Origin of the sequence: Pseudoalteromonas sp. Z1A2, from assembly GCF_011378755.1 — a bacterium.
GTDB classification, from domain to species: domain Bacteria; phylum Pseudomonadota; class Gammaproteobacteria; order Enterobacterales; family Alteromonadaceae; genus Pseudoalteromonas; species Pseudoalteromonas distincta.
In genome coordinates, this window is record NZ_WTKX01000008.1 from 1 (window position 1) to 115343 (window position 115343).

The following is a 115343-nucleotide window of genomic DNA, read 5'->3' on the forward strand; positions in this document are numbered from 1 at the left end:
TCTCAGTGGGGTCGCATTATAGGGAGCGGCGGATTTTACGCAAGCGTTATTTGCATAAAATAGTAATTAAAATTAAGCCCCAAGCAAGCACACACGATAAGCACAAGTTACTCACAAAACCCTGTTGATAACTCTTTTTTTACATAGCTAAACCATACTAAAGCTATTAATTAAAACCTTAAAAATGCAAAAAGCACCTTATGTAGGTGCTTCTCAAAAGTAATAGTTATTAGAATCTAGGGTCTGTTTATCTTTCAAGGTTAAATTTGCAGCAGCCTGTTTGGTATTCAGGCAAGGCAGAGCCTATATAGTGTGGTTACTCCCCATAAATAGGCGATAACGTAGCATTAATGCCAAACAGGCGCTGCCCAAAGGGTTCTTCCTAGGGGCTATTTACTCTTTGTTACTCGGTTTTTACTTAGCCCACTAGGTTACAAATCTCGCGCCGCGATTAAACACCCCCTAGTTTGAACAAATTTTAATCCGCAAAGAGCAACAGACCCTAGTATAAAATACTATATAACTTGCGACGATACTTAGCTGCGAGTGCGTCGCCATCAGGTAAAGAGGCAATAATGGCTAAAAAGCTTGGTTTTGCTTCGTTGAAGTTCAGATCTTTTTGTAGAACTGTAAACAGTACATCCAATGCTTCTTCTTTTCTGCCTGCTTCATTAAGTAAAATACTGAGCTCTTCTTTTAATTCTAAGTCATTTGGATACTTTTCTACTTGTTGTTGCTTTTCTTTAATCTCTGGTGAATCTTTTGCTTCAAGCGCGGCTTCGCATTTTGCTTTTATATTATTAAAGTAAGCATCTTGCTCTTGTGCATCTATTGTATTTATAAGCGCTTGCGCTTCATCTACCTTGTGAATTTGAATACATATGTCTGCTAGCACTAACTTGATACGTGCATTACCGCTGTCTATTTCATAAGCTTGCTTTGCATAATTAAATGCAGCATTTAAATCTGACTTTAATAACGCTTGCTTTGCTTGTTCTAACAGTAAGTCTTGTTGCGCAGGTAAATGCTTTGCTAGGGCTTCGCGTATTTGCGCTTCGCTTTGAACACCTGCAAGTAAATCTACTGGTGCGGAGTCTTTTAATAATACAAGCGTAGGCAGTGTTTGCAGACCAACTTGTTGCGCAAGTTGAGAAGCGAGTGCTTGTTCTGCATCGCAATCTAAGTTTGCCACTACTATATAGCTTGCATATTCTGCTGCTACTTTATCTAAAATTGCAGCCTGTCCAATGCAGTCAGGACTTTGAGGAGAGAAAAAGTTAAGCAACACCAATTTTTGTTGTGATGTTTCACCGAGTACTTGTTGAAGGTTTTGCGCATTAATACTAACTATGTTGCTCATTGAATTGATTGCCATATTCGTCTATTTAGGTTTTTATATGGTGGTGAACATAATAATTACAAGTCATATACCTAAATCACTCGGTATACATATTCAACAATAAGGGAAAATATGAAATTAACTTACCTAAGTGCAATACTTTTATTAGCAAGCCCATTAGTACAAGCAAATGGACTCGATTTGAATTTAAGCAAAGCCATGCCAGCTATTGAAAAGTTTTACCTCGACTTACACCAATCCCCAGAGCTTTCTTATCACGAACAAAAAACAGGTAAAAAGATAGCAGATAGATTAACTCAGCTGGGTTTTAAAGTAACAAGTAATGTAGGTGGCTTTGGAGTAGTTGGTATTTATAAAAATGGTGAGGGGCCGACAGTAATGATCCGCACTGATACTGATGGCTTACCTATTATTGAGCAAACAGGAAAATCCTATGCCTCAAAAGTCAAAGTAATAGACGAGCACGGTGCAAAAGTAGGTGTAATGCACGGCTGTGGCCACGATATCCACATGAGCTCTTTTATTGGAACTGCAGAGCAGTTAATTGCTCATAAAAAACAGTGGCAAGGTACATTAATGATGGTTGCACAGCCTGCAGAAGAAGTAGGTGGGGGTGCTAAAGCGATGTTAAGCGAAGGACTATTTAGTAAATATGCAAAACCTGATCATATAATTGCTTTACATGTAAGCGCTAGCGTCCCCGCTGGTAAGGTATCAATGAAAAATGAATACACGATGGCAAGTGTAGATTCTGTCGATATTACAATTAAAGGTAAAGGTGGTCATGGTGCTTACCCTCATACAACTATAGACCCAGTGGTTATAGCTGCACGCACTGTACTTGCTTTGCAAACAATCACAAGCCGAGAGCTTTCACCGCTTGAGCCTTCTGTGATTACAGTGGGGTCTATTCATGGTGGCTCAAAACATAATGTGATTTCGGATGAAGTAAAACTACAACTCACTCTTAGAAGCTATAACCCCGATGTAAGAAGCGCTCAAATAGCAGCAATAAAACGAATCACCGCAGGTATTGCACAAAGTGCTGGCTTAAATGAATCTAACTACCCTGTAATATATGTACATGAAGATGAATCGATTCCATCTACTTATAATAACCCTGCACAAACAGACATTGTTAGAAACTCTATTGCCAGCGCAATTGGCGATACTAATGTACTTGAAACACAAGCTGTAATGGCGGGTGAAGATTTTGGCCTATACGGGCGCACCGATGAAAATATCCCTATCACCCTCTTTTGGCTAGGAGGCGTAAACCAAGCACAATATGCAGATTCAATAAAAACAGGTGAGGTACTCCCTTCTCTACACTCTAGTAAATTTACACCAGATTATAAAGTTGCTATTCCTACTGGAATAAAAGCAATGAGTAACGCTGCTGTTGCTTTATTTAATAAGTAACCTGAATTCTGGATAATAAATCTATCTCAAACAGAGTTCAGGTTGAGTAATATCGTTTAATAAAAAAGCTCTGTTGCTAACTAGCAACAGAGCTTTTTTTATAACTCGACTTTTTAAAGGTCGCTTTTCCACCTCGTTTAGCAAAACGTTTTTTAGGTGAGGTTTTTGGTAACTTCGCAAATGCATTGCTATCGCAGTTTGCTGCTAATTGAACAAACCCATTTAGGTCAGCAAGTAAAGGCTGTAAAAATTGCTGATAACTCATTGCCTGCTGTGCAATATCACCTAAGCTCGACTCCCACTTTGCGGTTAAATCAGGACTCGCTAAACCTTGTGGTAATACGCTAATAAGAGCAAGTCCCGTTTCGGTCGCTCTAATTGACTTACCTTCACGTTTTAAAAAACGCCGCTTAAATAGCAACTCGATTATTCCCGCACGTGTTGCCTCCGTACCTAAACCATCAGTGTCTTTTAATACTTTTTTAATTTGTGGATCTTTAACATAACGGCTAATGCCCGTCATCGCAGCCAATAATGTAGCATCGGTAAAATAAGCTGGGGGTGATGTATGCTTTTCGACTACTTCGCCTTTATCACAAAAAAGAGGCATACCTTTTGTTAAAGGAGGTAGCGAGGCTTCATCTTTTAATTCAGATTTACCCATTAACACCTTAAAACCCAAGCTTACATCTTGCTTTGCATTTGCCTTAAAAAGCCCACCAGCAATAATTACCTCAGCTTTAGTTTCGTTATATATATAGTCGGGATAAAACTGAATTAAGTAATGACGGCTTATTAATTGATATACTTTTACTTCGTCACCGCTCAAACTCGCTGACTTTAACTGCTTAGCCGTAGGCACAATGGCATGATGGGCAGCTACTTTTGAATCGTTAAAACATTTACTACGCTTTTTCACATCTGCCCCGTTTACTAATTCACTGCTTTGCCCCCCATTTGCACTTATTGCCTTTAAAATAGCAGATGCTTCTTGATGGTGATCTTTAGGTAAATAACGATTATCTGAGCGTGGGTAAGTAATTAGTTTATGACGTTCGTAAAGTATTTGGCAAATATCCAATACTTTTTGAGCTGGCATACCAAATGCTTTAGCAGCATCTATTTGCAGAGCAGATAAATTATAAGGTAATGGAGCACTTTGCTTTTTTTGTTTTTGGTCGAGTAAAGTAAGCTCAGCACTTTGCTTTGTAATACGTGAAGCAACATTTTCTGCAAGAGCTTTGTTAAGTATTCGCCCTTCTTCATCTTGATGTGGCTCACATGCTTTGCTTGGAACCCACTTAGCTATGAATGGTTGATTATCTGGAGTAAGCAAATGCGCCAATACATCGTAAAAAGGCTTAGATACAAAGTTCGCTATTTCGTTATCTCTATTAACAACAAGACCTAAAATAGGGGTTTGCACTCGCCCTACCGAAAGCACATTACCAAACCCTGCTTTTTGCCCAGCTAGTGTGTATGCACGTGTTAAATTCATACCAAATAGCCAATCAGCACGAGAGCGCGCTAAAGCAGATACACTTAACGGAATAAAATCTCGATTAGAACGCATTGCGCCCAATGATTTCTTTACCGCCGATAAGTTTAAATCACTAATGAGTAAACGTTGCGTACTCTGCTTTTTAGCCTGACTTATTTTAGCTTCTTCTATTACTTGGTCGACCAGAAGCTGGCCTTCACGGTCTGGATCGCCAGCGTGAATAAGTTGCGAGGCTTGTTTAATTAATTTTTTTAAAACAGTGAGCTGTTTGCGAGTTTTGGTTTTGGCTTTTAACTTCCACTGCTCAGGTATTATAGGTAAGTGATCAAACTGCCACTTTTTAAAGCGCTCATCGTAATCATCGGGCTCTGCTTGTTCTAGTAAATGCCCTATACACCACGAGACACAATCTCCGTTAGCGACTTCTATATAGCCATCGTGTTTTTTATGTGGTTTTGGTAACGCATCAGCAATAGCGCGTCCTAGTGAAGGTTTTTCTGCAATGTAGAGTTTCATGGGAGTCGCTCACTCACTGTTCATATAAACAGTAGTTTAGCACAGCTATTTTGAAGGTGGGGAGTTTTCTATTTTTGACTTTACACTACCTTGCTTAGTGAAAAGGATAATTAAAGGTAAATAGCATACAACCACCGTGGCAATATTGATAAATGGCATTAGGGTCTGATAAATAACGGTACTGTAAGCTAAATCCCACAAATGGCGGTCAACTAATCGGAATAGTTGTAATATAGGTGCGCCAATAACAACTAGTTGCCCAATAACACATTGCCATAAATAAACTTTATCCTTTATACCCCAGTAAGCTATAAGTGCCATCCAAGTAATATCTGTGATCGCCCAAACTAAATAACGATAAATATAAATGTCATCAAACGCTCGTAGGCTTGAAGCAGTTAGGTTACCAAAGAGGAAAAAAGCTGCGGTAAGTAATACAAATCGAAAGGCTAGGCGATCTTTAAATACAAAAAATATAAAAATAGCCGGACTTAGCATTAAAACCCAGCTTTTGCTTAAAATACTAACAACATATAAAAACCATTCAGGCAAAATACTCTGCCCTATTTTGTTTTTTTATCGTCATCAGTACCATCACCATTACCCGGCATGTCGCAATATTTATTGATTATTTTCACAGGCACTCCATTACATATGTTAAGGAAATGTACTGTAAGCTAAAATGACGAAATTGCCAAGATACTTAAGGCAATTAAGTACCTTAAATAAAAACAAACATAGTGAAATATAACACAAGCAATAACTTAGCGCACATCAATAGGAGCAGACTCTTTAGCCTTACCTTGCAGGATTGATATTTCTACTCGACGGTTTCTTCGGCGATCTTCATTTGAATCGTTTGGAACAAGTGGACGAGTATCAGCTCGCCCCACTACCATCATGCGGTTTTTATCAAACCCTTGCACCGTTTGCAGCTCGCTTGCTACAGCTACAGCTCGCTTTGACGATAAGTCCCAATTATTAATATATAGCTCATTCGATACCTGAAAATCGTCGGTATGGCCAGATACAGTTATTTCGCCAGGTACATCTTTTAACAGTACACCAATATCTTGAATTATGGGTTTAAACTTAGGTTGTAAAAATGCACTACCCGAAGGAAATGAACCATTCTCTCTAATACGAATAATTATTTGCTGCCCTAAAGATTCAAGCTCAATTGCACCATCTATTATTTGCTTTTCAAGCTGCTGCGCGATTTTTTTAACGAGCTCGTTAGTTTGTTCCTGATCGGCCGCTGAAGTTGCTTGCTCTGACGATTGCTCTTGAGAAGTACTACGAGATTCGCCACCACGTTTGTCCCCGCGTTGTTCTTGCCTGCCACCAGCTGAGCTTTCATCTCCAGCCTGAAACTCTAACATTTGTTGAGTCATTTCTACTGTTTGTTGTTGAATAGTTTCTATTGGAGTGGGTTCTGGTTTGCCTGGGGTAAACTCCATAGCAATAACAGAGGTACCTTTAGGGATATCTTTTACTTCAATTTTATTCTGCACACCAAAAGCAAACTTCATAGAGCCCGCAATTTGTTTAAACTTAAGTACATCCATTTCTGAAAACGCAAGCAAGAGTACAAAAAAGCACATTAACAGTGACATTAAATCGGCAAATGTTCCCATCCATGCTGGTAGGCCTGGTGGTGGGCATTTGCACTCTTGATCAGACATAATTACTCCTCGGTATCTACTTTGCGTTTAGATTCAGCTAAGTAATTTTTCAAAATACCTTCGATTACTTTTGGATTTTGGCCATCTTGTATACCTAAAATAGCATCTAAAATTAAACGCTGATTCATAGCCTCTTCGTCTTTACGTAGTTCAAGTTTTACCTGAATAGGAATTGCCACAACATTGGCTAAAAACGCACCATATAAAGTTGTTAAAAGCGCTACCGCCATTGCCGGGCCAATTGCTTTTGGGTCATCCATGTTAGATAACATTGCAACTAAGCCAATTAGAGTACCAATCATTCCCATTGCTGGTGCAATATCGGCTAATGACTTAAATAAGCCTGCGCCCATTTCATGTCGAGTAGTGGTTAAAGAGATATCTTTTTGAAGTGTGGCGCGAACAACATCTGCGTCATGGCCATCAACAAGCATGTCGACGCCTTTGCGCATAAATGGATTTGGGATTTCAGCTTCTTCGAGTGCTAAAAACCCCCCTTTACGAGCTGAATCAGCAAGTTCTACTGCTTTTTCAATAAGCTCTTCTGGCGTTTCAATTTTAAACATAAACGCTTTAGCAACAACTTTACCTATACCCAAAAACTGCGACATGGTGAAATTTGATAAAACAATGAAAAGTGAACCACCAAATACAATTACACTAGAAGGAGCATCGGCAAACATAGCCATTTCACCGCTACTACTCATAAACATAGACATGACAATTAAGCCAATTGCGCCTAGGATCCCGATTATGGTTGCTAAATCCACATTTCCTCCAGAAGTTTCATGCTTAATGGCCTTATCATAAACTTTTATTATTAACTGCTTATCGGCAACATATTGAATTGCTTAAGCCATTTTTATAAATAAACATAAAAAGCAGCCTTTAGCACTATTTTAGATCAAGATATAAGGGCTACCTAATTATCAATTGATTTATTAAACTTACAGACCGCTATTAAGGCTTTATTAATACACTTGAAATATAATTTAACGTTATAAAGGTAAAAAACCAATATCATCCTTTGACCTAGTTTAGCATTCCCCCTAAAATTGACCCCTAAATTTATTATGTAAGCTGAAATAAAGATGGCGACTAAAAAACCTGAAAACTTAAGTTTCGAACAAGCACTAGAAGAATTATCTACAATCGTTAGTGACATGGAACAAGGTGACTTATCGCTTGAGCAATCGTTAAAGCAATTTGAGCGTGGAATTGCATTAGCAAGTGCTTCATCAGGTAAATTACAGCAAGCAGAACAAAAAGTATCAATTTTGATGGGGAATGGCGAAAAGTCAGTTCTTACGAATTTTGATAATGATATGGAATAGCTGTGAGCATAAATAATTATATCGAACGTGCTCAAAAAGATGTAGTAGCGACCTTACAACAGCATTTTAAACAGCCTCTCGATACTGAAGAAACAGTCAAGAACGCCACCCAGTATGGATTATTTAATGGCGGTAAAAGATTACGTCCATTTTTAGTTTATGCCACAGGTAAAATGCTCGGTGCAAACCAGCAAGACTTACATGTACTTGCAGCTGCAATTGAGTGTATCCATAGCTATTCGCTAGTTCATGATGATTTGCCCGCTATGGACGATGACGACTTACGCCGTGGCCGCCCTACTTGCCATATAGAATTTGGCGAGGCAAATGCAATTTTAGCCGGTGATGCCCTACAAACACTCGCCTTTGAGCTTATTGCGAATCACAAATTTACATGCTCGTCGCAAACACAAGTAAAAATGATTGCTACGCTTGCCAACGCATCAGGCCTTGAGGGCATGGTAGGCGGACAAGGTCTTGACATAGCAGCAACAGATAAAGTAATTACCGTACAAGAGCTTGAGCGAACACATAAGCTAAAAACCGGAGCTTTAATTAATTGTGCAATTACACTTGGTGCACTGTGCAGTGAAAAGGCAGATCAACAAACCTTAGAAAATTTAAGCATTTTTGGGTATGCTATAGGGCTGGCGTTTCAAGTACACGACGACATTTTAGATGTTGAAGGCGATACGGTTACTTTAGGTAAACCACAAGGCTCCGATATTGCCGCGAATAAAGCGACATATCCGGCGTTATTAGGTATGCTAGGCGCTAAAGAAAAGGCGCAAAATTTAATACAACAAGCCCATGAAGCGTTGGCAAATATAGATGCTGACACAACACTTCTTGCGTCGCTAGCAAATTACCTAATTGAGCGTGACCACTAATTTTTGCTCATACGTATTGCAATTAGCACTGACATTATTACTCAACATTAATTATTCGTAAAAGCTTTGAATGAATTAATGTTAGCGAAGGATATATATAAAACCATGACACTTGATAGTAGCAAGTATCCATTACTTAATTTGGTTGACGAGCCAGCCCAATTGCGTGACTTAGCGCAAGACAAACTCCCTGCATTTAGCAATGAGCTGCGCGATTATTTACTCAACTCAGTATCGCAAAGTAGCGGTCATCTAGCGTCTGGTTTAGGGACGGTTGAACTAACCGTTGCGCTACATTATGTTTATAACACTCCAGACGATCGCCTAGTTTGGGATGTGGGTCACCAAGCTTATCCACATAAAATCCTTACAGGTCGTCGCGACCAAATGCACACTATTCGCCAAAAAGACGGTTTGCACCCTTTTCCTTTTCGCGATGAAAGCCAATACGATACGTTTAGCGTAGGTCATTCAAGCACCTCTATTTCAGCTGCCTTAGGTATGTCTATTGCCGCCCAAAAAGAAGGCAAAGGTCGAAAATCTGTAGCCATTATTGGTGACGGAGCTATCACCGCAGGCATGGCATTTGAAGCGATGAATCATTTAGGCGATGTAAAATCAGACATGCTTATTATTTTAAATGATAACGAAATGTCGATTTCAGAAAATGTTGGCGCATTAACAAATCACTTTGCCCGAATTTTATCAGGTAGCTTTTATACTAACATTCGTGAAGGCAGTAAAAAGTTACTCTCAGGTGTGCCTCCGGTAAAGCAACTTGCCAGTAAAATGGAAGAGCACATTAAGGGCATGATGATCCCGGGGACCTTCTTTGAAGAATTAGGCCTAAATTACATAGGCCCAATTGATGGTCACGATGTAAACATGCTTGTAGATACATTGCGTAATATGCGTAATTTAAAAGGCCCACAGCTTTTACATATAAAAACGCAAAAAGGTAAGGGCTACAAACCGGCTGAAGCCGATCCTATTGGCTACCATGGTGTACCAAAATTCGATCCGAGCACAACTAGCCTGCCTAAATCTAAACCTAGCGCTGCTACTTTTTCAAAAGTTTTCGGCGATTGGTTATGCGACATGGCAAAGCAAGACAGCAAGTTAATGGCTATTACGCCAGCAATGCGCGAAGGCTCTGGCATGGTACGTTTTTCTAAAGAGTTTCCAGATCAATACTTTGATGTGGCCATTGCAGAGCAGCATGCTGTTACTTTAGCAGCTGGTTTTGCTTGTGAAGGTTTAAAACCTGTTGTTGCTATTTACTCGAGCTTTTTACAACGTGCGTATGACCAATTAATACATGATGTTGCACTGCAAAACTTACCTGTATTATTTGCCATTGACCGCGCTGGTATTGTTGGAGCCGATGGTGAAACTCACCAAGGTGCGTACGATTTAAGCTTTATGCGCTGTATTCCAAATATGGTAATTATGGCACCAAGCGACACCAACGAATGCCGCCAAATGCTATACACCGGTTATAAAGAAAACTGCCCTGTTGCAGTTCGTTACCCTCGAGGTAGCGCAGGTACTGCAGACATTGAAAGCACTATGCAACTGCTCGAAATAGGTAAGGCAGATACAATTAAGAAAGGCAGTAAAATTGCCATTTTATCGTTCGGTACATTACTTGAAAACGCCCAGCTTGCAGCTAACGAATTAGATGCAACGCTTGTTAATATGCGTTTTATTAAACCACTTGATACTGCACTTTTAAATGAGCTTGCTACTAGCCACGATACCTTTGTTACGCTTGAAGATAACGCGATTGCTGGCGGTGCCGGCTCTGCAGTTAATGAATACTTGGCAACGCAAAAAGCTGATATTAATATCCTTAACTTAGGTATTCCTGATGAGTTTATTAAACACGGCACGCAAGATGAAATGCACGATGAAATGGGATTAGGCGAGCAAGGAATATTAAACGCTATTAAGGCGTTTATCGCTTAAGCTATTTACTTAGTTTATTAAAAAGGAGCCTCAAGGCTCCTTTTTTTGTTTTTAATTTTAACTTTTTTGCATCCAGTTTCATTTTATAGCCGTTATTGATATGAGGTTAACATGTAAATAATCAGTGCCGCTTAGTCTATGCCTTATGAGCAAGCGCGTTATTTACCTACATTTGATGGAATATTTAAAAGGTAAAAATGATGAATAAAGCTAATTTAACAACTCATTCAACACAAAAAAACACACTTAAACACACGCTTAGTTTTTCAGCTTTAACACTTGCAGTATTAATCGGCATTACAGGCTGTAGCTCAGACGATGGTGAAAACGGCGTAGATGGTATTGCAGGCACCGATGGACAAAACGGTACCGACGGTACAAATGGCAACCCTGGTTTTGCATCAGCCACATTAATTTTGGCAAACAATGGCGAGAGCAATACAGGCACTATCGATTTAATTAACCAAAACGCCTCTAAACTAAAAACCTTTAATACAACAGCTAACGAAGGCGTTGCATTTGATAGCTTAGGTAATTTATTGCAAGCAAGCGACAGCGAAAATGGCAGTATTAAAACTATTTGCCAGCTTGCAAATCGTAGTGACGGCGCAACCTATACAGCTAATACAGATCGCGAAATAACAGGTACTAACACAACACTGGTAAACCCTAAAGGAATAGCTGTAGCACAAAAGAGTGGCCTTGTTTTTATTGCTGACTTTGGCGCTATGCAAGTAACGACTTTTGGCGCTACAGCCGCGGGCGATGCAGCGCCTTTAGGCACAACTATTACAGAAGCGGCGCCGTGGGATGTTGATTATGATGAATCTAACGACCGCCTTTATGTAGCACTAACAAATGGTGATGTAGCCGTTTATGATAATTTTGTTGGTGGTGAATTTGCCGCAATGCCAAGCCGCACAATTACTCCAAGTAATAATGATGGCACGCAAATATCTGTAAATATTCACGGCATTGTTTATGACTCAAATACTAATAAACTTGTTTTGTCTGATGTAGGCAGTGCCTCAGACGCAACCGATGGTTCGTTATTTGTAATTAATAATGCTTCAACTGCAGAGGGCTTAGTAAGCGTTGCACGAAGTATTGCCGGTCCAGCAACAATGCTTGGTAACCCAGTTGATATTAGCCTTGAAGGTAGTGACTTACGTGTAGCTGAAAAATCAAATGATGCTGTTCTTGTGTTCAGCAATATATTTTCAGGTGAGAGCGGCGATATCACTCCTGATTTAGTTACCTCAACAATTAAACCTGAGTCAATTACTAAACTGGGTATACAAAATGAGATGGCTGATATTTCAGATAGTGATACCGCTAATATGGCGCTGCTAGGTGTTGCTGTAAGTAGTAATCCGGGCACTGCAGGTGAAACAACTGGGCAAATTAGTCGATTAAGTTCACAACTTAACACAGAAATTGGCAACTATAATGCAAGTCAAACTATCGAAAGTGTAACTTTTGATAAAGCGGGTAATAGCTATACAACGTTCGATAACAGTACAACCTCAATTGGCGGTATTGTTATTTCAAATAAAGTGGCAATAAACAGAGATGGGCAAACTTATAATACGAACCAAGACAGCATTATTACTGGTTCGAATACAGGCCTTATATCTCCTAAAGGTCTTGATGTGGCTTCTGATAGCGGTATGATTTTAGTTGCAGAAAATAATGCAGATACTCCAAGCATTTCAATATTTTCAACTTGCACCACAGGGGATGCAAGCCCATTAATGACGCTTACGTTTGCAAACGATGCTCGCCCTTGGGATGTTGATTACGATGCAAACACTGATCGAGCTTTTGTAGCACTAACAAATGGAACCGTTGCTGTATTTGACGAAGTTAAAAGCAAACTAATGGCTGGTAGTACTAATATTGCAGTTGAGGATAGGCTTATAACGCCAGCAAATGCAGGTACAGCAGTAGCAGCACCAAGCAACATGCACGGCATCGACTACGACTCGCTAAGTGGCTCGCTAATACTCTCTGATGTTGGTAGCGCAGCAGTTGCTGACGATGGCAAAATATACGTATTGAATAACGTAGCAACTGCATCGGGCTTGGTAAACATAAGTACCACTATTAGCGGTCCAAATACCCTACTGGGTAACCCTGTTGATATTATGTATACCGGAACAGATTTATACGTAGCTGAGAAGTCAAATAATGTGGTTATGCGATTTAATAATATTTTAAGCAGTGCAGGCGGTGATATAAGCGCCGATACCAGTACGGCATTTACAGCCCCTGAGTCGATTGCAATATTACCAGCTTGGCTTAACAAATAGAGTTAACCTCACCATGCCTGACCAATAACCTTGGTCGGGCATTATCGCATCCACACTTTTATATCTGCCAAGCCATTACTTTGTAAAATACCTAATTGCTGATCAACATTAGAGTTTTGTTCAAACTCAAATGCATCGAGCTGATCATCAAACGTAATATTAGCCACACCATCACCACCGCGCTTTTTAACTTGATGCAGTGCTATATCTGCTAAGTTAATAGAGGTTTCCCAGCTAATTACCTGTCCGCCTAGTAAAGGTAATGGATAAAATGACCAACCAATTGATGCCGTGATATTAGTTGTTTTTCCATTTGGTAATTGGAACGAATTAGCCGCTATTACTTTACAAAGTTCTGAGGCATAGCTGTCTATTTTATTGCATTTAAAGTCACGTAATAATAATAAAAACTCATCACCACTCCAACGTGCCACATAGTCAGAGCCCTGCGTACGCGAATTTAACAATGCAGCCATTTGCTGTAAGCAGCTATCACCTGCAATTGGGCCATACGCATCGTTAATACGGCTGAAGTTATCAAAGTTAATAATTACCAGCACCAGTGACTTACCTTGTGCCTGCAGCGACTGTGAATTACGTTGAAAGTGCTCAATATCTTTAGGGAGTTGATCAAACAAAAAGCGGCGGCTACGTAGCCCTGTTAGCTCATCTGAGTGACTCACTAATTTAAGCTGTGAATTCACTTGGCCTAATTTATCATTAGCTTGGCGAAGCTCTAAGGTACGCTCAGTGATTAAGCCCTCTAATGCTTCTTGTTTTCTGCGTTCTTGTGCTCTAAACACCCAAAAAATGAGATAAAAAAGCAAAATAAAACCACTGGTAATTAAAAGCCTAAAGTAAATTGTTTCGTCAAAGCGCTCAGGCACTACAAAACCGTATTCTACATCTTGCGCTTTAGCCCAGTCTTCACCTTGGCGCTTAGCTTCTAATTGAAACAAAAACGAGCCAGGAGGCAAGTTAGTATAAATAGCTTCACGTCGCGTATTTGCATAGCGCCAGTCACTATCTAAGCCACTTAGTTTATATCTAAATTCAATGCTGTTTGGTGCATAGTAATCAATAGCTGTGTAAGTTAGCGTTATATCACGCTCGTCTGTTTCTAATGATGGTTTTTTACCAAGCGCAGCGGTAGTTAAATGACGAAGTGGCGTTGTTATTGTCTCTATTGTTGGCTTTAATGCAAGCACACCAAATAGCTCTACATTTTTAGGTATTTCAACAACACCTTGTAAGCTTGGGTACCAAATAGAATTTCCGGTGTCTGCTACCGCATCATGCCCAAGTCCACTACAACATTGATTCGCTTTACCATCAAGTTGACGGTCAAAAGATGAAATTACTTCTTCAACTTTTAAGCTTTTTATTTCTGTTTTAAATTGCTCTACAGGCATTCTGTAAACACCTTTCATGGTGCTTACCCAAACATGCTTTAACTTTTCATCATATTCTAGGCTAAATATAGAACCATACGGTAAACCATTAGCTGCATCGAGCTGACGCCATTGCCCTTGCGTACTTCTGTAAAAAAGCCCGTCGTTAAGAGAGCCGATTAAAATACCCACGCCATCTATATGTAGCACGCTAGTTACGTATGCGCTTTCAAGTGTTGTTTGGTCGCCAATTTTTTCAATGCCACGGTCTGTAAAGTAATATGCGCCCTTACTAGTACCAATCACACCAAAGTTTGTTTTATCTAATACGTAGGTAATAAACTTACTACCTAAAAAAGCGTTATAGGCAAAAGGCGTTAAACCAGCATAATTTAATCGATATAAACCGCGTCCGGTACCAATCCAAAAGCCGCCTTTACTAGAGCGACTTATTGCAAATACCGGATTATCGCGAAGTGCTCGACCTGGGACGGTGTAAAGTGTCTTGTTTTCAAAAACAAATAAGCCGCGCCCTGTGGCTATATATAATCGCTCACCATCAAATTGTAGATCGTGTACTGATGCGTATCCATATTTACTACTTGGGACTAAATTAATAAAACTTTTATCTAAATCGAAATAACCAATGCCGCTTTTATTCGCAACCCACAGTTTACCATCGGGTGCTTGGCTAATAGCCATAACAGATTCGGTCATGTTTGAAACTGCTGAATGCCTTTCGACTCGTCCTTCATGAGCAAGCCACAAGCCTTCACTAAAGCTTGCTAACCAAACGTTATTTTTATCATCTCTAAAAATATCAGCAAACCATATACTTTGATCGAGTTGGCTAGGCTCTACCCATTGCCACTCACCGGTTTTATCTCTGAATAATAAGCGTCCATAGGTCGAAACCCACAAGCCACCATCGGTATCACTCATAAACTTATAAACGGCTGAGTTATTTGCATTAGGTAGAGGAAAAGGTCTTAGCTCGTCATCTAAATCTAAAAAGTATGCACCTAGCTCAGAAGCTATATACAAATTACCATTTAAAAATGATAAATCGTGCACTATGGTTTGCGCTAAGCGCTCTGGTAAAGATATTTTTGCGGTAAGCTCTAAACGTAGTTTAGAAAAATCTGATGAGTTTTTTGTAAGGCGTAATAAATGACGATCGTTAACCAGCCAAATGCCTTCAGGAGAGAGTGCCATTTGGCTAACAGAGCCAACTATTTGTGTGATCACAGTAGCATTAACAATAGGTAGAGGACCATTTACTTCAGTGCGTAAATCAACTTGCCCTCTATCTACATAGTATAAGCCGTTGGCCGCAATCCATATGCTACCTTTAGAGTCCTCAAGAATATCCCTTACTGGACCTTTAATATTAAATTCTTGTGCTGCAAATGTGGCTGGGTTAATAACTACCAAGCCACTTTTAGTGCCTACCCATAGCAAACCACTAGAATCGACTAAAAGCTTATTAACACCATTACTAGGCAAGAATGGACTATTTTGCGTGTTATAATTTGTAAATGTTGTACCATCAAAACGGCTTAAACCAAATTGCGTACCAAGCCACATATAGCCTTGCTGATCTTGCACAACACTTTTAAGTGATTGCGACGGTAGGCCATCTTTTATATTCCATTGCTTAACTACGTAATCAGTAATTGAAGCCCAACTTGGCGTCGCGCACAACATAAGTACACAAACCAGTAAAAATCGCATCATATTGCTGCCACCTAGTTAAACAAATCAAATATAAAAATTAAAAGGGCAGTAAACCCACTTTTATTAACGCTTGTAAACATATAAGCGAAAAAATACCCGCAAGTATATCGTCGGCCATTATACCTAAACCGCCATGTACTCGTTTGTCTAGCATACGGATTGGGCCGGGTTTTGCTATATCAAAAAAGCGAAATAACAAAAAACCTACGAGTAATGTTTGCCAGCTAAGTGCTGCGCCAATCATAGTGATGTAATAACCCGCCACTTCATCCCATACAATAGCAGGATGATCGTGCACGCCTAAATCATCAGCCGTTTTACCGCACGCCCATATACCAAATATACTGATCACAACGGCAAATACAATTTGCAGCCATAACGGATAATACATGGTCATAAAAATGAATGGCAAGGCAGCAAACGTACCAAATGTACCGGGCGCTTTAGGGGCAAGCCCAGTCCCAAAGCCCAGACCAAAAAACTGATGTGGACGCTTTAAATTAAACTTGCGGTTATTGTTCAAACCAGCTCCTTTGCAAAGTGCTCAAAACCCTGCGGTTCAAAATCAAACTTTTCACCGTTGTGTAAAAGCTCAATTTGGCCATCGCCACTTTTAACTTGGCCAATGCATGTTGCATCTACACCATACTGGCGTAGCTTTATTTCTAACATACTTTTATTGCTATCAGGGACCGTAAAAATTAATTCGTAATCATCACCGTAACTGAGAATAAATGGCAGCTGCTGATTAAAATCAAGGCTTGCTTGCATCGCATCTGAAGTTGGAATACTTTCAATATTCACCACTGCACTTACTTGTGACATATCGAGTATATGACTTAAATCAGCGATTAAGCCGTCCGACACATCGATAGCCGATGATGCAAGGCCTCGTAATACCTGCCCTGCAGCAACACGTGGGGTTGGAAAGTCAAAGCGTTTATTTACGTACTTTAAATGCTCTGGCTCAATACTTATACCTTGTTTGCGAGACTCAATTGCAAGTCCAGCGTCACCTAGCGGACCCGTAACATAAATCCAATCACCCACTTTTGCGCCACTACGACGAAGTGCAGTACCTTCGGGTACAGTCCCTTTCGCACAAATAGTGATGGTTAGTGGGCCCTGAGTTGTATCGCCTCCTATAATCTGCACATTAAAATATTCAGCAATTTCATGCATGCCATCAGTAAACTCTTCAATCCACTGTGGGTCAATACTTGGCAAAGTTAACGCAACTGAAACCCAAGTCGGCTCAGCGCCCATGGCCGCTAAATCACTTAAATTAACAGCAAGCGCTCTGTGACCTAATGCACGAGGGGAAATATCATCAAAAAAGTGTACGCCAGCAACAAGAGTGTCTGTTGTAACGGCAAGTTGGCAGTTTTGTGGAACGGTTACTAAAGCGCAATCATCCCCTATACCTAGGTTTACATCACGACGGGTGATACCGCGACCTTTAAAGTAGCGGTTAATTAATTCAAATTCCTTCATACACAAAAAAGCCGGCCTATGCCGGCTCCCCTCTTTAACGGTTTACTTACTTGCGTAAATGCTTAACAGCTTTATCAAGTACACCGTTTACAAATTTATGGCTGTCTTCAGCGCCAAAAATTTTGGCCAGCTCAATACCTTCGTTAATAGCAACTTTATAAGGTACGTCTTCACGGAACTTAAGCTCATAGCTGCTTAAACGTAAAATTGCACGCTCAACCATATCTAAGTCATCAAACGGACGTGTTAAATGTGGTGATACAGCTTCGTCTAGTTGCTTGTAATTTACAGCAACACCCGTCGCTAGATCTTTAAAGTATTCAACATCAATTTTAGTAACGTCTGTTTCGATCAACATTTGTTGTTCGATATCGGCAATTAAATTGCCACTTATTTGCCAAGAATAAACGGCTTGGAGTGCTAAGATACGTGCTTTACGTCTTGCTGCTGGTTTCACAAAAATTCCTTAAACTTAAATTTTATCTAACACATTAACCATTTCAAGCGCGCCTAAAGCAGCTTCGCCGCCTTTATTGCCCATTTTGGTGCCAGCACGCTCAATTGCTTGTTCAATGCTTTCTGTGGTTAATACGCCAAATGCAACCGGGATATCATACTCAAGTGATACTTGCGCAAGACCTTTGTTTGATTCGCCAGCAACTAGGTCAAAGTGTGGTGTACCACCTCTGATCACTACGCCTAATGCGATGATTGCATCATACTCTTTTTTTGCCGCAACGCGTTTAGCCGCTAAAGGTAATTCTACCGCGCCTGGCACATAAATAACGGTAATGTCGTCATCTGATACGCCACCTGTGCGTTTTAGCTCATCAACAGCACCTGCAAGGAGGCTGCTACCAATAAAGTCATTAAAACGAGAAATGACAATGGCAAATTTTTTGCCTGGAGCGTACTTATTACCTTCAATAATTTTCATTTGATAACCCTAAAAATAAGTTCAAGCGGTTGCGATTGCGCAAAAATTGCTGCGCATCATACCATAAAAATAAAATAATAGCCTAGTTTAAGCGTGATGCTTATTGTGGCTCAACGTAATCAACAACTTCTAAATGAAAGCCCGAAAGTGCATGGTACTTTTTAGGGCGACTCATTAATCGCATTTGTTTAATTCCAAGATCGGCAAGTATTTGCGAACCTACGCCAACAGTACGAGATGTACCTTTGAATTTACGTGGCGTAACGCTTTCGCCAGCATCAGCTGCTGCAAATGCTTTCACAGTTGCCTCTAACTCTTCAGTGCTTTCTTGCTTACCTAAAATAACTAAAGCACCTTCATTTTTAGCGATATAAGCCATTGCTTCTGAAAGGCCCCAGCTACGGTCAGCACTTCTGTCTGAAAGTAGAATATCATTAAAGGTACTTTGCAAATGTACACGCACATTTGTCGGCTCTTGATCTTTTATATCGCCTTTGAGTAATACGTAATGTAATTGGCCGTCAATTGTGTCTTTGTAAGTAACTAAATCAAATTCACCATGAACAGTTGGTAACTTACATTTTGCTACTTGCTCAATTGTTGTTTCGTTTAAGTTGCGGTATTCGATTAAATCAGCAATGGTGCCAATTTTAATATCGTGCTCTTTCGCAAAAACTTCTAAATCAGGGCGACGTGCCATAGTGCCGTCAGCATTAAGTATTTCAACAATAACAGATGATGCTTCAAGCCCAGCTAAACGCGCTAAATCACAGCCCGCTTCAGTGTGTCCTGCGCGAGTTAATACGCCACCAGGTTGCGCCATAATAGGAAAAATATGTCCAGGCTGAACAATATCACTTGGGACTGCGCCTTTAGCTATAGCCGCTTGCACTGTACGTGCTCTGTCTGCTGCTGAAATACCGGTTGTAACACCTTTTGATGCTTCTATCGACATTGTAAAGTTAGTAGAAAATGCTGCACCATTGTTTTTAACCATTAACGGTAAATCAAGTTGCTCGCAACGCTCTTGCGTCATGGTTAAACAAATTAAACCACGGCCATGGGTAGCCATGAAATTAATCGCTTCTGCGCTAATATGCTCAGCTGCTATTATTAAATCGCCTTCATTTTCTCTATCTTCATCATCCATTAAAATAACCATTTTACCGGCTTTAATATTGTCGATGATTTCTTGCGCGCTGTGTAAATTCATAAATTTGCTCGTGTAAGTTGTCAGTTTCGTTATTTAATAAAACCCGCTTTAGCGAGTAAGCTCATCGAAATATCAGAGCCCGTTGGTTGCTCTGCACCCTTTATAAGGCGCTCTAAATAACGTGCAATTTGATCGACTTCTAAATTAACTTGGGTACCTACTTTAAAATGAGCAATTGTGGTTTGCTCACTCGTGTGTGGGACAATTGTTAATTTGAATTTATTACCCTCTACAGCGTTTACTGTCAGGCTTATACCATCAATACATACCGAACCTTTGTAAGGAATGTATTTCATTAAATTTTCGTCAGTTGTAAGCCAATATTCTGTTGCTCTGGCGTTTGCTGTAATACTTGTAATTGTTGCGATACCATCAACATGGCCAGACACTAAATGACCGCCTAAACGAGAAACAGGTTGCATGGCTTTTTCAAGATTCACCGTTTGTCCTAAAGCATAGTGAGCAAAACCGGTCAAACTAATCGTCTCATTAGATAAATCCGCACTAAAACCATCAATATGTTTATCAACTACAGTTAAGCAAACACCATTAGTTGCAATGCTGTCACCTAACTTTACGTCTGTCATATCAAGATCAGTACTTTGGATACGAATGGCTAAGTCGCCTTGTTTTTTTTGTAATAAAGCAATTTTGCCTGTGGCTTCTATTATCCCAGTAAACATAGCACTACTCTTTTTATTAAGTGATTTTAATGAGTTTTGACGCGGTGATACGTAAATCGTCACCAATGCGCGCACATTCATTAAATGTTAAATCAACGGTGTTCTGCATACTCGTCAATTCAGGAAAATTAACTAAACTTTTTGCATCATGGCCCATTAGTTTAGGCGCTAAATAAAAAACAAACTCGTCAACTAAATTAAGCTCTGTCATTTTACCAGCAAGTGTTGCGCCAGCTTCAAGCCAAACATTATTAAACTGCAGTTGCCCAAGTTTTTCTAAAACGGCTTGTAAATCAACTTTACCGTTACTTTCACTAACTTCAATATGCTTTACAAAATGCGGCCATTGCAATGATTTATCAACCTTAGTCGTAAATATTATTACATCACTTTGGATTTCAAATAAAGCAAGGTCAGGTGTTAAACGGTTTTGAGAGTCAATTATAACACGCACGGGCTGGCGAAGCGGCAAATCAGTAGGCAGTGTGCAAGGCAGCTCACTTAGTCGCACATTAAGTTTAGCATCGTCTACTAGCACTGTATCGGCACCGGTTAAAATAGCGCAGCTTTTCGCTCGGTATAATTGTACGTCTTGTCGAGCAGCAGGACTTGTGATCCACTTACTTTGCCCATTTTTAAGCGCCGTTTTACCATCAATACTCGCTGCCATTTTGCAAATCACATAAGGTAAGCCTTGTTCCATACGCTTAAAAAAGCCAACGTTAAGTGCGCGAGCTTGTGATTCGAGTAACCCGTAAGCAACGTCAATACCCGCGTCGCTCAGTATTTTAAGGCCTTTGCCAGCAACTTGTGGATTTGTATCAACCATAGCAGCAATTACTTTTACCACACCGGCAGCTTTTAAGCCTTCGGCGCACGGTGGCGTACGGCCATAATGACTACACGGTTCAAGCGTTACATAAGCCGTTGCACCTTGTGCATTTTTTCCAGCGACAGCCAGTGCATTTACTTCTGCATGGCCTTGACCTGCTAATTGATGAAAACCCTCACCAATTATTTGATTATTTTTAACTAAAACACAGCCAACATTAGGGTTAGGTGTGGTAGTAAACCGGCCTTTTTTGGCAAGTTCTATGGCGCGTGCCATATACATTTCATCATGTTCAGTAAAAGGAACTTGGCTTTGCATTGTTACTCCCCTAAGCGGGCAATTTCTTCGCCAAATTCGCGTATATCTTCAAACGAGCGATAAACAGAGGCAAATCTTACATACGCTACTTTATCGAGCTTTTTGAGGGCTTCCATAATGCATTCACCAACCAAATGGCTTGAAATTTCTCGCTCGCCTGTAGCACGCAACTGCGATTTTATTATATTCACTACTTCGTCTACTTGCTCTGTGCTCACTGGGCGTTTTTCGAGTGCGCGATTTAAGCCATTTAATAATTTATCTTCGTTAAATGGTTCGCGGCTGCCGTCTTGTTTAATAACACGAGGCATAACCAGTTCAGCGCCTTCAAATGTAGTAAAGCGCTCATGGCAGTCGTTGCACTCACGGCGCCTGCGAACTTGATGGCCTCCACCAACAAGGCGTGAGTCAATAACTTTAGTATCTTTTGCGGTACAAAATGGACAATGCATAGCTCGGTACTTCCGTTTTAAAACAAAAAAGACCGCTAAATAGCGGTCTTTTATCTTAGCAAAAAAATAGGGCCTGTTGACCTTTCAGGATTAAATTTGTTCTATCTATGGGTGATTTAATCGCGGCGCGAGGTTTGTAACCTAGTGGGCTAAGTAAAAACCGAGCAACAAAGAGTAAATCGCCCCTAGGACGAACCCGAGGGCAGTGCATGTTTGGCATTTATGCTGCGTTATCGCCTATTTGTGTGGAGTAACCACACTACATAGACTCTGCCTTGCCTAAAAACCAAACATACTACTGCAAATTAAACCTCGAAAGATAAACAGGCCCCTAGCCTATGTGATCTAAATTACTGCTGCTTATGCAATTAAGCGTAAACAGGTAATTTTGCACAAATTGCTTTTACTTTTTCTTTAACTTGCGCCTGTACAGATTCATCAGTGATGTTATCTAGTACGTCACAAATCCAGCCAGCAAGCTCTTTTGATTCTTCTTCTTTGAAACCACGACGAGTGATTGCAGGAGAACCAATACGCAAACCAGATGTTACAAACGGAGAACGTGGATCGTTTGGCACTGAGTTTTTGTTAACTGTGATGTTAGCGTTACCAAGGGCTGCATCTGCATCTTTACCAGTAATATCTTTATCGATTAAATCGAGTAGGAATAAGTGGTTTTCAGTTTTGTCAGATACGATTTTGTAGCCGCGCTCTTGCATTACAGCAACCATTGCTTTTGCGTTTTTAACAACTTGTGTTTGGTATACTTTAAATTCTGGTTGAAGCGCTTCTTTAAATGCCACTGCTTTTGCTGCAATAACATGACATAAAGGACCACCTTGGCCACCAGGGAAAACTGCGCTGTTAAGCTTTTTATAGATTGCTTCATCGCCACATGCAGAGATAATTAAACCACCACGAGGACCAGCAAGTGTTTTATGCGTAGTTGTAGTTACAACATGTGCATGAGGAACTGGGCTTGGGTAAACGCCTGCCGCAATTAAACCTGCAACGTGAGCCATATCAACAAACAGGTAAGCACCTACTTTGTCAGCAATTTCACGGAATTTAGCCCAATCAACAATACCTGAGTACGCTGAGAAACCACCAATAATCATTTTTGGTTTATGCTCAAGTGCTAGTGCTTCAACCTGTGCGTAATCAATTTCGCCCGTTGTTTCATCTAGTCCGTATTGAATTGCATTGTAAAGCTTACCAGAGAAGCTTACGTGTGATCCGTGAGTTAAGTGACCACCATGAGCTAAGCTCATACCAAGTACAGTGTCGCCTGCTTCTAATAGCGCTAGAAAAACAGCAGCATTAGCTTGCGAACCAGCATGTGGTTGTACGTTTGCGTAGTCAGAACCAAATAACTCGTTAGCACGGTCAATTGCTAATTGCTCAACAACATCAACGTGCTCACAACCGCCATAATAACGTTTGCCAGGGTAACCTTCTGCGTATTTATTTGTAAGCTGTGAACCCTGCGCTTCTAGTACGCGTGGGCTACAGTAGTTTTCTGAAGCGATTAGTTCAATGTGCTCTTCTTGGCGAGCAGTTTCTTTGTTTATCGCGTCAAATAACTCTGGATCAAAATCCGAAATATTCATGCTACGTTCTAACATTGGGGTCTCCTAGGGCAACGTGTATGGTGTTTTTTAGAGGCTTTATTGTACGCTTTAAACGACTCTTTGCCTACGCTCTTAAGTTGAGGATATTTAAACAGGGATTGAAACTATTTCACAGACTTTTTAAGATGATATTTTCTTATAAAACCATAACGATTTTAAATGAATGCTATTTCCTACATTTAATTAGTAAATGCAACTCACTAGATTTAAAAGCCTATAGTTATAAAAAAAGGCGGCTTAACCGCCTTTTTGAATTAATTAACTTAGCCAAGTTTAGCAAGTATTTCTGTACGTAATGCGTCGTAATCGGCCTTTATATCGCTTGCTAGACATGGTTTTGCTAGTGCGTCGCTAAGTGGTTTTGGCATACCTAATTCAATATTTAAAATACCCTCTACGCTTTCTTTAAACTTAGCAGGGTGAGCTGTGGCTAAAAAGATGCCCGCTGCACCAGGCGCTCGATTTTCAACAAGACCTTGGTACGCAATAGCAGTGTGAGGCTCTGCAACATAACCCGTTTGTTGAATTTTTTTCATCACCGATTGCGTGTCTTCCTCGTTTACGCTAGTTGAATAAAAATTATCGTAGCTAAACCAGTTATTATCTAACATTGTTTGCACACGCGGCCAGTTGTTTGGCTTACTTACATCCATTGCATTTGAAAGCGACTCAAGTGTTGCGTTTGGCGTCCAGGTTTTATCAAGCATAAAGCGCGGCACAGTATCATTTTGGTTGGTGGTTGCACTTAATTTACCTACAGGTAAGCCAATAACCGCACCAATCATTGCAGCACATACATTACCAAAGTTGCCACTTGGCACTGATATATGCGCTGTTGCGCGTTTTTCTTTTGGTAGTTGTGCAATGGCCTCAAAGTAATAACAAACCTGAGCAACTAAACGGCTAATATTAATTGAATTAGCAGAATTAAGCCCAAGTGTTGATTTAACTTCTTCATCTAAAAAGGCATTTTTAACCAACTCTTGGCAATCATCAAAACTGCCATCAACTGCATAACAATGAATATTGTTACCTAACGTAGTAAATAGCTTTTGCTGAGCAAGTGAAATTTTGCCTTTAGGATATAAGATGACAACATCGATATTCGGCTTGTTATAAAAAGCATGTGCAACGGCTGCACCAGTATCGCCCGATGTTGCGGTTAAAATAGTTACTTTTTCATCTTTATTAAATTGCGTTAAACACTCAGCCATAAAGCGACCACCAAAGTCTTTAAACGCAAGCGTAGGACCATGAAACAACTCTAAGCAGTATGTATTCTCTTCAACTTCCTCCAGCTTAACTGGAAAGTTAAATGCATTTTTAACCATTTGTGCCACAGTGTCGCTAGGCAGCTCATCACCAATTAGGTGAGATAATATTTTGCCACTGCGTGTAACAAAGTCCATATCAAGCAAAGCATGAACATCGGACAGTGGGGCAAGGGATTCAGGGAAAAACACACCTTGATTACGACCCAAACCTGTTTTTACGGCTTCAACGAACGACACTTTTTGTGAGCTATCTTTTAAATTATGTAATTGCATGACTACCTATCCTATAAAACTGTTAATTGACGCGTGCCGTCGTTATCTAATTTACAAATGTGGCAAAAGCCTTGCTCGTTAATGTAATTTGCCTCTAACCACTGCGCGCATTGCTTTGCAGCTTCAAGTGTTTTACATACACTAAACAAGGTAGGTCCTGCGCCCGAAATACTCACTATTTCAGCGCCCAACGCTGGTAAGCTTGCTTTGGCTTCACTAAAACCTTTAATAAGCGGTGCGCGGTAAGGTTCTGCTATTTCATCTTTCATTATGCTCAGTGCATCGTCAAAACGATTAGTCAACAGTAAGCTACTAAATGCCGATAAACGCTGTGCAAACTCAACACTTGCATGCATGCTCAACTCTTTTGGTAAAACCGAGCGCGCTTTTGCAGTGTTGAGTGAAAAACCAGGGAACGCAGCAACGTAGTACCAATTTTCATCAACAGGCAGTGCAATCGATTTATCAGGGATTAAATCACCTGTTAATTGCAAACCACCTAAATAGCATGGCGTGATGTTGTCGTAATGACGACCACCGCTCACTACAGCTTCAAAGTCAGCCATAAGCTCAATAAGCTCAACCTGACTTAAGTTAGTTTGTGCAAACTTATCAAGGGCAGCAAAGGTAGCCACGACCGAGCATGCACTAGAACCAAGTCCAGATCCAATTGGTAAATTCTTTTTAAGCTCGAGCTTTACGCTTGGCATATCAGGCGCGACATGCGCTCTAAAATGTACTAAACACTGGTACGCTAAGTTTTCATTCGCATCACTTGGTAACTTGTGAGCGTAGTCGCCAGTACAAATAAATTCGTCACTTGGTGCTGCACTTACAACAGCTACATCGCCTAATAAACTACCATCGATTGGCGCAAGCGCTGCGCCAAGTGCATCAAAACCCACTGCAAAATTACCAATAGACGCCGGAGCATATACTTCAATCATAACGAGCTCCTAGCGCGATAGTGTTTTTAAAATATCAGCAAATACACCCGCTGCTGTTACTTCAGAGCCGGCACCATAACCACGAATTACAAACGGACGTGGCTGGTAGTATTGGCTTAAAATAGCAAGCGCGTTTTCGCCATCGCGAATTACATTAAGCGCATGTTTTTCATCAACAGCCTCAATACCTACTTTACAGTGACCTTCTTTAATTGTACCTACATAACGAAGTACCTTTCCTTCGCTCGCAGCACTTTGAATGCGGTCATTAAAATCAGCATCTAGGCTTGGTAGTTTTGCCATAAACTCATCAACGCTATCACCTTGTGCAAAACCTTGTGGTAATACTGACTCAACTTCAATATCGCTTAGCTCCAACTTCATACCGGCTTCGCGAGCAATGATCAGTAACTTACGTGCTACATCAGTACCCGATAAATCATCACGAGGATCTGGCTCAGTAAAACCGCTTTCTTTGGCTTTAATAGTTGCCTCAGAAAGTGATAAACCATCTTGAAGTGCGCCAAACATATACGAAAGTGAGCCTGATAAAATACCGCTAAACTCTAGTAACTCATCACCGGCACCAAATAATGACTGCAAGTTATCGATTACTGGTAAACCTGCACCAACGTTAGTTTCGTATAAAAATTTACGATTATTCTTTTGCGTAGCAGCTATTAAATCTTGGTAATACGTGTATGAGCTTGTTGTCGCTTTTTTATTAGCTGCAACCACATGAAAACCTGCATTTAAAAAGTCTACGTACTGCGCAGCAAGTGCATCTGAAGATGTACAATCTACTAATACCGGATTCACTAAGTGGTTTTGCTTAACAAATTGCTCTACTAATTTTAAATCAAATGCTTGCTCAGATGAGGCCAATTTTTGCTGCCAATCACTAAAAGCGATGCCTTCGTTATCAAGGTGTAATTGACGAGAGTTAGCAACACCATACAAGTTAAGTTTAATATTACGCTTTTCAAGCCAAGCTTGCTGGCGCTCAAGCTGATTAATAAGCTCTTGCCCTACTAAGCCACAACCTAGTAAAAACACATCAATTGACGGCACATGCGTGAAAAAGTTTTCATGGCATATTTTTACAGCGTCATTACATAACTCACCATCAATTACCGCAGAAATAGCACTTTCTGTAGAATCCTGTGCAATTGCCACAATATTTACTTGCGCTTGTGCAAGCGATGCAAAAAACTTAGCCGCTAAGCCACGGTGTGCGCGCATGTTGTCGCCCACTAAAGTAACAATGGCTAAATTACGCTGTACTTGAACAGGCTCAATAAGCCCTGCTTGTAATTCAAGCTCAAATGCAGTTTGTAGCGCATCGAGTGCAAGTGCTAGGTCTGTTTCGTGCACACAAAAACTAATACTAAATTCACATGATGATTGCGTGATCAATACAATTGATACGTTATCGTGAGCAAGCGCGTTAAATACCTTAGATGCCATGCCTACTTTACCTTTCATGCCTGGGCCTGAAACAGTTAACATTGCAAGGTCTTGTAAGCTAGAAAGCGCTTTTACGGGCTCATCAGATGAATAATCGTTACCAATTAATGAGCCTTGTGCGTCTGGGTTATGCGTATTTTTAATTTCACATGGCACGCCTGCTTTAGCACACGGTAAAATTGTTTTTGGGTGAAGTACTTTTGCACCAAAGTAAGAAAGCTCCATCGCTTCTTTATAAGATAAAAAATCTACTTTAGTGGCTTTTTTAATATAACGAGGATCAGCGCTATATACGCCATCAACGTCAGTCCAAATTTGGCAAATCTCAGCTTCTAAACATGCCGCAGCAATAGCTGCTGAGTAATCTGAGCCATTACGGCCAAGCGTCGTAAGCTCACCTTTATCATTACTCGCCGTAAAACCAGGCATAATATAAATAGTTGCAGGGTTTTCTTTAAGCACAGCTTGAAAGCGAGCTTTACTTGCCACTAAATCAGCTTCTGCATCAATGTAGCCACCAGTTGAAGCAATACAGCTTGTTGCTTCTAAGTACCTTGCATCTTGTGAGCTCAATAAAGCCTGCATTAAAGAAACGCTAACGCGCTCTCCAAAGCTAATTACAAATGCGCGAACTTGATCAGGGCAACACTGTATAAGCGACACGCCATCTAATTTATTTTTAAGCTCGCCTAGGTCTGGCCAGCTTGTAACGACTACGCCACTTTTTTCAACGTCAGCTTTTAAGCCTTCACAACGACTCGCTAATGCTTGCCATTGCTTCGAAAAATCTAAGCCTTGCTCTGCAGCACTTGCAAGTGCAACTAGCGAATCGGTCATTCCACCTGGAGCAGAAAGCACCAATAACATTTCATCTTTTAATTGTGCTTTAACTAACTGAGCTACCTGTTGTAAGCATGCATAATCGGCAAGTGAAGACCCACCAAATTTTAAAACTCGCATTGTTTATGTTCCTCATCCCATAAAACGAAAAAAGGCCTGTGTTCTAAGTGAACACAGGCCTTTAAATTTGTTGCACCGACCTATGCCACTATCCAGTAAGAATGATGGTTGTAATAATAATGGTCAGTACGCGATTAATTGTTTTCATATGTTAAGACTGCCTTAACAAAGGCTATGCTGTCAACCCTAAATTAAAAGATAAAACAGCCTTTTTTAACATGAAAAAACCTAATGAATGCCAAATTTATGCAATATTTCATTCAAGCTTGATTTATTAATAGGTTTATCAATAAAATCAATTGCGCCAAGTTGGGCGACTCGTTGCTTCATTTTTTCCTGTATATCAGCAGAAATAACCAACACAAAGCACTCTATTTTTTCTGTTTTTATAGTTTCAAGTACTTGTATACCATCAACCTCTGGCATGGTGAGGTCTAGGCACAGTAAATCAAAGTTTTGTGCTCTTAAAAGATCGAGGGCGTTTGCTCCATTTATAGCTTGTTGTATATCTGCGTCTATACACTCATTTAAACACCGCACGACTTGTTTACGAGCAACAGCAGAATCATCACAGACTAATATCGAAAATTTCATCATGTTTACTACTACACAACCATCAAAGTTATTAAAAGACCATCTTTCTTTGCACTCAGGACACTTTAACACGCATCTAAGTACTTAGCGCATTAATAATTCAATGCAATGATAAATATAGAATTAACTCATTTAAATATGATTAACGAAACTAAATTCTAATCAAACTTACAAAACTTAACGTCTAACAAATTTACTAATTCATAGCTGAGTTTAATTACATTAATACTACATACCTACTTAATTAGATTTATCTTATTAAATTTTAACTTTTTTATTTATTTTTAGAGGTTTATTGACTAACTTTTAAATTACAATAGTAACGTTACAAAAATAACAAAGGATGAACAAGTCACTCATGTTACAAAAAAGCCTTTCTAAGAAGCTGCTAACAAGCGTTTTATCCGTTTATTTTTTGCTTACCTTCGTAGTGACTTGCGGACAGGTGCTTGCTGAATATCTCAATACTAAAGACTATATACGTGATGAATTAAGTACATTACAAAAAACCTTTAGTCGTAGCTTAACACGTGCAATTTGGGAGCTTAATACCAAGCAAACAATTACAACAGCAGAAGGTTTACTCGCCATTCCCATGATTGAAGGGATTATTGTTCGAGACGACAGCGGCGAAATTATTTCACAGTTAGGGCGCTCGCTCGACATACATAAGCTATATAACCAACAGTTAGTACAAGAAGAAGCTATTTTAGAAGACGCGAAATCCGGTCTGTTTGGTTACACCTTTCCACTTATTTTTGAATTTTCTGGCCGTGCTACCCAAGTGGGCGACGTTACCTTGTTCTCTAGCCGAGAAGTTGTTTTAAGCCGAATTATGGTATCAATCTACTTTTTGATTGGTAATGCGATGATTAAAACTACCTTTTTAATCATTTTATTTTTAATGGCATTTAGAAAGCTTCTTACAGATCCCTTAGCTGAGCTTACTGAGCAACTAGAAAACCTAGAATTAGATGAGCTAGAAGGACAACACATAGAAATAGAAACAGAGGAGCATAACGAACTAAAAGTAATGGAGCAGTCGTTTAACAAACTAATAGATAAAGTGGTTCAGTACAGAAAAGAGCTTGAGCACACCCAAAAAGAACTTATTATTAGTAACGAAAAGCTCGATCATCACAACATACAACTTGAGCAAGACGTAGCCCGTAAAACATCAAACTTAAGCCAAGCAATGATGGAATTACAACAGCAAAAATACGAACTTGAGAAGCAAAAAATTGTGCTCACTGAAGAAATAGACTTACGCCGCAGCACAGAGCAAGAGCTAATTACAAAACAAACTGAATCTCAGCGTTATATAGAGGAATTAAGCCTTGCACAGGAACGTTTATTGGGCACAGAGAAGATGGCCGCACTAGGCGGGCTTGTGGCGGGTATTACGCATGATATTAACACCCCTATTGGTATAGGTGTAACGGCAATATCGTTTTTGCAAGAACGCTTAAATAAACTCGAAAGTGCTTATAGTGAAAAAACACTTTCACCAAAAGCACTAGAAGAATTTATTAACGAAGCAAAACAAAGTACAAGCTTGTTAACCACTAACTTAGATAGAGCCTCAGAGCTTATTGCTAGCTTTAAGCAAATAGCGGTCGATCAGGCCAGTGAAGCTGTAAGAACTATTAACTTTAAAGATTACACTAACGAAGTAATACGCTCACTGCATCCAAAACTAAAAAAGACATCCCATACAATAAAATTAGAATGCCCTGATGATTTAGTTTTAAATTTACCGGCAGGCGCCATCAGCCAAATTTTTACTAACTTAATTATGAATTCACTCATTCATGGCTTTGAAGGTAAAAGCAACGGTGTGATGGATATCAAAATAAGCGCAGATGACACTAACTTAACGATTGATTACAAAGATGACGGTAACGGAGTTACCAGTGAGCAATTGAAAAAATTGTTTGACCCATTCTTTACGACTAAACGCGATGAGGGCGGAAGCGGATTAGGTACCCATATAATGTTTAATTTAGTTAAACAAACTCTTAGTGGATCTATTGATGCAACGAGTGAACCTGGTAAAGGTCTGCGTTACTATATTCAATTTCCAAAGAACATGGCTAAGCCAATGCCTATTTTTGATAAATATGAATAAAAAAGTATATGCATTAAATTATTAGGGCGTATTGTTCTTTGGTGGTTGAATTTGCAGAAATATGTTTGGTTTTTAGGCAGGGCAGAGCCTATGTAGTGTGGTTATTCCCCATAAATAGGCGATAACGCAGCATAAATACCAAACATGCGCTGCCCTTTGAGCTCGATCTAGGGACGATTAACTCTTTGTTGCCTACATGGATGTAGGTAAGGGGCGTGAGCAGGACGCGGAAGCTTTGCTCAGTTTTTACTTATTCTTACATGGATGTAAGCCAGTAGAATAACGCAGGAGCAGTTACCGAGCCCACTAGGTTACAAACCTAGCGCCGCGATTTAATCTTCCTTGGATTGAACAAATTTCAATCCATAAAATTCAACACGCCCTAGTAACAAATCAGTCATTTCGAGATGCTGTTTTTATTGCTATGATTGGACAAATTTTTCAAATGGATCAATTCCCCTATGTGGTTTAGTAACCTTATTTGTTACCGCTTTAAGCAAGACGTTTCATACACCCAAGAAGATTTTGATAAAGCATTAGAGCAAGATTTATTTCGCCCATGTACTGGTCAAGAGCTTGCAACATTTGGTTGGACGAAAGCGTTTGGAAAGCATGGCGAAACACTATCGCATTTTTCTCAAAAAAGTATTTTAGTTTGCGCAAAACGTGAAGAAAAAGTACTCCCAGCTTCTGTTATCAACGAACTAGTTGCTGAGAAAATTGATCAGATAGAAGCCGAAGAAAACCGCCCGGTTAAAAAGAAAGAAAAAGACGAATTAAAAGAAAACATTCTTCATACTCTTCTACCCCAGGCATTTAAAAAGTCGAGCTTACAATTTGCCTTTATTGACCAAGAAAATGGCTGGGTGGTTGTAAATAGTGGCAGCTTTAATAAAGCTGAAGAGCTACTGGCACTACTTCGTAAATCGTTAGGAACGCTCCCAGTTGTACCTGCGTTTGCTAACTACGACCTAGATGTATTCTTAACTGATTGGTTAACTAACTTTAGTACACCAGAAGGCTTTGCTATTGGCTCTGACGCTGAGCTTGAAGAAGCTGACGACAGCGGTGCACAAGTAAAACTAAAAGGCCATGATCTGGCATGTGATGAGGTTAAATCGCACTTAGAAAGTGGTAAACGCGTAACTAAACTGGCACTTGATTGGCAAGAACGCCTCAAGTTTATGCTGCAAAACGATGGCTCTATCAAGCGTTTAAGCTACTCTGAAACTCTAAAAGAAGAGAACGCAGATATTCCTAAAGAAGATATGGCTTTAAAACTTGATGCTGACTTTATTTTAGCTTCTGAGGAAATAAAGCAATTACTTGAAGAACTAACTGCTGGCTTAGGTGACGTTGAAGATTTAGAAAAAGCGTAAATACCACAACCTACATAAATATTTAAGCGCTTTGAAGCATTAAATAGACCCACATATAAGCAGGTTGGTATAACAGATAAAAAATCCGATAGCAGTTTACTGCTATCGGATTTTTTAATGGAATTTTTAGAAGCGCTTATTTATATATTTGTTATCCGCGAACAGAATTTAGCTAACGTTCGGCGTATTAAAACCTAAGGTAATCATCTTTTAAGTAAGAGCTTACAGCAAGGTTCAAAGGAAAGTTATGTAGAGTGATATGAGATTATCTGTATTCACTTCAAGCCGGAATGCACAAAAACTGAAATTTTGATTTTAATTGAAATCATTAACTTATTTGTGCAGATAACTTATTTTAGCTTTTAGCGTCTTCAACTTTAGGTTGGCGATATATTTTTATAATGTGGTATAAATTTACAAGCGACAATAAGCCGTTGGTAAAAATAACAGGTACTGCGCCAATGGCAAAACCGTATGCAGTAAATACAATACAACCAAACATGTTGTACCAACGCAGTTTTACTACATCTGTCATTGTTAACGATGCAACCAATAAAGCTGATGCAATATAGCCTAAATATTCCCAACTCAATTGTTCTCTCCTAGCCTTTAGGTTAGCATTACATGTACTGCTAACTTATGGCACTTATAAGTATTGCAAAGTTACAACAAAATAAAAAAGCTAACTTGCTTAAAAACCTGAAAAAGTTTGCCGGAAAATACCAGCAAATTCTTAAATCATTACACGGGAAATGAAGGTAAAATAATACTATTAGCAAAGCTAATAATATTAGTAGCAAGTTAGCGTAAATTCTTAGTGTCTTAATGCTAACGTCATTAAGATGTAATAAATAGGACAAATGTCCGAAGAGCACATTGATGTTTCAATACCATTTTTCTAGTTACCTTGTTGATCAGCTTTTAACCTTTGCCGGTAGTAGCTATCAACAATCAAAAAAAGAAGTTCTGATCCATCAAGATCAGCCTTTAAGCAAGCTTGTGCTTGTACGCAGTGGCACTGTGTCGTTTAGTTACGACGTAGGTAATGGACGACGCCTGCTGTTAGGACAATTGGATTGTAACAACACCCTTATTGGTGAAATAGAAGCGCTAAATAATAATCCGTGTATTTATACGGTAACGTGCTTTAGCGATGTAACTTATAATCTTATTGAATTAAGACATTGGCGTGCTCTGCTGCTTGAAAAACCAGAACTGAGTTTATACACCGCACAAACTATTGCGGCTAAATTTCAGGAAAACCAAAAAATCAATTTAGATAAGCTACTACTACCATTGAGCTACAACATAGCCAAAGATTGCTTACTAAGAGCCGAGAACAACAACCCTACGCTACTTAGAGCCTATCCAACTGTAAATGCTGAAGCCGAACGCTTTGCTACCACTGAGCGAGCTTACAGACGTGTTGTTACAGAACTTGTCGAAAAAGGCTTGGTACTTAGAAGTAACGATGGCTTACAAGCAGTCGATATACCAAAGCTAAGTGAATACGTAGATAGCTTTGCTCAACTTTAAGTTATTTAAAATTTACCCATAAAAAAAAGGCCTTAACGGCCTTTTTTTATTTACACAAATTACTGATTACTTCTCTAGCAAAATGTCATGAATTTTCACAAGATCAGATTTACCTGCAATAATTTCATCCGGTGTTAAACCCGATAGTTCATGCGGGAACACTAACCACTCTTCAGACTCATGAATATAATAATCTGGAACAGTGTCTACTTTTGAGTTTTTTGGCTTGTAGTACGGACATGCAATACGAATATCACGTGGCAAGTTTAAGCGCATAAGCTCTGAAAGCTTTTCTTTTAATGCAACAATACTACGACCAGAGTCAAATACATCATCAACAATTAATAATGAGTCGCCTGCATTTGCGTTCTCAACAATGTAATGCAAACCGTGGACTTTAATTTCTTTAGATTGTTTACCAATACCGTAATAAGACGATGTACGTACTGCAATGTGGTCAGTCTCAATGCCTTTATAATCGTAATATTCTTGAACAGCAATACCGATCGGTGCACCACCTCGCCAAATACCAATAATAAAATCAGGACGAAAGCCATCTTGGTATACTTGTGCCGCTACGCGGAACGAATCTTCAAGCAGCTGTTGAGCTGTGATGTAGCACTTATCTGACATAATTAGAAACCCCAGTGGTGGATATAAGATTTGAGCGCAGCTTAGAGTTAAGCAAAAATTAAACTCAAACAGGTATTGGCGACGGATTTTACCGCAAATGAAATAAAATTGCTTGCCTGTAAATTAAAAAATAGGCACCCAAAGGTACCTATTTTTAGTGTAAAAAGCATAATTTAGTAAATATTATGCTTTTTCTTGTAGGGTACGAGCAACCGTACGCATACCTTGAGTTGTTGCGCCCGCTGCCCATTGGCTTGTACTGCCCATGTTAAAAGCAGCAGCTAAATCTATGTGCACCCAACCTTTGCCATCGTTTGGCACAAAGCGTGATAAAAAGCCTGCAGCATTCGATGCACCGCCGTAACCGCCACCCTTTTGTGCACGGCTATTTGCCGTATCAGCATAAGGAGATGGGCAGTTTTGTTGATGCCATTTTTCAAGAGGAAGTGGCCAAGCAGCTTCCATTTCTTGAGATGCAAAACTTTCAACTTCACGTGCAAGTTCTTTATCAAGTGCAAATAATGCATTGTACTCTTGGCCAACAGCAACAAGCGCTGCTCCAGTTAGTGTTGCTGCATCAATGATAAGTGGAGCGCCAGTCTCTCCTGCTGCCATTAAGCCATCAGCAAGTACTAAGCGACCTTCAGCATCCGTGTTTACAATTTCAACTGTTGTGCCATTTTTGTAAGTAAGAATGTCACCTAATTTGTATGCATGACCCGAAATTAAGTTCTCAGCACAACATAAAAACAGCTTAATACGTTTTTCAATACCACGGTTAATAGCCAATGCTAAACCTGCTGTTACTGTTGCAGCGCCGCCCATGTCGCACTTCATACCAAGCATACCTTCGCTTGATTTAATTGAGTAACCACCTGAGTCAAACGTAATACCTTTACCTACAAGCGCAGCACTTACTGGTGCATTTTCGTCGCCTGTTGGGTTGTAATCAAGCTCAAGCAATACTGGTGGGCGAACACTACCGCGACCAACTGCATGAATACCAATCCACTGTTGTTCTAGTAACGCATCACCTTTAATAATTTGGTAACTTACATGTTCAGGCGCTAATGATTGAATAAACTCAGCTGCTTTTTCAGCTAGGCTTTCTGGGTATATGTCATCGGCAGTACCGTTAACCATTTCACGTGCCCAAATTGCTGACGTTTTTAAGTGAGCAAGTTCTTTAATATCTGATTGTGCGTTATCAACAAACTCAACACCGTTTAATGATTTTGGTGTTACAAAGCCTTGGTAAAAAGCCCACTGGCTTTCTGTACACCAAGTATCACCTGCTAATTCAACATTTTTAACGCCTTGGCTTGCAATAGTACGGCCTGCTTTTTGAACATTTTTTAATGTGTCTTGCTCAGATAAATGAACAGTTGCACCGCGCTCGTTAAAAGACAATGACGCATTATCGCCCCAATGACTCGCTGCTGCTTGTTCGCTTAGTTGAACAACAAATTTTTCACTCATGTTAGAATTCCCTTGCACTTAAATGTGCCACCGAGTTTACTATAGAGCGCTTAAGTTCCCAACAGCTTGAGATAAATAACATAAATCACACTGCTGAGCAGTGTTTACGCTTTGGAAGTTATTATGAAGTACACGCCAGCGCTGCAACCAGCCATATTATTAAAGCGCTACAAACGCTTTTTAGCTGATTTACAATTAAGTGATGGCAGCGAATTTACCGCCCACTGTGCAAATACAGGTAAAATGACGGGATGCGCTGAGCCATGCTTTACTGCTTTTTATTCAAAGAGCGATAACGCAAAACGAAAATACCCGCATTCATTAGAGCTTACGCAAAATAACTTATCGCAGCTTATTTGTGTAAATACAGCGGTGGCTAATAAAGTAGTTGAAGAAGCAATAAACAATAATGTGATAAGCGAGCTACTCGACTACAGTCAATTGCAAAGCGAAGTTAAGTACGGCAGCGAAAACAGTCGTATCGACTTTTTACTCACAGACGAAAATAAGCCCGATTGCTATGTAGAAGTTAAATCAGTCACATTATTAAGCGAAGATACACCACAAAGCGGGCAAGGCTACTTTCCTGATGCGCAAACAGTGCGTGGACAAAAACATATCCGCGAACTAATAGAAATGATCGAACAAGGCCACCGAGCAGTATTACTGTTCGCTGTTTTGCATGAGGGAATAAATACCGTAAGTGCAGCTGCGCATATTGATAAAAAATACGCCACGTTATTAAACCAAGCAATAATAGCCGGTGTTGAAGTATTAGCATACAAAGCCAAAATTTCAGCTAATGGAGTCTTACTTCATAAAAGAATAGTATTTATAGAATAGTGTAATAAACCAACGGATTGAACTAAGCGTAATTTACAAAGTACTCCAATTATAGAAAGTGGTAAAAAGTGAATTATTAAAATTAACTTGTTTTTAAAGCTTTTGCCCATATAACAAGGCAAGTTTTAGAAAGCGAATATGTGAATTAATTAAAAGTGTAAATAAACTATTAATACACTTTTTTACTCAGTAAGCATGGTTGAAGCTAATTCGATTAATTAAAAATAAATTTGCCTAGGGTATAAGATTCTGTTATTTATACCGCCGGCTAATGCTGAGGCATTAAATTAAGGATTTAGGAGAGAGTTATGCCAGACCAAAAGAAACATGGTTTATTGGCTCAAGCCGGTTTAGAACCATACCAAGAAAAACCAGGCGAAGAGTACATGAATGATGCACAACGTGCTCATTTTAGAGCAATTTTAGAGACTTGGCGTAACGATTTACGTAACGAAGTTGATCGTACTAAATCGCACATGCAAGACGAAGCTGCTAACTTTCCTGACCCAGTTGACCGCGCTGCACAAGAAGAAGAATTCTCTTTAGAACTTCGTACTCGTGACCGCGAACGTAAATTAATCAAAAAAATTGAAAAAACAATTAATTTGATTAAAGAAGATGATTTTGGCTTTTGTGAGTCTTGTGGCATCGAAATTGGCATACGTCGCTTAGAAGCACGTCCTACTGCCGATTTATGCGTAGACTGTAAAACACTTGCAGAAATCAAAGAAAAGCAATCTGGACGCGGCTAATTAAAACTTATTAGTTAGTTATGTCTCCTACAGCCGTTACTGCGCCTATGCGTAAATATCGCGGTCGTTTTGCGCCGTCTCCTTCTGGGCCATTACATTTTGGCTCACTTGTAGCGGCTGTGGGTAGCTATTTAGATGCAAAAGCTAATCAAGGAAAATGGTTAGTTCGTATTGAAGACATTGACACTACGCGCGTGGTTAAAAACGCCGACTCCGATATTCTAAATACCTTACAAGCCTACGCCCTTTATTGGGATGAACCTGTTGTATACCAAACACAGCGCCTGTCTTTATATCAAGATATTACCCACTCACTTTTAGAGCAAAACCTTGTTTATGGTTGCACCTGTACTCGCAAGCAGATAAAAGCCATTGGCGGTATTTATCAGGGGCATTGCAAAGCACTTAATCATCATACTCAATCCGGCGCGCTTCGTTTAGTTCAGCAACATCCAACGACTCAATTTAGTGATTTAATTCAAGGTGATATATCGGTAAATAGTGCATTATCCCACGAAGATTACTTAATTAAACGCAGTGACGGTTTATTTGCATATCAACTTGTTGTGGTCGTCGATGATATCGATCAAAGCATAAATCGAATTGTAAGAGGCGCAGATTTAATTGAACCAACAGCTCGGCAAATTAGTTTGTTTAAACAACTCGACAGCCCTGTACCTGAATTTGCTCATTTACCTTTAGCGGTTGCCAAACCCGGTTTTAAACTATCTAAACAAAATTATGCCCCCGCCATTTGTAAGCAAAATCCAAAGCCTGCTTTAATTAGCGCTTTTGAATTTTTAGGGCTACCTGTTATAGCTGATTTAAGCGACTTAAATATAGAACAATTAATCGATTGGGGAATTAAAAACTTTAGCTTAAAACAGGTCCCCCAAGTATCCGAAATACAAATTTCTCAACATCCACATAGCCAGAAAGTCCAATTTACACATTTAAGTAAATAAAATAGCTAAAAACGGCTTAATTTCAACACATCAACTTAATTTTTAAACCCTGCTGGTATATGATAGCCGCCTAAATATATGCTAATTACGTCAAACAGCTTGTACTGGGTTATAACCGCCCTATTTGCTGTAACTTTTGATTGCGATGCAGAGTCAATCACACCTTCTAGGAGACAGACTATTATTTCCAAGCTTTTTCAATTTTGCCGACAAATAATCGGCCCGAATACCAGTGCCGAAAGCGCTTCTGTAAGCAGTGAACCTATTGTTGTCACTCGTGGTGAGCATGGTATTTCTCGCAAACAATTTAGCCCAAATGCAATCAAAGTATTATACCGCTTAAAAGACGGTGGCTACGATGCCTACCTTGTTGGTGGTTGTATTCGCGATATATTGTTAGGCCAACAGCCAAAAGATTTTGACGTAGTTACTAATGCAACTCCAGAACAGGTAAAAAAACTATTTAGAAACTGTCGCCTGATAGGTCGTCGCTTTCGTCTAGCACACATTGTATTTGGCCGTGAAATTATCGAAGTGGCAACAATGCGTGGCCACCACGAAGCGCAAGAAGACAAAAATCAAATAAGCCAATCAAGCAATGAGGGCCAACTACTACGTGATAACGTATTTGGCAGTATTGAAGAAGATGCAGAGCGCCGCGACTTTTCAATCAACGCACTTTATTACTCAATTAAAGATTTTAGTATTCACGATTACGCCAACGGCTTAGCGGCAATTAAAGCTAAACAAATCGAGCTTATTGGCGACCCTGAAACGCGTTACCGCGAAGACCCTGTTCGTATGTTACGTGCAGTACGTTTTGCCACTAAGCTTGATATGAGCATTGCGCCTAAAAGTGAAAAGCCAATTAGCGAGCTTGCAAGCTTGCTTGATAACATTCCGCCAGCACGTTTATTTGAAGAAATTCTTAAACTGTTTTTAAACGGCAAGGCCGAAGCTAACTTTTTAATGCTGCGTAAATACGGCTTATTCCGCTCACTTTTTCCTGAACTTGATAAAATTTTAGATAAAAACCCAAGTGGCTTAGAGCACACGCTTATTCAGCAAATGTTTCAAAATACCGACAAGCGTATTAATGCCGATAAAAAAGTAACACCGGCGTTTATTTTTGCTGCCCTACTTTGGTTCCCACTGCTTGAGCGCACTAAAAAAATTCAAAGCCAAGAGCAACTATCTGAATACGATGCTTTCGCACAAGCAATGAATAAAGTACTAAGCGATAATTCACAGCATATAGCTGTTCCTAAGCGCTTTACTTTAGGTGCTCGCGATATTTGGCATATTCAGCACCGCTTAGATAAACGTGCTGGCCAACGTGCATACAGGCTAACGCAACAGCCTCGCTTTAAAGCCGCTTACGACTTTTTATTATTACGCGTAGATGCAGGCGAAACTCAGCATACAGAGCTTGCTCAGTGGTGGACACAATACTTAAGTAAAGATATAAACGGCCAAAAAGAGATGGTTAAAAGCTTAGGTCATCAAGGTGGTCCTAAGCCGCGAAAGCGCCGTCGCCCTACTAAAAAGCCAACTGAGTAATAACATGCATTGTGTTTATTTGGGTTTAGGTGCCAACCTAAACTCACCAAAAGAGCAGCTTGATAACGCGATAATTGCGCTTAAAAAGCTGCCTAATTGTGAATTTGTAAACGTATCGCATTACTATGCAAGTAAGCCTATGGGCCCACAAGATCAACCAGACTATATCAATGCCGTAGCCTGTATTAAAACGACCCTTGCTCCAGAGCAATTACTTGATTTAACACAAAGTATTGAGCTTGAGCATGGTCGAGTAAGAAAAGCTGAGCGTTGGGGTCCACGCACACTTGATATCGATACCCTATTATTTGATGATCAAATTATAAATACGGCGCGCTTAACCGTGCCTCATTATGGTTTGAGTGATCGCGAGTTTGTGGTTTACCCACTATTAGAGCTTGCACCTGAACTTATTTTACCTAGCGGCATTGCATTAAAAACCATTGCAAATAACTTACCGCTCAACGACTTACAACAATTACCTCTGTAATTAACCTAGGCTTTTGCCTGCGAGGATATTATGTCTAAAATAACCGTTTCTACTTTAAATAAAATGAAAGCAGAAAATAACAAAATTACTGCATTAACAGCCTACGACGCTAGTTTTGCAAAGTTATTTCATGATAACGGCGTTGAAGTTATTTTAGTGGGCGACTCATTGGGCATGGTACTACAAGGCGGCGATGACACCCTTGGCGTAACAAATCAAGATATTGCATATCATACCCGCTGTGTACGCGCTGGTAGCCGCGAATTATTTGTAATTGCTGACTTACCTTTTATGACCTACTCAAGCGTTAGTGATACCTGTAAAAATGCAGCTGAGCTTATGCGCGCTGGCGCAAACATGATTAAACTTGAAGGCGGAGAGTGGCTTTACGAGAGCATTAAAGCACTCACTCAACAAGGTATCCCAGTTTGCGGGCATTTAGGCCTTACACCACAGTCAGTTCATGTATTTGGTGGCTTTAAAATACAAGGTCGCGAAGAAGATAAAGCACAAAAAATGATTGATGATGCGAAAGCACTTGAAGCTGCTGGCGCGCAATTATTAGTACTTGAGTGTATTCCAAGTGCCCTGGCAAAACGCATTACAGACGCTTTAAGTATCCCAACTATTGGTATTGGTGCAGGCAGCTTAACTGACGGCCAAATACTGGTAATGCATGACCTGGTTGGTATTTCGGCAGGTTACATTCCTAAATTTTCTAAAAACTTTTTGCTCGAAACAGGCAATATGCCTGCAGCCGTTCAAAAGTATTGTACAGATGTTAAAAGTGGCGCATTTCCAAGCGCTGAACATGAGTTTAAATAATGCAATCAATAACTGAAATCAGATCGTTACGTAGTCAAATTAAAGCATGGCGCCAAGCAGGTCTTAGCGTGGCGCTTGTGCCAACAATGGGCAACTTGCACCGTGGGCATTTTTCGCTAGTAGAAAAAGCAAAAAACTTGGCCGACAAAGTCGTTGTAAGTATTTTTGTAAACCCAATGCAATTTGGTGCTAACGAAGATTTAGATAACTATCCTCGTACGCTAAACGAAGACAAACAAGGCCTTGCTGAACTAGGCACTGATATTGTATTTACCCCAAGTGTAGAAACAATCTACCCTAACGGACTGGGTGCACAAAGCTTTGTAGATGTACCTGACATTTCATTAGGCTATTGCGGTGGCTCACGTCCAGGTCACTTTAGAGGTGTTGCAACAATCGTAACTAAGTTATTTAACTTAGTGCAACCAGATTACGCCTGCTTTGGTGAAAAAGATTTTCAGCAACTACAAGTAATCAAAACTATGGCACGCGACTTATCAATTCCGGTTGAAGTCATTGGTGTACCTACAATGCGAGAAGTTTCTGGCCTTGCTATGAGCTCACGTAATGGTTACTTATCTGATGATCAAAAAGCGACTGCAACCGTATTATTTAAAGCCCTTAATACGTGCGCTGAGCAACTTAAAAGTGGCGAGAAAGACTTTGTAAAACTTGAAAGCTTAGCTAAACAAAGTTTAGAGAAAGCAGGCCTAAAACCAGACTATTTTGAGATTGCTCAACGAGATACATTAAAAACTGCTACAATCGAAGATACTCAATTTGTTATTTTAGCCGCAGCCTATTTTGGTGGTGTTAGATTGATCGACAATATCCAAGTCGAAATTTAATATTATTGCGACTCCATTTTAAGGATAAGAAGCATGCACACTTTAATAAAAACAAGCGTAGTCGCCCTTACTTTTGCACTATTGGCAGGTTGTCAAAACCAAGTTGAAAACCCTGAAATGAATCAGTGTGCTCAACAAAACTACCAGTGTGAAAGTAGTTGTGAACAGCAAACAACTGCTGAGGGCTTAAAGCAACAAGTATGCTCTGGCAAATGTGTTGAGAGCTATAATCAATGTAAAGCACAAGCCGAAAAATTAGGTAATATTTAATTCCTTAAAGTTTTTAGTTTTAGGCACAAAAAAACCGCTCAATGAGCGGTTTTTTATTGCTTATAGTTTATTAATTTAAACCAAGCTTCTTAAGTTCTGTTTCTACTAGCTTTGCAGAAAGTGGTACATAACCATCTTTTTCTACAATTTGCTGACCATCTTTTGAAAGTACCATTTTTAAGAATTGCGCTTCCATTGGAGACAACGGCTTGTTTGGGTGCTTATTCACATAAAGGTATAAAAAGCGAGATAATGGATATTTACCTTGTGCAACGTTATCAAGTGTTGCATCAACAAAGTTATCGCCTTTTTTAGCTAGCGGTACTGTACGTACGCCTGATGTTTTATAACCAATACCTGAGTAACCAATTGCATTTAATGAAGATGAAATTGACTGTACTACTGATGCAGAACCCGGTTGCTCATTTACGTTATTACGGAAATCACCTTTACAAAGTGCTTTCTTTTTAAAGTAACCATACGTACCTGATACTGAGTTGCGTCCGTAAAGTTGCACATCTTTAGCTGCCCAATCACCTGTTAGACCAACATCGCTCCAACGGTTAACTTGTTCTGGTGCGCCACATTTACGAGTAGATGAAAAGATAGCATCTACTTGGTCAATACGAAGCCCTTCAATTGGGTTATCTTTATGTACAAATACAGCAAGTGCATCAATAGCTACGCGAACTTCTGTTGGCTTGTAACCGTAACGTTTTTCGAACGCTTCGATTTCTTTAGATTTCATTTTACGGCTCATTGGACCTAGGTTAGCTGTACCTTCGGTAAGTGCCGGTGGAGCAGTAGAAGAACCTGCTGCTTGAATCTGAATATTTACATTTGGGTAAATACGTTTGTACTCTTCAGCCCAAAACGTCATCATGTTGGCTAAAGTGTCAGAACCTACTGATGAAAAGTTGCCTGAAACACCACTAATTTTTTGATACTCAGGAATATTTTGATCTAGAGCAACTGCTTGTGCAGATACGAAAGTTGTAACAGCCACACCCATTGCGGCAACTAAGTTTTTAAATTTCATGTAGAGTTCTCCGGTTTGTTCGTTCCATTTTCTAACTGCTGCCCACTCTAAAGTGAGTACATGACAGTTACATTACTCTTAAATGACACTTTTATGACTTGACCTATTAGCTTAATTATTTAGTCAGCGAAACTATCTTATCTATTGAAAATTCAAAAGAAAAACACGATCCTTTATTAACTTCACTACGAATATTTAATTTACTATCATGGCGAGTTAACACATGTTTTGTTATAGCGAGCCCTAAGCCTGAGCCACCTGTTGTTCTACTGCGAGCTTTATCAACACGATAAAAACGCTCAGTTAATCGGTTAATATGCTCAGGCGCAATACCATCACCATTATCGGTAACACTAAAACACGCTTTATTGTTTTTGCGCTGCCAGCAAACTTCTACTTTACCGCCTGGTTTTGTGTAATGAATCGCGTTGAATACTAAATTAGAAAACGCACTACGCAGTTCATCCTCAGAGCCTTTAATATCAAGGGTTTTATCAATATCAAAAATAAGTTCGTGGCCTTTGTCTTGATTAATTGAGTTTGCTTCAGTGTGAATATAACCAAGTAATTGCGGTACATTTATAGCTTTATCGTTGTCTTGGCGCCGTGCACCTTCAATACGCGAAAGCGATAATAATTGGCTGACTAAGCTGTCCATGCGCTTACATTGTTCAAGCATGGTATTTTGCGCTTTGTTCCACATTGCTGGCGGCGGCATCATATCGCCATCCATCATCTCAAGATACCCTGTAACCACTGTAAGCGGTGTACGTAGTTCGTGTGACACATTGGCTACAAAGTCTTTACGCATCTGTTCTAGCTGTTTTAAGCGCGTTACATCACGCACAACAACCATAAGTTGCGTACTTGCATATGGCATTACCCTAAACTCAAGCACCTGCTCAATACTATGACCGTTATCCAGCTCAAGCGCGTCGTCAAATTCGCCTTTGTGCATGTATTTAGCAAACTTAGGTTCGCGAATTAAATTATCAAGGCGCTGACCATGATCGGTAGGCCACTGCAAACCAAGCACTTTAAGGGCTAATTGATTACACCACACAATACTTAAATCGTTTTGTAATACCACTACCGCATCAGGTACCGCTTCAGCCCCATCGCGAAAGCGACGAATTAAATCTGCAAGCTCATTACGTTTTTTACGATTACGGTGCTGGAGATGGTAAATACCTTCAAACACTTGCTCCCATGCACCCTCACCCTCTGGTGGATTAAAGCTGCGTTGATTAAGTAGCCAATCGCTCAAACGATAAAGTTGATGGTAGTGCCAAATAAGGAGGGAAAAAGATCCTAAAAATAAAAGCAAAAATGGCGCGCCAACCAGCACACCAATTAATAGTAAGGGTAAAAAATAGATAAACAGGCGCTTTACTAACGCCTGCTTATTAACAACTCGATACATACACTCACTTTACCTTAGAGTAGTAATACATGCGTATTTTACACATTAGCTAAGCTTTAAGCTGATCACAGCTTACTTGAAAAACGATACCCAGCGCCACGTACTGTTTGCACCAAACGGTCATGTCCAAGTGGGCCAATTGCTTTACGCAGGCGACGAATGTGAACATCAACAGTGCGATCTTCTACGTAAACGTTAGTTCCCCACACATGATCAAGCAGTTGTTCACGGCTATAAACACGCTCTGGGTGAGTCATAAAAAAGTGCAGTAATCTAAATTCGGTTGGCCCCATATCAAGCTCGTTACCTTCTGAGGTAACACGATGAGAAATAGGGTCTAAACGCAGGCCATGTACTTCAATAGCTTCTTCTAATGAGGTTGGCGATACACGGCGAATAACCGCTTTAATACGTGCCATAAGCTCTTTAGGTGAAAACGGCTTAGTGACGTAATCATCTGCACCTACTTCAAGACCGCGTACTTTGTCTTCTTCTTCGCCGCGAGCTGTAAGCATAATAATTGGGATTTGGCGGGTGTGTTCGTTTTGCTTAAACTTTTTAGCAATTTGAATACCGCTTCCACCTGGTAACATCCAATCAAGTAAAACCATATCTGGGTAAGGTTCAACCATAGCTGCAATAGCAGAGTCGTAATCTTCTGCTTCAATTGCTTGAAATCCATTTTGCTCTAAAACAAAAACCAACATCTCCCTGATAGGAGCTTCGTCATCTACGACTAGTACTTTACGTGACATTCCAATTTATCTCTTACGCTATCGAATTAGTTTTCATTATTATGACTAAGTATTACATTTTTATGAAAGTGTAACGTGTAAATTAAAATGGTGGTAAAAAAAACACAAATTAGTGACAAAAAACCTCATTAACGTCATATTTTTAAAACCTTTTTAATATTTAACGTAATAAAAAGAGATTTACGATAAATTTATGTAATAGCTAACTTTTTAAAATTATCTTTTTTGTATCGCTATTTAAACCACTAAACAATATTAAACTAGCTGGGATCATTGTTTTACTAACCAAGACATTTTTACAGATCGATCGTTTAAAAGTAGCTTTAAAGCCCTTTTAAAATCAACAAACCCGCCTGTGTAACAAACAATACGTTCAAAAATAGATCTAAATTTTACTAAGCTCCAAATAAAGGATCAGATTTTTACCAAGCCGATCAACCCTCAGATCAGAGTTGTACCTAGTCAAAGCCATAAGTTGTTGATTGTTTGTACAAATAAATAACGATCAAATTAACTCAGAACCCATATATAGCATTAAAGTGTATTTGGCTTAGTAAAGTAATGATCCGAAAAAGGCTGTGTTAGTAAATGCGTGATCCCAAAATTCCGCGTTGGTAATGCAGTGATCTGATCAAAAAACCGTAATCTGTAATATAAAAAGGGCTGACATTAAAAAAGCCAGCAACAAAGTTACTGGCTTAGGGCCTGTTGACCTTTCAGGATTAAAATTTGTTCAATCTAGGGGCGATTTAATCGCGGCGTGAGGTTTGTAACCTAGCGGGCTAAGTAAAAACCGAGCAAAGCTTCCGCGTCCTGCTCACGCCCCTTACCTACATCCATGTAGGCAACAAAGAGTAAATTGCCCCTAAGCAGAACCCTTCGGGCAGCGCATGTTTGGCATTTATTCCACGTTATCGCCTATTTATGGGGAATAACCACATTGCATAGGCTCTGCCTTGCCTAAATACCAAACATACTGCTGCAAATTCAACCTCGAAAGATAAACAGGCTCTAATAATGATCAATTATAAATTGATCTATTATCTAATTTTAGGGTCTAGTTCGCCGCTTAAGTATTTAAGGTGCATTTCATCAAGTGAAATTGGCTTAATTTTACTAGCCTGACCAGAAGTACCAAACGAGTTATAGCGTGCAACGCAAATCTCTGTCATTGCTTTAGTCGCTTCAGCTAGGTATTTACGTGGATCAAAGTTAGATGGGTTAAGCGCCATATGACGGCGAATTGCACCGGTAGATGCTAAACGTAAATCGGTATCAATATTTACCTTGCGAACACCAAACTTAATGCCTTCAACAATCTGCTCAACTGGCACACCATAAGTTTCTGGAATTTCGCCACCGTACTGATTAATAATTTCTAACCATTCTTGAGGAACTGAAGATGAGCCATGCATCACTAAGTGCGTGTTAGGAATACGGGCATGAATCGCTTTAATGCGATCAATCGCTAAAATGTCATCTGTTGGTGGGCGAGTAAATTTATAAGCACCGTGTGAAGTACCGCAAGCAATTGCAAGTGCATCAACGTGTGTTTTATTTACAAAATCAGCCGCTTCTTCAGGGTCTGTTAGCATTTGATCAGTTGTTAATAACCCTTCTGCGCCAACGCCATCTTCTTCGCCAGCTTCACCTGTTTCAAGTGAACCAAGTACACCTAGCTCGCCTTCAACCGATACGCCACAGGCATGCGCCATCGCAACAGTTTCGCGCGTTACTTCTACATTGTATTCGTAGCTTGAAGGGGTTTTTCCGTCGCTCATTAACGAGCCATCCATCATTACTGATGAAAAACCAAGCTGAATTGAACGCTGACACACACCTGGCGATGTGCCGTGATCTTGATGCATTACAACTGGGATATGTGGCCATTCTTCAACGGCTGCTAAAATCATATGACGAATAAATGGAGCACCAGCATAAGCACGTGCACCAGCTGATCCCTGAACGATTACTGGGCTGTTTGTTTTGTCAGCCGCTTCCATTATTGCGCGCATTTGCTCTTGATTGTTAACATTAAAAGCAGGTACGCCGTAACCATGCTCTGCTGCATGATCTAAAAGTTGTCGCATACTGATTAAAGCCATTGGGTATTCTCCAATTTATCGACAGTAGTTCCCTACCATCTAGTTTGAACGGATGTGTTAGTTTGGCGTTATAACAACGCCACGAAAAACCACTGCTTTGCAGTAATATTCCGTCTAAATTAACGACTAAATTAGGGTGAGAGGTATTTAGTAATTAATTGTCGGTGAGGGCTATTACCCCCTCACCTTACGCCACTAAAATTACTTAGCGCGCGACTCTAGCATTTCAACTGCTGGAAGTTTTTTGCCTTCTAAAAACTCTAAGAACGCACCACCACCAGTAGAAATATAAGATACTTTATCGGCAATGCCGTATTTATCGATTGCGGCTAAGGTATCACCACCACCGGCGATTGAAAACGCATTTGAGTTAGCAATTGCTTGTGCAATAGCACGAGTACCATTACCAAACTGGTCAAACTCGAACACGCCAACTGGACCATTCCATACAACAGTGCCTGCATTTGCAATAATTTTTGCAAGCTTGCTCGCTGTATCAGGGCCAATATCAAAAATCATATCATTGCTTGTTACTTCGCTTACATCTTTAAGTGTAGCTACAGCAGATTCAGAAAACTCATTACCAACCACTACGTCAGTCGGTACCGGAATTTCACCATTATTAGCAATCGCTGCTGCACATAAACGGTTCGCTTCATCCATTAAATCAGGTTCGTAAAGCGATTTACCAACTGGGCTACCTGATGCAGCAATAAAGGTATTTGCAATACCGCCGCCGGTAACTAATTGGTCAACAATTTTAGAAAGTGAATCTAAAACGGTAAGCTTAGTAGATACTTTAGAACCACCAACAATCGCTACTAATGGACGCGCTGGATTATCAAGTGCTTTGCCTAACGCTTCGAGTTCAGCCGATAACAATGGACCTGCACATGCCACATCAGCAAATAAACCAACGCCATGGGTAGACGCTTGTGCACGGTGAGCCGTACCAAATGCATCCATTACATATACATCACACAGTGCTGCTAGTTGCTTAGATAGCGCTTCGTCGTTTTTCTTCTCGCCTTTGTTAAAGCGCACATTTTCAAAAACAACCACTTCGTTATCAGCAATATCAACACCGTTTAGGTAATCTTTTTCTAAACGTACAGTTTGCTCTAGGGCATCGTTTAAGTAATCAGCTACAGGTGCAAGCGAAAACGCTTCATCGTATTCCCCTTCCGTAGGACGGCCAAGGTGTGACATAACCATTACTTTAGCGCCTTTCTCAAGGGCTAGTTTAATAGTAGGTAGTGCTGCACGAATACGCGCATCTGACGTCACTTTACCTGCTTTAACTGGTACATTTAAATCTTCACGAATTAATACGCGTTTGCCGTTTAAATCTAAATCTGCCATTTTTATGACCGACATGAACATCTCCTTAGTTAACGATACTGAACCTGAAAAATACGTTTAAAATTATTATATTAATAAATTACTTATTCACTGCCATCATAGCACGCGCTGTGTCGAGCATACGATTAGCAAAACCCCATTCGTTATCACACCATACTAATAACTTTATCAGTCGTTTGTGACTAACACGTGTTTGTGTGCCATCAATAATACAAGAATGTGGGTCGTGATTAAAATCAACCGATACAAGCGGCTCTTCGGTATAACTTAAAATACCTTCTAAGCGGTCTTTTGCTTGTGCTTTAAGTGCATTATTTACTGCATTTAAATCTACATCGGTATTAACCGTTACACTTAAATCCATTGCCGTGACATTTATAGTAGGTACACGTACGGCGATGGCTTCAAAACGGCCTTTAAATTTAGGTAAAATACGGTCTATACCACGAGCGAGCTTTGTATCAACTGGAATAATTGATTGGCTTGCAGCGCGAGTACGGCGTAAATCATGATGATAACCATCAATCACTTGTTGATCGTTCATCGACGCATGAATCGTTGTAATAGCGCCCGACTCAATACCAAATGCATCATCTAATACTTTAATAACCGGCACAACACAGTTAGTTGTACACGATCCGTTAGAAACAATTGTGTGCTCGCTTTTAAGCTCATCGTCGTTAATGCCATACACAATCGTAGCATCAACATCGTTATCGGCCGGATGCGAAAACAACACCTTTTTAGCACCTGCGGTAATATGTAACTGCGCTTGTTCACGCGAGTGGTAAACACCCGTACATTCAAGTACAACGTCTACATCGAGCGTTTGCCAAGGTAATTCAATTGGGTTTTCTTCACAAAAAAGTGCAATGGTATCGCCTGCAACACTAATGGTGTCTTCACCAAGTTTTACAGGAAAAGAAAAACGACCGTGGGATGTGTCGTATTTTAATAAATGAGCAATAGCTTCAGGATCAGCAAGTTCGTTAATCGCAACAATTTTTATATCGTCGCTCAAACCAGACTCGTATAACGCGCGGACAATATTTCGACCAATACGACCAAAACCATTAATTGCAAGTTTGATTGCCATGAAATATAAAATCCACTCTTTTAGCGTGCAGATAAAGGCAATACGCCTTTTAGATGTCTGTATTGTAATCGACCTTGCATCTGATTATAAGAGGGAAGCATTAGAAACTTTAAATTAACGTTGAAGAGCTTAGGCATTGCAAGCTCTTCAAGGGGTCTGACTTTTAAAATTAAGTTTTTTATACTAAATTTTTCAAAGCGTTAATTATATCTTCTGGCTCAGAACGAGTACGATAATCAACATCAACATAACGCCAAGTCACTTTACCTTGTTTATCTAAAACAAAGGTGGCAGGGATCGGTAAAACACTACTATTGCCATTGTTAACCGACTCTAAATCTAGGCCTCGGTCTACTCGCATATGCTCGAGTAAAAATGTGGGCACTTGCCATGCTACGCCGTAGCTTGCTGCTACATCGGCATTTTGATCACTCAGCACTAAAAAATCCATGTTACTTATATCGCTTTCGCTCATTGAGCCATCGGGTACTTGCGGGCTAATAGCCACCAGCTGCGCACCTAAAGCATGAATTTCAGGTAAACGTGACTGCAGTGCTTTCAGTTGTAAATTACAGTACGGACACCAACTACCACGATAAAAAGTAACAACCACAGGCCCTTTAGCAAGTAACTCAGTTAACTGCACCGATTGACCATGTTGATTTGGTAACTCAAAACTTGGTGCAATTTGGTTTAAATCAAGTGCATTAGCACCTTGTTGAAACGCTTTTGCTTGTGCAATCGTTTCATCAACACCTTTCATAAAATCAGAATTACCTTTGCGCCCTGCTGCTACTTTTGCCTCAGTTTGTGCTTTTAACGTGTTGCTTTCATCGCTCATAATATGGCTACCTTCAAATTAATCAAAAACTTAAAGCCAGCTTACATTATGAAAATGTATTTGAAATGAAAATTTTAACTTAATCATTTACCTCTAAATCAAACACCACGTTTATTGATGATTTAAATGTAATAGTTTCTTGTAAATACCTGCCTTGCTCGAATGGATTTCTAGTAACTTTAGAGCCGGTCACAACTATTCTCTCAAAATCATCTACGCCATAACCATAACTTGAACGGTTAGAATTTGAATTAATACTGTAAATTTTTCCAATCTCTGCGCCAAATGCTTTGGCAAGCTTACCCCCTTTTAACTATAGCGTTATCTATTGCGCCTTGTGTTGCTTCAGCTTCTAACTGCGAGGCTTTTGAAGACATAAGCTCAATATTCGTCAGTTCATTAATTTTTACACTTAGTGCAAAATCGATAAAATCATTCACTTTTTCAATATTTCTTAATGTTACTTTAAGTGTTCTTGTTGCTACATATCCTGCATTAATTGCTGTACCGCTCTCGACATTAAACATATCGTCATCATTATGAGTTAACAGGCTTGTAGCAGAAACATCAGTCTCCTTAACACCATACTTGCTTAAACCTTTAAGTAACAAATTTACTCGGTCATCAACATCACGTTTTGCATCAAGTGATTTGTCTTTAAAGCTTATTACTTCAAAAGAAATCTTAGCCATATCGGGCTTTGCTAATACCTCTGCAGTACCCTGCACTGCAATATGGCGATTAGCAGGCAAACTTGAATTAGCAAAAGTGATGAGTGGGAATAAGGTTAAGAAAATGGCAGTGATGAGTTTCATGATCGTCCTTGAAGTGATTAGTTAGATAATGATTACGTAACTGTACCTATAGTTATACGGATAACAATAAAAGTAAACTACTCTTTATTGTTGGCGGGAGTTTATCTCGCGCGGCATAAAGCCCCGCCTACAGCCAACCTACATCAACTCGCCTACTTTTAACTCTTTGCCACGGCTTATTTGATGGCACTGGGCTAGCAGTAACTCGGCAGTGGCTTGTGCATCGGTCAGTGCGTGATGGCAATGATAGCTTGGTAACTCATAACGTGTGCGGCAAGCATTAAGGGTTAAATCATCTTGTTTTATTTCAGTTGAATGATGGAGTAAGCGCTTTTGCTCAATATGCAGTGTGTCGAGTATCAGTTTAGGCCGTATAGTTATATTGGCATTTTTAAGCGCTATTTTTAAAAACCCCCAGTCGAGCATGGCATTATGAAACACTAAAATACAATCACTAAAGTGGCTGCTTAGTTGCGTTAATATACTGCACAAGCTCTGTCCTTTTGTTATAGCATCGTCGCTAATCCCATGAAAAACAGGACTTTGCTCAAGGCTTTTTACGTTTTTATTTATAAGGTGCTGCGACTCGCTCATTTTTATACATTGGTTATCTATTATCACCCACGCTACCGATACAATTTCGTGCTGTTTTGCATCAAGCCCAGTGAGCTCTAAATCAATCACTAAGTAACGTTGTTGTAAGGCATTTTTGCCTAGTAATTTACGGCGCTTTAAATACCGAGTGAGCAGCTTTTTTACCATGTTAGTAATCCATCATTATAAACTGCCGCGAGCAAACTTAAACGCAGCGGCTTGCTGCGCTTGTTTAACAAGATAAAACGCTTCTTTTAGTTGATGGCGCTCTAGTGAGTTTAATTTATTAGGATTAATACAATTACTCGGTAAGCCCTCTTCGTTTATTTGTGTACTCAAGCGCTGCTGCGTTAAGAACCGCCAGCAGTCTTTTAGGTTGTATATATCTTCTTTGCTGATCAGTTTATGTTTTAGTAGTGCGTCCAACCGCTCTTGCGTGTTGGCGCGCCTAATACCCGCTTTTAAAGCGTATAACCGCACTATGTCATTTATAATTACAACACCGCGTTTTTTTAAATCTATGTATTTATTATTTTGATCTGTTCTTTCTGTTTTAAATTTATTAAATAAACCAATTGGCACGCTGTTGCTGCTTATGTCGGTTGCCATTGCGGCATAGAATAAATCGTTACGTGATATACGAATTAGTTGCTCGCAAAAAGCTGTGTATAAAGCGTTTGAACCTTCAATAAATCGCAGGTCAAAAAATATCTTACAGTTAAGCATTGCATTGGGTGTGGGGCTTTTTATCCATTTAAAAAAGCGCTCGCTCCAGTCGTTTACGCTCATACGGCACTCATCACTGCTTGCCATAATATTACCTGGGCAACGCCTAATGCCGCACTCAACTAAATTCTCGCATACAAACTCCCCCATACTTTTAAAGTAAGCGTGTTGCTCGGTGGTTAAGTCGTTAGGGAGTAATAAGCCGTTATCTTGATCTGAATGCAGGGTTTGTTCTTCGCGTGCTTGCGAGCCAAAGCAAATAAAACTAAAGCTGGTTGGCGCTGCGCCATGCTCTTCTTGAAATAAGTGAATCAGGCGCGATGTAAGCGCATCGGTTAAACCACTGAGTAATTTACCAATTAGCGATATGTCGTCAATGTTGTACGAAAAACTACGCAAAAGTTCGGGAATTTCTTTAGCGTAGCGTTTTAAATCAGTAACAGTGTGCGCTTTATATATGCGCCCAATAAGCTGTACGGGGTCACTTTTTTGTTGGCGCAGTAAATCGGTGCTGGTTATCATCCCTATCGGGTTATGGTTTTCGTCAAGCACGGGCAAATGGTGAATATTGTATTTAAGCATTAAGTGCAGCGCCGAAAACACCCGGTTATTTTCAAATATAAACTTAGGTTTTGCGGTCATAATACTGCTTACTGCGTCTTGTGGATCTACCTCGTCGGCAAGTACTCGGTTGCGTAAATCGCGGTCGGTCACAACCCCTACTAAGTGCGCGTGCTGCGTTATCATTATTGACGATACGCCATGCTCTTTCATTTTTTTAGCACTTTGCCTAATACTTGCATCGGGCGTAAGCGTAATTGCTGTGCGCGTCATCAGCTCTGATATTTTACGTTCCGACCAGCTATCGTTTTTACTTTTATAATGTGATGACAACAACCGGTTAGCATGAGCGCGTACAAAGTATTGCTCAAACGATTTATATTCTCTGCGTAAAAAATCAAAATGCGTTTGAGAAAGCATATACACTATGCCCTCTTTTTGTACTTCTAACCTATTTTGAATTGCCTCACCGGTTAACAGCGACGGAAAACCAAAATAGTCACCTTGCGCTAAGCGCGTAACAACATCGCCCTTGCCATCAACTAGGTCGTACAAACCAGAGCGAATTAAAAATAGTTTAGGGTTTTCACTTTGTAACCACTGAGTTTGGTTTTCGCGGGTAAGGTAAATAATATCAAGATGATTTACAAAGTATTCGCATGCGCTGCTATCAAGCATAGTAAAAGGCGCTTGCAAACAAACGTATTGGGCTATTTCTTGTTGTTCTACACTCATTGTATTCGCTCTTTAAATGGTGATGTACCAATCTAATGTACTTATTTATTAAACAAATAAAAAGCCCGACTAAAGTCGGGCTTTGGGTGCTTTATATTTTTTTACTATATCTATAAATGTTGCCTAGTGATCGTGCGCTTCAGCTGACCCTTTAGGGTTACGAATACCTTCTACCATTTCTTGAATTTCAATAGGTGTAGCTTGAGTAAATTTAAGAACAACTGCAGCTACTACAAAGTTAATAATCATACCAATTAAGCCAATACCTTCAGGCGAAATACCTAAAAACCAATGTTCAGGATTATTAAGCTCAGGGCTTACAAACTTGAAGAAGATGATATACGCAGCGGTAAAGCCAATACCCGTTACCATGCCTGCAATTGCGCCCTCTCGGTTCATTGTTTTAGAGAATATACCCATAATAATTGCTGGGAAGAAACTCGCTGCCGCCAAGCCGAATGCAAATGCCACTACCGATGCCACAAATCCAGGCGGGTTAATACCAAAGTATGCGGAGATAACAATAGCGACCATGGCTGCCAACCTCGCTGCAAGTAACTCTTGCTTGTCGGTAATATCGGGCTTGAGGGTTCGCTTGAGTAAATCGTGCGAAACGGAGGTCGAAATAACCAGTAGTAAACCTGCTGTTGTAGACAATGCAGCGGCAATACCACCAGCAGCTACGAGTGCAATTACCCATGCTGGTAAATTAGCAATTTCTGGATTTGCTAATACCATAATGTCGCGGTCTACATTTACTTCGTTAGCACTGTTCGGATCGGTGATTTTACCCGCCGTGTAGAACATTTTGCCATCGCCGTTTTTATCATCAAATGTAATTAAACCTGTGCGTTCCCAGTTTTTAATCCATCCTGGTGCTTCTGCGTAAGCTGTACCGCTACCGTCTTTACCATTAATAGTATCAACCATGTTTACGCGAGCAAAGGCTGCAACCGCAGGTGCTGTTGTGTAAACAATCGCGATGAACACAAGAGTCCATGCAGCAGAAATACGTGTGTCTTTTACGCGAGGTACAGTGAAAAAGCGTACAATTACATGTGGTAAACCAGCAGTACCTACCATTAACGCACCAGTAATAGCGAACACGTCAATCATGCTCTTAGAGCCTTCGGTATATTGCGCAAAACCAAGTTCAGCGCTTAAGCCATCTAATTTATCAAGTACGTACACGCCCTCGCTGCCAATTAGTGTGGCACCAAAACCGGTTTGTGGGAAGAAGTGACCCGTCATCATCATCGAGATAAAAATGGCTGGTACAAGGTAGGCAAATACAAGTACACAATACTGCGCTACTTGTGTGTAGGTAATGCCTTTCATGCCGCCAAGTACCGCATAAAAGAATACAATCACCATACCAATGTAAACACCGGTTTCAATTTCTACTTCTAAAAAGCGTGAAAATACCACGCCTACGCCACGCATTTGCCCTGCTATATAAGTGAAACAAATGAATATGGCACAAAAAATAGCAACTAAACGCGCGGTACGTGAATAGTAACGGTCGCCAATAAAGTCTGGTACAGTAAACTTGCCGAATTTACGTAAGTAAGGCGCTAAACACATGGCTAATAGTACATAACCACCTGTCCACCCCATTAAGTAAACACTGCCATCGTAACCTGCAAACGAAATAATACCCGCCATTGAAATAAACGACGCGGCGCTCATCCAATCGGCAGCTGTTGCCATACCATTAGCAAGAGGAGGTACGCCGCCGCCCGCTACATAAAACTCTTTGGTTGAACCCGCTCGGGCCCATATTGCTATGCCGATATAAAGCGCAAAGCTTAAACCAACAATTAAAAACGTGAGTGTTTGAACATCCATTGCTTAGCTCCTATTCGTCTACGCCGTATTTTTTATCTAACGTATTCATTTTGAAAACGTACACAAAAATCAAAGCAACAAAGGTATAAATCGCGCCTTGCTGGGCGAACCAGAAGCCAAGTTTAAACCCAAAAAAACGTACTTCATTAAGTACATCAACCAGTAATATGCCAAAGCCAAAAGACACGACAAACCACACTGCTAACAGTTTAAATAACAGCGAAATGTTTTCTGCCCAATAAGCTTTTGCTTGTTCTTCATCTTTAAAAGCCATTTTTGTTTTCCCCTTTAAGCACCGCAATATCGCGATGAGTGGTTTTTTATCTTCGCTTACCAATTTAGCAACGCTGGTTACATATTGAATTGAGACCATAGTCGTAACAGCTTGTTAACGTTTACGTAAACTGTATTTATCATTCAAGCGTGTTTTATATATTTTTATATTATTTCAATTGCTTAGGCTGTTTTTGTAAGCTGGCTTTATGATTAAATTGATAAGTTGGTCATTAATGCGACATTAGTCTAATGCTCAAGGGTGTTTTATTTTTACTGTTAATATTCAGTAAGATATAAATAAAATAAAAGTTTTATTTTAAATTCAACCCTCACACTTAACCTCAGTTCTGGTATTGTGTTAATCCCTCATAGGGATGAGGGATTATTTAAAATAATAAGGTTTAATAACAACATGACTGCCGTACTCATTATTGTTGCTTTAAGTTATATAGGTGTGCTGTTTTGGCTTGCCAATTGGGGCGATAAAACAACCCCTTTAGCAAAGCGTATTAGCCATCACCCATTTGTGTATTCACTCTCACTCGGGATTTACTGTACCTCTTGGACTTATTACGGTTCGGTAGGAACAGCCGCCACCAGCAGTTGGAGTTACTTGCCAATATTATTAGGCCCTGCGTTGCTGTTTTTATTCGGCCAAGGATTTTTACGTAAACTGGTACTGGTAAGTAAAAAACAAAATATAACGACTATTGCTGACTTTATTTCAGCTCGTTACGGCAAACGTCAAACTACAGCAATAATGGTTACTGTAATCGCATTACTGGCAACCATTCCCTACATTGCACTGCAATTAAAAGCGCTTAGTACAAGCTTTTTACTTTTGCAAAACAGTAATAAAATATCCGGCGATATGCTCGCGCTTTCTGCCACACTAATTATGGCTTTATTTGCTATATTTTTTGGTACTCGCAAAGTTGATGTAACTGAATATCGCTCTGGCTTAATGCTCGCTGTTGCATTTGAATCTATGATTAAACTTATTGCTCTTATTGCCGTTGCGGGGCTTGCAGTATTTACACTTTTTAATTTACCCGAAGCCACCACGAACAAAGTAACTGAGTCTATTTGGGGTCACTGGAGCGATTTTAACTTTTTTAGCTTTAACTTTATTGGCCAGTCTTTAATGGCTGCAGCGGCTATTATATGTTTGCCTCGCCAGTTTCATGTAACCGTGGTCGACAACCAAAACAAACGCCACTTACTTACCGCTCGCTGGGCTTTTCCGCTGTATTTACTACTAACAGCCGCAATGATTTTACCTATTGCGACTGCGGCCATTCATCCTGAAATTGGCAGCGGCTATTCACCCGACAGCTTTGTACTTGCCCTACCGCTAATTAACGACAACGCTTTTTTAACCACCTTTGTATTTATAGGTGGGCTATCGGCCGCCACCGCAATGATAGTGGTAGCAACGCTTACATTAAGCACGATGATCTCAAACGATGTGGTACTGCCGTTAATGCTGCGTAGAAAGTTTAAACGTAACTTAATTACCAGCAGTTATAAGTCTCGTATATTACTTGTAAGGCGCTTTGCTATTGCAGGCATATTAATTTTGGCCTATTTCTATCAGCAATGGTTTGGCCATAGTAGCGCACTGGCCAGTATGGGCTTGGTCGCATTTTCACTTGTTACCCAATTGCTACCCTCTATTGTGGGTGGTTTATATTGGCGAAAAGGTCATGCTTATGGGGTGTATGCGGGTTTGGTAGCAGGCTTTATTTGCTGGATACTATTTTTAATGCTGCCAATACTCGATGCCGGCGCAACCCTTGATAGCGAGCTGCAACAAACGCTTATAACGCGTGGAACCTTGATAGCTTTGTTTGCCAATATTGGTTGTTATATTAGTTTTTCACTTGGGGCTGAGGAGCGCTTAATTGATAAAATTCAGGCCGCTGCTTTTGTTAACCCTAAAGATCAGGCTATTTTATCAAGGCGCTTAAATAAAGACGTAAAAGCCACCGTTTACGACTTTAAAATACTACTGCAAACATTTCTAGGTATTCAGCGCAGCCAACAAGTACTGGCCCATTACGCACTCGCCCATCATTTAAGTGATAACAACGCACACCCAGAGCCTGAATTTATAGCCTACTGCGAACGCGCATTAACGGGCGTGCTTGGCGCATCGTCAGCGCAAGCGTTAATACATACGGTATCGTCGGGTAAACGTATGGCGTTTGAAGAAGTAGTAAACTTTTTTGACGAAACCACACAAGCGCTGCAATTTAATCAAAATCTGTTATTTACCTCACTCGAAAATTTAAGCCATGGTATTTCAGTTGTTGATAAAGATTTAAAACTCGTTGCATGGAACAAACGCTACAATGAAATGTTTGGCTACCCTGAAGGCTTTTTAGAAGTAGGCCAACCCATAGAAGACATTATTAGATACAACGCTAACCGTGGTGAATGTGGCCCTGGTGAAATAGAACGCCAAGTAGAAAAACGTGTACAGCATTTAAAATATGGCAGCTCGCATCATTTTATTCGCCACCGTCGTAATGGCCAAGTATACGAAATGATTGGTAATCCGCTGCCCGATGGCGGATTTGTTACCAGCTTTTCAGATATTACAAACCACATAAGTACGCAAAATGCGCTTGAAGAAGTAAACATGGATCTTGAAAACCGCATAGAAGCACGTACTCAAGAAGTGCAAACTATTAATAAAGACTTACAAGCTCAAATAGATAGCCGTGTACAAACCGAGCAAGCACTTACCTTAGCTAAACGAGAAGCAGAGCAAGCCAACGACAGTAAAACGCGCTTTTTAGCACTGGCGAGCCACGACATTTTACAGCCGTTAAATGCAGCACGTTTATACCTTGCCGCCATTGACGAAAAACAGCTCGACAGCACTAACCAAAACAGCTTTGAAAAACTAGGCGACAGTCTCGATTCAACCGTGCATTTAATGTCGGCACTGCTTGAAATAGCTAAGCTTGAGCAAGGCGCTATGACCCCTACCCCTCGCCACTTTTATATTGAAGATATTTTAGCCCCACTACAAAGTGAATACGCTATTTTATCAAGTGATAAAGGCCTTAAACTTAGTGTGCGTTCAAACCAGCAAATTGTGCACAGCGATATAACCTATTTGCGCCGAATTATTCAAAACTTGGTCTCTAATGCAGTTAAATACACCGATAATGGCCGTGTATTAATTGCCTGTAGGAACCGAAAGCATAATTTACGAATAGAAGTATGGGATACAGGCCCAGGTATTAGCGAAGTAGAGCAAGCTAAAATATTTAACGACTTTTACCGTGTTGAGTCGGGCGATAACAAAGGCGTAGGCTTAGGCCTAGGTGTGGTAAAACGTATGGCTGACTTACTAAGCTTGCCGCTTGATGTGCATTCTGAGCCAAATAAAGGTAGCCGCTTTAGTATTGAAGTACCTTATGGCGACGAGCAGTTTGTACAACAAAAAAGTACTACAAATAGCTTAATAGAAAACCGTGCAGCAATTAATATTGTTGCCGTAGACGACGACCCTGAAAATTTAGCAGCAATGGCAAGCTTACTTAAAAAGTGGCAAGCTAATTACACCCTTTTTGATAACGTAGATAATGTACTGGCGCATGCTAAAGAAAACGGTGCACCCGATGTTATTTTAATGGACTATCAATTAGGTAGCGACTGCGATGGCATAACGCTAATTAAAACCCTGCGCGAAATTTGGCAAAGCCAAGTCCCTGCTATTTTAATTACCGCAGTGCGCGACACCGAGCTTAAACAAGAAACCAAAGCCGCTAATATTCATTATTTAAGTAAGCCAATTAAACCGGGCAAACTAAAGGCACTGCTTAATCACAGTACATAATAAGCTAGTAAAAAGTGATCTAGTTAAAAGTGTTCTAGTTAAAAGCTATCAAGTAATAGCGTAAAACAAAAAGCCCAGTATCTTCACTGGGCTTTGCTTTATAAAGTGTTCATAAAATTAAACTGGATTTACTCGGCTTCTAAGCTTTTGGAACAACCAACTTAGCCCCACCAACGAAAGCCCTAATCCAATAAACGAAAGCGCTTTAAGTAAGCCCTCCAAGTTAGCCATATCAATTAAAAACACTTTAACAATAACTGCAGCTAGTATGCCTAGGCCTACTTTTTGTATTAATAATTGATTTTTTAAATGCCCAAAAATAACAGTACCCGCACCCAATACTAACCAAATAACAGAGTAGCTATAGAGCTCTGCATTGCTCGCCCCTTTTGATAAGTATATGTAAGGACCTTGCCAGTACTGACGAATAAAGCTGTTTATTGCCAATAATATAAAGCCACCCGCAACGGCCAATATAAATGGCGTAGCTTTAGCATTTATTGGTTTTACAAGCTTGGCCAGCCAAAGCGTTAATCCTGCAGGTACTAACCACAATAGTAATAACCAGTTAAATATTGGCAGCTCACCTATGAAAAGTGATTCAAATAATGGGTTATCGTCAAGCAGTGTTTTAATAGCAAAAAGCCCTGCTAACCCCGCAAGTGCAAAACCCGCCACTTTATATAACTTAGCTAAAGTACCGGCAAGTTTTGCTCTATGTAAATACACACCCCCTAATGCCAGCCAGTTACAGGTAAGGAGTATTTGTTCGTAAAAGTTAAGTGAATCAAATTGCGGATAATGCCCTACTAGCTGATAACTTGTTTCGGTAGTAATAAAAAGCGCTAAACAATGAAGAGCTGCACCTTCGAGCCATATTTTAAGTTTTGATGAGTCAAAGCACTTAGCTGCGGCAAAAAATAACGCGATACATAACGGATAAATCACAATACTCCAATGCAAACCAAATACCGTTAACGCATCGTAGCTTGGTGTCCAAGGCGCAAGCGTTAAGCGCAGTAATAACGCAGCAACTAATGCTTTAATAGGCCAATGCGGCATAGGCACGTTATAGCGCTTAATAAGTACGCTTATAAGTAATACTTGCACAGCAAGTGCAATGGTTAGGCCACTGTCACTTAGTAGCATGGTAATTGCTAACGTAATATTAGCGTTAGCGCCTACCCAGTAGGTAAAGCGCTGAAAAAGCGTTGTATTGTATTGCGCGAGCTTTATTAAAATAGCCGCCACTACAAACAATACAACGGCCCAAAGTGGATATGCAGTACTTAACGCAGAATTAGGAATAAGCGTATATAAAGTAGCTATCATTACAAATACACTAAACGCTCCCGTAATATGAAACGCTAAACGCTTAATCTGTTTTTTACCGTAATAAAGCCCAAAAGCGGTAAGTAACAATCCGAGCAATAAACCCAAACCGTATTCATTTTTGAATACAAAGAGTGCGTCATCAAATAGATTTGGCGAAAGATGCGTGCTTTCAGCACTTATAACTAATAGCGTTGAAATAACTAACGCTACGCCCTGCCAAATATCCCAACGGCTATTTTTAAGGACTAAAAACAACACCAATACAATACTCAACACGCCGATTGTTTGCCACTGCATATCAAAGTGACTTATTAGCATTGTAAATATTAAGGGTGCTATAAAGGCGAGTAATAATGCATGATCTGGAAGCACTTTAAGTAAACGTTTTAAACTGTGCGGGCGATGTTCAATAACATTCAGTTTTAGACCTAAGCGCGGTATAGCAATTAACCCTACAATACTAAGTAAAGCAAATGCCCCCATTAACCAAACGGTATTAACTTCAAGTAGCGTAAAACCAACTAAATACCAACCAATATGCCCTGCCCATAATAAATACCACAACCAAGCTCGCTGCACTTTATGTGCAACTAACGCAGCCGACAAACTTACAAAGCCAACATACATAAATAATGCAAACAAGTTACCGCTGCCAGTGCTAACCCATATTGGTACACTATAAGCGCCAATAATACCCAATACAGCTAATAATGGGCCCAATCTAAGCGCCATAGCACTTGCGCTAATTGCAATAACTGCCAGTGCAAAAAATGCCACGGTAGGGCTAAGCATATCGTAGCTACTGTAAGCTAAAAGCGTTAAAGCAAAACAAGTAATAAACCCACCACTTGCAAGCGCTGCGGGTATGTAATTATTAAAGCCTTCAAATACAATGCGTTTATGGTGTAAATAAGCTGCGGCTGCAATTAAGCTAAGTCCAAATAAGCCGCCTAAACTCAACCTCATTACAGGTGATAGTAATCCCGCTTCTAGGCTGTATTTAGCTAAAAATATGCCCCCAAACGCAAGCGCTATTGCGCCTATCCAGGTCATCCAGTTCTCTTCAAACCCTGCGCGTAATTTATTAAATAGTAATTCTGTGGCTGATGCTGCAGCTGGTTTGGCTTTTTTAGGAGGCGCTGATGGCTGATTTATTAAAGGTGGTGACGCGTTTTGGGACGTTAAGCTTGGCTGTGCTTTATGAGCAATTGGCTCTGATCTTGAAAGCGCTGCCTGAGCCGTAGATGCTTCACTTTGAGGTTCACTTTGCGATATCGATTTATGTGTTTGTAGATGTGTTATTTTGGCCCTTAAAACAGCAACTTCTTGTTTTAATCCATTTAACTGCACTAGCGCTATTAAGCCGCAAATAGCACCCGCAACTACAACCAGTATTACTATGACGGCTAACCCAACTAAATCATCCATGGCACACTCTTATTAATTATTATGCCCTGAGTGTACCTAATTATTAATGAGTAGGTAAATTTTGTTCAATAAAAAGCCTAAGTACTTAAAGTGCTTAGGCTTTATGCTACTTAATATGCTTAGGTTTATTCAACACTATCAGTAATAGTGCGCTCTAGGGTCATCTTATAACCTGAGCTTGTTGTTTCATCATGCTCTAAAATCAATATGTAGTTACCCTCTTGTGTAAAGTCCATATCGCTTTGTTGAATAAGCACAATTTGCTGGCCGTTGTCTTCGTAAACAACATAAACCGTGTAAATTTCGTTATCTACAACCTGCTCTTCTTGGTCATACTTATCTAGGCCATCGACTACGTTACTGGTGTCGTCTACCGTTTCGCCGTTAAGTGTAAAGTACACATCTACATCTGAAACCGACTGCCCTGCGTAGCTTTCAATTAGGTTTACAACCGATACCGTATGGCTGTAACTGCTTGGTGTTAGATTTTCTTCAACGCTCATCATACGTAAACCGTTATCTGCGTCGTTATAAAAAATACCCACCGCACTTTGCTCGCGCTCTAGCGTCATTAAAAAGTTATCAGCTAGTTTTGTACCTTCTTCGTCGTACATAGCTACGCTGTAACTATTAGGCGAAAGTTCAACATAATCGGTATAAGAGTCACTAGCGACTGTATTTGTTGTGTTTACAGTTGTACCGCGTGTAGCAGAAAAGCTTACTGGCGAGTAGTCATCAACGGTATTTATAAAACGTAATTGCCCTAGAGCAGATTGGTGTTTAAGCTCAGTAACGTAGTTATTATCGGTTACTACATCAAGCGTAATGCCGCCTTCTTCTGTTGCATAACTTGGGCGGATCATTGCTACATAACTTGCTTCATCGTATAAATAAACAGATGACGACTCGTACACAACATCACTGCTGCCCGCTTCTGTTATGTAAATAGTGTAATAACCTTCATCAACGCTTTGCAGATCTAACTCACTTAAATATTGAGCTGATGAGAAAAGTGTCGCGCTTTCAAATACACCATCATCAGTTGCTAAGTAAATATCGTAGTTAGTGTCCTCTCCTGCAATATTATAAAACCCTAAGTTAAACTCACCCGTATCGCTTGTAATAGGTACGCTAAGCTCTGTAAATGTAGGTTCATCAAAGTTACCACTCATTACTATTAACTGTGTTTTGTCACCCTTAATAGAAATTTCTTGATCGCTAATTGTTATATAGCTGTCGTTAGCATCTAGGTACTCAAAACTTACATCATAAGTGTCTGTGCTGTAGTTATGGCGAGTAGTTACATCAGCAAAATCAGCGCCTGAGCGCTCTGTTTCTTCAACAAACAAACGTGTGTATGGGCTATTGTAAGAGCCGTTATACAATTGGATGTAACCTGTAGAGCTTGAGCTATCGTCAGAGCCGCAGCCCGACAAAATAGTAATTAGACTTAAGGGTAATGCAGCTTTTAAAAGGGAGTTAGTCATTAAGGTTATTCCTTATTATTAATATCCCCATTATGACCCAAACATTCTATTTTAATTTCATGATTTACAAAGCATTACCCTCACTGACACTTCCTTACGAAAACGTTAAAAAGTGTAGTAAATGTGCAAACAATAAGGACGTGTTTTTATATAATTAAAACGCTTATGGGGCAATTTCAAAACGATCTCGGCCACTCTTCTTAGCTAAATATAAAGCTTGATCAGCGCGCTTCATTACTTTATCTAAAGGCTCATTAGGCGTTTGCATTGCAACACCTATACTTACTGTTAAGTGACGAGAGTTTTGAATATTTATGGTGTGCGCAAGGTCAATTAATTGCTGCGAAAAATCACACGCTTGCGTCATATTATTTGTAGGCAAGTAGCCACCAAATTCTTCACCACCGAGGCGAGCAAATTTGTTTTGGTGCGTAAAAGCATTGTCGTATTTAGTTGCTAGTTCTTTAAGCATTACATCACCAACATCATGACCAAACTCATCATTGATTGCTTTAAAGTGGTCTATATCGATAATTAAAATAACGTAAGGTGAGTGCTGAGCATCTTTAGCGTGCTGATAAAAATAACGTCTATTATGTACCTTGGTTAAATCGTCAATAATGAGCTCACGCGCTAATCGGTTATTAATACTTTGTACAAAGCGCATAGTTTTAAATAAACCATAGGAAGTTAAAAGCATGCCGCTGGTTCTGCATAAATCTTCAAAATAAATACTTACCCAGTAAGGCTGTATCACTATCTCATCGATTAAATCAGCTGTATTACCCATGGACCAGAGCATTAATCCGAGAGTCGAAAATGTATATGCAAGCTTTGAAAGTTTGGAGCACTGAACCATCCAAAATAAAAAAATAAGAACAATTAAATTAATAAAATCAGTTGTAAAACCGTAAACATTATTTTGAACTTGTAAGGGAGGAAAGTTAGTTAGGGAGTAGGCTGAAAAAATAACAATATAAGCTAATAAAAATAGGCTTACAGTTTTATTTTTCCAGCTCATTTTAAAAAAATTAGAAAGCCTGATAGTGAGCTTTACAGTTTCAATCATATTAACCCTAAGCTTTTCGATACTATATTAAAAAACTATAGCACATTACCAAAAAGGCTTATTAGAATAAGGTGGTTAATAATCTTTAATAATGAGCTTAAATCACCAAGCTTAATCCCCAAACCCCTAACACAAGTAACGTTATTAAAACCATTGCCTTAGTTTTGTGTTTACTAATGATTCGCTCAGCTTCATTACCTGCATAATAAACAATAATAGCCAGACCAAAGTAACGAATAGAACGCGCGATACCTGAGGCCAATAAAAATAGCCAAATAGAATACTTAGTCGCGCCTGCTGCAAGCATCGCTATTTGAAACGGAATTGGCACAATGCCAAGCGTTATAACAAACCAAAAACCTTGATCTTGCATTTGCTGCTTAACGTTTTCAAATTGCTCAGGGCTCGAAAACGTATTAATAATCCAATCACCAACCGCATCAAATAAATAATAACCCAACGCATAACCAAACAATGCACCCACTATGCAACCTAAAGTCGCCATTAAGGCGATAAGCCATAGCTTCTCTCTACGAGCTTGCATTAGCGGTACTAATACAGCCTCAAGTGGAATAGGCACTATGGTTGACTCTAAAAACGACGCCACTGTAATACCGCTAAGCATATGCTTAGAGTCAATAAAATTACGCGTTTTTTCTTTTAGCTTTTTTTGAATTGCCATAGTAAATCCTTTTCACTTATCTGTAAGAACAAGAGTATTCAATAAGCCAATAGTTACACATTTAGGTTAATACACGCTGAAAACAGTGTAGTAAATTTATCAGGTCCTAGGGCGTATTGATCTTTGTGGATTGAAATTTGTTCAATCCAAGGAAGATTAAATCGCGGCGCGAGGTTTGTAACCTAGTGGGCTCGGTAACTGCTCCTGCGTTACCCTACTGGCTTACATCCATGTAAGAATAAGTAAAAATCGAGCAAAGCTTCCGCGTCATGCTCACCCCCTTACCTACATCCATGTAGGCAACAAAGAGTTAATCGTCCCTAGATCGAGCTCAAAGGGCAGCGCATGTTTGGTATTTATGCTGCGTTATCGCCTTATTTATGTGGAATAACCACACTACATAGGCTCTGCCTTGCCTAAAAACCAAACACACAGCTGCAAATTCAACCACCAATGATCAATACGCCCTACTGCATTAACAAATTAGTAATATCCATAAGAATATTTTATTATGTGTCAATGCAGTTAAATACCTACCAAAGCAGTTAAAAACTTATGCAAAGTGCGCGTTTTATTCCCTTTAGAAAGCAAGATATTGTCGATATGTGTAGCGAAGAGCTTAAAAGCAGTACACAAAAAACATCGTTTAAACAATTTTGCGATTTACTAGCAAGCCTTATTCATTACGATTACCACGCAACACTTGAATCACTTAAAAACAACTACGCCCCTTTTGATCCCAATAGTGACACGCGATCATTAGCGCCAGTATCGGAGGATCAAAAAGCGCAGTGCCAACGAGATTTTGCTAAAGATTTTGCTAAGGTACTTAATGCAGCTAACTTTGAAGTGATCACCAATGAAGACTTACAAGATGCATTGAACGAAGAGTCACTATTTAAGGTGCGCCTTGAGGTTGAATTTGATGACTTTGAAGAAGTGGTTTTTTATCGCCGTGGCGAGTCGCAACTCACTGAAACCATAACCAGCTTTTGGGGCCTTCGTAAAAAACCGCTGCACTTTACTAATTACGACCGAGTAGCCGTGTTTATTCGCTTTAAAGACAGCGCTTATTTTGAAGCTAAAAATAAAATGCCTTTAGGGTTTGAGCCAAGTTCGACCATAGTTAAGCTGTTTCAAAATGTGCCAAAGGCCGATCTCGAAATGCTATTTCCTAATAGCGAAGTACGCATGCGCCCTATTGATAAAGCAATTATTGGCTCATCGGCTTTAATTGGCGGTGCGGTGGTACTTATAACTAAGCTTGGTGCATCAATTTTATTATTGCTTGCTCTGTTTGCTTTTTGGGGGGGCTTTAGAAGTGAAGCTGTCGAAATGACGCAACAACACTTTATTACCTTTGCTATTGGCATGGGAGTATTTGGCAGCTTTATTTTTAAAGAGTGGAGTAAGTTTAAAAACCGTAAAATTAAATTTATGAAAGCGCTTAGCGATAACCTCTACTTTAAAAACCTTGATAATAACGCCGGTGTTTTTCACACCCTTATAGACGCCGCCGAAGAAGAAGATATAAAAGAAGCGCTGCTTGCGTATACGTTTTTACTAAAATCAGAAAACGGCTTAACCGCCCAAACGCTTGATGAACAAATAGAGCATTGGTTTAAAAGCAAATACCAGTGCGATCTTGATTTTGAAATTAGCGATGCGCTTGAAAAGTTGGAGCGTATGCGCTTAGTAACGTGCACTAATGATGTGTATAGCGCAATAAATTTGGAACACGCAAAAACTATTTTGGATGAGCGCTGGGATAACTTGTTTCAATATAATTAACCTGCAAAGTTTACTTAACAACAAAAAGCAGCTGAAATTTCAGCTGCTTTTTACGTTATGTATTGAGCTTCAACTGGCTAAGCTGCTTGATGCCTATTAAACTTTGCATGCACTAATTTATAAAGTGCAGGCAATATTAATAGCGTAAGTAGAGTTGATGAAATAATACCGCCAACTACAACCGTAGCCAGTGGTCTTTGTAGCTCAGCGCCTGTACCAGTATTTAGCGCCATAGGAATAAACCCTAAGCTTGCCACTAAAGCGGTCATTAATACTGGACGCAAGCGCGAAAGTGCACCGGTTTGTATCGCATCAATTAAACTAAGTCCATCGGCTCTTAATTGTTTAATAAACGACAGCATAACCACACCGTTTAATACGGCAACACCACTTAGCGCGATAAAGCCAACGCCTGCCGATATCGATAACGGCATATCGCGTAGCAATAACGCAAGCACACCACCGGTAAGTGCAAGTGGTACGCCGCTAAATATAATTAACGAATCACGAAGTGAATTAAACGCACTGTAAAGCAGGCCAAATATAAGCAATAAAGTAACTGGCACCACCAGCGATAACCGCTTACTTGCCGATTCTAATTGCTCAAATGTACCGCCGTATTCAATCCAATAACCACTTGGTAAATTAAGATCTGAATTTAAAGCGGCTTGTGCATCACTTACAAAGCTTGCTAAATCACGCCCTTCTACATTTGCAGTAACAACAACATTACGCTTACCGCTTTCACGGTTTATTTGATTAGGCCCTTTATCAATACTAATATTTGCAACTTCGCCAAGCGGTACAAATGCAAGGTCTGGGTTGGCACTTTTGGGCACGGCCACTGGCAAACGCGCAAGCTGTGATACATCGCTTGACCAGCGTTCATCTAAACGCACTAATAACGAAAAGCGTTTATCACCTTCGTAAATAAGCCCGGTTTGTACACCGCCTACCGCAGCACTTACACTTTGCTGTATATCGGTTACGGTTAAGCCTAACAGCGCCATATGATCGCGAAGCGGCGTAACCGAAAGCGTAGGCAAACCTTCCATTTGTTCAAGGCGTACATCGGTTGCACCTGTTATGTTTTGTACCAAGGCTGTGGCTTTTTCGCCGTACTGTTTTAATGTTGATAAATCATCGCCGTAAATACGCACGGCAACATCGGCGCGCACACCTGCTATTAGCTCGTTAAAGCGCATTTCTATTGGTTGCGTAAACTCATAGTTATTACCAGGTACTTCATTTACTAAGTGGCGAATTTGCTTAACCAGTTCTTCTTTACTTAAAGCAGAGTTAGGCCATTGTTCGCGTGGCTTTAACATTAAAAAGGTATCGGCAACGTTAGGTGGCATAGGATCGTTTGCTACATCGGGCGTACCAATTTTTGAAAATACTTTTTCAACTTCAGGTATGGCTAAAATGGCTTGCTCTAGCTCTTTTTGCATTTTTACCGATTGTTCAATACCGGTGCCGGTAATGCGCAGTGCGTGCATGGCTATATCGCCCTCATCAAGCTGCGGTAAAAACTCAGCCCCCATGTTTTTCACTTTAAAGCCAAGTGTAATTACAAGCACAGCAGCAATGCTTAACATTACCCACGGTAGTTTTAGCGATAAACCAAGTAGCGGTTTGTAGCCTTTTTTAATGCCGCGCATAACGACATTTTCGCTCTCACTCACCTTACCGCGTACAAATACCGCAATAGCGGCAGGTACAAACGTCACTGCAAAAGTAAGTGCGCCAACTAATGCAGCAACCACTGTAAACGCCATTGGCTGAAACATTTTGCCCTCAACCCCGCTTAGTGCAAACAGCGGTAAATACACCAGCATAATAATTAAAATGCCAAATACCGCAGGGCTAAATACTTCTTTAGTGGCGGCGGTTACAACACTTAAACGCTCATTTAATGTAAGTAGCCTGCCATGTTTGTGCTGCGCAAGGCCAAGTTGCCTTAAACAGTTTTCAACCACAATGACTGCGCCATCAACAATTAAACCAAAATCGATTGCGCCTAAACTCATTAGATTACCCGATACGCGATTACCTACCATGCCGGTAACGGCAAATAACATACTAAGCGGAATAACCATTGCCGTAATAAGCGCACCAGTTACATTACCTAATAACAGCAGCAAAATAACAATCACTAGCACCGCGCCTTCGAACAGGTTGGTTTTTACGGTTGCTATGGTTTTATCAACAAGGGTTGTGCGGTCATAAACTGCTTCTACCACAACACCTTCAGGCAAGCTTAGCTGTACGTCTTTGAGTTTATCAGCCATGGCTTTTGCCACTACGCGACTGTTTTCGCCAATTAGCATCATGGCGGTGCCGAGCACGGTTTCTTTACCGTTATAAGTAGCAGCGCCGGTTCTAAGCTCTTTACCTAAACGCACATTTGCTCCATCTTTAATCCGTACCGGTGCATCATCTCGCTTAGCAATAACCGTGTTAGCGATGTCATCAATGGTTTTTAATTGCCCTGGCGAGCGCACTAAATATTGTCCGTCAAAACGTTCTATAAACCCTGCGCCTTGATTACTGTTATTTAATTTAAGTGCAGTAATTACATCGCTTAGCGTGAGCTTATAAGCGAGTAGTTTTTCAGGCACGGGGGCTACTTGGTACTGGCGCTCAAAGCCACCTTGGCTATTAATTTCGGTAACGCCTTTTACTTTTAATAGCTGCGGGCGAATAACCCAATCTTGCAGAGTACGTAAATCCTCTGCGTTAAATGGCGTGCCATCGTCTTTTATCGCGCCTTTATTTGCATGCACAGAGTAAGTAAAAATCTCCCCTAGCCCGCTGGCAATTGGCCCTAAGTTTGGCTCAATATTGGCTGGCAAGTCTGAGCGAATACTTTGAATGCGCTCTGATATTTGCTGGCGCGCCCAGTAAATATCGGTGCCTTCGTTAAAAATAACGGTAACTTGCGAAAGTCCATAACGCGAAATCGAACGAGTGTAATCAAGCTTTGGTATGCCCGCCATAGCGGTTTCAATTAAATAGGTAATGCGCTGCTCTGCTTCAAGCGGGGTAAACCCAGGCGCTTTTGTATTTATTTGTACTTGCACATTAGTTATATCGGGTACGGCATCAACGGCTAAATTTTGTGTGTTGTATACACCAAACCCAGCAAATAAAAGCGTGAGCGCAAGCACCATCATTCGGCGTTTAACCGCAAAAGAAACTATCCAATCAATCATGCTGCCTCCTAGTGTGAGTGGCTTGCGCCGCTTTTTAAAATATCGGCTTTAATTACATAACTGTTTTGCGTTACGTACTCACTATTTGGCGAGAGCCCCTCAAGTACCTCTACCCACTCGCTGTTTTTAGCACCAAGCTTTACAGGGCGTACTTCAAATATATTGCCGCTTTTAATAAACACACTAGGTTTGCCGTTAAATTCCTGCACAGCTGTAGACTTTACTCGCACTGCAGCATCTACTTTTGCAGTACTAATGTCGCTATTAACATGCATACCAGGGCGCCAATGACCATTAGGGTTTTTAAGCTCGATTCGCGCACGCGCAATATGCCCGCCGCTCATCATAGGGGCTATGTAAAACACCTCACCTTGCGCATTTAAATGATGATGTAAATCGTACACTTTTGCGCTTTGTCCTATGGCGAGCTTTTCAATATTTTCAGGAAAAGCCGAGAGCTCGACCCATACGGTTTCAAGGTTTACTATTTGCATTAATGCGCTATTGGCAAGCTCACCGCGCTTTAAATATTGCTCGGTAATAACGCCTGTAATTGGGCTTTTTATGGTGTAATTTTGCAGTGTTTCGCGGTTGGTAATGCTTGCCAGCTTATCGCCTTTTTTAACGTTTTGACCAATGCTTACAAAGATATCGTTAACTAGGCCGGTATAAGGCGCCATTACTTCAACGGTGCCGTGCGCGGTGGGTGCTATAACACCAAATAGAGTATCTGTTAGTTCAACGCTACCTGCTTTTGCTATCTCGGTTTTAATTCCTGCGCGTTCAATTGCTTGGGAGCTTAGCGTTGTGCGCCCTTCTTCTTGCTCATAATGATAATTTATTTCAACGCCTTTATAGCGTGCCATTACATCAAGCTTAAAAGAATGCGGCTCGTTTACGCTCACGGTACTTACTAAATAGTCATCTTCGGCTTTGAAGCGAATAAGCTGTGGCTCTTCACTTAAACGCTGCACGTTTATGGTTACGTCTAACTGATTTATATCCACAGCTTTATCGTTATTAAAGCCATATATTCGCAGCTCGGTATTACCTGCAAACTGGGTTAACTTAAGCTCTAAATCAAGGGCGTTATTGGTTAGTAAAAATCCGCCGTGTGGGCCTTTTTGTGTGTGTTCGTCTTTGTGGCCTTCTTCGTGACCTTTTTCGTGATGGCTATCAGATGCCATAGCCGTGCTACTTAAAAATGGGAGTGTAAATAATTGCGTTATAAATAATGCGATAAGAGTGTTATTCATGATTGATGAGTCTCAATTAAAGGTTGGCCAGTTAAACGCTCAAGGGTAAGCAGCACTTGATATAGCTCGCTATGGATGTTGATAAGTGCGCGTTTAGAATCAAATAAAGCTTGCTGTGCGTCGAGTAATTGCAACACCGATATTTGCCCTTGTTGATAGCTTTTTAAACTTTGTTTTATAAGCGTTTGTGCTTGTGGAATAACTTGCTGTGTTAATAGCTGTGCCTGCGCAGTTTTACCTTGGTAATACGCATACAAAGTGCGTATTTGCTGGCGTAGCTGAACACGTAATTGCCCTTGTTGCTCATTAAGTAGCGTAAGTTGATGCTTTGCAGCCTCAATATTACCGCTATTAGAATTGCTTAATTGCAGTGGCATTGAAAAAGAAAACACCAACGAGCTGGCATCAGTTTGCTGGTTATATCGCACGCCACCACCCAGGGTTAAATCGCTTTGCCCGCTTGAGAGTTGCAGCGACAAATTAGCCGTTTGCTGCATATATTGCTGCTGCAGCAGTGCAAATTCAGGTGCTGTATTTACCGCATCAAGTAGCACTGCTTCACTTTTAACAGCAGCTATTTGTGATAAATCGCCAGCATAGTAATCACTCACTTGCGGCTCTTGCCACAGCTCGGTTAGAGCTAAGCGCGCACGCTCAAATTCGCTATTTAGCATCAGCGTATTTAAATCTACTTGGCTTAATGCATAACGCATGCGGGTTACATCAGCACTTGAGGCTGCACCCGCTTTAGCGCGTTTTTCAATTGCGTTAAGTGCCTGCTTAACGGTGTTTTTACGCTCACTATTTAAAGCAATTAACGCCTGAAATTTAAGTATTTGGTAATAGCGCTCAGCGGTGGTTGCTAAAAGTGCTAACCGAGTATTTTTATACTCAATTGTTTGCGCTTTTATATTTGCCGTGGCGTAGTTAATGCGGTTTTGGCGTTTATCACCCAGCTCTATTAATTGGCTTAAAGCCAGCGTGTACTGCGCCCCCGAAAACGCATGGGAGCCGTGGGTTCCTAAAAAGTTTTCAGCTTCAAAACTCAGCTCAGGATTAGGTGAAAGCGCAGCTTGGGTTTTAAGCGCCGTTAATATTTTTTGATGATACGGGTAGCGTTTAAGTTCAGCATTTTGCTGCTCGGTATTTTTAAGCGCTTGCTTTAGCGTTAATACGTTTTGAGGCTCATTTTTTGCCAAAACGCTCATTGCAGGTAATGCGCACAGTAGCGCCACCAGCATAAGTGGTTTTTTGTTCATATAGCATGTCCGTTTTTTAACAAACAGAGTTGACTTAATCACTACGCCTATTTTAAAAACAAGCGCAATTAAGCAACCTAAAAATGTACATAACTAGCCTTATAGCGCACAGGCGCAGGCAGTTATTTACAAAGTGTTTAAAATTAAAAACTAGCTATAAAAATTTGGTGGCGGAACATCTGGTGGATAGTTTAAACCGCTATAGCACGCAGGCAGTGTAGCTTGGCTTTGCTCAGGGTTTATAGAGTGATTTAGCGTACTGTAGTAACCACAGTGGCAATGCTGATGGGCATGTATTTCAGTAGGTGATTGCGCATCTTCATCGTTTACATTTGCTTGAGAATGAACATGCGTAGCATGATCAACTTCTTCTTGCAGATGATACGCCGCCGCATCACAGCTAATAAAGCTGTGCACAAGCACTAAAAGTATCACGACTAAAAAGTAGTTTGAGCGCATTACCTACCTAAAAACTCTAAAATGCAATTTAAGAAATCGCACAATACCTTAAATTTATTCAAATGTAGAGAGCCGCTTACGTTATTTTCTAAATTCACTTGGTGATATACCCACTGATTTTTTAAACCGTTTAGAAAAATTAAATATATTAGGATACCCCACGTAAGCAGCAATATGGGCAACAGGCCAGCGGGTATTTAGTAGTAAGCTTTTAGCTCGTTTAATGCGTAAATAAATAAGCTGCTGCATAGGGCTTTTACCAAATTGCGCTTGGCATAACCTATGTAAATGCGGTGCTGAGTAATGCACGTGCTCGCACATAACCTCTATAGTCCAATCAAACTGTAAGCGCTCTTCTACCTCTAAAAACAAGCTGGTTAATCTGTTTTGCCCACCTATTTGCGGCTCGCTTTGAAGCGTAGTGTTTAAATAGTGGCTTAAAATAGGCATAACACCTTCGCGCAAAGTAGCGTTACTTTCGCTATATAAAAGCTCCATAGCTAAATGTAATGGCGCTAATTGCTGATTAGTTAATACCTTAGCCTGTGCTAAATTCAAGTGTTGCCAGCGTTTAGTGTTTGCAAGGTTTAGCCAAATCACATCCCACTTTTCGCTTGCTATTTTAACCTCAAAACTTTGCCTTGCAGGCAATATAGCTAAGCTATTTTCAGTTAATGAGTATTGGTTATTAACTGTTTTAAGTGTGCCCTGACCAGCCAAAGTATAAAAAAGAGTGTGTTCGAGCGGGTTAGTACGTGCAACACAATAGTCACCCAATAAATTAGAGCAACCTGCCAGCTCTATTTCAAGGTTTGGCATTTGCGAAAGCGTGGTTAAATCAATAAACCGCTCTGTACACTCTGGGCCAATATCGAGTACATCTACAATAGTGTTGCGCATAATTTAAAATGATAGTTTTGGACAAATAAAAGAGAGCTTTAAGCATAACCCCAACGCATTATTTTAGCTATATTTAAGCCACTATAATTGCCATACATGCAATAGGACACTAATGAACTCACTACAACACATAATTAATCGCCGTGATTGGGAAAACCCAATTTCAGTACAAGTTAATCAAGTAAAAGCGCACAGCCCACTCAATGGATTTAAAAGCGTTGACCATGCCCGTACTAACACACAATCACAAAAACAAAGTTTAAACGGCCAATGGGATTTTAAATTATTTGATAAACCCGAAGCGGTTGATGAGTCATTACTAAGTGAAACACTAAGCAAAGACTGGCAAAGCATTACAGTGCCTTCTAACTGGCAATTACACGGCTTTGATAAACCAATTTACTGTAATGTTAAATACCCATTTGCAGTTAACCCGCCATTTGTACCAAGCGATAACCCAACAGGTTGCTACCGCACTGAGTTTACTATTACACCGGATCAATTAGCGCAGCGTAACCATATTATTTTTGAAGGCGTAAACTCGGCGTTTCACCTTTGGTGTAACGGTCAGTGGGTGGGCTACTCACAAGATAGCCGCTTACCAAGCGAATTTGATTTAAGCGAGCTGTTAGTGGCAGGTACTAACCGTATTGCGGTTATGGTTATTCGTTGGAGCGATGGCAGTTATTTAGAAGATCAGGACATGTGGTGGCTAAGCGGTATTTTTCGCGATGTTAACTTACTTACAAAACCACAAAACCAAATACGTGATGTATTTATAACCCCAGATTTAGACGCCTGCTACCGCGATGCAACGCTACATATAAAAACGGCGATAAATGCGCCAAATAACTACCAAGTAGCAGTACAGGTTTTTGATAATGAGCAAGCACTCTGCGAGCCACACATACAAAGCACTAACAATAAACGCGTTGATGAAAAAGGCGGCTGGAGCGATGTTGTATTTCAAACAATTGATATACAAAGCCCTAAAAAGTGGACCGCCGAAACCCCGACCTTATACCGCTGCGTTGTAAGCCTGCTAGATGAGCAAGGCAACACAGTAGATGTTGAAGCCTATAACATTGGTTTTAGAAAAGTGGAAATGCTTAACGGGCAGCTTTGCTTAAACGGCAAACCGCTACTTATTCGCGGTGTTAACCGCCACGAACACCACCCAGAAAACGGCCACACAGTAAGCACCGCCGACATGATTGAAGATATTAAGCTGATGAAGCAAAATAACTTTAATGCTGTACGTACTGCTCACTATCCTAACCACCCGCGTTTTTACGAGCTGTGCGACGAGCTAGGTTTATACGTAGTGGACGAAGCCAATATAGAAACCCACGGCATGTTTCCTATGGGGCGTTTGGCAAGCGATCCACAGTGGGCTGGTGCATTTATGTCGCGCTATACACAAATGGTTGAGCGCGATAAAAACCACGCCTCTATTATTATTTGGTCACTGGGTAACGAATGCGGACACGGCGCCAACCACGATGCTATGTACGGATGGTCAAAAAGCTTTGACCCTTCTCGCCCAGTGCAATACGAAGGTGGCGGCTCAAATACCACAGCAACCGACATTATTTGCCCAATGTATGCCCGTGTAGATACACATGTTGCCGATGACGCCGTACCAAAATATTCAATAAAAAAATGGCTAAGCCTACCGGGTGAAACTCGCCCGCTTATTTTATGTGAGTACGCCCATGCAATGGGTAACAGCCTAGGTAGCTTTGACGATTACTGGCAAGCATTTAGAGAATACCCTCGCCTGCAAGGTGGCTTTATTTGGGATTGGGTAGACCAAGGTTTATCTAAAACTGATGAAAATGGTGAGCATTACTGGGCCTACGGCGGCGATTTTGGTGATGAACTAAACGACCGCCAATTTTGTATTAACGGCTTATTATTTCCAGATCGCACACCGCATCCAAGCTTGTTTGAAGCTAAATACAGCCAGCAACATTTACAATTTACGCTGCGCGAGCAGACTCAAAACCAATTTACCGTTGATGTATTTAGCGATTATGTATTTAGACACACAGATAACGAAAAACTGGTTTGGCAGTTAATGCAAAATGGCATCTGTGTTGAACAAGGCGAGCATGTACTTAATATTGCTCCGCAAAGTACACACACGTTAACAATTAAAACTAAAACAACGTTTGAGCAAGGTGCGCAATACCACCTTAATTTAGATGTAGCACTAATTAACGATTGTAGCTTTGCAAGTGCCGAGCATGTATTAAACACCGAGCAGTTTAAGCTTATAAATAGTAATAATTTAAACAGTGAATCATTTGCATCAACTACAGAGCAAAGCGCTATAAGTGTTAACGAAACCGACTCCCACCTATGTATTGAAAACGATAAGTTTAAACTTGTTTTTAGCAAGCAATCAGGGCTTATAGAGCAGTGGTTACAAAACGATACTCAGGTTATTAGTAGCCCACTGGTTGATAACTTTTATCGCGCCCCGCTTGATAACGACATAGGCGTAAGCGAAGTAGATAACCTAGACCCTAATGCATGGGAGGCACGTTGGTTACGTGCAGGTATAGGGCAATGGCAGCGCACATGTAGCTCAATTCACGCAGTGCAATCAAGTGTTGATATACGTATTACTTGTGTATTTAATTATGAATTTAACGGCGTGCTACAAGCAAAAACACAATGGCTATATACACTAAATAATACCGGCAATATTAGCTTAAATGTTGATGTGCACTTAAACGATACACTTCCGCCAATGCCGCGTATAGGGCTAAGTACAACGCTTAACAAGCAAAGCGATACAAAAGTAAACTGGCGTGGTTTAGGGCCTTTTGAAAACTACCCAGATCGCAAAGCCGCAGCACGTTTAGGTTATTACAGCTTAAGTTTAAATGAGCTACATACCCCGTATATTTTCCCAACCGATAACGGCGTGCGTAGTGATTGCCAATTACTGAGTATTAATAATTTAACCGTAACCGGTGCGTTTTTATTTGCCGCCAGTGAGTATTCGCAAAGTATGTTAACGCAAGCGAAACACACTAACGAACTCATTGTTGATGATTGCGTACATGTACACATTGATCATCAACATATGGGGGTTGGTGGCGATGATTCATGGAGCCCAAGTACCCATAAAGAATATTTACTTGAGCAAAAGCAGTACAGTTATTCTTTAACATTATCTGCTGAATAATTTAAACAAAAATAGCGGCCAAATTGGCCGCTATTTTTTTAATTAACACACTCTATTTATTAGCGAGCTTTTTAGCTAATACGTTATCAAGAGAAAAGCTTCCCGCTCCTTGAATTGCTAAAACTACAGTTACTACTAGTAAAGTTAATGCGTATTCATAGCCATTGTTTGCCATAAATAAGCCATTACTAATATGTACGCTAAAAATAGCAATCAGCATAGTAAAGCCGGCAACTACAGCAGCTGGGCGAGTTAACAAACCAATTGCTAATGCAATGCCACCAAAAAACTCAGCGCTACCTGCCATCATTGCTAACCAATAGCCAGGCTCTAAACCAATACTCGCCATCCATTGGCCTGTACCTTCAAGCCCGTAACCGCCAAACCAAGCAAATAGCTTTTGTGCACCATGCGCCGCTAAAATAAGGCCAACTGGTACTCGTAAAATTAATGCTGCTACGCCTACTTTTGAGCTAAGTAATGTGTTTAGTAATTTCATGAGTTTTAGTCCTGTTTAAATTTATTTAATCGTTAGATTTTTTCTAACCGTTGAGCACAGTTTACTATCATCATTAAAAAACATTAATACGAAATTTATTGGTTAATTAGCAACGCAGTATTTATAATAACCCATAAAAAAACCGCCAACCCAAAGGTTGACGGTTTTTTATTAACGTATTACTTAGGGCGTGTTGATCTTTGTGGATTGAAATTTGTTCAATCTAGGGGCGATTAAATCGCGGCGCGAGGTTTGTAACCTAGTGGGCTAAGTAAAAACCGAGCAACAAAGAGTTAATCGTCCCTAGAAAGAACCCAAAGGGCAGCGCATGTTTGGTATTTATGCTGCGTTATCGCCTATTCATGGGGAATAACCACACTACATAGGCTCCGCCTTGCCTAAAAACCAAACATACTGCTGCAAATTCACCCACCAAAGATCAACACGCCCTAGTATATTTAAGTAAGCGCTTAGCTTTGAAAATTAAGCAACCGCTTGCTCTAAAATTTCGCGGCTTTCTTTTAGCGTAATAGCTTGGTTTTCGCCTAGAGCAACCATGCCGTGAGCTTCAAGTTTGCCAATAATATTGTCAATAGCAGCGGCTTTATCATCGCCATGTTCAGTAAGCTGGGTCGCTACGTCGAGGCTATGGTAAAACGCCTCAATTGCTGCAATTGTTTTCTCTGCTAAATCTTCAGATTGCTCAAGACCAAATACGTTTTTACCCATTTGCTCAAGCTTTGCTTTTTTAACTGCAAATTGGTTACGTAATAAAGAAGGCTGAACAATAGCAAGTGAACGTGCATGATCAACACCGTAAGCGGCTGTAAGCTCGTGGCCAATCATGTGTGTTGCCCAATCTTGCGATACACCAGAACCAATTAAACCATTAAGTGCTTGGTTAGCAGCCCACATAAGGTTTGCACGCCATGCGTCATCTTGGTTTTCAAAGTTATCACCTAAAGTTTTAAGCGTTCTTAAAAGTGCTTCAGCGTAACCTTCTTGAACTAATGCTGTTTCAGGGAATGTTAGGTACTGCTCACAGGTGTGAACCCATGCATCTACTAAGCCATTCACAAGTTGGCGCTGCGGTAATGTTTTCATTACATCAGGGTCCATAATCGCAAATTTAGGAAGTACTTCTGGTGATGCAAACGGTAGTTTTTGCTTCGTTGCTTCTTTGCTCACAACTGAGTTTTGGTTAGATTCAGAACCCGTTGCTGGCAATGTTAATATTGCACCGATTGGTAATGCGCTAGTAATAGTATGCTTACCAGTAGGAATATCCCAACCTTCGCCATCATAAACGGCTGATGCGGCAATGTATTTAACGCCGTCGATTACTGAACCGCCGCCTACGCCTAATACAAAGTCGATGTCTTGTTCTTTACAAATTTTTACTGCTTGGTCTAGCACTTCAATTGTTGGGTTAGCGCCAACGCCCGAAAACTCAACCCAGTCAAAGCCTTCAAGTGCTGCTGCAACTTGGTCGTACACGCCGTTCTTTTTAATTGAACCGCCGCCGTACACTACAAGTACTTTTTGATCTTTTGCGATCAAATCAGATAGTGCCGCAATTTGTTGCTGACCGAATTGGATAAGAGTTGGATTTACGTAGCTAAATTTCATTATTTTGCTCCTAGGTGACGGTTAAATACTAAATAGAATGCTTAGTTACTAGCTAAGCCAAATTTCAATGAGTGCATATTAGTAGCAAAACAAACATAAAAAAAGCCCAATAACTCGCAAAAGCTTGCCTAAAACTACCAACGTTGTTATTTTACGCAAAATACACTCAATTAAAGATGCCTTTTATGCCCACCATAGCCAATATGTTGCAACAATACGCCGAGCATAATCAATTACTCAGCTTTGAAGGCACCATGGAAACTATCATTCCAGGCGTGTATTTTCATCGAGCAACTAAAAGCTCGCCGCGCCAGCCGCTTATATATAACTCAGGTATTATTATTGTTGGGCAAGGTCATAAAATAATTCACTTTCCTGAACATCAAATAAAATACGGCGCAGGCGACTACTTAGTCCTTGGCGTACCGGTGCCATTAGAGTGTGAAGCATTTACTGATAACGACTTACCCGTTATGGGCATTGCCATAGATATAAACCCTGCAATGCTACACAAACTCGTTAATCAAATAATGCAGCATAAGCCTCTTTCAGCGTTATCGTCGTCTGCACAAATTGGCGCAGTACAGTCGGCAACTCTAGATACAGCAATGGAGCTCGTTACTCATAGGTTATTAACTGTTTTAAATAACCCCATTGAGGCTGACATTTTTGGCGAGGATATAGTAAAAGAATTGGTATATCGCGTACTTTGTGGTCCACAAGGACATACTTTAATAGGGCTTGCTATGCATGATGGGCATTATGCACGTATCGCCCGCACGCTCTCAACTATGCATAGTAGTTATGCCAATCAAATTACGGTTGAAGGGTTAGCTGAAGATGTAAACATGAGCGTATCGTCGTTTCATCGTGCTTTTAGGCAAGTTACGTTTGAATCCCCGCTACAGTATTTAAAAAAAGTACGCTTAGCTAAGGCTAAAGAGCTTATAACCACTAGTGGAAGTAAAGCCAACGAAGCTGCATTAAAGGTTGGCTATACCAGCCCATCGCAATTTAGCCGCGAATTTAAACGCCACTTTAATAAAACACCTAGCGAAGTATTAACTCAATTACACAGTTAATTTAACTAATTAACTAATAGCTAAATAGGTGGGCTCTGCTAGTATAAAAAAATGTAGTTGAGCTTGGAAGTGCTTATGGCTGACAAAAAATATCATAAAAATACAGTTCCTAATATTTTACACGGAGGTGCTAAATACGTATTTCTTTTTTTTATTTACTTAATAGCATTTAATAGCAATGCAGGCGATTTTTGCGATATTACCCCCTTAAATAGTCAGTCCCCTCCATCATCTTTACAACCTAATACAACTTCTGAACTTCAGGCAAAACGCGGTACAAACCAATTTCAGCTTAACTGCTTGTTACAGCGTGGCGGCGTACTTTCGTTTTTGCGCCCAGGTCTTGATGATTTTACATGGCAGCAAAACGGTGTAATAAAGCAGCCATTAAAATCGGCACAAGTGGCATTTTTAATGGACTCAGGAAACTTTACAGCCATTATTACAGTTGAGTCAAAACTTAACTATACACCACGCTTTAAGTGGCAAAATACACAAGTTTTTTTTAAAGAAACACAGCAACATAATCTCATTATGGGTGCTTTTTATGGGCTGTGTATCACACTCATTTTTTACGTATTTATAATGGGCTACAGGCTTCACGACAAGATATTTAAGCTATACAGCGCTTATATTTTTTGTATTGGCAGCTTTATTTTGCTTCAAGAAGGCCAACTCTATTTATTTATAACTGACCACGTTTCATCACTCCTATTTGATTTATACTTACTCAGCATAGGTTTAACAGTACTCAGTGCTACATGGTTTATGTGCGCATTACTTGAATTAAACAATAGATGGCCAAAAACAAGTAAGATTTTAAAAATTATGGCCGGTATTGTTATGTGCTTTTCTTTAATAAAAATATTGTTCAGTAACACTTTGATTTGGCAAATAGCTGGCAACATCATGGCTTACGGCTCATTAATTATTGTGACTGTTATTTTTGTTTTAGCGGCACAACAGGCTCGCAAAGGAATACGCGAAGCAACGCTTGTTTTTGTAGCATTGAGCTTGGTGCTCGTAAGCATGATATTTAGAGTATTACTTATTAATCAAAGCCCATTTATGCAACGTTACGGATTTATTATGGCTTTCGCTGTGGAGTCATTTTTACTAGCAGTAGCTGTTTCTAGGCGTATTAGCCGTATGCGAATCGCACAAAAACACGCCGAAACCGAAGCCGATTACGATCACCTTTGTGGCATTTTAAACCGCCGTGGCTGGGGTAAAAAATCATCAGAGCTGATTGAGCTGCATGCAAAAAAAGGCGGAGTTTTATGTTTAATGTATATAGATTTAGATGACTTTAAACAGATAAACGACAATTATGGGCATGCCGTAGGCGATGAAGCTTTATGTAAAGTAGCCGCCAGTTTAAAAAGTATTGTACGCACCAGCGATGCAGTCGGCCGCTTAGGCGGCGATGAATTTGTAGTACTTGCCCACTTTTACAGCAAAGCGCAAGTAAGCCCAAAAACACACCATCTAAAAATAGAGTTAGATAAACTCGCCATCACGCATAACGACCAGCCTATTGCTATAAAGGCAAGCATTGGTAGCAGCGTATTTAGTGAGCCTCCTAAAAATATTGACGAAATTTTAAAAGCCGGCGACACCGCTATGTATCATGAAAAACTACAGCGTAAAGTAAAGCCGCTCACTTTAGTTGATAGCTAGCTTTAAGTATTTAAAACCGTAGCTGGCTTAGCAAACTGCTTACGGTTTATATAGTGGCTAAAAATAATAGTAAATAACGTTGAGGCTTGTTTGCCAATAAAGTGGGCAACACTACCCATTACCGCTAAAATAACCGGAAAGGTAGAGATTAACCGCTCCACGCAGACCCTATATGCTGTGATATAAACGTAACAAGTACGATAAAGCCCGTCACTAATATCATTTTACCAAAAGCTCCCAGCGGGCATTTAATGGTTTTGCATCAACTGATATATTTAGCCTTGTAGAGATAATAGCTAAACCGAGTAAAATACAAAGCGAAATCACCCTCGCCACAATAATATTCACTGGTAAAAATAAAGTAATAACGCTAAATACACACCAAATACTCAACGCTGTAAAAAGCGATTTAAGCATTCCAAATCTTTGTGAAACAACCAAGTAACTAAAACAAAATAAGCCTATACCGCTCATACCATAAAGAGAGGCCACCGCTGAGTTAGCTGCAAATAATTTACCTTGTTCTAATGCTATAAAATAAGAAATAGGCCAGAGGTAATAGGCAAACCAGGAATTATGCCGCTAACAAAACTACCAAAGCGTTTTTGGGCGAATGTTATTAGTAAAATAAGCAAAGGTGCAATTATGAGTTTAAGCAGCATAAATAACAATAAAATATGAGAGCTGAAATTAAGTCTAGGTGTCTATACTTATATTGTAGAGTGAATAAAAATCATGTATGTAGCGTAATTTTTTTACCTGTAAATATTAACTAATTTATCAAAACACTGATTAATAGTTATAAAAAAACCACTTATTGAAGTGGTTTTTTAGCTTAACTTAAGCAACAGCATTTATACTTTTTTAAATAAAACCTCTGGGTTTACCATGGTTTTCATTTCAAGCACATTGCCATTTGGATCTTCAATAAAAAACGTTTCTTGCTCAAACTCATCACCAATAAAACGGCGGTATGGTTTATCTAGGTATTCAATACCCGCATCTTCAATACGTGTTTTTAACCCGTTAAATTCATCTTCAGATAGGTGAATCCCAAAGTGAGGTACTGCCACAGCTCCCATATCAACATCATGGCGAACTGTTGGTAGGCGCTCAACGCTTTGGTGTAAGGTAAGTTCATTGCCCCAAAAATCTATATCTACCCAGCGACCTTCTTCACTATTACCCGTTTTACAGCCTAGTACGTCACAATAAAACGCTTTAGCCACTTTTAAATCGCCAGCCGGAATAGCCAGATGCAAACAGTTAGACATAAATAACCCTTGGTTAACACTTTAATACATTAAATTATCGCCATTATACATAATTTGTGATTTATAGAACATTAACAGCAACGCTATTAAGCATATTTAATACCTAAGAGTCGTTTAAAAAACACGCTTTTTAAATGTGTAATTACTTATAACATTTATTTGTTAGAGAGTATTAGAAAGCGCAAAAGGATTAGTTTAAAATGCGCCGCTATGATTAAATTCTTACTTTTAAAATTCATTACTTTCTTTTTAGGCTTTGTAGCTTGCTTTGCTATGCACACTACTTTTGCACTGCCTTTAGTAATTTCTGCCGCGCTAACGGGGCTTATTGGCTCTTTTATTCCTTTTCCTGCGCGTTATAAAAACCATCCTTATGCTGCAATTTATGCTGGTAGTTTTGCCGGTATGTGTTCAACCCATTTAATTACCAGTTACTGGGAAATTGCTATTATTTCGCTTATTGGCTCAAGTTTGTATGTGCTTACTATGAATATGTTTACAGGCTTTGGTGGCAAACTTGGCAGTGTCGCTTTTGCAAGCGTGGCACTTTTTGTATTAGCTAAAGGAATCGTACTATGAGTATTGAATACCCATTACTTGTACTGCTTGGTGCTTTTTTAACGTTTTACCTAGCTAAACATAGTCGCTTTGATGGTATAAGAGCATCCTCTTCACTTTCTATTATTACTTACTTAATTTTTAGCGCATTGAATTTAAACCCCGATTTATACGCGATTATATTTTTTGGCGGTACATTTATTGGCATGAGCGCCCCGCATCGTTTTGGTATTTATACGGTAGCAAGCTCATCTGTTTTATTTTCAATATTATTTGAATTTCTTGTACCAAAACTTGACGGCTACGGTGGTGCACTAGGTATTAGTGCATTTTTATCTGTATGTATTTGCCATACCTGTATTTTGTTAGGTGCCCCAAGAAGTAAAAAACCACCACCAGTTCAATAAAAAATTATTGAACTGGTCTAGTTTCTCCCTGCATTCGCTTTAATATAGTAGAGAAATTAGAGTGTAAAATATTCATGTTTTAAGCTGTTCTTTTTCTCTGCAAGTCTGTTAGAATCTTTCGCGAACTTTATTTACCCTAAATAAAGACAATCATATATGGATTTATGAAAATGAAAAAACTAATCGCAGTAGCTGCACTATCTTTACTACCTTTCTCAAATGCAATGGCTGACCAAGATATTGGTTGTGGTCTTGGTTCTATGTTATTTGCAGGTCAGCAAGGTAAAGGCGTTAAAATTTTAGGCGCTACAACAAACGGTACTTCTGGTAACCAAACTTTTGGTATCACTTTTGGTACTTTAGGTTGTGATGGTACTGGTACAGTAACGTCTTCAGAAAAAATTGCTTTATTCATTGACGGTAACATGGAGCAACTTGCTCGTGATATGTCAAAAGGTGAAGGCGAAACTTTAGCTACTCTAGCTGAAGCTTGGGGTGTTGCAGATCAAGATAAAGCAGCATTCAACGCGCTTGCTCAAGCACAGTTTTCTTCAGTATTTACTTCTGAAAACGTAACTTCGCAAACAGTTTTAGAAAACCTAAACACTGTTCTTGCAAGTAACGCACAACTTGCTTCTTATACTCTTTCTTAATCAGCTAAATTAGCCGGTTTTATACGTATAAATAAAGCCGCTGGAGTATTTCTCTAGCGGCTTTTATTGTTTAGTGATTATGAAAAAAATATTCTTTGTTTTATCAATTGCGCTGTTTAGTACTTACGTAAACGCTCAAAGTTTTAAAAATGACACCTTAGCAACCGACCCTTACTGGCTCAAATTAGGTCATTACCGTGGGGCCACATTAGGTGGTTGGAAAAGTGAAGTAGATAGTGCTGAGTTTTTTTTATCTCCTATAGGTAAAACAAGTCCACTGGACGAACTTGAAGCCACTATAGCCGCATTTAGTGGTAAAAATACTGACCCAAAAACAACACAATCTCGCTGTCGGTTTCCAGCACGCTATAAATGGCTAAAAACAAAAATTAAAAATAACTGGCCCGCGCTTAATTGCCCAGAGCTTCAGGCGTGGCAAAAAATAATCAACCCAAAAGGGGTTACGTTAGTTTTTCCTACTGCATTTATGAATAGCCCATCATCAATGTTTGGTCACACCTTACTTCGTATTGATGCAAAAGATCAGACCCGCCATAAAGAGTTGCTCGCATTCGCAGTTAATTTTGCAGCAGAACCAAACGGCTCAGACAATGCAGCTATGTACGCACTAAAAGGCCTGATTGGCAGCTATCCTGGTAAATTTTCGCTTATGCCGTACTATAAAAAAGTACGCGAATATAATGATTTAGAATCTCGTGATATTTGGGAATACAAACTTAATTTATCTGAGCCACAAGTAGAGCTTATTTTATTGCACTTATGGGAGCTACAATCAGCTACATTTGATTACTTTTTTATTGATGAAAACTGCTCCTACCAATTACTTGCATTATTACAACTCGCACAAGAGGACCTTGATTTAACATCGTCATTTAATATGCAAGCTATTCCATCAGATACCGTCGCAGTACTAAGAAATAACAACTTACTACAAACTCCTAATTACCGCCCTGCTTTTGGCACTAAGCTTTACCATTACTCTACTCAAATGACTAACGAACAACTTGATGATGCAAGAGAGTTAATGCAAGGTGGCTCCCTCAATACTCGTAATTACTCACAGTCGCAATTAGTCGCAATATTAGAAATGGCGTATGAATGGTTAAATTTTGAATTTTACGATAAAGCATTAAAGCGTGAAGAAATTGCACCGCGACTAACTAAGCTACTACTAATGCGCAGCAAATATAAAGTAGCTTCGCCATTTACTAAGCCAAGTCGTCCTATTGCTTCTCCAGAGCAAGGTCATGGCTCTTCTAAAGTAACGCTTGGAAGAACTGAGTATGCCCATCAAAGTGACTTAACAAGCTTTGCGTATCGCCTTGCATACCATGATTTATTAGATAGCTCAGCTGGATTTATTCCTGGTGCTCAAATTAGCTTTTTTGATATTGAAGGAGCCATAAGCGATAAGGGTAACACGCGACTTGAGCATTTTTATTTATTAGATGCTATGTCACTTGCACCCGATAACCGCGTGTTTGATAGCTGGTCTTGGAACTTTAAAATGGGCTTTGATCGTCAGCCTAATAATAATATTCAACAAGGTCGTTGGTTTGCTAAAGGTGGATACGGAAAATCAATCGGTAACCCAAACACGTTACACGGCTATTTACTTGGCCAAGTTGAATTTAATAATGGTGACATAACAGACAACCTAACAACAGGCATTGGTAGTGAAGCTGGTGCAATATGGCAAATAAATAACAGTCATAAACTCGCTCTTACAGCAAACATAACATGGTTAATAGATGGCCAAGCAGATAAACACAGTGACTTTGCAATAAAGTGGAATTACTCCTTATCACGTAATTTATCTATACGTACTGAACTTAAAAACCAACATTGGTATACAAGTAGTACATCGGCTAAATTTGCAATTCAATACTACTTTTAATCATTGCATATACCCACAAGGGCTCAATTATTTTTACAGCGCTTGTGGGTATATAAAACTTTACTCAATACACGTTCAATTTTCACTTCTTTAATTATGCAATAGACTCTCTACATACCTATTCATTTACTTATTTTATACATTTGAGTATATATTTCAGACAAGACCCTTTAAACTCAAAGTATTGTAGTTAGAAAGATTCTCTTATGTATCTGCGTGTTGTAGTTTTCATTTTCGTTTTTATTTTTTGCAGTAATGTAAGGGCAGTAAGCTCTCTTACTTTTATTGCCGAAGATTTACACCCTTACCATTTTAAAAACAAAAGCGGTGAAGCTGACGGAGCTTCCGTTGATATTGCTAAGGCTGTTTTAAGAGAAGCAAAGCTACAAGCTAAATTTGAAATAATGCCAATGGCACGAGCCTTTCATCAGCTAGCAGCTAATCCAAACACAATTATGCTCTCTTTATTAAAAACTCCCGCTAGGCAAAGTCAGTTTAAATGGTTAGGAGCGGTATACTTTACTGATGCCTACCTAGTTAGTTTAAAAAGCCATAAAGACGAAGTAACTCATTTAAATCATGCAAAATTTTATAAAGTAGGCACTATTCGTGGATATTTGAGTGCCAAATATTTAATAAAGATGGGGTTTGAAGAAGATAAAAATTTAATACTAGCTAGTTATTATCAGCAGGCATGGCAAATGCTTTATAAGGGTAGAACTGACTTTGTCCTTATGAATACACTCACCTTAGATAATGAACTAAAAATGTCAGGGCTCGACCCAGACTTAATAACTAAACGACTTCATTTAGCTGATTTTCCTTCAATACTCTATTTTGCTGCTAATAATCAGCTTGACGATAAAACAGCAAACTTAATCTCGCAGGCATTAAAAACTATAAAAGTAAGTGGCGAATACCAAGCCATTTTAAAAAAGTGGCAACTCCCTCTTCCTCCTTCTATAAATTAAACCTATTTAAATAAGTATATTAGCAAACATCAAGCGCTACCAAATATGATGAAAAACACCTCTGTTTAACAATTTTAAATAACATAATAACGTTAACCAACCCTATTGGTTAACCAAAACACCGTCATTAAAATAACAATTAATTATAAAAAACTACAAATTGGTAAGTTTTAATTTTTAAATTGGTATGTTAGATTGAGGTTAAGCGACGCCTGTACCGCGCAATTTTTACTTCATCACACAGAGACAATAATGATAAAAAATACATCCACATTTAAACTTACGGCTTTAGCCGTTATCACACCTCTACTTTTTACGGCTTGTTCAAGTACCCAAAGCACTAATCAGAAAAGCGATGCGCCGGTACCTGCAACAAAGTTTGATTTATCACACTGGAAAATAAATGTACCAGTGGATTTAAACAACGACGGTAAAATTGATGAAATAGATGTAGAAGAAATTCAGACTTACGCACACCCTGATTTTTTCTATCTTGATGATAAAGGCTACATGGTATTTACCTCCCCTAATAAAGCGCTTACAAGTGCTAACTCTACTAATACCCGTAGTGAACTTAGACAAATGATCCGTGGATCAAATACTAAAATTAAAACTAAACACTCTAAAAACAACTTTGCTTTAGCTGTTCACCCGCTATCTGACCGATTTGGCTCTGTTGGTGGAAAGATGGAAGCAACGTTAAAAGTAGATCACGTTGCGCTACGTGCGACTGATCCTGATAAAAAAGCGGCTTACTCGGTTGTTGTAGGGCAAATTCACGCAGGTAAAGATCAGGCACTTATTGATACCAAGCTTGGTTATGGCTGGGGCAATGAGCCACTTAAAATATATTACAAAAAATGGCCAGGGCATAAAACAGGCTCAGTTTTTTGGAACTACGAACGTAACTTACCTAAAACCAATCCTGACCGTAAAGACATTACTTACCCAGTTTGGGGTAATACATGGGAAAACCCTAATGAGCCTGGCAGTGCCGGTATTGCACTAGGTGAAGAATTTAGCTACACGGTCAATGTGTATAAAAATGTTATGCACCTTACATTTAGCGCACAAGGCAAAGAAGACGTTAACTACTCTATTAACTTAGGTAATAACGTAGATGCTTATGGCAAAGTGGACGAAAAAGACCATCCACATGGTTACGCTGCAGATTGGCATTACTTTAAAGCCGGCGCTTATAACCAATGTAGCACTAAGAGCGCTAAAGGTATTTGGTACCCAGGTTGTTTAGGCACTGGCGATTGGACTACAGATAAACAAAATGGCGATTACGCTCAAGTAAGCTTTAGTAAACTAGAGTTAAGCCCAGCGACACCGCCAACAAAATAACTATGCTAGTACAGCCTCAGATAAGTAATTTTTTAGTGATGTAAACAGTGGCGTTGGTAGATTATTAATATCGCACCAGCGCCACTTTAAACATTTATTAGGCTCTTTAAGCTCAGGCTCTCCGCCTTCAAAATCAGCTTTTACATACAACGTAATATAGTGTTTGTTCTCTGCTGTAAAAATATCATTGGTAAAATCAAGCTTAGTAACTTTACTTACCTTTAAACCTGTTTCTTCAAACACTTCTCGTATTGCACATTGTTCAACACTTTCACCAAACTCTAAATGTCCACCAGGTGTTGCCCATGTATTAGCACCATGCGCGCCAATGCGCTCACCTAGTAAAATTGTGTTTTGATGCTTTATGATAACCGCAACCCCTACTCTTACTACGTTACTCATATCGTATTTTCTCTTATTTTTACTGCCCGCCATGCTGAACCACACGCTTTGTGTTGTCAATTTTGTATTTTTAAAACCAGTGTATTGATTAACTTTTAGCCGACCAAGGTCGAATAGCTTGCTTGCTAAAAAAAGCCTACATTTTGTAAGGTCTCTCACACACAAATTTAGTTTTAGGAGCCTTACATGTCAGGCAAATATAAACAGCAATATAATGGTTTTAAACAAAACCCAGCCCAATTTTGGCTCGAACAAAGTAAAAATATTCCGTGGTATAACCCCCCCACAAAAGCATACACACAAGACGACGACGGGCTTTACCATTGGTTTAGTGACGGGCAATTAAACACCAGTTTTTTAGCACTAGACCAACACGTTATTGCCGGATTTGGCGAGCAAACTGCACTGATTTACGACTCCCCAGTCACTAATACAAAGCAAACTTATAGCTACTCACAACTACAACAAGAAGTTGCTAGATTTGCAGGCGTAATACAATCGTTAGGTGTTACAAAAGGCGACCGCGTTGTTATTTATATGCCAATGATCCCACAAGCTGTTATTGGTATGTTGGCGTGCGCTCGTCTTGGTGCTATTCATTCGGTGGTATTTGGTGGGTTTGCTGCACACGAATTAGCTGTACGCATTGATGATGCCAAGCCCAAACTTATACTTAGCGCCTCATGCGGTGTTGAAGTAAACAGCGTTATTGAATACAAACCACTTATTGATAACGCAATAGACTTAGCTACGCACAAAGTAGAACACTGCGTTATTTATCAGCGTCCACAAGTAACCGCCACTCTTAAGCCTAAACGAGACATAGATTGGACTCAGGCAATGCAAACGGCTGCAAGCGCAGATCCGGTGCCTGTAAATGGAGATGATCCGCTTTATATTTTATATACCTCAGGCACGACAGGCACACCCAAAGGCGTAGTACGCGAAAATGGCGGTCACGCAGTGGCAATGCAATACAGCATGGCAACCGTTTATGGTATGAAGCCCGGCGACGTATTTTGGGCAGCGTCTGACATTGGCTGGGTAGTTGGGCACTCTTATATAGTTTACGCACCGCTAATGTATCGCTGCGCGACCGTATTATATGAAGGTAAACCCGTTAAAACGCCCGATGCTAGTGCATTTTGGCGCGTGGTAGAAGAATATAAAGTAAATGCATTATTTAGTGCCCCCACCGCCTTTAGAGCAATCAAAAAAGAAGATCCAAATGCCGATGGTTTTAATCAATACGATACCTCAAGCTTAAAACGTTTATTTTTAGCTGGCGAGCGGTTGGACCCTCCCACTTACGAGTGGCTTAAAGAAAAAACCAAACTGCCAGTGCTCGATCATTGGTGGCAAACAGAAACCGGCTGGGCTATTGCTTGTAACCCTGTAGGGCTTGAGTACTTAGCAACAAAACCTGGCAGCTCTACCGTGCCTACTCCAGGTTTTGACGTGCGAATATTAGATATGGATGGCAATGAATGCGCAGCTAACGAGCAAGGCGCCGTGGTAATTAAACTGCCACTTCCACCAGGTTGCCTACCAACTATTTGGCAAGATACCACGCGCTTTAAAGCAAGCTACCTAAATGAATACGAAGGTTATTATTTATCTGGCGATGGTGGTTATATTGATGAAGACGGCTACCTATTTATTATGGGCAGAACCGACGACGTTATAAATGTAGCAGGCCATAGGCTTTCTACCGGCGAAATGGAAGAGATAGTAGCCGCGCACCCTGCTGTTGCTGAATGCGCTGTTTTTGGTGTGAACGATCCTCTAAAGGGGCAACTTCCTATGGGAATGATCGTGCTTAAAAATGATTTTATGGGCTCAAGTACCGACGTAGAACAAGCGCTTGTTTTAAGTGTTCGTAATCAGATTGGCGCTATTGCGTGCCTTAAAAATATAGTTAGCGTAGATAGGTTGCCCAAAACACGCTCGGGTAAAATACTGCGTAAAAATTTGCGCCAATTGGTTGATGGCGAAGAGCTACAAATACCTTCAACCATAGATGATGCCAGTATCTTTGAAGAAATAAACCAACAACTAACACAAAGATAAACCCAACCAACCAACCTATCTAAAGCCATTTTTATAATGGCTTTTTATTTCATCCTTATATTTGATCCTTTTACTTAAGCTTAAGCTTTAATTTAACCAATAGCTGAAATTTTTTACTGCTTAATGCTTTCTTCTTTTAATAGCGTTATTAATTTAATCAATTTAAAAAGGAATGGTGTATGCCCCGCTTGCTACAAAAACTATTAACCACAGCCCTATTGTTTATAGGCTTTGCCACACAAGCCTATGAAATAGAAGACTTAGGAGATGGCTTACACCGCTTTATAGACGACAGACACCGCTCAGTATTTTTAATCACTCCTGAGGGTGCAATTGTTACCGACCCGCTTAACAAAAAAGCCGCCATCTGGTTAAACGAGCAAATTAAAACTCGCTATAACGTACCGGTAAAGTATGTAATTTATAGCCATAATCACAGCGATCATATTTACGGCGCCGAAGTATTCAAAAGCCCGCACACCACTTTTGTGGCGCATAAACTCGCCGCGCAAGATATTAAAAACACACAAATGAAAACGGTAATGCCCAGCCTTACTTTTGATAACGAGCTACTACTTACCCTTGGTGATTCAACAGTAAAGCTTAACTACCATGGTCCAAACGATGGTCGTGGTTCGGTTAGTATATTATTCGAAAAGCAAAAAACCTTGTTTGTGGTTGATTGGATTGTTATTGGCAGAATGCCGTGGCAAAAACTGTGGAGTTACGATATTCAAGGCATGATTAATTCAACTCAAGCGGTACTCAAATATGACTTTAATAATTTTGTAGGCGGGCATGCCGATATTGGCAGTAAAGCAGATGTAGCGCGTTACTTAAGTTATTTAGAGCTTTTGTATAGCCAAGTAACCGCAGGCGTTTTAGCCGGTAATACGCTTGACGAAATTAAACAAAATGTAAAATTAGACCAATTTAGTGACTTTAAACAGTTTGATGCATGGTTACCACTTAACATAGAAGGCGTGTACGAGCGTTTAATGGAAGAGTCTGGTATGGGTTGGCGCAGCGATTTATAAGTTTGAACTCAGTGGACTAAGCTCTGAGCTCTAAACTCAATATTGTAAGCATTGGTATTGGCGTATTTAACGCAGTACCAATGTACTTATTAATTAGTTAAATAGACGTCAAAAGCCATATAAGTCACCTTTACAATATCCTTACGTTTGCTTACAGCACTATACAAAAAAAGTTTATCCTAGGCTTTGTGTTAAGCTACATAGGACTAATAAACATGAACTTATCTTTAAAAGTAGTTTTAGTAATGACGACCGCGCTTATTATGAGCGGCTGCACAGTATATCAACATGATCCCAGTGCGCATAAACCACATAAAAAAGTCGTTAAAGTAGTTACGCTTGCTTTAGTAACTGAGCACAACTCTCCCAACATTGTGATCGTAAAAGCCAAGCCCACAAAACAAGCCTGCACTAAACACGATGATCATTGGCATTGTAAGGCTCGATAAAAAACGCTTTGCTAAGTAAACTCGTTTAGGTAAAAGAAGTAAATTGCGCTTTTTATTAATATAGAGTTGAGTGATATTGGCAGCGCTAACGTTTGATATACTTAGATATTTTAGCCTCATCAATGTGATAAGGAGGTATCCACTAAACAGAAGTAGAAACATTGTCATTGTTTAGCTTTTAGTTGAGCTCGTTAGTTAAATTGTGCTTGGGCTTTGTCTCGTGCAACTTTAAATGACGGTCTAAAATGTGGTACGTACTTAGTATCAAGGAGCATTGATATAGTGTCTAAATGAGAGCAAATATAACTATCTAAGCTTGTAAATATTCTTGCTTTTTGTGATTTATAACTGTCCATTTTCAATGTAATATCCAAATCATTTAATTTATGTAAATGGGCATTAAGGGCAATCCAAGAGCTAAATAAGCCTTCGTAGCATATTAAGAAATCGAATGAACGCCTACGATAGCCATCGATAATAAAATCAGGATTTTTTTCTCCTTGATAGTTCGTGTGTACTGAACAAAACTCAGCAGCATGATGACCAAGGATTTCATTTAAAACTTTATTATTCATAGTTGGTATTTCACGGGCTAATTCTGTTTTCACTGTCGCTATAAAGAATACAATATCAGACTCAATTTTTTGAAGTTTGAGTGCATCCAATGTGTACTGCTGCTGCTTTTGATGTGCTTTAAGTTGAACATACAAAAATCCAACCGAAATAACAGTTATTGCAGGGCCTAAAATACCACCAAAGAAACTTCCCATTTCAGCCCATTTGGCATGATCAGCCCAAAAACCAAAGCCAAACTGATATATGTATAGAAAGATTGGCATTAATATCAGCACAATCAATAAAGCACTAACGATTTTCGTATATTTCCTTAAGAACATAGCACCTTGCTAAAAGCGGCTAGAAATGACTAGTTATAATAGCAAGAAATGAGTTTAGCCAATTACGTATTCTCGCGTCACGCTCTCCCCATCTTTACCTGCAGTTTTAGCAAATTACTTAACACATTACTATCACTAAGTTTTTTTATATTCTCAGCGTTAAATTAAATATTTTTGAATGTAAAAAAACCGCGCTAAAGCTTTTCTAAAAGTACCTTAGCGCGGTTTTTATATTTCAAATCCAAGTATTCTAAGTATTAAAAAAGCGTATTAACTAAAATCGACCACCACTTCATAACGCCCTGGCATGTCGTTTACTTCGTATACCCAACCGTGTCGTTTTATTATTTTTTCGCTTAACTCTAATCCTAAACCGTAGCCAATATTAGCTGGCTTGTCTGTGTTATTAGTCGCGTGTGGCATATCAGTTTGTGCGCTACTATTTACTATAATCACACGGCTACCCTGCTGAGTAATTCGCACTTGCCCTTGTTGCGTATGCTGATACGCATTACGTATTAAGTTAGTAAGCACAATGTGGCATGCGGTGGCTTCGGTATTAATAGTTGTACTATGGTTATCGGTATTTATAAGTACATCAACTTGTTTTGAATTGAGTAAATAATCGAGTTCGTTACTCAAGGTCGTTATTTTTTCGGCTAGGTTTACAGGCTCTGGTGCACTTTGCTGGTCGTCATTTCTGCTAAGCCACAATAACGTCTCAGTTAAATCGCTCATAGTTAAACCGGCGCGCTCTATTCGCTGCAGTGTAAGGTGTTGTTTATCGCTTAAAGGTGCTTTTTCGCTTAAGCGGTTAAGTAACTCAACGTTGCTGCGAATAACCGAAATTGGCGTACGTAACTCGTGGCTCGCATAACTTAAAAAGCGCTGCTCTCGCTCAAGGCTGTCGTGAGCAGAAAGCAAGCTACTGCGTATTAGCGTTGCCAAGGTATTTAGTTCGTTATAGGTAAAGTCGGGCGGCGTGTTTTGTAAATTATTTTGATTTAGGGACTTAGCCCAACCGCGTAGTGACTCTACTGGTTTAGCTATTTTTTTCATTACCATAAACAAAAAGAAGGTAAATAAAGCAATTGCCGTTACCCCTGTTAACGCTATCCATGCCAACTTTTTTATAGGTTTATCGGGTGAGCTTTGTTTTTTAAGGCGCTCTTTTTCAAGCATAATACGTGATACGTAACGGGGCTCCCCTGCAGGGTTTTGAAAATACGCTACAAAATAGAGGTCTTCCGGCATTGAAAAAAACGATGGTTTTACTTTGCTTTTTTGTAGTACGCCAATCTCTGTAGGCTTTGTAAAGCGTTGCTGAATTTCGCTTGGCATGTCTTCCCAGCGACTCGCTATTTTAAAGCCAATCATTTCTGCAGGTTCACCGTTTTTAACCTCAGTAGATTGCGAAAGCGCATGCATTACGCCATTTAACCCTCGGTCTAAGCCATCAATAAAATAATTAACACTTAAAAACGAAAAACCAATTGCCATTAATGAACTTAAAAGCACCATGGTGGCAAAAAAATACAACCTCAGGCTGGGTCTAATTTTCATGCTTGTGTCCCATTTTTTAATTTTAGCGCAAACCCTACACTGGGTATTGTTTCTAGTACGGCTTGGCAATGCGCTTGCTCTAGCTGTTTACGCAAATGATGAATATGCACTTTTAAGCTATTGCTGTCTGGCTGATCGTCTCCCCATATTGCTTGCATAATTACCTGTCGGGTTACCGGTTTTTGCTGCTCTCGTACAAGCACTTCTAATAACTTAAAAGTAATGGGTGATAACTTTAAACTGTGCGCAGCCACTGTTGCTGTATGCGCGGTTAAATTAAGTGTTAAATTAGCAAAGGTAAGTCGCTTAACCTCTCCACTTTTACGCTTTGCTAATACTTGAACCCGCGCTACTAGCTCTTTCATCGCAAATGGTTTTACTAAATAGTCGTCACTACCGGCTGCAAACCCCTCAAGCTTATTGTCGAGGCTATCGCGCGCTGTCAGCATTAATACAGGTATATCAATGCCTTGCTCACGCAATGATTTACACATGGTTAAACCGTCCATTTTGGGCATGTTTACATCTAATATAATCATTTGATATTGATTACGTTCTATTAAATTTAAACCCATTACGCCATTGCTTGCATGGTCACACTCTATTGACTCAATTTCGAGATAATCAACAATGGTGGTTGCCAAATCTATGTCGTCTTCAACCAGTAGTACGTTTATCATTAAGAGGCTACTTCCTGCGTTTTATTTTTAGCACCTAGCGATATTAGCACAGCATCAATACCGCGTTTAGCATCGGTTTGAATCATCAATAATGCCGGTATAAGTATTAAGGTAATAACCGTGGCAAACAAAATACCGTAGCCAAGTGATGCCGCAGCAGGAATTAAAAACTGTGCCTGCATTGAGGTTTCGCTAAGTAGCGGCACTAAGCCTGCGTACGTCGTAATTGAGGTAAGTAATACCGCACGTAACCGGCTCGTACACGACTCAACTATGGCATCGTGCGTGCTCATGCCCTCTTCTTTTACTAGTTCGTTAAAGCGTGAAACAAGTAATAAGCTGTCGTTTACAACTACCCCACTGAGCGCCAAAATACCATTTAACGACAATATACTAATGGTTAAGTCGTTCCACCAATGTCCTAAAATAGCGCCCACAATGCCAAATGGAATTGCTACCATAATCAACATAGGTTGAATGTACGATTTAAGCGGAATAGCCAGCAACACGTAAATAACTAATAAAGCGGCTACAAACATAGTGCTCATTGAGCTGGTGGTTTCGCTTTGTTGCTCTGCCTCTCCTGCAAAATACACACTTAAGTTAGGAAATTGCTGTGTTAACTCAGGAATTAAGTCGCGCTTTAAGTTAGCAACTAACTCGTTTGGAGCAATCACGTTTTTATCCACTTGGGCGCTTAAATAAATTGCACGAAGTCCATCAATGCGGGTTATTTCATCTTGCTGATATTCACTGCTTACTGTGGCTACGTTAACTAAAGGGACAACGGTGCCATCAGGCAGGCGAATACGCGACTGCATTATATCGGCAGGTGTTTTACGAGCATTTTCTGGGTAGCGTACACGTACTTTAACTTCGTCTTTATTACGTTGGTAGCGCTGTACAACTGCACCACCAAAGGCTTGCAGTACTTGCTTTGATAAACTGGCTGTATCCATGCCAAGCGCGCGCCCTTGTGCATTTAGGGTAAATTTAAGCTGTGGCTGACCTGGGTTTAAGTTGTCGTCTATTCCGTTAACGCCTGCGGTATTTTGTAAGCGCTCCTTAAATAGTGCGCCCGCCGCCATTACGGTTTCGTCGTCCCACGCTTTAAGCTCAACTTTAAAGTTATCGACCATTTTACGCGTGGCTAATATTTGTAATTTTTTACTGCCCTCAAGGCTACCTGCTACGCGCTGCCACTCTTGAGCAAATTCGCTTGCTGTAAAAGCGCCTTCGTTTAATAGCTCAACGCTTACTTCACCGCTGGTGTCGCTGCTACTAATGACTTGTAGGCTGGTTATTTCGCTTTTGTCAGAGTTCAACTTAGTCATTAAGTTTTGCTCAGCTTGTAATGCACTTTGCTCAAGCGTTAGTAAGTTTGTGTTTGTTTGCCCATAAGCGGCGTCGTTTTGCATAACCAAATCGGCTGTTACGGTATCGCCTGCAATACTTGGGAAAAAACCAACTTTAACTGTGCCTGTCATCGGCATGCCAATAACTAATATAAAAAAGGCGATAAACGCAGCCACTACGGCGTATCTAAAGCGCAGTGAAAATTCAATAACCTTGCAGTAAATGTTTTTACTAAACCAGCTTAAGCCGCTATCAGCACCATGTTGTATTTTTGACCACAGACCTGCTAAGCCTTTTTTAACTTGGCGTTTAGTACTAATGTGGGCTAAATGCGAGGGTAAAATAAGTTTTGATTCAACAACTGAAAGCAGTAAACAAATAGTCACTACAGTGGCAAATTGAGAGTAAATTTTACCTAAGTTGCCCGACACATTCGAAAGCGCTACAAACGCAGCCACCGTGGTTAACACCCCAAATATTGTTGGCACAGCAACCTTCATGGTACCTAAAACTGTATTATTTAATGTATCGCCATGCTTTTTACGTGTGGTGTAAATACTCTCGCCTACAACAACGGCATCGTCTACCACTATGCCCAGCGCCATAATAAAACCAAAGGTGGTCATTTCGTTTATGGTTAGTGCGGTGTAGCCATCGGTCATAAAATAAAGCGTACCAAAAAATACAAACGGCAAGCCACCAGCAACCCACAGCGCTACGCGTACGTTTAAAAATATGGCAAGTATTACAAACACCATAATAATACCGGTCACGGCATTTTTAGTAAGTAGCGATAAACGCTCGGTGATCATGGTGCTTTTGTCGTGCCAGCTTTCAAGCTCTACGTTTTGAGGTAATAAACCGCTTTCGTGCCATTTATCTATTACGCTATTAGCTTGCTTAACAATGGTAGTTATATCGCTGTTATCGCCCATTAAAATTTCAACGCCTACGGCATTTTGTTGGTTATAACGGCTTAATGAGTTGCTATCTTCGGCAAATGAGTCGGTAACTGTGGCTACATCTCCTAACTTAATTTGTGTGCCTGATGCGGTTGTTAACAATACAATATTGGCAAAGTCGCGCTGCCAGTAAGCTTGGTCGGCGGCTTTTAAGCGTATAATTTTACTGCTATCGCGCAAACTAGTCGAAAGCGGGCTTGATGACTCATTATTAATGACCTCACTTACATCACTAATAGTTAAGCCATACGCTTGTAATTTACCTTCGTCGATTTCTATGGACATCATCGGGTCGAGCACACCCGATTGCTCTACGTCGCTAATGCCTGATTGCGCTAATAAATCGGCTTTAAGTTTTTCACCCAAGTTTTGTAATGTATGGCGATCTGCATCCCCAAAAAGTTGCAGCGTTAATGCATGATCTTGCCTACGGGCTTTATCAATAACAGGTTGCTCAGCATCTGCCGGAAAGTTATTAATAGCGTCAACTTGGTTTTTAACGTCAACAAGTAACTCATCGAGTGAGTAATCAGTACTTTTTTCAATGCTTACATGGCTACCGCTAGCATCGGATGTAGAGGTAATACGTTTAATACCCGATACGGTTTCGAGCGCTTCTTCTATTTTTAACGCTATTCCTTCTTCGGCTTGCAATGCATCGCCACTGTCGTAAACCACCGATACCGAAATAGTATCTGGCTCTAAACTCGGAAAAGCCTCTTTACGTAAAGTCGTAAGCGACATAATACCCATTACAATCACACTAACTAACAATAAGTTAGCGGCAACAGAGTTATTTGCAAACCAATTAATAATACCGTGCAGCGGGTTATTATTACTGGGTATTTGAGGTGGTTGATGAGGGCTCATTATTATATCTCCTCAACTATTGGATTTACTTTCATGTCGTTTAAGTAACTAACAAGTGGGCGCGCCACCACTTTTAGATTTTTAGCACCATCTACTGGCGTAATATATACGTAATTCCCACGCTCAAATACTTTATTAGCGTGTGTGCTTACTAAGCTATTTTGATCATTTACGTACCAAATTAAGCCATCTTGAGATACCGCCGAAGCAGGCAGTTTTATTACGTTAGTTAACTGCTTACCGGCAATTTCTACCGCTAAAAATGTGCCAGGCAGTAACGGCGTTGTTTGCTCAAACGGTTTATCTAAGGCAACAATTACGCTGCGTTGACGCGAGCTGTCATCAAGATGTTGCTCAAAACGTGCAATATAACCGTTCCATTTAGTATTAGTGGTTACATCAGTTAAAATAACATCGCCTGATTTATTATTTGCTAGGTTTTGCCACTGACTTAATGAAAGCGGCACCGTTATTTCTACTTTGTCAGTGCTGTTTAGCGTGGCAAGCGTATCGCCAATACTCACATAAGTACCTAAATCTATATCGCGCGATAAAATAACAGCGTCAAATGGTGCACTTAACTGGGTGTTATTTACATCACGCTGTGCGGTTTTAAGTGCATATTGTGCTTTATCGAGCGTAGCTTGCGCGGCTTCTAACTGCAGCGTTCTAAATACAAGCGGCGAGCTTGGCGCTTGCGTAACGCCTGAGCGATCCCATTCACGTTTTGCTTGATTACCTAAATCTTGTTCTTCTTGCAGTGCTAGTTTTGCATCAGCCAATGTTGCTTTTGCGCTAGCTAGAGCTTGTAAGTATTCGGTGTCATCAATTTGTGCAAACACCTGCCCTTTAGTTATTAAGTTACCGGTCGCAAATTGCTCGCTCATACTGGTTACTTCGCCTTTAACTTGTGCTTTTAAGCTAAGTGACCAATGCGCTTTAGCTTCACCGTGGCCGCTAACATAAGCCTGATAAGTGCTCGGAGCTGCATTAATTACCGATACATTTGGGACAATAGCTTTAATAGCGGCAGGTTGTGGACTATTTGCTTTTTCAGCCATTTTTTGACCGTTATACATAATAGCAAGCCCTATACAAACAATAGCAACAAGCGTTACAACAACCGGTGTTGGCGAAATTTTCATGACGATACTCCAAGGCCCAAAGCGAGGCCTAAATCTATGCGGTTAGTTAAAAGGGTGTAGTTTATTTGGCTAAGCTGGGCTTGCAGGTCGTATACTTTTTGTTGCACTGTTAGCAAATCTAAAATATCAACCAAACCTTGTTGATACTTACTTTGATAGTTACTAAAGCTGCGTTTAGCGCTAGCAAGTGCATTGCTAATTTGCAGTTGCTGCTCGGTTAATGATTGCTCCTGCCCGAGTGCATTTTCAACTTCGTTTACCGCACTTAGCAGCGTATCTTGGTACTGCCAAAACGCTTGCTCGGCATTTAATTTTGCAATATCAACTTGCGCACGCAGTGCTCCACCTTCAAATAAAGGGGCACTTAAACTGCCTAATAAACTCCACACTGGGCTAGTTAATAATGCTTGGCTTGGCGTGCTTGCTAAATCACTCAGTGATGCCGAAAGCGAAATACTCGGTAGTAGCTCTTTGTACGATACATCAACCAAGTAATGCTTTGCCTGAATGTTGTAATAGGCACTTTGTAAGTCAGGTCGGCGCGCTAAATCTTGCTCTGGTAATGTACTTAATGGCTCAATAACGCTTGGTAGTGTTAATGTATTTGGCAGGTTTTGAAGTTTATCAGTGCCTACAATTAGCATTAAAGCACGCTTTGCTTTTGCTATTTGTTCTTGGTAATCGGCAATGGTTGCGCGAGTAGATGCCGTGCTAGTACGGGCGGTATCAAGCGCTTCTAAATCACCTAATCCATATTGGTAGCGCTCTACAATACTTTGCTCATTATTTTGTAAAACAACTAAACGTTGTTGCTCTATATCGAGCAAATTTTGCTGCAAAATAATGTTTAAATACGTGCGTATCACGCTGGCTACTAAGGTGTCTTTAGCGCCTTGATAAGTAGCTTGATTACTGGCAATAGTCATATCTTGCGCGGCTACGTTGTCAGCAATTTTTTGCCATATATCGGCTTCCCAACTTATACCTACTGATGAGCTGTATTGCGTGCCTTCGGTTTTACTGCGCTGCGCGTCAAATCCTGCATCTACACTAAACCACTGACTTGCAGCGGTTACATCACGCTGCGCATAAGCTAGTTTTAATGCAACATGCACTTGATTAAACGATGGGTTATTAGTAACAGCTTGCTCAATAAGCGAATCAAGCCCTTCAATATCCACCAAATCGGTAATGTAATTTACTTGCTGTGCGTTACTTTGCGTGTACTGCCAGTTTGTATGTTGCTTTAGCGACTGCTCAGTACTATTACCTTGATAGCTTGGCTGACTACTACATGCAGCAAGCGTACAACTAAGTGCAAGTAAAAAACCGGTTGAGTGCTTTTTAAAATAAACCATTTAACTATGCCTAATTCGTACTATTACACATAGCTTATTAGGTCGAGGGTTAAGGAGGGGTTAAATGATTTAATCTAAATATTGGGTTGCTAATTTAACAGTAAAAAGTAGTCACTTTAGATGTTTTATATCGTTATAAGTTTTGTAATTGCTCTATCAACCATTTATGAATAGGGCTGTTATTAGTACGCGGATGCCATGCGGCTATTACTTTAAATGTAGGAGGCAGAGCTTCTATTTTTAGCTGTTTAACTTTGCTGTTTGGTAATAATCTTGATGGGTAAAACGCGAGCATATCGGTTGTATGTAAAATGTCGGGCACTGCTGAAAAGCTCGGTACCGACATTACAATATTACGTTTTAGCCCTTGGCTTTCAAACCACTGATCGTGCGATCCGCGCAAATTTGCACGAGATGGCGACACCACTAGCTGTGGATGCTTTGCAAATTGCGCCAAACTCAAAGGTTCAGTGTAAGTAGTGTTACCTATACCGGTAATACACAAATGCTGTTCTTCAAACAAGGTGATATAAGAAAGGTTGTCGGGTATAAATTCTGGAAAGCTTATCAGCAAATCAAGCTCGCCTGCCGTTATAAGTTGATTAACGTTGTCGGATGCAAAGTCGCGCACTATCAGCTTTAAACCTGGCGCTTCGCGGCGGGTAATATTAAATAATTGTGGCAATAAAGCCTGCGTGGCGTAGTCGGTTGCGCTTATGGTAAACACACCTTTATAAGTTTGCGGGCTAAACTGCTCGGGCTCTAGTAACGACTCTAATTGCTTTAAAATATGATTAACAGGCGTCTTGAGTCCTTGCGCTTTAGGAGTAGCAACCATGTTATTACCTTGGCGAATAAACAAGCGATCGTCAAATAAGTCTCGTAGCTTTCGTAGTTGCTCACTAATAGCTTGTTGCGTTAACCCCATTTTTTTGGCTACTTGCGAAAGATTTTGCAGTTCTAATAAGCTACTGAGTACTCTTAACTGTTTTATATCAAGCCGACTAATACCATTCATAATTGTATGCTGTACAAAAAAGTGTTGTTTCAAATTGTATCCTTAAATCTCTATGCTGCCAATGTTGCTTAACCACTATTTAAGCCTTTGTTTGCTTTATAAGAGAATTTAAAATGAAATCAGATTTAGTTAATACCGCTCCTTTATTCTCATCAATTGAGCTTGGCCCTTTTACACTTAAAAACCGTATTGTGATGCCTCCTCTTACTCGCTCTCGCAGCACTCAGCCTGGCAATATTCCTAATGAATTAATGGCTGAGTATTACTCGCAGCGTGCATCGGCTGGTTTTATGGTTACCGAAGGCACACAAATAGAACCTCGTGGGCAAGGTTACGCTTGGACCCCAGGTATTCACTCGCAAGCACAAATTGAAGGCTGGAAAAAAGTAACACATGCAGTACACGCTAAAGGCGGCGTTATTTTTGCTCAGCTTTGGCATGTAGGGCGCGTATCGCACGCCACACTACAACCAAATTCAGGTAAACCGGTTGGCCCTTCAGATATTATTGCTGACAATGTAAAAGTATTTATTGAAACCGCACCTGGTGAAGGCGCATTGGCTGACCCAAGTGAGCCTCGTGCATTAAGTACTACTGAGGTTGGTGAACTGGTAAACATGTACGCTCAAGCTGCACGCAATGCTTTAGAAGCTGGCTTTGATGGTGTGGAGCTTCATTGTGCTAACGGGTATTTAGTTAATCAGTTTATTTCTGAGCATACTAATAACCGTGACGATCAATACGGTGGAACGCTTAGTAATCGCCTGCGCTTTTTAAAAGAGATAGTTGAAGCGGTAAGTGACGTTGTAGGCTCTGATCGTTTAGGTGTTCGCTTTGCTCCTTTATTTGAAAGCACAGATGAAACACGAGTGTATTTAGGACTTGTTGAATCAAACCCTCATCACACTTATATCCAGGCCGTTAAAGTGCTTGAGCAAGCAGGTATTGCTTACTTATCGATTGCGGAAGCTGATTGGGATAACGCTCCCGATTTACCACAAGAATTTTATAAAGCAGTCCGAGCTGAATTTTCAGGGCGCATTATTTATGCAGGTAAATACACAGTAGAAAAAGCAGTGCGTATTTTAGGTGAAGGTTACGGTGACTTATTTGCATTTGGTCGCCCATTTATAGCTAACCCTGATTTACCAGAGCGTATAGCAAATAATTGGACGTTTAACGAAGCTGATGCAGCCACTATGTATGGCGGTACTGAAGTAGGTTATAGCGATTATCCTTTTTATCAAAAGTAATTAACCAGCAAAGCCAAGGAAGGCTTAATTACTAATTTAATAGCCATTTTTTATGACACGACTAATCATTTTGGTATATTAAAACGTTCCTATAATCGTCAAAAACTAGAGATTATGTCAAGAACCGTCAGTAAAATGTAAAAAGCTGTAAGCATAACTCCGTTTGCTGTTGTATGTCAGTTAACATTCAGTTTGAGCCGCTAGTATTGAACCCAGTTATGTAAAAACATAAACGAGGCAATATTATGAAACTTACTTTTTTACTACCTGCCCTGCTCGCCATTGGCGCAGTATCAGGCTCTGCGCTTGGAGCACAAAACGAGCGAGAGAATGATAAAAGCTTTAAACGCGATCACGACAAACGTGTTGAATATAAACGCGATGAACGCCGCCATGAAAAAAAGCAGCGTATTGAGCATAAAAAAGAAAAACGAGAAGACCGTAAGCAAGAAAAACGTAAACTTGATAAGTACAAACAGGAAAAGCGTGAACTACACCGCTACAACCAGCGAAAATATAACTACTTAACAAGCCATCACAATTCAGTCGCTTACAGACAAAATCGATTTATAAACCATTTACCACGCAATAGCGCATCAATCAGATTTAATGGTATTTCGTTTACGTTTAACGACGGCCTTTATTACCGTAAAGCTAAAAGAGGCTACCATGTTGTTAAACCACCTAGAGGCCTGCGTATAAATACGCTACCAAGAAATTACAGGCATTTTAAACACCACAATACGACTTACTACACTTATCAAAATGTATACTACATTGCGGATAATGATGGTTATACGGTTGTTGATGAGCCATCAACTCGCCTTAATCAGGCAGTAAAAGTGGGTAATGTGAATGACTATAGCTTAGGCCAAACTTACGATTCATTGCCTCAGACAGCACAGGCCGTAATAATTAACTCACAGCAGTATTTTAAATACGGCGATATTTATTTTTTACCGCAAATAAGTGGTGACGACATAAAATACCTTGCTATTAAGCTAGGTTAAACTCGCTATAAATTAAAAGGCCTTACTGTAAATAGTAGGGTCTTTTTCATTCCCCTCCGTAGGTAGTAATTTACAGCAATAAAATCAATTCTCTCTAAACATTAACATGTCTTAGTATTTGTAAGCTTTTTTGTTAAACTAGCTCGCATATTAATAGTGAGAGTGTATTTATGTCGGGTGAGTTTCCACGTGCTGGTTTTTGGCGCCGTTTTGCGTCGTTGGTCTACGATACGTTAGCCATTATTGCGTTTGCGATGTTAACTGTAGTGCTGTATTTATTTGCAGTACAGGGGCTTATTTCTCTCGATGTAATTAGTTTAAATGGCGCAGAGGATGTATCTGCATTTATTCAAAATTCAAATCTTCTTTCGGGTATTCGTACCGCTCTTTTAATTATTGTTAGCTTAGTATTTTTTGGCTACTTTTGGACTAAAAGCGGGCAAACCATTGGCATGCGTGCATGGCGTTTAAAAGTACAAACTCTTGAAGGTAATTTAATTAGCTGGCCGCAATCAATTATCCGCAGCGTTAGCGCTTTACTCGGTTTAGGTAATTTGGTGGTGTTAGTCGATTTTAAAAACAAAAAAGCACTACAAGACTACATCTCTAAAACAGAAGTTATTGCGCTTACTAAAGAAGAAAACAGACGTATTTATAGTGAGCTTGATTAATACCTGCTTTCCAAAACTGGTAATTAAAAAGCAAAAAGGGTTACCACTGGTCACCCTTTTTCATACTTTGAATAGGTACTCTATACCCGTTTATTCATCAAATATGTCGCAAAGCCTATAAATATAATACTAGGTAATACCGCCCCTATAATGGCAGGTATTTGGTAAACCATAACTACAGGGCCAAATATTTCATTAGTTAAATGAAACACGATCCCCGTTACAACACCCATAATAATACGTGCGCCCATAGTAACGGTACGCAGCGGGCCAAATATAAACGAGAGCGCCACCAGCAGCATTACCGCTACAGATACAGGCTGCATAAGCTTACGCCACAGTGCAAGCTCGTAGGTACTAGTGTCTTGTTCGTTTTGCTCTAAGTAAGTTAAATACGACCAAAGCCCAGTAAATGAAAGTGACTCTGGTTTTACCGACACAACTCCTAACTTTTCAGCGGTCAATTGTGAAGGGTAAAACTCTTCTGGTAGTTGCTCTGTTGTGGTTTTTTCGCTCGTAATAATAACCTTATTTACATCACGAAGTAGCCAGCCTTCTTTTCGGCTCAGTGCATCTTTTGCTTTAGTGATTTGGGTAAGCTCTAACGATTTGTCAAAGTGGTACATGTGTACCCCATTGAGCCTGCCGTTTTCGTCAACATCTTCAATATTAATAAAATTGCTGCCGTCTTTAGCCCATACACCTTTTTGTGTGTTAAATACATCGCCGCCATGTATTGCTTGGTTACGCATTTCTTTGGCGTGTAATTGCGCTTCAGGTGCACCCCATTCGCCAAGTGCCATCATGCATACAGCCATAAATATGGCCGTTTTCATCACAGAGCCAATTATTTGTAAGCGCGACATACCAGCCGCTTGCATCACTACCAGCTCACTGTTTGAGGCAAGTGCCCCCAAACCCGTTAAGCCACCAATTAGCGCAGCCATCGGAAAAAACACCACTAAATCGCCAGGTATTGTGTAAAGCGTGTAAAGCATTGCGGTCATTAAATCGTAACTGCCACGCCCTACCGACTTTAGCTGGTCGATAAACTTAATTAAGGTGCTAATACCAACAAGTACCAACAATGCAAAGCCGGTAGTTTGTAAAATACTGCGGCCTAAATACCAATCAAGCGTTTTCATCATGAGCCTAACTCCCGCTTAGTTACAACGGCTTTAAGCCAAGCGCCCAACGGTCGCCCTTTTATAATTAATAATCCACCTATAAACAAGGCACTTAGATGAATCCACCACAAGCCAATTGAAGGCGGAATTTTGCCATCTTCAACTGCAAATTTAGCGGCATTTAGTAAAATAAAATAGCCTAAGTACAAGCTTATAGCAGGTACTAGTTTTGCAAATTTACCTTGGCGAGGATTAACCACACTTAGCGGTACTGCCAGTAAGGTAAGTAGCGGAATTGATAACGGAATAGCGAGTCGCCATTGCCATTGAGCAATAGATTCAGGAGTATTTATAGCCAATAATTGGTTAGTTGGCACAGCCTCTAATTTACGGCGTTGGTGTTCTATTTCTTGTTCTCGTATTTGTACGCTGTAACCATCAAATTCTGTTAAGTTAAGTGCAGGCGTTGTGCCATCTGTTTCGTAGCGTTTACCGTCTGTTAGCACGAGCTGTTGCTCACCATTTACGGCTTCAACCACAACACCTTGCTCTGCATATACTAAGCGCGCTAGGTTGCCTTTTTCGCTATCGGGTAACTGTGCAACAAATACCTTATTGAGCTCTTTGCCACCCTTTTCAATATTATGAATAAACACCACGGCTTTTTCGTTACCGGTTTCTTGGAACCGCCCAGCTCTGAGTGCGGATAGCCCCGCATCGGCTTTGGCTTGTTCTTTTAATTGATACTCTTGCTCGCTTGCCCACGGCGCAATATACATAGTCAGTGCTGCGGCTAATATAGCAAGCCCTACACTTGATATAAGTGTTACGCGCACAACATACCATTCACTTACGCCACAGGCTTTAAGTACGGTCATTTCGCTATCGGCGTAAATACGGCTGTAGGCTAAAATAATGCCTAAAAATATACTCAGCGGAAGTATTAGCGAGGCTAGTTGTGGAAGTTTTAGTGCAATCATCGATAGCACTAATTTAGCAGGAATGCTGCCCTCAGAGGCATCACCTAAAATACCAACTAACTTTTGTGACAAAAATATTGTCATCAAAGTTAAAAATACGGCGACCTGCGATTTTAAAACCTCAGCGGTCAAATAACGGAAAATTAGCAATGCTCGCCCCTGTTAAACATGGAATTTCACTACGATAGTGAGAATTGAATAGTTAAATAGCTATTTTACCCAATTAATACCGGCAAATAGGCTATTATTATAAGCCATCAAAATTAATTATCCTACCTAAGTGCACGATATAATGTTGCATTAGTAGCCCTTAAGCATATAAAGTTCAATTACACAGTAAGAGTCTAACAAAATCAGCTAAAATAAGAATTATCCTTACATAAGTTACGTAGATAAGACTAGAAAATACTTTTTTAGCCCCAACTTAGTAACTTAAACGACTCAAAACCAGGAGTAACAATGGAATTTAACGTAAAAAGTGGTAGCCCAGAAAAACAGCGCAGCGCATGTATTGTGGTTGGCGTTTACGAGCCACGTAGGTTATCCCCCATTGGTGAACAACTCGATAAAATTAGTGATGGTTATATCTCTAATTTACTTCGCCGTGGCGATTTAGAAGGTAAGCCAGGCCAAGTTTTGTTATTGCATCATGTACCTAATGTATTAAGCGAGCGCATATTGCTTGTTGGTTGTGGTAAAGAGCGTGAGCTTGATGATAAGCAATATAAACAAATCATTTCTAAAACTATTAATACCTTAAACGAAACGGGCTCTATGGAAGCAGTCTGCTTTTTAACAGAGCAACACGTTAAAGGTCGAGACACCTACTGGAAAGTACGTCAGGCAGTTGAGACAACGCAAGACTGCTTATATACGTTCAACCAACTGAAAAGTAAAAAAGTAGACCCTCGCCGTCCACTGCGTAAAATGGTGTTTAACGTACCAACACGACGCGAACTAACTATTGGCGAAAGCGCTATTGAGCATGGTTTAGCCATTGCAGCAGGTAGTAAGCTATGTAAAGACGTAGCTAATATGCCACCAAATATTTGTAATCCTGTGTACTTAGGTGAACAAGCACAAGAGCTGGCAACTGATTTTGACAACATCACTGTTGATCTTATTGACGAAAAGCAAATGGCAGAACTTGGTATGAATTCTTACCTAGCTGTTGGCCGAGGTAGTGATAACGAATCGATTATGTCGATTATTAACTACAAAGGCGCCGCTGATGACCAAGCCCCTATTGTACTTGTTGGTAAAGGTTTAACGTTTGATTCAGGCGGTATTTCATTAAAACCAGGCGAAGGCATGGACGAAATGAAATACGACATGGGCGGAGCAGCAGGCGTTATTGGCGCAATGCGTGCACTTGCACAAATGCAATTGCCGATTAACGTTATTGGTGTTTTAGCGGGTTGTGAAAACATGCCTGGCTCAAATGCGTATCGTCCAGGTGATATTTTAACAACAATGTCAGGGCAAACAGTTGAAGTATTAAACACCGACGCTGAAGGCCGCTTAGTATTATGTGACGCACTAACATATGTTGAACGCTTTAATCCAGATACGGTTATTGACGTAGCAACGCTAACTGGCGCGTGTATTGTAGCCCTTGGCGCGCATGCTACTGGTTTACTATCAAACCATAACCCACTTGCGCACGATTTATTAAAAGCGTCTGAGCAAAGTGGCGACCGTGCATGGCAGTTACCGTTATGGGATGACTATCAAGATCAACTAGAAAGCCCATTTGCTGACTTTACGAACTTAGGTGGACGCTCTGCGGGTACTATTACTGCGGCATGTTTCTTATCTAAATTTACTAAAAAGTATAATTGGGCACATTTAGATGTTGCCGGTACAGCGTGGCGCAGTGGCGCTAAAAAAGGCGCAACGGGCCGTCCTGTTCCTATGCTTACTCAGTATTTATTAAATCGAGCGGGTGTAAGCGAAGCTACGCACGATTAATAATCTATTTAGCTATTTATAAGGCGCCATTTGGCGCCTTATTTATTTGTGTATTAATTGAAGCAAACCCCGTTATATGGCAAAATCTGCCTCTTAATTTGTGTATATCAATTTGGTATACATTCAATGTCATGGGAAACCCCGATACAATGAACATGAACGCTAAATTTTTCGTTCTAAAGCAACAAGATGAGTCTAAAGCGAAGGCTGACGATCATTTTGCATTGGCAGCTCAAATTGCGGCCGATCAGTATCGAAATGGGCAGCGTGTGTTTATTTGTGTTAACGATAACGAAGCAGCCTGTGCCATTGATGAAATAATTTGGGCATTCGATCCAGATAGTTTTGTGCCACATAATTTACAAGGTGAAGGCCCTAAAGGCGGCGCACCTGTAGAAATTGGTATTACGCCACCTGTTGGCAATCGTAAAGTTTTAATTAACTTGGCTACTCAGTTACCGGATTACATTCGTCGGTTTAACCAAGTTTTTGATTTTGTACCCGTAGAGCCAGCTGCTAAGCAAGCAGCCCGCGAGCGTTTTAAAAAGCTACGCCAACTCGGTGCCAATCTCACCACGCAAGATATTAATAGCTAGCCAATCAGGCAAACTAACCAACTAATTTAAGTACTTATTTAAGGTTCTGTGTAATGGATAAAACCTACAATCCGCAAGATATTGAACAGTCTCTATATCAAGACTGGGAACAAAAAGGCTACTTTAAGCCATCTGGCCAAGGCGTACCATATTCAATTATGATCCCGCCGCCAAATGTCACTGGTAGCTTACACATGGGCCACGCCTTCCAAGATACAATAATGGATACCCTAACGCGTTTTAAACGTATGCAAGGTAACAACACATTATGGCAAGTAGGTACTGACCACGCAGGTATTGCAACGCAAATGTTGGTTGAGCGTAAACTGCATGCCGAAGAAGGCAAAACACGCCACGATTTAGGCCGCGAAGATTTTATTAATAAAATCTGGGAATGGAAAAAAGAATCTGGCGGTACTATCACTAAGCAGCTTCGTCGCCTTGGCGCATCGGTTGATTGGGATCGTGAACGCTTTACCATGGATGATGGTTTATCTGAAGCTGTTAAAGAAGTGTTTGTACGCCTCCATAAAGAAAACCTAATTTACCGAGGCAAGCGCCTAGTAAACTGGGATCCAAAATTACACACGGCTATTTCTGATCTTGAAGTTGAAAACAAAGACAAGCAAGGCCACATGTGGAACTTACGTTACCCATTAGCTGATGGCGTTACAACACAAGACGGAAAAGACTACATAGTAGTAGCAACAACACGTCCTGAAACCATGTTGGGTGACTCAGGTGTTGCAGTAAATCCTGATGATGAGCGCTACACAGATTTAATCGGTAAAGAGATTTTATTACCCATCGTTAATCGTCGTATTAAAATTGTTGCTGACGAACACGCCGATAAAGATAAAGGCACGGGCTGTGTAAAAATAACCCCAGCGCACGACTTTAACGATAACGAAGTGGGCAAGCGTCATCAAATGCCTATGATCAACATTTTCGATAAAGACGCCGCTATTCTTACCCAAGGTGAAACATACACCTTTGACGGTAAAGAGTTTGAGTTTGATGCACCAATACCTGAGCGCTTGCACGGCCTAGATCGTTTTGCAGCGCGTAAAGCAATTGTGGCAGAATTTGAAGAACTAGGTTTACTTGAAAAAATTGAAGACCATGGTTTAACGGTTCCTTACGGCGATCGCTCTGGTGTGGTAATTGAGCCACTGCTTACCGACCAATGGTATGTACGTGTTGCACCACTTGCTGAACCTGCAAAAGACGCTGTTAAAAACGGCGACATTCAATTTGTACCTAAGCAATACGAAAACATGTACTTCTCGTGGATGAACGACGTACAAGATTGGTGTATTTCACGCCAGCTTTGGTGGGGTCACCGCATTCCAGCTTGGTACGACAGTGAAGGCAATGTATTTGTTGGTCGCGACGAAGCTGAAGTACGCCGTGAAAACAACATTGCAGATAACGTAACGCTAAGCCAAGACGAAGACGTACTTGATACGTGGTTCTCGTCAGCACTTTGGACGTTCTCTACACAAGGTTGGCCTGAAAATACCGATGATTTAAAAACCTTCCACCCGTCTGACGTGTTGGTAACTGGTTTTGATATTATTTTCTTCTGGGTTGCGCGCATGATTATGATGACGCTGCACTTTGTAAAAGACGAAAATGGCAAACCACAAGTTCCGTTTAAAACCGTATATGTAACGGGCTTAATACGTGATGACAATGGCGATAAAATGTCTAAGTCAAAAGGTAACGTACTTGACCCACTAGACATGATTGACGGCATTGAACTTGAAGACCTAGTACAAAAACGTACTGGTAACATGATGCAGCCAAAACTTGCCGCTAAAATTGAAAAAGATACGCGTAAAGTATTTGCAGGCGGTATTGAGGCACACGGCACCGACGCCCTTCGCTTTACACTTGCTGCAATGGCATCTACCGGTCGTGATATTAACTGGGACATGAACCGCCTTGAAGGTTACCGTAACTTCTGTAATAAATTATGGAACGCGAGCCGTTACGTATTAATGAATACAGAAGAGCAAGACTGTGGTTTTGCAAACGATGCACAAAAAGAGCTTTCATTAGCTGACCGCTGGATTTTAGGTCAATTTGAGTCAACAGTTAAAACATACACTGAGCACCTTGATAACTACCGCTTTGACTTAGCTGCTAACACGCTTTACGAATTCACTTGGAACCAGTTCTGTGATTGGTACTTAGAGCTAACTAAGCCGGTATTATTTAAAGGTAATGAAGCGCAGCAACGTGGTACACGTAATACACTTATTACCGTACTTGAAAGCTTACTGCGTTTAATGCACCCAATGATGCCGTACATCACTGAAACGATTTGGCAACGTGTTGCACCTCTTGCAGGCCTTGAAACAACAAACACCAGCATTATGGTTCAGCCGTTCCCTGTATATAATGAAGCAAGCGTTGATGCTAAAGCGATGGACGACTTAGAATGGGTTAAACAATTCATTTTAGCTATTCGTAACATTCGTGGTGAAATGGATATTAGCCCAAGTAAACCGCTTAGCGTATTACTTGCTAATGCATCAAGCGACGACGTGCGCCGCATTGAAGAAAACAAATCATTTTTAGCATCACTTGCAAAAATTGAAGAGTTTACAATGCTTGAAAACAAAGACGGGGCACCTGCATGTGCAACGTCTTATGTTGGCAACCTTGAGATCATGATCCCAATGGCAGGCTTAATTGATGTGGAAGCCGAGCTTTCGCGTATTAATAAGCAACTCGAAAAAGCAGAAAAAGGCCTAGCACAAGTGCAAAACAAACTCGCTAACGAAAAGTTTGTAAACAACGCACCTGAAGCCGTACTTGCTAAAGAAAATGCAAAACTGGCTGAGTTTAGCGATGCTAAAACTAAGTTACTTGAGCAAAAAACTAAAATAGAA

Annotated in this window: 93 protein-coding genes and 1 pseudogene (1 of these 94 running past the window's edge); 36 read left to right on the forward strand and 58 right to left on the reverse strand. The window is 40.1% G+C overall.

Going from position 1 to position 115343, the window contains the following annotated elements; all coding sequences use genetic code 11:
• Positions 1 to 502: 502 nt before the first annotated feature.
• A complete protein-coding gene (locus GQR47_RS07555) occupies positions 503 to 1360 on the reverse strand; it encodes a tetratricopeptide repeat protein (RefSeq protein WP_024597192.1) in 858 nt (285 codons plus the stop codon).
• A gap of 111 nt (positions 1361 to 1471) precedes the next feature.
• Between GQR47_RS07555 and GQR47_RS07560 the strand changes: the two genes are divergently transcribed.
• Positions 1472 to 2782, forward strand: a complete 1311-nt coding sequence (locus GQR47_RS07560; protein WP_024597193.1) for an amidohydrolase — start codon at positions 1472 to 1474, stop codon at positions 2780 to 2782.
• A 76-nt stretch (positions 2783 to 2858) separates the two neighbouring features.
• Here GQR47_RS07560 and GQR47_RS07565 read toward each other — a convergent pair whose 3' ends face one another.
• From GQR47_RS07565 to pomA, 4 genes are all read right to left on the reverse strand, one after another.
• The gene (locus GQR47_RS07565) at positions 2859 to 4799 is read right to left on the reverse strand and encodes a DNA topoisomerase III (RefSeq protein ID WP_024603571.1); all 1941 of its coding nucleotides are present in this window, start codon (positions 4797 to 4799) and stop codon (positions 2859 to 2861) included.
• 45 nt (positions 4800 to 4844) lie between these two features.
• Positions 4845 to 5351 (reverse strand): hypothetical protein, encoded by a 507-nt coding sequence (locus GQR47_RS07570; protein WP_024597195.1) that lies wholly within the window; start codon positions 5349 to 5351, stop codon positions 4845 to 4847.
• Positions 5352 to 5563: 212 nt separating this feature from the next.
• Positions 5564 to 6484 (reverse strand): flagellar motor protein MotB, encoded by a 921-nt coding sequence (locus GQR47_RS07575; protein WP_024597196.1) that lies wholly within the window; start codon positions 6482 to 6484, stop codon positions 5564 to 5566.
• A 2-nt stretch (positions 6485 to 6486) separates the two neighbouring features.
• Entirely contained in the window at positions 6487 to 7254 is a 768-nt protein-coding gene (gene pomA / locus GQR47_RS07580; protein WP_024597197.1) for a flagellar motor protein PomA, read from the reverse strand.
• Positions 7255 to 7575: 321 nt separating this feature from the next.
• On the opposite strand from pomA, the gene GQR47_RS07585 reads away from it, so the two are divergent.
• The 4 genes from GQR47_RS07585 (at position 7576) to GQR47_RS07600 (ending at position 12988) form a co-directional block, all read left to right on the forward strand.
• Positions 7576 to 7818, forward strand: a complete 243-nt coding sequence (locus tag GQR47_RS07585; RefSeq protein ID WP_002961738.1) for an exodeoxyribonuclease VII small subunit — start codon at positions 7576 to 7578, stop codon at positions 7816 to 7818.
• A 2-nt stretch (positions 7819 to 7820) separates the two neighbouring features.
• On the forward strand, positions 7821 to 8708 hold the full coding sequence (gene ispA / locus GQR47_RS07590) for a (2E,6E)-farnesyl diphosphate synthase (RefSeq protein WP_165723701.1): 888 nt from the start codon (positions 7821 to 7823) through the stop codon (positions 8706 to 8708).
• 105 nt (positions 8709 to 8813) lie between these two features.
• The gene (gene dxs / locus GQR47_RS07595; protein WP_024603572.1) at positions 8814 to 10676 is read left to right on the forward strand and encodes a 1-deoxy-D-xylulose-5-phosphate synthase; all 1863 of its coding nucleotides are present in this window, start codon (positions 8814 to 8816) and stop codon (positions 10674 to 10676) included.
• Between the two features lie 200 nt (positions 10677 to 10876).
• The gene (locus GQR47_RS07600; protein ID WP_154903652.1) at positions 10877 to 12988 is read left to right on the forward strand and encodes a hypothetical protein; all 2112 of its coding nucleotides are present in this window, start codon (positions 10877 to 10879) and stop codon (positions 12986 to 12988) included.
• 41 nt (positions 12989 to 13029) lie between these two features.
• Here the strand turns inward: GQR47_RS07600 and GQR47_RS07605 are convergent, their stop codons facing one another.
• The 14 genes from GQR47_RS07605 to GQR47_RS07670 form a co-directional block, all read right to left on the reverse strand.
• Positions 13030 to 16116: a ligand-binding sensor domain-containing diguanylate cyclase gene (locus tag GQR47_RS07605; RefSeq protein ID WP_002961745.1), complete on the reverse strand. Its 3087-nt coding sequence runs from the start codon at positions 16114 to 16116 to the stop codon at positions 13030 to 13032.
• 37 nt (positions 16117 to 16153) lie between these two features.
• The gene (locus tag GQR47_RS07610; protein ID WP_024596288.1) at positions 16154 to 16639 is read right to left on the reverse strand and encodes a phosphatidylglycerophosphatase A; all 486 of its coding nucleotides are present in this window, start codon (positions 16637 to 16639) and stop codon (positions 16154 to 16156) included.
• On the reverse strand, positions 16636 to 17610 hold the full coding sequence (gene thiL / locus GQR47_RS07615; protein WP_024596289.1) for a thiamine-phosphate kinase: 975 nt from the start codon (positions 17608 to 17610) through the stop codon (positions 16636 to 16638). Before thiL ends, GQR47_RS07610 begins: the two co-directional genes overlap by 4 nt.
• 46 nt (positions 17611 to 17656) lie before the next feature.
• Positions 17657 to 18067 carry a transcription antitermination factor NusB gene (gene nusB / locus GQR47_RS07620; RefSeq protein ID WP_002961751.1) on the reverse strand — a complete coding sequence of 137 codons (411 nt, stop codon included), beginning with the start codon at positions 18065 to 18067 and terminating at the stop codon, positions 17657 to 17659.
• 15 nt (positions 18068 to 18082) lie between these two features.
• Entirely contained in the window at positions 18083 to 18547 is a 465-nt protein-coding gene (ribE, locus tag GQR47_RS07625; protein WP_002961753.1) for a 6,7-dimethyl-8-ribityllumazine synthase, read from the reverse strand.
• A gap of 100 nt (positions 18548 to 18647) precedes the next feature.
• The gene (gene ribBA, locus GQR47_RS07630) at positions 18648 to 19760 is read right to left on the reverse strand and encodes a bifunctional 3,4-dihydroxy-2-butanone-4-phosphate synthase/GTP cyclohydrolase II (RefSeq protein ID WP_024596290.1); all 1113 of its coding nucleotides are present in this window, start codon (positions 19758 to 19760) and stop codon (positions 18648 to 18650) included.
• 29 nt (positions 19761 to 19789) lie between these two features.
• Positions 19790 to 20443 carry a riboflavin synthase gene (locus GQR47_RS07635; protein ID WP_024596291.1) on the reverse strand — a complete coding sequence of 218 codons (654 nt, stop codon included), beginning with the start codon at positions 20441 to 20443 and terminating at the stop codon, positions 19790 to 19792.
• A 16-nt stretch (positions 20444 to 20459) separates the two neighbouring features.
• Positions 20460 to 21593: a bifunctional diaminohydroxyphosphoribosylaminopyrimidine deaminase/5-amino-6-(5-phosphoribosylamino)uracil reductase RibD gene (gene ribD / locus GQR47_RS07640; RefSeq protein WP_024596292.1), complete on the reverse strand. Its 1134-nt coding sequence runs from the start codon at positions 21591 to 21593 to the stop codon at positions 20460 to 20462.
• Positions 21594 to 21595: 2 nt separating this feature from the next.
• The gene (gene nrdR / locus GQR47_RS07645) at positions 21596 to 22045 is read right to left on the reverse strand and encodes a transcriptional regulator NrdR (RefSeq protein ID WP_002961761.1); all 450 of its coding nucleotides are present in this window, start codon (positions 22043 to 22045) and stop codon (positions 21596 to 21598) included.
• 368 nt (positions 22046 to 22413) lie between these two features.
• Positions 22414 to 23670 (reverse strand): serine hydroxymethyltransferase, encoded by a 1257-nt coding sequence (gene glyA / locus GQR47_RS07650; RefSeq protein ID WP_002961763.1) that lies wholly within the window; start codon positions 23668 to 23670, stop codon positions 22414 to 22416.
• 269 nt (positions 23671 to 23939) lie between these two features.
• Positions 23940 to 25223: a threonine synthase gene (gene thrC / locus GQR47_RS07655; protein ID WP_024596293.1), complete on the reverse strand. Its 1284-nt coding sequence runs from the start codon at positions 25221 to 25223 to the stop codon at positions 23940 to 23942.
• A gap of 11 nt (positions 25224 to 25234) precedes the next feature.
• Positions 25235 to 26170, reverse strand: a complete 936-nt coding sequence (thrB, locus tag GQR47_RS07660; RefSeq protein WP_024596294.1) for a homoserine kinase — start codon at positions 26168 to 26170, stop codon at positions 25235 to 25237.
• A 9-nt stretch (positions 26171 to 26179) separates the two neighbouring features.
• On the reverse strand, positions 26180 to 28597 hold the full coding sequence (gene thrA, locus GQR47_RS07665; protein WP_154903651.1) for a bifunctional aspartate kinase/homoserine dehydrogenase I: 2418 nt from the start codon (positions 28595 to 28597) through the stop codon (positions 26180 to 26182).
• Positions 28598 to 28825: 228 nt separating this feature from the next.
• Positions 28826 to 29194 (reverse strand): response regulator, encoded by a 369-nt coding sequence (locus GQR47_RS07670; protein ID WP_024596295.1) that lies wholly within the window; start codon positions 29192 to 29194, stop codon positions 28826 to 28828.
• 355 nt (positions 29195 to 29549) lie between these two features.
• Here GQR47_RS07670 and GQR47_RS07675 point away from each other — a divergent pair, with 355 nt between their 5' ends.
• A complete protein-coding gene (locus GQR47_RS07675) occupies positions 29550 to 31319 on the forward strand; it encodes an ATP-binding protein (RefSeq protein ID WP_024596296.1) in 1770 nt (589 codons plus the stop codon).
• A 461-nt stretch (positions 31320 to 31780) separates the two neighbouring features.
• Positions 31781 to 32698: a recombination-associated protein RdgC gene (rdgC, locus tag GQR47_RS07680; protein WP_002962662.1), complete on the forward strand. Its 918-nt coding sequence runs from the start codon at positions 31781 to 31783 to the stop codon at positions 32696 to 32698.
• Positions 32699 to 33053: 355 nt separating this feature from the next.
• On the opposite strand, the gene GQR47_RS07685 is transcribed toward rdgC, so the two are convergent.
• The gene (locus GQR47_RS07685; protein ID WP_024596297.1) at positions 33054 to 33290 is read right to left on the reverse strand and encodes a YgjV family protein; all 237 of its coding nucleotides are present in this window, start codon (positions 33288 to 33290) and stop codon (positions 33054 to 33056) included.
• 287 nt (positions 33291 to 33577) lie between these two features.
• Here GQR47_RS07685 and GQR47_RS07690 point away from each other — a divergent pair, with 287 nt between their 5' ends.
• On the forward strand, positions 33578 to 34234 hold the full coding sequence (locus tag GQR47_RS07690) for a Crp/Fnr family transcriptional regulator (protein WP_002962665.1): 657 nt from the start codon (positions 33578 to 33580) through the stop codon (positions 34232 to 34234).
• Positions 34235 to 34300: 66 nt separating this feature from the next.
• Here GQR47_RS07690 and GQR47_RS07695 read toward each other — a convergent pair whose 3' ends face one another.
• Complete coding sequence (locus GQR47_RS07695; RefSeq protein WP_002962666.1) at positions 34301 to 34867, reverse strand: phosphoribosyltransferase family protein; 567 nt, start codon at positions 34865 to 34867, stop codon at positions 34301 to 34303.
• Positions 34868 to 35050: 183 nt separating this feature from the next.
• The gene (gene pepB / locus GQR47_RS07700) at positions 35051 to 36346 is read right to left on the reverse strand and encodes an aminopeptidase PepB (RefSeq protein WP_002962668.1); all 1296 of its coding nucleotides are present in this window, start codon (positions 36344 to 36346) and stop codon (positions 35051 to 35053) included.
• A 123-nt stretch (positions 36347 to 36469) separates the two neighbouring features.
• Between pepB and sfsA the strand changes: the two genes are divergently transcribed.
• The 8 genes from sfsA to GQR47_RS07740 all read left to right on the forward strand — a co-directional run bounded on the left by sfsA (position 36470) and on the right by GQR47_RS07740 (position 42899).
• Positions 36470 to 37189 (forward strand): DNA/RNA nuclease SfsA, encoded by a 720-nt coding sequence (gene sfsA, locus GQR47_RS07705; RefSeq protein WP_024597171.1) that lies wholly within the window; start codon positions 36470 to 36472, stop codon positions 37187 to 37189.
• 308 nt (positions 37190 to 37497) lie between these two features.
• Positions 37498 to 37941: an RNA polymerase-binding protein DksA gene (dksA, locus tag GQR47_RS07710; protein WP_002962671.1), complete on the forward strand. Its 444-nt coding sequence runs from the start codon at positions 37498 to 37500 to the stop codon at positions 37939 to 37941.
• A 20-nt stretch (positions 37942 to 37961) separates the two neighbouring features.
• Positions 37962 to 38906: a tRNA glutamyl-Q(34) synthetase GluQRS gene (gene gluQRS, locus GQR47_RS07715; protein ID WP_024597170.1), complete on the forward strand. Its 945-nt coding sequence runs from the start codon at positions 37962 to 37964 to the stop codon at positions 38904 to 38906.
• Positions 38907 to 38984: 78 nt separating this feature from the next.
• A complete protein-coding gene (gene pcnB / locus GQR47_RS07720) occupies positions 38985 to 40466 on the forward strand; it encodes a polynucleotide adenylyltransferase PcnB (protein ID WP_024597169.1) in 1482 nt (493 codons plus the stop codon).
• Between the two features lie 4 nt (positions 40467 to 40470).
• Entirely contained in the window at positions 40471 to 40956 is a 486-nt protein-coding gene (folK, locus tag GQR47_RS07725) for a 2-amino-4-hydroxy-6-hydroxymethyldihydropteridine diphosphokinase (protein WP_024597168.1), read from the forward strand.
• A 30-nt stretch (positions 40957 to 40986) separates the two neighbouring features.
• Positions 40987 to 41781, forward strand: a complete 795-nt coding sequence (gene panB, locus GQR47_RS07730; RefSeq protein WP_002962679.1) for a 3-methyl-2-oxobutanoate hydroxymethyltransferase — start codon at positions 40987 to 40989, stop codon at positions 41779 to 41781.
• A complete protein-coding gene (gene panC / locus GQR47_RS07735; RefSeq protein WP_024597167.1) occupies positions 41781 to 42629 on the forward strand; it encodes a pantoate--beta-alanine ligase in 849 nt (282 codons plus the stop codon). Before panB ends, panC begins: the two co-directional genes overlap by 1 nt.
• Before the next feature lie 33 nt (positions 42630 to 42662).
• A complete protein-coding gene (locus GQR47_RS07740) occupies positions 42663 to 42899 on the forward strand; it encodes a hypothetical protein (RefSeq protein WP_024597166.1) in 237 nt (78 codons plus the stop codon).
• A 70-nt stretch (positions 42900 to 42969) separates the two neighbouring features.
• On the opposite strand, the gene GQR47_RS07745 is transcribed toward GQR47_RS07740, so the two are convergent.
• From GQR47_RS07745 to GQR47_RS07800, 12 genes and pseudogenes are all read right to left on the reverse strand, one after another.
• The gene (locus GQR47_RS07745) at positions 42970 to 43938 is read right to left on the reverse strand and encodes a phosphate ABC transporter substrate-binding protein PstS family protein (protein ID WP_002962686.1); all 969 of its coding nucleotides are present in this window, start codon (positions 43936 to 43938) and stop codon (positions 42970 to 42972) included.
• Between the two features lie 115 nt (positions 43939 to 44053).
• Positions 44054 to 45361, reverse strand: a complete 1308-nt coding sequence (gene phoR / locus GQR47_RS07750) for a phosphate regulon sensor histidine kinase PhoR (RefSeq protein ID WP_002962688.1) — start codon at positions 45359 to 45361, stop codon at positions 44054 to 44056.
• A gap of 65 nt (positions 45362 to 45426) precedes the next feature.
• Positions 45427 to 46116, reverse strand: a complete 690-nt coding sequence (phoB, locus tag GQR47_RS07755; RefSeq protein WP_006791869.1) for a phosphate regulon transcriptional regulator PhoB — start codon at positions 46114 to 46116, stop codon at positions 45427 to 45429.
• Between the two features lie 1040 nt (positions 46117 to 47156).
• Positions 47157 to 48221 carry a class II fructose-bisphosphate aldolase gene (gene fba / locus GQR47_RS07760; RefSeq protein ID WP_002961523.1) on the reverse strand — a complete coding sequence of 355 codons (1065 nt, stop codon included), beginning with the start codon at positions 48219 to 48221 and terminating at the stop codon, positions 47157 to 47159.
• 201 nt (positions 48222 to 48422) lie between these two features.
• The gene (locus GQR47_RS07765; protein WP_002961525.1) at positions 48423 to 49598 is read right to left on the reverse strand and encodes a phosphoglycerate kinase; all 1176 of its coding nucleotides are present in this window, start codon (positions 49596 to 49598) and stop codon (positions 48423 to 48425) included.
• 64 nt (positions 49599 to 49662) lie between these two features.
• Positions 49663 to 50679 (reverse strand): erythrose-4-phosphate dehydrogenase, encoded by a 1017-nt coding sequence (epd, locus tag GQR47_RS07770; RefSeq protein WP_024597165.1) that lies wholly within the window; start codon positions 50677 to 50679, stop codon positions 49663 to 49665.
• Positions 50680 to 50857: 178 nt separating this feature from the next.
• The gene (locus GQR47_RS07775; RefSeq protein WP_024597164.1) at positions 50858 to 51520 is read right to left on the reverse strand and encodes a peroxiredoxin-like family protein; all 663 of its coding nucleotides are present in this window, start codon (positions 51518 to 51520) and stop codon (positions 50858 to 50860) included.
• Between the two features lie 79 nt (positions 51521 to 51599).
• Positions 51600 to 52335 (reverse strand): annotated as a pseudogene (locus GQR47_RS07780) (SIMPL domain-containing protein).
• A gap of 138 nt (positions 52336 to 52473) precedes the next feature.
• Positions 52474 to 53097, reverse strand: coding sequence for a 3'-5' exonuclease (locus GQR47_RS07785; protein WP_024597163.1), 624 nt, complete (start codon positions 53095 to 53097; stop codon positions 52474 to 52476).
• Between the two features lie 15 nt (positions 53098 to 53112).
• Positions 53113 to 54951 carry a DUF294 nucleotidyltransferase-like domain-containing protein gene (locus GQR47_RS07790; RefSeq protein WP_024597162.1) on the reverse strand — a complete coding sequence of 613 codons (1839 nt, stop codon included), beginning with the start codon at positions 54949 to 54951 and terminating at the stop codon, positions 53113 to 53115.
• A gap of 123 nt (positions 54952 to 55074) precedes the next feature.
• On the reverse strand, positions 55075 to 56799 hold the full coding sequence (locus GQR47_RS07795) for a sodium:solute symporter family protein (protein WP_154903650.1): 1725 nt from the start codon (positions 56797 to 56799) through the stop codon (positions 55075 to 55077).
• Positions 56800 to 56809: 10 nt separating this feature from the next.
• Positions 56810 to 57073 carry a DUF4212 domain-containing protein gene (locus GQR47_RS07800; RefSeq protein WP_002961535.1) on the reverse strand — a complete coding sequence of 88 codons (264 nt, stop codon included), beginning with the start codon at positions 57071 to 57073 and terminating at the stop codon, positions 56810 to 56812.
• Positions 57074 to 57487: 414 nt separating this feature from the next.
• Here GQR47_RS07800 and GQR47_RS07805 point away from each other — a divergent pair, with 414 nt between their 5' ends.
• Entirely contained in the window at positions 57488 to 60928 is a 3441-nt protein-coding gene (locus GQR47_RS07805; RefSeq protein WP_165723702.1) for a PAS-domain containing protein, read from the forward strand.
• Positions 60929 to 61045: 117 nt separating this feature from the next.
• Here GQR47_RS07805 and GQR47_RS07810 read toward each other — a convergent pair whose 3' ends face one another.
• From GQR47_RS07810 to GQR47_RS07825, 4 genes are all read right to left on the reverse strand, one after another.
• On the reverse strand, positions 61046 to 63691 hold the full coding sequence (locus GQR47_RS07810) for a DUF2339 domain-containing protein (protein WP_165723703.1): 2646 nt from the start codon (positions 63689 to 63691) through the stop codon (positions 61046 to 61048).
• Positions 63692 to 63816: 125 nt separating this feature from the next.
• Complete coding sequence (locus tag GQR47_RS07815) at positions 63817 to 65178, reverse strand: hypothetical protein (RefSeq protein ID WP_024597652.1); 1362 nt, start codon at positions 65176 to 65178, stop codon at positions 63817 to 63819.
• 163 nt (positions 65179 to 65341) lie between these two features.
• On the reverse strand, positions 65342 to 66247 hold the full coding sequence (locus tag GQR47_RS07820) for a GGDEF domain-containing protein (protein ID WP_024597651.1): 906 nt from the start codon (positions 66245 to 66247) through the stop codon (positions 65342 to 65344).
• 97 nt (positions 66248 to 66344) lie between these two features.
• Entirely contained in the window at positions 66345 to 66929 is a 585-nt protein-coding gene (locus GQR47_RS07825) for a VTT domain-containing protein (protein ID WP_010554604.1), read from the reverse strand.
• A gap of 555 nt (positions 66930 to 67484) precedes the next feature.
• Here GQR47_RS07825 and GQR47_RS07830 point away from each other — a divergent pair.
• Positions 67485 to 68720 carry a TMEM143 family protein gene (locus tag GQR47_RS07830; RefSeq protein WP_024597650.1) on the forward strand — a complete coding sequence of 412 codons (1236 nt, stop codon included), beginning with the start codon at positions 67485 to 67487 and terminating at the stop codon, positions 68718 to 68720.
• Between the two features lie 77 nt (positions 68721 to 68797).
• Here the strand turns inward: GQR47_RS07830 and GQR47_RS07835 are convergent, their stop codons facing one another.
• The 5 genes from GQR47_RS07835 to GQR47_RS07855 all read right to left on the reverse strand — a co-directional run bounded on the left by GQR47_RS07835 (position 68798) and on the right by GQR47_RS07855 (position 75809).
• Positions 68798 to 71935: a CusA/CzcA family heavy metal efflux RND transporter gene (locus tag GQR47_RS07835; RefSeq protein ID WP_154903647.1), complete on the reverse strand. Its 3138-nt coding sequence runs from the start codon at positions 71933 to 71935 to the stop codon at positions 68798 to 68800.
• Between the two features lie 8 nt (positions 71936 to 71943).
• Positions 71944 to 73191, reverse strand: a complete 1248-nt coding sequence (locus tag GQR47_RS07840; protein ID WP_024595137.1) for an efflux RND transporter periplasmic adaptor subunit — start codon at positions 73189 to 73191, stop codon at positions 71944 to 71946.
• Complete coding sequence (locus tag GQR47_RS07845; protein ID WP_024595138.1) at positions 73188 to 74450, reverse strand: TolC family protein; 1263 nt, start codon at positions 74448 to 74450, stop codon at positions 73188 to 73190. The genes GQR47_RS07840 and GQR47_RS07845 overlap by 4 nt, the downstream gene beginning before the upstream one ends.
• Positions 74451 to 74600: 150 nt before the next feature.
• Positions 74601 to 74909 carry a hypothetical protein gene (locus GQR47_RS07850; protein ID WP_024595139.1) on the reverse strand — a complete coding sequence of 103 codons (309 nt, stop codon included), beginning with the start codon at positions 74907 to 74909 and terminating at the stop codon, positions 74601 to 74603.
• An 81-nt stretch (positions 74910 to 74990) separates the two neighbouring features.
• Positions 74991 to 75809, reverse strand: a complete 819-nt coding sequence (locus GQR47_RS07855) for an AraC family transcriptional regulator (protein WP_024595140.1) — start codon at positions 75807 to 75809, stop codon at positions 74991 to 74993.
• A 112-nt stretch (positions 75810 to 75921) separates the two neighbouring features.
• On the opposite strand from GQR47_RS07855, the gene GQR47_RS07860 reads away from it, so the two are divergent.
• Positions 75922 to 79008 carry a beta-galactosidase gene (locus GQR47_RS07860; protein ID WP_154903646.1) on the forward strand — a complete coding sequence of 1029 codons (3087 nt, stop codon included), beginning with the start codon at positions 75922 to 75924 and terminating at the stop codon, positions 79006 to 79008.
• A 52-nt stretch (positions 79009 to 79060) separates the two neighbouring features.
• On the opposite strand, the gene GQR47_RS07865 is transcribed toward GQR47_RS07860, so the two are convergent.
• Positions 79061 to 79507 (reverse strand): DoxX family protein, encoded by a 447-nt coding sequence (locus GQR47_RS07865; RefSeq protein ID WP_024596695.1) that lies wholly within the window; start codon positions 79505 to 79507, stop codon positions 79061 to 79063.
• 483 nt (positions 79508 to 79990) lie between these two features.
• Positions 79991 to 81136, reverse strand: coding sequence for an iron-containing alcohol dehydrogenase (locus GQR47_RS07870; protein WP_002962851.1), 1146 nt, complete (start codon positions 81134 to 81136; stop codon positions 79991 to 79993).
• Between the two features lie 185 nt (positions 81137 to 81321).
• Here GQR47_RS07870 and GQR47_RS07875 point away from each other — a divergent pair, with 185 nt between their 5' ends.
• A complete protein-coding gene (locus GQR47_RS07875; RefSeq protein WP_024596680.1) occupies positions 81322 to 82218 on the forward strand; it encodes an AraC family transcriptional regulator in 897 nt (298 codons plus the stop codon).
• 75 nt (positions 82219 to 82293) lie between these two features.
• Positions 82294 to 83898: a diguanylate cyclase gene (locus GQR47_RS07880; protein WP_165723704.1), complete on the forward strand. Its 1605-nt coding sequence runs from the start codon at positions 82294 to 82296 to the stop codon at positions 83896 to 83898.
• A gap of 2 nt (positions 83899 to 83900) precedes the next feature.
• Here the strand turns inward: GQR47_RS07880 and GQR47_RS20480 are convergent, their stop codons facing one another.
• From GQR47_RS20480 to GQR47_RS07890, 3 genes are all read right to left on the reverse strand, one after another.
• On the reverse strand, positions 83901 to 84059 hold the full coding sequence (locus GQR47_RS20480; RefSeq protein ID WP_240915877.1) for a hypothetical protein: 159 nt from the start codon (positions 84057 to 84059) through the stop codon (positions 83901 to 83903).
• 58 nt (positions 84060 to 84117) lie between these two features.
• Positions 84118 to 84315, reverse strand: a complete 198-nt coding sequence (locus GQR47_RS20485; protein WP_240915878.1) for a hypothetical protein — start codon at positions 84313 to 84315, stop codon at positions 84118 to 84120.
• 437 nt (positions 84316 to 84752) lie between these two features.
• Positions 84753 to 85172 carry a VOC family protein gene (locus GQR47_RS07890; RefSeq protein ID WP_010554617.1) on the reverse strand — a complete coding sequence of 140 codons (420 nt, stop codon included), beginning with the start codon at positions 85170 to 85172 and terminating at the stop codon, positions 84753 to 84755.
• Positions 85173 to 85445: 273 nt separating this feature from the next.
• Here GQR47_RS07890 and GQR47_RS07895 point away from each other — a divergent pair, with 273 nt between their 5' ends.
• From GQR47_RS07895 to GQR47_RS07920, 6 genes are all read left to right on the forward strand, one after another.
• Entirely contained in the window at positions 85446 to 85751 is a 306-nt protein-coding gene (locus GQR47_RS07895; RefSeq protein WP_002962854.1) for a hypothetical protein, read from the forward strand.
• Entirely contained in the window at positions 85748 to 86137 is a 390-nt protein-coding gene (locus GQR47_RS07900; RefSeq protein WP_024596682.1) for a hypothetical protein, read from the forward strand. Before GQR47_RS07895 ends, GQR47_RS07900 begins: the two co-directional genes overlap by 4 nt.
• A gap of 170 nt (positions 86138 to 86307) precedes the next feature.
• The gene (locus tag GQR47_RS07905) at positions 86308 to 86790 is read left to right on the forward strand and encodes a DUF3015 domain-containing protein (RefSeq protein ID WP_002962856.1); all 483 of its coding nucleotides are present in this window, start codon (positions 86308 to 86310) and stop codon (positions 86788 to 86790) included.
• Positions 86791 to 86869: 79 nt separating this feature from the next.
• Positions 86870 to 88708 carry a DUF4105 domain-containing protein gene (locus GQR47_RS07910; RefSeq protein WP_024596683.1) on the forward strand — a complete coding sequence of 613 codons (1839 nt, stop codon included), beginning with the start codon at positions 86870 to 86872 and terminating at the stop codon, positions 88706 to 88708.
• 206 nt (positions 88709 to 88914) lie between these two features.
• Complete coding sequence (locus GQR47_RS07915; protein WP_024596684.1) at positions 88915 to 89679, forward strand: transporter substrate-binding domain-containing protein; 765 nt, start codon at positions 88915 to 88917, stop codon at positions 89677 to 89679.
• A 252-nt stretch (positions 89680 to 89931) separates the two neighbouring features.
• Entirely contained in the window at positions 89932 to 91029 is a 1098-nt protein-coding gene (locus GQR47_RS07920) for a polysaccharide lyase family 7 protein (protein WP_024596685.1), read from the forward strand.
• Here GQR47_RS07920 and GQR47_RS07925 read toward each other — a convergent pair whose 3' ends face one another.
• Complete coding sequence (locus GQR47_RS07925; protein WP_024596686.1) at positions 91030 to 91431, reverse strand: NUDIX hydrolase; 402 nt, start codon at positions 91429 to 91431, stop codon at positions 91030 to 91032.
• A 186-nt stretch (positions 91432 to 91617) separates the two neighbouring features.
• On the opposite strand from GQR47_RS07925, the gene GQR47_RS07930 reads away from it, so the two are divergent.
• The 3 genes from GQR47_RS07930 (at position 91618) to GQR47_RS07940 (ending at position 94987) form a co-directional block, all read left to right on the forward strand.
• The gene (locus tag GQR47_RS07930) at positions 91618 to 93501 is read left to right on the forward strand and encodes a propionyl-CoA synthetase (protein WP_154903645.1); all 1884 of its coding nucleotides are present in this window, start codon (positions 91618 to 91620) and stop codon (positions 93499 to 93501) included.
• Positions 93502 to 93680: 179 nt separating this feature from the next.
• Complete coding sequence (locus GQR47_RS07935) at positions 93681 to 94538, forward strand: MBL fold metallo-hydrolase (protein ID WP_024596687.1); 858 nt, start codon at positions 93681 to 93683, stop codon at positions 94536 to 94538.
• Between the two features lie 215 nt (positions 94539 to 94753).
• The gene (locus GQR47_RS07940; protein ID WP_165723705.1) at positions 94754 to 94987 is read left to right on the forward strand and encodes a hypothetical protein; all 234 of its coding nucleotides are present in this window, start codon (positions 94754 to 94756) and stop codon (positions 94985 to 94987) included.
• Between the two features lie 191 nt (positions 94988 to 95178).
• Here GQR47_RS07940 and GQR47_RS07945 read toward each other — a convergent pair whose 3' ends face one another.
• The 7 genes from GQR47_RS07945 to GQR47_RS07975 form a co-directional block, all read right to left on the reverse strand.
• Positions 95179 to 95826, reverse strand: a complete 648-nt coding sequence (locus tag GQR47_RS07945) for a hypothetical protein (RefSeq protein ID WP_024596689.1) — start codon at positions 95824 to 95826, stop codon at positions 95179 to 95181.
• Positions 95827 to 96153: 327 nt separating this feature from the next.
• Positions 96154 to 97446 (reverse strand): HAMP domain-containing sensor histidine kinase, encoded by a 1293-nt coding sequence (locus GQR47_RS07950; RefSeq protein ID WP_024596690.1) that lies wholly within the window; start codon positions 97444 to 97446, stop codon positions 96154 to 96156.
• Positions 97443 to 98126, reverse strand: a complete 684-nt coding sequence (locus GQR47_RS07955) for a response regulator transcription factor (protein WP_024596691.1) — start codon at positions 98124 to 98126, stop codon at positions 97443 to 97445. Before GQR47_RS07955 ends, GQR47_RS07950 begins: the two co-directional genes overlap by 4 nt.
• Positions 98126 to 101314, reverse strand: a complete 3189-nt coding sequence (locus tag GQR47_RS07960) for an efflux RND transporter permease subunit (RefSeq protein ID WP_154903644.1) — start codon at positions 101312 to 101314, stop codon at positions 98126 to 98128. The genes GQR47_RS07955 and GQR47_RS07960 overlap by 1 nt, the downstream gene beginning before the upstream one ends.
• A 2-nt stretch (positions 101315 to 101316) precedes the next feature.
• Positions 101317 to 102459: an efflux RND transporter periplasmic adaptor subunit gene (locus GQR47_RS07965; RefSeq protein ID WP_024596692.1), complete on the reverse strand. Its 1143-nt coding sequence runs from the start codon at positions 102457 to 102459 to the stop codon at positions 101317 to 101319.
• Positions 102456 to 103817 carry a TolC family protein gene (locus GQR47_RS07970; RefSeq protein ID WP_024596693.1) on the reverse strand — a complete coding sequence of 454 codons (1362 nt, stop codon included), beginning with the start codon at positions 103815 to 103817 and terminating at the stop codon, positions 102456 to 102458. Before GQR47_RS07970 ends, GQR47_RS07965 begins: the two co-directional genes overlap by 4 nt.
• 133 nt (positions 103818 to 103950) lie before the next feature.
• Positions 103951 to 104868 (reverse strand): LysR family transcriptional regulator, encoded by a 918-nt coding sequence (locus GQR47_RS07975; protein ID WP_197142277.1) that lies wholly within the window; start codon positions 104866 to 104868, stop codon positions 103951 to 103953.
• A gap of 80 nt (positions 104869 to 104948) precedes the next feature.
• Between GQR47_RS07975 and GQR47_RS07980 the strand changes: the two genes are divergently transcribed.
• The 3 genes from GQR47_RS07980 (at position 104949) to GQR47_RS07990 (ending at position 107769) form a co-directional block, all read left to right on the forward strand.
• Positions 104949 to 106088, forward strand: coding sequence for an alkene reductase (locus tag GQR47_RS07980; protein WP_024597086.1), 1140 nt, complete (start codon positions 104949 to 104951; stop codon positions 106086 to 106088).
• 245 nt (positions 106089 to 106333) lie between these two features.
• Positions 106334 to 107098: a DUF6515 family protein gene (locus GQR47_RS07985; RefSeq protein WP_024597087.1), complete on the forward strand. Its 765-nt coding sequence runs from the start codon at positions 106334 to 106336 to the stop codon at positions 107096 to 107098.
• A gap of 170 nt (positions 107099 to 107268) precedes the next feature.
• Entirely contained in the window at positions 107269 to 107769 is a 501-nt protein-coding gene (locus GQR47_RS07990; RefSeq protein WP_002962012.1) for an RDD family protein, read from the forward strand.
• 80 nt (positions 107770 to 107849) lie between these two features.
• Here the strand turns inward: GQR47_RS07990 and lptG are convergent, their stop codons facing one another.
• A complete protein-coding gene (gene lptG, locus GQR47_RS07995; RefSeq protein ID WP_024603537.1) occupies positions 107850 to 108917 on the reverse strand; it encodes an LPS export ABC transporter permease LptG in 1068 nt (355 codons plus the stop codon).
• Positions 108914 to 110026: an LPS export ABC transporter permease LptF gene (gene lptF / locus GQR47_RS08000; protein ID WP_002962016.1), complete on the reverse strand. Its 1113-nt coding sequence runs from the start codon at positions 110024 to 110026 to the stop codon at positions 108914 to 108916. Before lptF ends, lptG begins: the two co-directional genes overlap by 4 nt.
• Positions 110027 to 110335: 309 nt before the next feature.
• On the opposite strand from lptF, the gene pepA reads away from it, so the two are divergent.
• The 3 genes from pepA to GQR47_RS08015 form a co-directional block, all read left to right on the forward strand.
• A complete protein-coding gene (gene pepA, locus GQR47_RS08005; RefSeq protein ID WP_024595639.1) occupies positions 110336 to 111847 on the forward strand; it encodes a leucyl aminopeptidase in 1512 nt (503 codons plus the stop codon).
• Between the two features lie 149 nt (positions 111848 to 111996).
• Positions 111997 to 112443 (forward strand): DNA polymerase III subunit chi, encoded by a 447-nt coding sequence (locus GQR47_RS08010; RefSeq protein ID WP_002962020.1) that lies wholly within the window; start codon positions 111997 to 111999, stop codon positions 112441 to 112443.
• Between the two features lie 53 nt (positions 112444 to 112496).
• Positions 112497 to 115343: the 5' portion of a valine--tRNA ligase gene (locus GQR47_RS08015; RefSeq protein ID WP_024596460.1), read on the forward strand. 9 nt of this gene lie beyond the right edge of the window; 2847 of the gene's 2856 nt are visible here — the first part of the coding sequence; it begins with the start codon at positions 112497 to 112499; its stop codon lies off the right edge, out of view.

Coding starts and splice junctions, on each gene's coding strand:
- GQR47_RS07555 (WP_024597192.1), bottom strand. CDS start 1,360: ATGAGCAACATAGTTAGTATTAATGCGCAAAACCTTCAACAAGTACTC.
- GQR47_RS07560 (WP_024597193.1), top strand. CDS start 1,472: ATGAAATTAACTTACCTAAGTGCAATACTTTTATTAGCAAGCCCATTA.
- GQR47_RS07565 (WP_024603571.1), bottom strand. CDS start 4,799: ATGAAACTCTACATTGCAGAAAAACCTTCACTAGGACGCGCTATTGCT.
- GQR47_RS07575 (WP_024597196.1), bottom strand. CDS start 6,484: ATGTCTGATCAAGAGTGCAAATGCCCACCACCAGGCCTACCAGCATGG.
- GQR47_RS07585 (WP_002961738.1), top strand. CDS start 7,576: ATGGCGACTAAAAAACCTGAAAACTTAAGTTTCGAACAAGCACTAGAA.
- dxs (WP_024603572.1), top strand. CDS start 8,814: ATGACACTTGATAGTAGCAAGTATCCATTACTTAATTTGGTTGACGAG.
- GQR47_RS07600 (WP_154903652.1), top strand. CDS start 10,877: ATGAATAAAGCTAATTTAACAACTCATTCAACACAAAAAAACACACTT.
- GQR47_RS07605 (WP_002961745.1), bottom strand. CDS start 16,116: ATGATGCGATTTTTACTGGTTTGTGTACTTATGTTGTGCGCGACGCCA.
- thiL (WP_024596289.1), bottom strand. CDS start 17,610: ATGAAGGAATTTGAATTAATTAACCGCTACTTTAAAGGTCGCGGTATC.
- ribE (WP_002961753.1), bottom strand. CDS start 18,547: ATGAAAATTATTGAAGGTAATAAGTACGCTCCAGGCAAAAAATTTGCC.
- ribBA (WP_024596290.1), bottom strand. CDS start 19,760: ATGAATTTACACAGCGCGCAAGAAATCATCGACAATATTAAAGCCGGT.
- GQR47_RS07635 (WP_024596291.1), bottom strand. CDS start 20,443: ATGTTTACTGGGATAATAGAAGCCACAGGCAAAATTGCTTTATTACAA.
- ribD (WP_024596292.1), bottom strand. CDS start 21,593: ATGCAAAGCCAAGTTCCTTTTACTGAACATGATGAAATGTATATGGCA.
- nrdR (WP_002961761.1), bottom strand. CDS start 22,045: ATGCATTGTCCATTTTGTACCGCAAAAGATACTAAAGTTATTGACTCA.
- glyA (WP_002961763.1), bottom strand. CDS start 23,670: ATGTTAGAACGTAGCATGAATATTTCGGATTTTGATCCAGAGTTATTT.
- thrC (WP_024596293.1), bottom strand. CDS start 25,223: ATGCAATTACATAATTTAAAAGATAGCTCACAAAAAGTGTCGTTCGTT.
- thrB (WP_024596294.1), bottom strand. CDS start 26,170: ATGATTGAAGTATATGCTCCGGCGTCTATTGGTAATTTTGCAGTGGGT.
- thrA (WP_154903651.1), bottom strand. CDS start 28,597: ATGCGAGTTTTAAAATTTGGTGGGTCTTCACTTGCCGATTATGCATGC.
- GQR47_RS07670 (WP_024596295.1), bottom strand. CDS start 29,194: ATGATGAAATTTTCGATATTAGTCTGTGATGATTCTGCTGTTGCTCGT.
- GQR47_RS07675 (WP_024596296.1), top strand. CDS start 29,550: ATGTTACAAAAAAGCCTTTCTAAGAAGCTGCTAACAAGCGTTTTATCC.
- rdgC (WP_002962662.1), top strand. CDS start 31,781: ATGTGGTTTAGTAACCTTATTTGTTACCGCTTTAAGCAAGACGTTTCA.
- GQR47_RS07690 (WP_002962665.1), top strand. CDS start 33,578: ATGTTTCAATACCATTTTTCTAGTTACCTTGTTGATCAGCTTTTAACC.
- GQR47_RS07695 (WP_002962666.1), bottom strand. CDS start 34,867: ATGTCAGATAAGTGCTACATCACAGCTCAACAGCTGCTTGAAGATTCG.
- pepB (WP_002962668.1), bottom strand. CDS start 36,346: ATGAGTGAAAAATTTGTTGTTCAACTAAGCGAACAAGCAGCAGCGAGT.
- sfsA (WP_024597171.1), top strand. CDS start 36,470: ATGAAGTACACGCCAGCGCTGCAACCAGCCATATTATTAAAGCGCTAC.
- dksA (WP_002962671.1), top strand. CDS start 37,498: ATGCCAGACCAAAAGAAACATGGTTTATTGGCTCAAGCCGGTTTAGAA.
- gluQRS (WP_024597170.1), top strand. CDS start 37,962: ATGTCTCCTACAGCCGTTACTGCGCCTATGCGTAAATATCGCGGTCGT.
- pcnB (WP_024597169.1), top strand. CDS start 38,985: ATGCTAATTACGTCAAACAGCTTGTACTGGGTTATAACCGCCCTATTT.
- folK (WP_024597168.1), top strand. CDS start 40,471: ATGCATTGTGTTTATTTGGGTTTAGGTGCCAACCTAAACTCACCAAAA.
- panB (WP_002962679.1), top strand. CDS start 40,987: ATGTCTAAAATAACCGTTTCTACTTTAAATAAAATGAAAGCAGAAAAT.
- panC (WP_024597167.1), top strand. CDS start 41,781: ATGCAATCAATAACTGAAATCAGATCGTTACGTAGTCAAATTAAAGCA.
- GQR47_RS07740 (WP_024597166.1), top strand. CDS start 42,663: ATGCACACTTTAATAAAAACAAGCGTAGTCGCCCTTACTTTTGCACTA.
- GQR47_RS07745 (WP_002962686.1), bottom strand. CDS start 43,938: ATGAAATTTAAAAACTTAGTTGCCGCAATGGGTGTGGCTGTTACAACT.
- phoR (WP_002962688.1), bottom strand. CDS start 45,361: ATGTATCGAGTTGTTAATAAGCAGGCGTTAGTAAAGCGCCTGTTTATC.
- phoB (WP_006791869.1), bottom strand. CDS start 46,116: ATGTCACGTAAAGTACTAGTCGTAGATGACGAAGCTCCTATCAGGGAG.
- fba (WP_002961523.1), bottom strand. CDS start 48,221: ATGGCTTTAATCAGTATGCGACAACTTTTAGATCATGCAGCAGAGCAT.
- GQR47_RS07765 (WP_002961525.1), bottom strand. CDS start 49,598: ATGTCGGTCATAAAAATGGCAGATTTAGATTTAAACGGCAAACGCGTA.
- epd (WP_024597165.1), bottom strand. CDS start 50,679: ATGGCAATCAAACTTGCAATTAATGGTTTTGGTCGTATTGGTCGAAAT.
- GQR47_RS07775 (WP_024597164.1), bottom strand. CDS start 51,520: ATGAGCGATGAAAGCAACACGTTAAAAGCACAAACTGAGGCAAAAGTA.
- GQR47_RS07785 (WP_024597163.1), bottom strand. CDS start 53,097: ATGGTAAAAAAGCTGCTCACTCGGTATTTAAAGCGCCGTAAATTACTA.
- GQR47_RS07790 (WP_024597162.1), bottom strand. CDS start 54,951: ATGAGTGTAGAACAACAAGAAATAGCCCAATACGTTTGTTTGCAAGCG.
- GQR47_RS07795 (WP_154903650.1), bottom strand. CDS start 56,799: ATGGATGTTCAAACACTCACGTTTTTAATTGTTGGTTTAAGCTTTGCG.
- GQR47_RS07800 (WP_002961535.1), bottom strand. CDS start 57,073: ATGGCTTTTAAAGATGAAGAACAAGCAAAAGCTTATTGGGCAGAAAAC.
- GQR47_RS07805 (WP_165723702.1), top strand. CDS start 57,488: ATGACTGCCGTACTCATTATTGTTGCTTTAAGTTATATAGGTGTGCTG.
- GQR47_RS07810 (WP_165723703.1), bottom strand. CDS start 63,691: ATGGATGATTTAGTTGGGTTAGCCGTCATAGTAATACTGGTTGTAGTT.
- GQR47_RS07815 (WP_024597652.1), bottom strand. CDS start 65,178: ATGACTAACTCCCTTTTAAAAGCTGCATTACCCTTAAGTCTAATTACT.
- GQR47_RS07820 (WP_024597651.1), bottom strand. CDS start 66,247: ATGATTGAAACTGTAAAGCTCACTATCAGGCTTTCTAATTTTTTTAAA.
- GQR47_RS07825 (WP_010554604.1), bottom strand. CDS start 66,929: ATGGCAATTCAAAAAAAGCTAAAAGAAAAAACGCGTAATTTTATTGAC.
- GQR47_RS07830 (WP_024597650.1), top strand. CDS start 67,485: ATGCAAAGTGCGCGTTTTATTCCCTTTAGAAAGCAAGATATTGTCGAT.
- GQR47_RS07835 (WP_154903647.1), bottom strand. CDS start 71,935: ATGATTGATTGGATAGTTTCTTTTGCGGTTAAACGCCGAATGATGGTG.
- GQR47_RS07840 (WP_024595137.1), bottom strand. CDS start 73,191: ATGAATAACACTCTTATCGCATTATTTATAACGCAATTATTTACACTC.
- GQR47_RS07845 (WP_024595138.1), bottom strand. CDS start 74,450: ATGAACAAAAAACCACTTATGCTGGTGGCGCTACTGTGCGCATTACCT.
- GQR47_RS07850 (WP_024595139.1), bottom strand. CDS start 74,909: ATGCGCTCAAACTACTTTTTAGTCGTGATACTTTTAGTGCTTGTGCAC.
- GQR47_RS07855 (WP_024595140.1), bottom strand. CDS start 75,809: ATGCGCAACACTATTGTAGATGTACTCGATATTGGCCCAGAGTGTACA.
- GQR47_RS07860 (WP_154903646.1), top strand. CDS start 75,922: ATGAACTCACTACAACACATAATTAATCGCCGTGATTGGGAAAACCCA.
- GQR47_RS07865 (WP_024596695.1), bottom strand. CDS start 79,507: ATGAAATTACTAAACACATTACTTAGCTCAAAAGTAGGCGTAGCAGCA.
- GQR47_RS07870 (WP_002962851.1), bottom strand. CDS start 81,136: ATGAAATTTAGCTACGTAAATCCAACTCTTATCCAATTCGGTCAGCAA.
- GQR47_RS07875 (WP_024596680.1), top strand. CDS start 81,322: ATGCCCACCATAGCCAATATGTTGCAACAATACGCCGAGCATAATCAA.
- GQR47_RS07880 (WP_165723704.1), top strand. CDS start 82,294: ATGGCTGACAAAAAATATCATAAAAATACAGTTCCTAATATTTTACAC.
- GQR47_RS20485 (WP_240915878.1), bottom strand. CDS start 84,315: ATGCTTAAATCGCTTTTTACAGCGTTGAGTATTTGGTGTGTATTTAGC.
- GQR47_RS07890 (WP_010554617.1), bottom strand. CDS start 85,172: ATGTCTAACTGTTTGCATCTGGCTATTCCGGCTGGCGATTTAAAAGTG.
- GQR47_RS07895 (WP_002962854.1), top strand. CDS start 85,446: ATGCACACTACTTTTGCACTGCCTTTAGTAATTTCTGCCGCGCTAACG.
- GQR47_RS07900 (WP_024596682.1), top strand. CDS start 85,748: ATGAGTATTGAATACCCATTACTTGTACTGCTTGGTGCTTTTTTAACG.
- GQR47_RS07905 (WP_002962856.1), top strand. CDS start 86,308: ATGAAAAAACTAATCGCAGTAGCTGCACTATCTTTACTACCTTTCTCA.
- GQR47_RS07910 (WP_024596683.1), top strand. CDS start 86,870: ATGAAAAAAATATTCTTTGTTTTATCAATTGCGCTGTTTAGTACTTAC.
- GQR47_RS07915 (WP_024596684.1), top strand. CDS start 88,915: ATGTATCTGCGTGTTGTAGTTTTCATTTTCGTTTTTATTTTTTGCAGT.
- GQR47_RS07920 (WP_024596685.1), top strand. CDS start 89,932: ATGATAAAAAATACATCCACATTTAAACTTACGGCTTTAGCCGTTATC.
- GQR47_RS07925 (WP_024596686.1), bottom strand. CDS start 91,431: ATGAGTAACGTAGTAAGAGTAGGGGTTGCGGTTATCATAAAGCATCAA.
- GQR47_RS07930 (WP_154903645.1), top strand. CDS start 91,618: ATGTCAGGCAAATATAAACAGCAATATAATGGTTTTAAACAAAACCCA.
- GQR47_RS07935 (WP_024596687.1), top strand. CDS start 93,681: ATGCCCCGCTTGCTACAAAAACTATTAACCACAGCCCTATTGTTTATA.
- GQR47_RS07940 (WP_165723705.1), top strand. CDS start 94,754: ATGAACTTATCTTTAAAAGTAGTTTTAGTAATGACGACCGCGCTTATT.
- GQR47_RS07945 (WP_024596689.1), bottom strand. CDS start 95,826: ATGCCAATCTTTCTATACATATATCAGTTTGGCTTTGGTTTTTGGGCT.
- GQR47_RS07950 (WP_024596690.1), bottom strand. CDS start 97,446: ATGAAAATTAGACCCAGCCTGAGGTTGTATTTTTTTGCCACCATGGTG.
- GQR47_RS07955 (WP_024596691.1), bottom strand. CDS start 98,126: ATGATAAACGTACTACTGGTTGAAGACGACATAGATTTGGCAACCACC.
- GQR47_RS07960 (WP_154903644.1), bottom strand. CDS start 101,314: ATGAGCCCTCATCAACCACCTCAAATACCCAGTAATAATAACCCGCTG.
- GQR47_RS07965 (WP_024596692.1), bottom strand. CDS start 102,459: ATGAAAATTTCGCCAACACCGGTTGTTGTAACGCTTGTTGCTATTGTT.
- GQR47_RS07970 (WP_024596693.1), bottom strand. CDS start 103,817: ATGGTTTATTTTAAAAAGCACTCAACCGGTTTTTTACTTGCACTTAGT.
- GQR47_RS07980 (WP_024597086.1), top strand. CDS start 104,949: ATGAAATCAGATTTAGTTAATACCGCTCCTTTATTCTCATCAATTGAG.
- GQR47_RS07985 (WP_024597087.1), top strand. CDS start 106,334: ATGAAACTTACTTTTTTACTACCTGCCCTGCTCGCCATTGGCGCAGTA.
- GQR47_RS07990 (WP_002962012.1), top strand. CDS start 107,269: ATGTCGGGTGAGTTTCCACGTGCTGGTTTTTGGCGCCGTTTTGCGTCG.
- lptG (WP_024603537.1), bottom strand. CDS start 108,917: ATGATGAAAACGCTTGATTGGTATTTAGGCCGCAGTATTTTACAAACT.
- pepA (WP_024595639.1), top strand. CDS start 110,336: ATGGAATTTAACGTAAAAAGTGGTAGCCCAGAAAAACAGCGCAGCGCA.
- GQR47_RS08010 (WP_002962020.1), top strand. CDS start 111,997: ATGAACATGAACGCTAAATTTTTCGTTCTAAAGCAACAAGATGAGTCT.